This is a genomic window from Enterobacter sp. NFIX58, assembly GCF_900110475.1.
GTDB lineage: Bacteria > Pseudomonadota > Gammaproteobacteria > Enterobacterales > Enterobacteriaceae > Enterobacter > Enterobacter quasiroggenkampii.
This window is the reverse complement of record NZ_FODW01000004.1, coordinates 114,711-228,211: the sequence shown is the minus strand read 5'-3', so window position 1 is coordinate 228,211 and position 113,501 is coordinate 114,711. Positions and strand designations below refer to the sequence as shown.

Here is a 113,501-nt window from a genome sequence, read left to right as displayed (position 1 = left end):
GCCGACGTTGGCTACCAGAGCGGCTTTGCCGACCAGAGCCATTTTCATAAGACTTTCGTCAGCTATACCGCCGCCACGCCGCGCCAGTACGCGACGGGCCGATCAATATCAGACAATAAATAACGTTGGCATCACCGTAGCCTGACCTCAGATTGTTAACCGAGGTTGCTATGGAACTGTTCTTCCCTTCTGCTTTTCTCGCCCTGGCGCTAGCGCATTTTGTCGCCCTGTTAAGCCCGGGTCCGGACTTTTTCCTGCTGCTGGGCTACGCGGCGCGCTACCGACTGCGCGGCAGCGCTGGATTGTGCGTCGGCATCGTTGCGGGCAACGGGCTGTATATCTTACTGGTGATTATCGGCTGGAGTGCGCTGCGCCAGTTTGCGTGGCTGTTTACGCTCATCGAGTTATCCGGCGCACTGTACCTGCTGTGGATCGGCTCGCATCTGGTGCGCAGCCAACCGCAGGCGATGAGGCTGAATGAAACCCATCAGCGCTGCCCTTCTCTGCGCAAGCAGATCCTGCTGGGGCTCGGCTCGGCGCTGCTTAATCCGAAGAACGCGTTGTTCTATCTGGCGCTGATGACGTCGCTACTGGGGCCGAACGTGACGCTGCTTCAGCAGGCAACGTGCGGCGTCTGGATGGTGATGGTGGTGCTGGCGTGGGATCTGGCGCTGGTGTCGCTGATGGGGTTATCGTCGGTGCAACAGAAGCTCAGCCGTGCGCTGTGGCTGATAGAGCGCACGGCGGGGGTGGTGCTGATGGGGTTTGGCGGGTGGGTGCTGTGGCGGCTGCTGGAAAATAGTGTATTGCCCCTATAGAAAGCAACGCCTTTATTACCTTACAAAATAAGTGACTTAGCTATTAGTATTTATTCCCTGACGTGGCAAGCTAACGCCACAGCAATCGTTAAGGGAACAACGTGAAAAATTACAAAGTCATTACGCCACTTTTTCCAACCTATGCGCAGGTTCAGGCAATGATGAAAGCCGTCTCCGGCTATTCAGTGAATTCTGTACGTAACATGATCAGCGCGATTCAGGAACAAACCGGCACGCCGCAAAACCCGGTCGACTGGTCCGAACCTGATATGTGGATCAACGAACGCCTGAAAGGCGAAGACGCTGAGATCGCGCTGCGAATATGGAATCAGGATAGCCACATCCTCAATCCGCGCCATAGCTACGGTAGCTATTTGTTTCTAAACTCTTCTGTCTTTGAACTGATGGAAACGACGCCGAAAGATACCTGGGTCCCCACCCAGCACGGTCAGCAATTTCTGAATAATGATGATGCCACGTTACGCACGCTGGACGATAAAGAAGGGTTACTGCAACTTCTTGAACTCCTGGCGGGACGTGAAATGTCCCGTCGTGCTGACTTACTCCCGGAATGGCAGGCTTTCTTACACCAGCATTCAAAGTTCGCGTCTACCAGCTCCATCAAAAGCACCCTCTACTCGCGCCTCTATAACCTGATCGATCGCGATATGGTCGCCCGGGAAGGGATGAGTTACTACATCACCGATAAAGGCCGGGCATGGTTAGCGAATGCCTTACCGGCCCGCAAAGCCGACCCACGAAAAGAACTTCTGGACGCGGTGAAGCGCTACAACCAACAGCAAAAAGAGCAGCTTCGCGAACAAATCAGCACCATGAATCCCTACAAGTTTGAGCATTTGATTGCTCAACTTCTGGAGGCAATGGGTTATGAACAGGTGGAAGTGACAAAAGCATCGGGCGATAAAGGCGTCGATGTCGTCGGTAGAGTACAGGTGGGCATTACCACTATTACGGAAGTGGTGCAGGTTAAGCGTATGCAGAGCAATATCACCCGTCCTGTAATCGACCAGTTACGCGGTGCGTTGCCTTATCACAGTGCAATCCGGGGCACACTGATCACCACGGGGCGTTTTGCCGGCAACTGTGAAAAAGCGGCTCTGCATCCCGGTGCCGCACCGATTACCTTGATTGATGGTGACCGTCTCCTTGAACTGCTGATTGAGAATAATGTCGGCATTCGACGCAGCAACGCGGTCGAGCTGCTGGATGTGGATTTACAGCTTTTTGATGAGCTGGAAGAGGGATTAAAAGGCGAAATTTAACGTCTTAATCGCTACAATAGACGCCAAATTTTTCCTGATTGAGTTCATCATGGCCAAAGCACCAACGAAAAAAGCCAAAGCAAAGAAAGGCTTTGAAGATACTTTATGGGATACCGCGAACCAGCTTCGCGGTAGCGTGGAATCCTCCGAGTACAAGCACGTGGTGCTGAGCCTCGTGTTCCTGAAATTTATCAGCGATAAGTTCGAGGCCCGTCGTCAAAAAATGAAGGACGAAGGCCAGGGAGACTTCCTGGAAATGGAAGTCTTTTATCAGCAGGACAACATCTTCTACCTGCCGGAAAAGGCGCGATGGTCGTTTATCAAACAGAATGCCAAGCAGGATAACCTCGCCGTTTTGATTGATGACGCCCTTTCTACTATTGAGAAGCGCAACCCGACGCTGAAAGGCGCGCTGCCGGATAACTACTTCAGCCGTCAGGATCTGGAAACCAAGAAGCTGGCGTCGCTGATCGACACTATCGACAATATCGAAACGCTAGCACATGAAACCGATGTTGAAGCGCTGTCGAAAGAAGATCTGGTCGGCCGCGTGTACGAATACTTCCTCGGCAAGTTTGCCGCCACCGAAGGCAAAGGCGGTGGTGAGTTCTATACGCCAAAATGCGTGGTGACGCTGCTGACCGAGATGCTCGAACCGTTCCAGGGTAAAATTTATGACCCCTGCTGCGGCTCGGCGGGGATGTTTGTCCAGTCGGTGAAGTTCGTCGAAAGCCACCAGGGGAAAAGCCGCGATATCGCCCTGTACGGTCAGGAGCTGACGGCCACCACCTATAAGCTGGCGAAGATGAACCTCGCGATTCGCGGCCTGTCAGCCAATCTTGGCGAACGCCCTGCGGACACCTTCTTCAGCGATCAGCACCCGGATTTAAAAGCTGACTATATTCTGGCGAACCCACCATTTAACCTGAAAGACTGGCGTAACGACGCCGAGCTGACCAACGATCCGCGCTTTGCAGGTTACCGCACACCGCCAACCGGTAACGCCAACTACGGCTGGATTTTGCATATGCTCTCCAAGCTGTCGGCCAACGGCACCGCCGGTTTTGTGCTGGCAAACGGCTCCATGAGCTCCAACACCAGCGGCGAAGGCGAGATCCGCGCGCAGATGATCGAAAACGATCTGATCGACTGCATGATCGCCCTGCCCGGCCAGCTGTTCTACACCACCCAGATCCCGGTCTGCCTGTGGTTTATGACCAAATCGAAGGCGGCCGATCCTGCCAAAGGCTACCGCAACCGTCAGGGTGAAACGCTGTTTATTGATGCGCGTAATCTCGGCACCATGATGAACCGCACCACCAAAGAGCTGACGGCGGACGATATCGCCACCATCGCCGACACCTACCATGCGTGGCGCAGCACGCCGGAAGAGCTGGCCGAGCGTGTTAAGCGCGGCGACAGCAGGCTGGCGCAGTACGAAGACCAGGCCGGGTTCTGCAAGGTCGCGACTATTGAAGAGATCAAGGCTAACGACTATGTGCTGACCCCGGGCCGCTATGTCGGTGCTGCTGAGCAGGAAGATGACGGCGTGGCGTTTGAAACAAAAATGCGTGAATTGTCGCAGACGTTGCTTGCGCAGATGAAGCAGGCGGAAGAACTGGATAAAGCAATTCGCCAGAACCTGGAGGTGTTGGGTTATGGAGAGTAAGTGGATAGAAGTATCACTGGGAGAGATTTCTGAAAAAATCGGTGATGGAATTCATGGAACACCGGTTTATAACGATTCGGGTAACTATTATTTTATAAATGGGAGTAATTTATCTGATAACTCAATAAAAATAACCGATACAACTAAGCGAGTTGATCATGATGAATTTTTGAGACATCATAAAGAATTGGGTGATAACACTGTGTTAGTCTCCATAAATGGTACCATAGGAAACACAGCTTTATATAATAATGAAGATATAATCTTAGGTAAAAGTGCTTGTTATATAAACTTAAAAGATAGCATTAGCAAACATTTCATACTCTATATACTTTCTGGTTACTTATTTCAAGAATATATTCAAAGATGCTCAACCGGAAGTACAATCAAAAACGTATCGTTAAAAATGATGCGTGATTTCAGATTTCTAATGCCTGAATCGAAAGAAGATCAGGAGAAAGCTGTACATATAATACAAAAAATTGATGAGAGAAAAAGATTAAGTAACGCTCAAAACCAAACCCTTGAACAAATGTCCCAAACCCTGTTCAAATCTTGGTTTGTGGATTTCGACCCCGTGATTGATAACGCGCTGGATGCGAGAAACCCAATCCCGGAAGCGCTGCAATCTCGCGCCGAACTGCGTCAAAAAGTACGCAAAAGTGCAAATTTCAAACAACTTCCAGCGGAAGTTCGTGCACTGTTCCCGGCTGAATTTGAAGAAATGGAGTTGGGTTTAATCCCGAAAGGCTGGAAATTTTCAAATGTTGATAGCTTACTAAAAAATACAATTGGTGGTGACTGGGGAAGTGATTCAGAGGATGAAAAACATACAACCCAAGCTGTGATTGTACGTGGAACAGACATTCCGGAGTTAATTTCCGGAAAACTAAGCTCTGCGCCATATCGATGGGTTGAACCGAAAAAGCTTGAAAAAAGAAGAATTAATGTCGGTGACATTATCATTGAAGTTTCAGGTGGGAGTCCAACACAGTCGACTGGCCGCTCAATTTTCATGACTGAACAGATCATTGATCGATTAGGCGGTGTTATCGAACCTGCAAGCTTTTGTCGCAAATTCGAGCCGTTATCTGTAGAACTTGGGCTAATCATTAGTTTGCATCTGAGCAAAATATATAATGATGGGAAAATGTGGGAATACCAAAATCAAAGTACAGGTATCGCTAATTTTCAGACAAAATATTTTCTTGAGGCTGAACAGATAGTCATTCCAAGTGTTCAAGTCATTAATGCTTTTTATCGTATCGTTATGCCATGGATTGAAAAATCGCATAATAATGAGCAAATCATCTTGGGTAACCTCCGCGACACCCTGCTCCCCAAACTCATCTCCGGCGAGCTGTCCCTGGAGGATCTCCCCGACCTCATCAAACAAACCGAAGCCGCATAACGCATTTTTGCCCCTGTAAAATAAGGGGCTTTCTGGTAAGGTTTTCTCTTATTACAGGAACCCTTACCAGAAAACCAGCCAGGGCCGGAGCGGGATATGCATCTCTCATTCAGTGAAGCGAAGTTAGAACAGGCAATAATTGAACTGCTACAGGAGCAGGGTTACCAGCACCTGACAGGCGACAATGTGCCGCGTTCCAGCCTCGATCAGGTGATTATTGAAGACGATCTTCGCCACTATCTCGCTGCTCGTTATCAGGCTGACGGTATTACGGAAGACGAAATCCAGCGGCTGATTAAACAGTTCACCACCCTGCCCGCTTCCGATCTCTACGAAAGCAATAAGATCTTTTGCACCTGGCTGGCCAATGGCCTCCTGTTTAAACGCGACGATCGTCAGCAGAAAGATCTCTATATCGAACTGCTCGATACCCGGCTCCTGCCTGCCGCATTGCGTGAGTTATTCGATAGCGAAGAGGTACCACTGCAACAGGCTGCTGAAACGCCAGCAAGCTATCTTATCCAGCCGCTGAACCGCATTAAGATCGTTAATCAGCTGACCATCACCGGCAAAGAAAACCAGCCGCGCATTCCGGATGCCATCCTGTATATCAACGGCCTACCGTTAGTGGTGTTTGAATTTAAAAGCGCGGTGCGAGAGCAGGAAGCCAATATTGGTGATGCGTATAAGCAGCTATGCACCCGCTATCGTCGCGATATTCCGCAGCTGTTTGTCTATAACGCGCTGTGCATTATCAGCGACGGCGTCAATAACCGCATGGGCAACCTGTTCGCGCCGTATGAGTATTTCTACTCCTGGCGTAAAGTCACCGGTAATGAAAACCGCGAGCAGGACGGCATCCCTTCCCTGCACTCTATGATTCAGGGGCTTTTTCACCCGGTACGCCTGCTGGATGTGATTAAAAACTTTATCTGCTTCCCGGATAAAGCCAAACACGAAGTTAAAATCTGCTGCCGCTATCCGCAGTACTATGCCGCGCGCAAGCTCTACTACAGCATTGAGCGAGCGCGTAAACCTTACGGCAACGGTAAAGGTGGCACCTACTTTGGCGCCACGGGCTGCGGTAAGAGCTACACCATGCAGTTCTTAACCCGCCTGCTGATGAAAAGCGTCGAGTTTGCCAGCCCGACCATCGTGCTGATCACTGACCGTACCGATCTGGACGATCAGCTCTCCACGCAGATGTGCAATGCCAAAAATTATATCGGTGACGATACCGTAGAACCCGTCACCAGCCGCGACGATCTGCGGGAAAAGCTGGCCGGTCGTAACAGCGGCGGCGTCTTCCTGACCACCATCCATAAATTTACTGAAGACACCGAATTGCTCTCCGAGCGAAACAACGTCATTTGTATCTCTGACGAAGCGCACCGCAGCCAGGTCAACCTGGATCAGAAAGTGATCGTTGATAAAGAGAGCGGCAAAGTACGCAAGACCTGGGGGTTTGCCAAATATCTGCACGACTCGCTGCCAGCGGCCACCTATGTCGGTTTCACCGGGACGCCTGTAGACGCTACGCTGGATGTCTTCGGCGCGGTAGTGGACAGTTACACCATGACCGAATCCGTTCAGGATGAGATCACGGTACGCATCGTCTATGAAGGCCGGGCTGCAAAAGTGATCCTGGATGCCAGCAAGCTGGAAGAGGTAGAGAAATATTACGAAGAGTGCGCTAACGCGGGAACCAATGAGTGGCAAATCGACGAAAGTAAAAAAGCCAGCGCTACCATGAACGCGATCCTCGGTGATGAGGATCGCCTGAAGGCGCTGGCGGAAGACTTTGCTAAACACTATGAAAAGCGCGTCGCTGAAGGCTCAACGGTGAAAGGTAAGGCCATGTTTGTCTGCGCCAGCCGGGAAATTGCCTGGGATTTGTATCGTCAGTTAAAAGACTGTCGTCCGGCGTGGTTTGAGGTCAAACAGGCCCCTGAAGGGGTTGTGCTTACCGAGCAGGAGCAGAAAGAGCTGCCACCGTCCGAAATGGTCAAGATGGTGATGACGCGAGGTAAAGACGATGATGCCAAACTGTACGACCTGCTGGGCAGCAAAGAGTATCGTAAAGAACTGGATAAACAGTTCAAAAATGCAAAGTCGAATTTCAAAATCGCTATTGTGGTCGATATGTGGCTCACCGGTTTCGACGTCCCGGAACTGGACACTATCTATATCGATAAGCCGCTGCAAAAACATAACCTTATCCAGACCATATCCCGTGTTAACCGCAAGCTGGAAGGAAAAAGCAAAGGCCTGGTGGTGGACTATATCGGCATCAAGCGCCAGATGAACCAGGCACTGGCGATGTATTCCCGCATTGATGCCACCAACTTTGAGGACATTCAGCAGTCGGTCATTGAGGTGAAGAACCATCTCGACCTTCTATCGCAGGTGTTCCACGATTTCGACAGCCGCGCTTACTTTACGGGAGAGCCTCAGGCTCAGCTGGCATGCCTGAATCAGGCGGCAGAATTTGTCTTGCGTAAACAGAAAATAGAACGTCGCTTTATGGGACTGGTGAAGCGCCTAAAGGCGGCCTACGATGTCTGCTGCGGCAGCGAGGCGCTATCGCAGACAGAGCGAGACCGTATCCATTTCTATCTTGCCGTGCGCTCTATCGTCTTTAAGCTGACCAAGGGGGATGCTCCTGACGTTACCCAGATGAACGCCCGAGTGCGAGAGATGATTTCTGACGCATTAAAAGCAGATGGCGTGGAAGAGCTGTTTTTCCTGGGCGATAAGAAAGCAGAATCGATCGATATTTTCGACGAGGATTATCTGGCGCGTATTAATAAGATCAAGCTGCCCGCAACAAAGATCCAGCTTCTGCAGAAACTGCTGGAGAAAGCCATCAGCGACTTTAAAAAGATTAACCAGCTTCAGGGGATCAACTTCACTCGCCGTTTCCAGTCCATTATGGACAAATATAACGAGCGCCGGGAAGACGACGTGCTGAACGGTGAAGAGTTTGAACGTTTCAGTCAGGAAATGACCGACATTATCTATGATATTAAAACCGAAATGGGCACTTATGCAGATTTAGGGATTGATATTGAAGAGAAAGCGTTTTACGACATCCTGGCGCATATGCGAGACAAGTATCAGTTTACCTATGAAGACGACAAGATGCTGGCGCTTGCAAAAGAGATGAAAGCAGTGGTTGATAACACGTCGAAGTACCCAGACTGGAGTAAACGCGATGACATCAAAGCCAAACTTAAAGTTGAGTTAATTCTTTTACTGCATAAACATAAGTTCCCTCCTGTAGCAAACGACGAGGTCTATCTGGGCGTATTGATGCAGGCAGAGAATTTTAAAGAAAATATGGGCTCGATAAAAATGTAATATATCAAATGATTTTGGAAAAACTGTTCTTCCGGTGCAACAAGGATTATAAGGAGCAGATTATGGCCGAAGGTTTAAAAATGTTTTACGCGCGTGATGAGCGCAATATACACTCCCGTATCCCTGTAAAAGATATTAAAGAAATTGATAGAGAGGGGCTGATATGTGAGTTCTGCCCCGCTAAAATCAGCTGGGTCAAGGCGCACAAACGTAACGGCAAGAACATTTCAGCGTTTTTACGTTTACAGAAAAATGAGGAACATAGTTTCAATTGTAAAAACAGCGTCAAATCAGCAATCACTTCTCTTGTCGCTCATTCACAAAATGTTGAAGACGGAAAACTTCTTCTCGAAGCGCAGGATTCAGCGTTTATCTTCCGAATGAACGTTCTTATTGAAGCCAGTTCCGCTCTAAGAAAAGCCAGTTTTACACCAGAGGAAGAAGCCGATCCGGAAGAGAAAGCACGCAAGCGAATTCGATATAAGAAAACAGAAAAGCGTCTCGCAGATTACTTCAATACGGCTGCAGGTATTGCTAAAATCAGAGCAAAAATAGAGGAAAGCAGCGATAAGAAAACACTATCTGACCTGGTGAAGATAGATTATAACGGCAAGAAAATTAGCTGGAATGACTTTTTCTATGATGAAGACCGTTATCCCATTCTTTTTAAAAAGGCCGCAAAAACCGCTCATCCTGTCGCAATTCTTATAACGGTAAAAAAAGCACGAGAACACATTAATAATGAAAAAAATAATTTCTTCGCCCTTAAAGGAGAGGTATGCACACTGGAGCATGAGGATAAAAGCAAAGAGTTTTTCGCACCAGGTTTAACTTGTAACGATGCTACCTTTTTTGAAAACCTCGAACCAAAAGACGAGATTATTGTTGTCGGTAAAGTACGCCCAACAACAAACCACTGGGGTGAAGGGAAAATCTATAAGAATTTAAACTTTATTATTTTTAACAAAAAACAAATTACACGGTTAAAAGATTGAAATACAGTAGATATTGCATTCTGGCAACAGGAAATAATCAATCTCCCGTTGCCAGTTAATCAAGCCCCTAACCGATAATCCCAGTCATCCGAATGAATAACGTTACCGTCACGGTAATGCCAGGTAATCTTTTCATAACGAAGCAAAACAAGCTCAAGATGACCCTGTTTTTCATGGTAAGTCTCTTTCACGTCATGCATTAATGAAAACACCGTGACGACCTTCACCGCTTCCAGCGTTATCGTGAAATAGATTTCTTCCTGACCGGCATCATTGATTCTGTACAGGTCGATAGTCGCTTTCCTGAGCGTACCGCCCGTACTGAGTGCTTTATAGAGAAAAACGCTGGAGGCATCAATTTCCTTCTCAATCAGAAAGGGACGATGCTGGCGTTTGCTCAATGCTCTGCCATTATGCAGGTCAGAATTATAGCTTACGTTATGATAGAGCCCTAAAACCTCAATCTGGTTTTCACGGTCTTTAACTTTCACGCTGCCTTTTATGCTATTACCCGCATCGTCAGTTAATGACATATATCCCGGAATGGCCATTTACATATCCTTATCGAATGGAAAAGAGTGTTCAACAGTTGAGATCATAACGGCGAGACATCTTTTACCCTCCGGACTTTTTATTTTGAACATCTCCCTGATTGAATCCACAACAAGTTTATTACTCTCTGCCTCGGTTTCGGGGAAATTCGCAAACGCGCATATTTGTTCAACAGTGAGTAACGGTTTATCGTCTTTTAAGATTGCTAAGACACCTTCAGGGTTATGTGGGATAGCTTCAGAAAGCGCCGCCTTTAAATCTTCAGCCGTACTGGCGTCCACTCCGGGTTCAAGGGCACTCGCCACGGCTAACCATGCCTGAGTTCCTTTACTTATCTCTGGTATGACATGATTCCACCATTCCGACTCACCCGTATCATTTGAATCCAGCTCCGCTACAACAGACATGGCGCCTTTGTCGTTTATCATCTGCACTATCTGTTCAGGAGTGTGGTTTTTGGCAAATAACCCCATCGGTAAGCACAAGAAGAATAGCGCAATAATATACTTCATTATCGCACCACCAGTATTGTATCACCCGAATCATAAATCATATGACGCTTGTCCTGACCGTTCATAATGATGCAACCTGCTGATGCAGAACCTGGCGGCTGGCCTTTTTTATCACCGTGAATTTGAAAATGATCTCTACCAAAGGTATTGGTCCCCGCTATAGGCTCAAGAATAATGGCCTCAGCACTTTTATGATTATTCCACCCGGCAATAAAATAAATACCTCTGGGAATGGGGCCTCTGTTTCGTTGACTTTCACACTCTGGCTTATCTTTCGATTCACCCGCACCGCTGTAGCAGTTAGCGACAAACACACCATTATGGCTCAATACCCCCGTCGAAACTTTATACTCCCATGTCATCGATACCGTCTCCTTTCATAAATAGTCCTTTATCTTATGGCTAGCAGGAACGTTAAAATGACTACGACGGTCACAAAACATTACGTCCGAAAATAAATAAGCACAAAAAATATAGAAAAATTAATAATAGAAAATTTAGATGTATATATTTTTTATATAGACGCCATTGGTTCACACTGAGTATGCGTCTCCCCCTTACACCAGTTTTGCACTTTTGGTTCACTTGCCTCTATCCTTAACCCATGGAAAAAATAGCTGAACTCAAACGCGCCAAGCTGCTGGCGCTGTCGCTGCTGCTGGTTGCCGCCGCGGCCTTTATCACCACCCTGTTCCTGCCGCAGACCTTCTGGGTGCGCGGCGTCAAGGCCATTGCCGAGGCGGCAATGGTCGGCGCGCTGGCGGACTGGTTTGCGGTGGTCGCGCTGTTCCGCCGGGTGCCGATTCCCTTTATCTCCCGCCATACGGCGATCATCCCGCGCAATAAAGACCGGATCGGCGACAATCTCGGCCAGTTCGTGCAGGAGAAGTTTCTGGATACCCAGTCGCTGGTGGCGTTGATTCGCCGCTATGAACCTGCCCAGATGATTGGTGCCTGGTTCAGCAAGGCTGACAACGCCCAGCGCGTCGGGCTGCATCTGATGCAGGTGATGAGCGGTTTTCTCGAGCTGACCGACGACGGGCGCATTCAGCGCCTGCTCAAACGCGCGGTGCATAAGGCCATCGACAAGGTCGATTTCACCGAAACCAGCGCCGTGATGCTGGAGAGCATGACCAAAAACAACCGTCATCAGGTGCTGCTGGACACCATCATCAACCGACTGATTACCCTGATTCAGCGGGAAAGCACGCGGGACTTTATCGCCGACCAGATCGTCCACTGGCTCAAAACCGAGCATCCCCGCAAAGCGATGGTGCTGCCCACCGAGTGGCTGGGCGATCAGAGTGCGGAGATGGTATCGAACGCGGTCAACACGCTGCTGGACGATATCAGCCACGACCGCACGCACCAGATCCGCCAGGCGTTTGACCGCGCCACGCTGAAGCTTATCGACAACCTGAAAAACGATCCGGACATGGCGGCCAAAGCCGACAACATCAAGCATTACCTGAAAAACGATGAGGCGTTTAACCGCTATCTGGGCGAGATGTGGGCCGATCTGCGCCAGTGGCTGAAGGCGGATATGCAGAGTGAGGACTCGCGCGTGAAGCAGCGCATCGCCAACGCCGGGCTGTGGTTCGGTGAAACGCTGACGAACGATGCGAACCTGCAGGCCTCGCTGAACGAGCATCTGGAGCAGGCCGCGCACCGCCTCGCGCCGGATTTTGCTACGTTCCTGACACGCCATATCAGCGACACGGTGAAAAGCTGGGATGCCAAAGACATGTCCCGCCAGATTGAGCTGAACATTGGCAAGGATCTGCAGTTTATCCGCGTCAACGGCACCCTGGTGGGCGGGACGATTGGCCTGATCCTGTTTTTACTCTCGCAGTTGCCTGCCGTGCTGGGACATTAATCCGCTTTGGGCGGCGCGATGACGTAGCGCGTCGCCTCGAAGCGGTTCAGGACCAGGTGCACCAGAAAGACCATCGTCAGCGTCGCCGCCAGCGAAAAGGTGACGGAGGTGATGCGGTACAGATCGCTGAACACCAGGTCAGTGTCCGGGTGCATGTTCTGCCCGAACATTATCCCGATGGTGGTGATGCTGGAGAAGCCCACGCCCGCCCCCACCTTCTCCATCACGTGGAGTCGCGCACCAAACGCCAGCCCAAGGCCGATCAGCGGCATCATCAGCAGCATATGGCTGCTGTGATCGTAGAGGATCAGCTGCACCACCAGAATATAGAGACAGCCCAGCACCACGCCGACCACGCGCCAGATGGAGCTCATCACCGCGCCGCGATAGTGCATCGGGAACAGGATCAAAATCCCTGCCATCAGCGCCGAAAGCGAATCGCTTAAGTCGCTGATCTGAAAAACGACGAATATCAGCGTCGCGACGGTACCGGAGAGCAGCGACTCGTGGCGCACGCGGGCGTCGTCTTTCTCAATCAGCGGCGGCGGCTTGCGGGGTTCCACATCCGGCAGAAGATAGTTCATCAGCGCGCTCAGGCACACCGCCATTACGCTCGCTTCGATGTTGGAAAACAGCAGCGTGTGCCATTTGGTGGTGGGGTAGCTCATAAAGTTGAGCATCACGCTCTGGCACACCACGCCCATCGAACCGAACAGAAACAGCGGGCCTTTACTCATAAAGCGAAAGCGCATCACGTACAGGGCAAAGACCACCAGCGTCATGATGATCGGCCATTGCGACAAATAGCCGATGATAATCACCATTTCGACGCAGTTGAGCGATGCGCTGAAGATAAACTGCTTCGCCACGTGGCGGTTAAACACCGGCACCAGCGAAAGCAGCATGATCGGATAGACCACGAAAAAGACGCCGTAGCTGGTGTTATAGAAACTGGAGATGCTGAGCGCAATCATCCCGGCAAAGACGATGCGCAGGGTCTGGCGAAAGTCGTTTGCCGTATAGACGATGTTGCCGTGCGGGGTAAAGACCCGCGCCAGGGTACTAATAGACATAGTGAAGCAGGCTTACCAGGTGGATCTGCATCCCGGAGAAGAAGCGCGCAAACGGCCCTTCGCTGTTGTAGAGCTGCACGGTCGCGCGGGCGCCGGTCGGCAGATGCTTCGGCAGCGCCTCGTCCAGCGTCACGTGAATGCGCATGCGCTGGGCGTCGCGCACCCAGCGGTTGGAGGTTTCCGGCTCGGAGAGTTGGCCGTTAACGGCCTCCTGACCTGCCAGGATCCCCGCGTCGCTGCTGGTGACGTGGGCGCGGAAAACGTGTCCCGGGAAGGCGTCAAACACCACGGCCGCATCGGTGCCCTGATGGGTATGGCGCAGGCTCTTCTCACGGAAATCGGCCACGATATCGGTCTGGTTGTTCACCAGCGCCAGCGCGGCGGAACCGGATGAAGCGTAGAAGCCGGGGCTCAACTGCAGGTTACTGACCGTGCCGTCCGCCTGGGCGTAGACCTTCGTCCAGCCGAGGTTCAGCTCTGCTTCATCCAGCGCGTTACGGTATTTTTGCAGCGTCACGTTGCGGTGCTCGTCCCGCTCGCCGCGTTGGATACGCAGGTTCTGAATGTTGGCCTGAATTGAGCTGACGGACTGTTCGCTGCTCTGCCAGGTCGTGCGGACTTTATCCAGATCCGCCTGCGAGACGTTCTGCAGCGTGCTCAGCTTCTGATAGCGATCAAAAGTCACTTTGTCGTTACGCGCGGTCAGCACGGCGGTTTTCAGGCTGGCCTGCGCGGCGGCGATCTGCGCATCCAGCTGTTCGTTGGACAAGCGTGCCTGCTCAAGCGCAATTTGCGCCGCTTCCACCTTATTGCGAAACGGCGTGTCATCGAGCTCAAACAGCAGATCGCCTCTCTTCACCTGGCTGTTGTTGTGGACATGTACCGCCGCCACGTAACCGGAGACGCGCGGAGACACCGGCGTCACCACGCGCATCACGGTTGAGTCCGGCGTCAGCGGGATCCAGATATCCGCGACGATAAAGTAGACAAACATCAGCAGGAAAGAGGCAATACTCACCCTTACCCAGCGGGCAAACTTTTGTTCAGGGGTCATTATTTTTCGGTCTTGTTATCTTCTTCGCGGATTGTCCGCAAATTGCAGGCGATTTGATTCAACGTGGCGCTGAAAATGTCGAGATGTTCCGGCGCGATGTTTTGCGATACGCGCGCCTGATACGTCTCAATGACCTGAGTGAGCCTTTGTAACAGGGCTTTTCCCTCAGGCGTCAGCGTCAGAAGCCGGATGCGCTTGTCATAAGGCGATACAGCGCGCAGCAGGTACCCCTGCTTTTCCAGCTGTGTCAGGGTGCGCATCAGCGGCGGCAGTTCAATGCCCTGCACCTCCGCCAGCTCACTCATTGAGACGTTATCCCCGAGCTGATGAAGCTGCATCATCACCGTCCAGCTCGACTGGGTTAACCCGGTATCGAGAATGGCCTCGTCGATGACGGCACGCCACTGGCGCACGATCATCGCCATCCGCATGCCCATCGGCCTGCGGCAGAACAGTTCTTCTTCACTCATGGGGAAACCTCTCGTCACACACGGTCAAGATAATAGTTATCAGGGTAACTATCAAGAAACGAGAGGCGAAAGCGCAGGAATTGCGAAAGGTGTTACTGGAGGCGATGTACGCGTAGGCCCGGTAAGCGCAGCGCCACCGGGCGTTTTTAGCGGCTAAAAAGCCTCTTTACAGCGGCCTTCCCCGATGCCGTCACCACCACCTCCCGATACCCCGCCACCCGCTGGATCCAGCCTTTATTTTCCAGATGATCGAGCAGCAATGCGCCGGCTTCTCCGCCCAGGTGAAACCGCCGCTCGCTCCAGTCCAGGCAGGCGCAGCAGGCCTTCCGGCGCGGATGCGCGCTTAACGAAATGCCGAGCGTCAGGAACTGCTCCCGGCCATAGAGTGTCAACGCTGAACCGTCAGCCTCCAGCCAGCCTTCCGCCTGCATGAAATCATAGATCTGCACCGCCACCGCGCCTGCGAGATGGTCATAGCAGGTCCGGGCTTCACGCATGGCTTTCGGCGCCGTGGTTTCCGGCGGGGTAATGCGGCTCCACGAAAGCCCCATCATCTGCTCCACCAGCGCCGCCACGTCGTGCCCGGCAAGACGATAATAGCGATGCCGCCCTTGCGACAGGCAGGTTATCAGTTGCCCTTCAAGCAGTCGGGCGAGATGCCCGCTGGCGGTCGACGGTGCGACATCTGCCGCCGCGCTCAGTTCAGTGGCCGTCCACGCCCGCCCGTCCATTAGCGCACAGAGCATCTTCACGCGCGACGGATCGGCCATTGCAGCCGCCACCGCGGCAATCGCCTTTTCCAGCATCGCGCTGTTATCAGTGGGTAAACTCGTCTTAAGCATGGGCCGCCCAGGGTTCGGTGATCTCTGCGGCCAGCTTATCATCATCCGTCAGCAGAATAAGGTGATTCGCATGGTCGCTGTACTGGGTCAGGATAGACACACCGCGTGCCGCCAGCGCCGCTGCGATCTCCCCCAGCTCGCCAGGGCGTTCCTGCTTAAGCTTTCTGATCACCGGCTTTCGCACCGCCTGCACGGTAAACCCGGCGTCGAGCAGCACGCGTCGCGCTTTTTCCCCGTCTTCCACCAGGAAATGGGCATGTGTACCAAATACGCCACCGCCCTCCAGCCCCACGCCGTTGCGGCCCAGCAGCTGTCCAAAGCACGCCAGTTCACCCGGGATATCGCGAAAAATGACATGAACGTCATACATCGGCATGCCCTCCGGTTTCAGAGGTATATTCCCGCACGACCTGCGCCACCCGAATGCGGTAGTACGCAAAAATTGACTCCCGTCCTTCGGCCTGCGCCGCCTGATGGAAGACGTTCTGCTTCCAGCGGCGGACGGCCTCTTCATCCCGCCACCAGGAAAGGGAGAGGATTTTGCCGTCGGTCATCAGGCTCTGGAACCGTTCGATATCAATAAAGCCGTCGATGTCCGCCAGCAGCGGCTTAAGCTCTGCGGCAAGCTGAAGATAGCGCGCCTGATGGGCAGGCGCGGCTTTGGCTTCGAAAAGGACTGCGATCATGGTTTTCTCTCCGTTGTGATGTTGGGGAGAGAATGCAGGAGGGAAAAGCACAATGCTTCGGCAAGGAGCGAAGTGTTGCGCCGGATGGCGCTGCGCTTATCCGGCCTACGGGCTCATGTAGGCCCGGTTAGCGTAGCGCCACCGGGCGGGTTTTAGCCCACCATCGACCTCGGCTCCATAAACGCCCGAATTCCCCACTCGCCCATCTCGCGCCCCAAACCGGAGTGCTTAAACCCGCCGAACGGCGCTTTCGGTTCATGGGCCAGGGTGTTCACCAGCACGCGACCGGCAACAATCTGCTGCGCCACGCGTCGTGCGCGGTCCACATCGCCGCCCAGCACCATTGCGCTCAGGCCGTAGTCGGTGTCGTTGGCAATGGCGATCGCCTCCGCCTCGTCACGATAGGGGATCACGCACAGCACCGGGCCGAAAATTTCGTCGCGGGCAATGGTCATCCGGTTGTTCACGTCGGTAAACAGCGTCGGACGCACGAACCAGCCGTCCTGCGTGCCGTCCGGTCGTCCTTCACCGCCCGCCAGCAGGCGTGCCCCCTCTTCGAGACCTTTACGGATATAGCCCTGCACCCGAAGCCACTGCTTCTCGCTGACCATCGGGCCGACGTCTGTCGTGCTGTTGCGCGGGTCGCCGGATTTCACCGCCGCCACGGCCTGCGCCAGCGCGGTTTCGATCTCCGTCTTGAGCGAGTAAGGCACCAGAATGCGCGTCCCGGCCACGCACGCCTGCCCGCTGTTCATAAACCCGGCCTGGATCACCAGCGGGATCGCCTGCGCCAGATCCACATCATCCAGCAGGATCGTCGGTGATTTACCGCCCAACTCCAGCGTCACGCGCTTAAAGCTTTCCGCCGCGTTGCGCAGGATCGCCTTGCCGGTATTCGTGGAACCGGTGAACGAGATTTTTGCCACGTCCGGATGACGGCTAATCGTTTCGCCGACCGTCTCGCCGCGTCCGGTGACGATATTAAATACCCCTGGCGGTAATTCAGCATCGCGCAACGCTTCAGTGACAATCTGCGTTTGCAGGGCGCTCATTTCGCTCGGCTTGATCACCGCCGTGCAGCCCGCGGCGAGCGCGGCCGCCAGTTTGCCGCAGATAAACCCGGCATCGCTGTTCCACGGCGTAATCAGCCCGGCCACGCCAAGTGGCGTCATCTGCACCGTTGCGGCACCTGCGGAGGTGACAAACTCAAACGCCTCCAGCGCCTCGATGGCCTGCGCAATCACCTCTGCCGGATAGCTTGCCATCCACGCGGAGCGCGAGGCGGGCGCACCGTACTCCTCGACAATGGCGTCCAGCATCGCATCGTGACGGGCGGCCACGGCGGCGTGCATGCGCTTCAGCGCGGCGATGCGTTCCTGCTTTGTGGTCTGCGACCATGCCGGAAACGCCGCTTTTGCCGCCGCGATAGCGCGTTCAGCGTCAACCTCATCCGCCAGACGAACCTGGCCGATGACCTGCGCCGTCGCCGGATTGTACAAATCAAACCGCTCGGTACCGTGCGGGGTAACAAACTCGCCGTTAATAAAGATCTGTTCGATAATGTGCATATAACCCTCCTCAGGCTGTGTAAGACCAGTCTGTCACGGCTTCTCCGTTGCGATAATCCACGCTATGCTGCAAGGGTTGTTTCGATTTTCAGGATAATCTATGCATCGTTCAGGTCTGACAGAGCTGGAGGTGGTGATGGCGGTGGTGCGACGCGGCAGCTTTCGCGGCGCAGCGCAGGAGCTGGGGATGTCCGCCACGGCGGTCAGCAACGCCATCGCCGGGCTGGAGAGCCGCCTTGAGACGCGACTTTTCAACCGCACCACCCGCAGCGTAGCGCTTACCGACGCCGGACAGCGCTACGTGGCGCGTATCGGCCCCGCCCTGCAGGAGATCCGTCTCGCCGGGGAGGCGATCCACAGCAAAACCGGGGAACCTGCCGGCACGCTACGACTGAACGTGCCGAACCATATCGGCACCCTGTTTCTGGACCAGCTGCTGATCGACTACATGATCCGCTACCCGAAAATGCGCGTGGAAACGGTGAGTGAAGCGAGGATGATCGACATCGTCGCCGAAGGTTATGACGCAGGGATCCGTCTCGAAGAGTCCGTTCCGCAGGACATGATCGCCGTGCCGCTGACCGGTGAGATCCGCCAGCTCGTCACCGCCACGCCGGACTATTTCGCCCGTCACGGCATACCCGAGACGCCGGACGATCTGCTTTCACATCAGGGGATCGGTATGCGTATGGCTCACGGTGGGATCTACCGCTGGGAGCTGGCCCGTCGGGGGGAAATGTACGCGCTTGCCGTGCCGCCGCGCTTTGCGACGTCCGATCTTTTTGCCTCGATCCGCGCCGTGAAAGCGGGATTAGGGGTGGGATTTTTACCGGAACTCTATATTCGGGACGAGCTGAAAAGCGGGGAGCTGGTGAGCGTCTTAAACGACTGGACGCAGCCGTTTGCCGGGCTGCGCCTGTACTATCCCGGTCATCGCCACGTCCCGCCAGGGCTGCGGGCGCTGGTGGCGATGATCCGCGAGCGCGGAATTATTCCAGGTTAGCTTTATTCAGCCCGTACGCCGCATCCAGCGAGCCCGGCGCCATGCGGGAGGTGATCCCCAGACGGTTCCAGGCGTTGATCGCCACGATAGCGAAGTTCAGCTCTGAAATCTCCACGTCCGAGAAGTGCTCCGCCACGCTGCGGTACAGCGCGTCACTCACCCCGTGAACGCCAATCTGGGTCAGCGCTTCGGTGAACGCCAGCGCGGCTTTTTCACGGGCGCTGAACAGCGGGGACTCGCGCCAGGCTGCCAGATGGTACAGGCGCAGTTCGCGCTCGCCGGCGATTTTCGCCTCTTTTGAGTGCATATCCAGACAGAACGTACAGCCGTTCAGCTGCGACACGCGAATGTCGATCAGGTGCTTCAGCGCCGGGTCGATGGAGGTTTTTGCTACCTCCATGCTCAGGGCAGACAGCGCGTTGGCGAGGGCAGGTGTAACTTTATGGTGGTTAACACGAGTGCTCATGGTCTTTCCTCTTTTTGTGCGGCATGTGCCGTGCGATGAGGCAAATCTACGCCGTTCATGACATAGTAAAAAGATACAAAAAGCGTGAAACGAGGTAGGACATGAAGCCGGGCTATCACGAGATTTATTCCCGCTACCGCGACAACATCATGCGCGGCGTGCTGAAGCCGGGCGACAGGGTGCCTGCCATCCGCGTGCTGGCGGAAGAGCTGAAGGTGGCGCGTAAAACCGTCGAAACGGCGTACGCCATTCTGACGGGTGAAGGGTATCTGGTGAGCCAGGGCGCGCGCGGCACGCAGGTTAACCCGGACTTACTGCTGCCGGATAAGACTGCCCCTGCGGAGCAGCCCACCGGAGCGCTTCCGGCCTCGCTCATCAGCCAGCGCGAGCGGGCTGGGTTTCTGCGCCCCGGTATCCCCGCCCTCGACAGCTTCCCGTATAAAAAATGGCTGCTGCTGGCGGGCCAGGCGACGCGGGCTTTGCGACAGGAGGAGATGCTCAACCCGCCCGTTATGGGCTGGTATCCGCTGCGCCAGGCCATCGCCAGCTACCTCAACATCTCACGCGGGCTCTCCTGCACCGCTGAACAGGTGCTGATCACCAGTGGCTACAGCGGCAGCCTGCGGCTGATCCTCGACACCCTCGCCAGCCGCAGCGACAAGGTGGTGTTTGAAGATCCGGGCTATTTTATGGGCCAGCAGTTGCTCAAGCGGATCGTGCCGCGCCTGCACACCGTGCCGGTCGATCGCTGCGGCATCGACACGGACTACCTGCTACGTCACCATCGCGACGCCCGATTTGCCATCGTCACCCCGTCGCACCAGAGCCCACTGGCGGTCACGCTCTCCCTGCCGCGTAAACAGCAGTTGCTCGACTGGGCCAGCCAGAACGAGGCGTGGATTATCGAAGACGATTACGACGGGGAGTTTCACTACACCCGCAAGGTGCTGCCGTCGCTGAAAAGCCTCGACAATCACGACCGGGTGATTTTTATGGGCACCTTCAGTAAAACCATCATGCCGTCGCTGCGCATGGGCTACGTGGTGATGCCCGCCAGCACCGTCGGAGCCTTTACCGACTGCGCGGACATCACCACCAGCGGCCAACCGGTGCTGACGCAAAAGATCCTCACCGCGTTTCTCAACGAAGGGCATTTTTTCCGTCATCTGAAAAAGATGCGCGCGCTGTATCAGACCCGCCGCGACTGGATGATTGCCGCCCTGCAGGAGGTGTATGGCGATCTGTTTTTCACCGAGCAAAACGACGGTGGGATGCATATCGTGGCGTTCCTGACCAAAGGAAGCCGTGACCGGGAAGTGGCGCGCTGCTGGCAGGAACAGCAGTTGCAGGTCAATGCGCTCTCGGAGTGGTATCGCGGGTCGGGCAAACGTTACGGGCTGGTGATGGGCTATAACAACGTGCGCTCGTATCAGGAGGCGCTGGATTTACTGGAAAGGCCGAAGCGGCAGACGTTTGCGCTGTTGCGCTAAACATCGCCGGGTGGCGGCTTCGCCTTACCCGGCCTACTCGATCCCGTAGGCCCGGTAAGCGTAGCGCCACCGGGCGATGATACGGCTCACACATCATATCGCGATAACCCAACGTCCTTGAGTTGCTCGTCGCTCATCTGGCTCAGGATGCGGCGGGTGCGGTTGATGCGATACCAGTTACGCAGCGTTTTTGCGATCCAGACAAACACAATAAACGGACGTTTTGAACGATTCTCGTAGAATTCCATGATGCTCTCCTCACTGTGTCAGTGGGGTTATCATCCCGGAAATCCACCCGTGCAATACAGATGCAAAAACAACTTTTGTTTAACATACAGATCCGCTAAAACAGTATCTGCATTGCAATTTTCGCAGCAATCTGTACTGGTTTTATAATCTGTATGGTGAAAACAAAGGATACAGCATGACACGCTACCAACATCTGGCCAATCTTCTGGCAGAACGCATTGAACAAGGGCTGTATCGCAGCGGCGAACGTCTGCCGTCGGTGCGCACGCTGAGTCAGGAGCACGGCGTGAGCATCAGCACCATACAGCAGGCCTACCAGATCCTCGAAAACCTCCAGCTGATCACGCCTCAACCGCGCTCCGGCTATTTTGTCTCACCGCGCAAAGCCCAGCCGCCCGTTCCGGCGATGACGCGCCCGGTGCAGCGCCCGGTGGACGTTACCCAGTGGGATGAGGTGATGATGCTGCTGGACGCCCGCGCCGACAAAGAGATGATCTCCTTCGGCGGCGGTTCGCCGGACATTAACCAGCCGAGCCTGAAGCCTCTGTGGCGCGAGATGAGCCGCATCGCGCAGCATAACCCTGGCGAGATGCTGAGCTATGACGTGCTTGACGGGCGCCTGGAGCTGCGCGAGCAGATCGCCCGTCTGATGCTGGACGGCGGCTCCACCGTTTCGGCAAGCGACATTGTGATCACCAACGGCTGCCACGGCGCGCTGTCGATCGCCCTGCTGTCGGTATGCAAACCGGGGGATATCGTGGCGGTGGAATCGCCGTCGTTTCACGGCACCATGCAGATGCTGCGCGGGTTTGACATCAAGGCGATTGAAATTCCCACCGACTCTGAAACCGGGATCAGCATCGAGGCGCTAGAGCTGGCAATGGAGCAGTGGCCAATCAAGGCGGTGATCCTGGTGCCCAACTGCAATAATCCGCTCGGGTTTATCATGCCGGAGGCGCGGAAAAAGCAGGTGCTGGCCCTCGCCCAGCGGCACGATATCGTGATTGTCGAGGATGATATTTACGGCGAGCTGGCGGCGGAGTACCCGCGCCCGCGCACCATTCATTCGATGGATATCGACGGCCGCGTGATCCTCTGCAGCTCGTTTACCAAAACCGTGGCGCCGGGCCTGCGCGTCGGCTGGATTGTGCCGGGACGCTACTACGACCGGGTAATGCACATGAAATACGCCGCCGGCGGATTTAACGTGCCGGGCACGCAGATGGCGGTGGCGGCGTTTATTCGCGACGGTCATTACCATCGTCACGTGCGCCGTATGCGCCAGATTTATCAGCAGAATATGGAAACCTACACCTGCTGGGTGCGGCAGTATTTTCCGGCAGAGATTTGCGTCACGCGCCCGCAGGGCAGCTTCCTGCTGTGGATTGAGCTGCCGGAGAAGGTCGATATGGTGTGCGTCAGCAAGCAGCTGTGCCGGCTGAAGATCCAGGCCGCGGCCGGGTCGCTGTTTTCCGCCTCCGGGAAGTACCGTAACTGCCTGCGGATCAACGTGGCGCTGCCGCCTACGGAGAAACATCGCGAGGCGCTGAAAAAGCTGGGTGAAGCGATTGTGATTGCGATGGAGGAGGACTAGTGCGGCCTGATGCCCTCACCCCAGTCCTCTCCAACGGTTCAGTAAGCCCCTATAGCGGGCTGGTTTAAATGCCATTACTCAACCAGCCGCTGAGTTACAGAGCGCTGCCCTGCTCCTGACGTGACGGCGCGTGCGTCAGGAACTGCACCTCAACGCGGCGATTACGCTCATCGCTGGGTGAAATCCCTTTTAGCGGCTGAGAGTCGCCAAAACCGGCCACAATCACACGATGCGATTGCTGATCGTTGAGGTTCGCAATTAACAATTTACGTGCTTCACGGGCTCTGGCAGCCGAGAGCGTGTAGTTATCGTCATACACGGTACAGAACCTGGTGTAATCGACCACAGGGTTATTCACGCTGATGTTATCCGTGTGCCCCTCAACAAAAACCTGAGTGTTCGTCGAACCGCTCACGAACGCCTGAATCCGTGGTGCCAGACGAGCAAGTGCATCTCTTGCCTGAACGGTGATACAGGCACTACCGCGGGCGAAGATTTTATCGCGCAGCGTAATTTTTCCGCTGGCTATATCAAACCCCACCAGCGCAGCATCCCCCTGATCCACCATCTCCTGCTGCATGCTGTGCATCATGGCATTCAGTTTCTGTTGCGCGGCTGCCTGGCCGCTGTTTTTCTCCTGCTCGCGTTTTACGTCAGCCACTTTGTTTTGCAGTACCGATAACACCAGCATCAGCATCACCACGGCCATGACCCCTGCCATTAGATCGGAAATAGAAATCCACTCATTCGGTTTATCTTTCATCGGCAATATCAGACCTCAACACGTTCGGCGACAAGCTGTTGAGCCGGGAGCAACTTATCGATGCGGGTGCACAATACAGACACCTGAGTGGTGATCTGTTTAACGGTTTCCGGCAATGTACCCAGCAGATCGAAGGCCTCGTTAAAGCGCGTGATGTAGTGCTCCATCTTACGGTTGCCTTCGGAAACGGCGGCCAGACCGAGAGCGATCTCCTTCGTGACGCGCTGAATATAGTTTGTCATAGAGGTGACTTGTTCATTCAGCGTCATGCTGGTTTCGGAGAATTCATCCATCGCCTGACGTTGAATTTTCGCCGCGGCTTCGGTTCTCTCTTTCACCGTGGTCATGGTTGAATCGATCTTCGAAGACATGTTGTTAACCGACTCGCTGATCTGCGAAGTGGCGGATTCCAGCTGGTTGGCCATCTGCGTCATGTTGCCGCGGAAAGACGCATCCATGCTGGCGATAGCACCGTTAAGGGAGGTTTCTATCTGGCCCATTGTCGTACTGAGCTGATGAGTAGACTCCGCCAGCTTATCGCTCATCTGCTGCACGTTGCGAGTGAAGTCGGCATTCATCTCATTCACTACCTGCGACAGCTCTTGCTTAATGCCGGTCATGAGCTCACTAAGTTCGGCACCCAGCGCGGTAACCACTTTTTCCAGGCTCATCGCCGAGCCAGAGACTTGCTGCGAAGCATCACTCATAGTAGTCGCCGCCTGCTGCAGTGCCACCAGGTTCTCTTCACTTTTACGGGTGTAAGTTTCCAGCAGATTGCGCGACTGATTATTAATATCTGCGATCTCTTTTAACGCCGCCAGATGGTATTGATGACGCTGCGCTTCCTGCTCTTCACTGCGTTTTGCCTGCTGACTGAACTCCTCGCGCAACGCGACAGTTTGCAGCGCCATCGCCTCCACCAGACGCTCGGTAGCCGCGTTACGTCCAGCTTCACGCTGCTGCTGCCGGGAAGCGTTTTCCTCCGCCTGCAGAGTATATTCTTCGGTCAGGGAGTGCTGCAGTTTGGCCATACACCAGTTGAGACGGCGCTCTTCATAGCCATTTTTCGACTCCCAGATTTTGAGGGCGATAAAGGCAATAATCCCCCAGGTTGAGGTTTTGAATTTCGTGCCCAGCCCCTGCATCATCTCCATCAGGTCGCGCATGGAGGAGTCCATTGCACCAATGCTGTTTCCCGCGTTATGCAAAATGCCGGAAGCTTTATCGAGCGCCAGCCCCAGCCCAAGAAAGGTTCCCAACAGACCAAGGATCAACAGCATACCCGGCATAATGGCGGCTATTTTCTCAGCTTTGGTCGCCAGTGATTGGCTCAGCTCAGCGGCCGATCCCATTTCTGCACTCACCCCCGGCTGAGCAGCCTGTAATCCACTTTGCTCCCAGGCCTGCTGCCAGCGCGCTTCCTGTGCATTGCGCCTGACGGAGAGCCAGGTGTAGATTACTGCCAGCAGCATTACGCCGAAAAAGCCCATCTGCAGCGCATCAAAGCCTGGGATCAAAAAGTGGCCAATTTCAGTTAGCAGATTCATGCTACCACCTCGACGAGCAGACCCGCTTCAGTACGTTTCTGGCAATCGGCAGCAAATATGTTGGCGAAATCGGTAATTAAGCTCTGTTCCTGCCTGGAAAGAGAAGACCAGGCGCGATCGTTTTGCGAGCAGTCGATCAGCAGTGCACCCACAATCGCCCCCTGATCGAGCAGATATGCTTTGCCTTCCGCAATCAGCTGCTGTTCTTCTTTTTCGAGCATCTGTAGAAAGCCTTCCGCCGCGTTGACGTAGCTATGGCGCGCCAGTAGATCGTCGCCTAATTGTTCCAGATCGGCCGTATCACGCGGCAGGGTGATTTTAAGATCGTTCAGCACGCCCACTTCAGCCGGTTCAAGTTCTTCGTATTTTAGCGCGCGCACCAGACGGTTATGCAGCAAACGATCTTTCGAAAGCGCGCTGTTTTTCTTCTCCCACTCTTCTTCCAGAAGCTGACGGCTTTTCTCCCATGCAATAATCATCTCTTCGAAGACAAACGGGATAATCGGCTTGCCGAATAGTCTCTGAGTGAGGTTATCCAGACGCAGAGTATCGGCATCACTAAACTCTGCCTCCTGCTGGATCAGCGCGTTCGCGGCATAAACCATAAAGTGCATATCCGCATCGACATCGCTGATGGACTTCACGGCCTGCATACGGGTTTCATAGAAGGCGAGCAGCTTTTGCACTGCACGCAGGCGCAGGAAATACTCGAAGTCCTGCAGCGTATCTCGCTTCACGGCGAAATCCACTTCTGCTTTTGCGATAAGATAGCTGTTCACCAGTGCGAAAGCCGACACAGCCTCTTTCTCCTCACCACTCAACTCACCTTCCGCTTCAGCCATAGCCTGAGCATGATGGCGAGCCTCTTCAAGCTCCTGCTCCTCCATTTGTTTCTGGTGGGCGTTTTTACACCAGTTAATGACCCACTCCAGGGCTTTCTGCAGCTTTTTTACCAGCGGTTGTTTATCAAGTTTTTCCAGCCATGCCAGCGCGCGATCCAGCCCTGCCAGCGCGCTCTTTACCCATGGCAATGTGATAAAACCGCCTAGCATCTGAAGAATTTTACGTCCCGTGCCGATATGCGGCTTAATGCGTTGCCACATCTGGCTGACTTTGCCAACAAAACCTTCCGCTTTTTCTGCCATGAAACCGATCGCTTTTCCGGCCATTTCTTTTGCTTTGCTGACGACGGATGAAGCGACATCACGTACGTACGAGACTGCAGAGCAAATACGACTCCATAAACCCATGATTCAACCCTTAGCTCAAACCGAGCATTTTTTTTGCTGTGTTAATGTGTGGTGGAACGAAAGATGCCGCGTTCGATATCGCGCCGTAAGCATCACGAATTTGCGCAAGTGCACTTTCAAGATGCTTAAGCGTAAGTTTTTGTTCTGATTCCAATACGGCTTTAGGTAGAGCCAGGCGCATGGCATTCCGGATATCTCGGCCAGAGAGCCCTTCGGAGAGAGACACGGCGCTTTCCAGCATCGTTTCCCGTGCATCGGCAAGCGGAATAGCGCGCACGAGCAATTTTTCCCAGATGCGAAAACGCTCTTGGCTGCCGGGTAACGTAAAACCAACATGGTGAGAGATACGGCTGAGGAATGCGCTGTCGTAGTTTTTGACGAAGTTGGTAGCAAAGATGACGATACCGGTATGCTTTTCCAGCTCAATCAATAAGGTGGAACGCATCGCGTTTACTTCATTATCAATGCCCTGAGTAACAGATGAGAGACGTTTACCCAAAAGGGTGTCTGCTTCATCAAAGAACAACACGGCCTCTTCCTCCGTGGCCTGACGGAAAAGAGCAGCGATATTTTTCGCGGTTTCCCCCATAAATTTGCTTTCGAGATCGGCAATACTGACAACCATAATCTTGCGCTTAAGCGAACCCGCCAGCGCCTCTGCCGTCAGGGTTTTGCCGGTTCCTGGTGGGCCAAAAAAATTCAGCACGATCCCGTTCCCCGTAGGGTCGACCGCTGCGAATTCCCATTCCACGTAAATTTTATGGAAGTGGTCAATTTTGGCTCTGGCTTCATCAAGCTGGGCAATGACCTGCGTCGTCAGCGCCACATCGTTTTCTAGCGTAAAACGGGGAATAACCGCTGATGCAAACGCCTTATTTTCTTCACCGGCTGCTTTCTCCAGGCCCTGCGTAAATTGCGGTCGAATTCGTCCCAGAGACATGTATTACCTCATTATGGGCTGTGGGAAATTTGAATTAAGTTGCTGGTGCAATATTGGTTAACGGCAAGAGCGTCGAAAACTCCAATGATATTTCCTACCGTTTCGAGCAGACCTACCAATATTGGTCAGTGAAAAGAAAATAGAGGATGGGACTGACAAAATGTGTCAGAAAAAAATATGGTTCAAGAAATATGAAGAATACCTGGAAAAGGTTCCAGGCATCACCATGATTACGCTTTAAGAGGAAGGGGGGCGATGGAAACCAGCTCCTGGAGCAGTAGCGCGTTATCTTCCGATTTAAATAACAGACGCAAATCTTCCTGCTTACGGGTAAAGGCAAGTGACTGTGGCTCAACGCGACCGCTGATGCTCTCCTTAACTTTGCTATTACACCACTGGCGGTAATGTTCCAGCGTGGCAGCATAGCGGCGTGAGTTTTCGCGCATCAGGTGCTCTGCCAGCCTGAATTTCCCGTAGCGATCGCAAAGTTGACTCTCGATGTAGATCGCTTTTGGCACCAGATCGAGCATGAGAGTAATGAAATCCAGAACCTGTTCTAAATGCCTGTCGCTGAGTTTATCGGCAAAGGAGAGCAAGTTATCAATAAACGAGAGAACCTCGTTGCGTTCATTGCCCATTCGGACAATGAGGTGTGCCGCAACGTCATGCGTCTCATCCACCAGCGTGCGATCCAGCAACATAACGCGAGCAGACTCCACGACGCCAAAGTAGCGAGACAGTTTATCCATGTAGAAAATAACATTCTGCGCGTGCACATCTTCGGAGATCAGATCCATGCTCTGCTGCAGTTGATCAATTTTTTTCGACAAATACATGGTTTGTACCACCATTGCCCCCACGATGATCCCCGTGGAGACGCCGACTGCAGCCAGCTGAACGGTCTGTGCCATTTGTGTAAGTTGTTTGATGTCGCCAATGGAGGCCGTTTCCAGCACCACCTCTTTTAGCGGAAGGTGTTGAGCGATCCCGCTTTTACCGGACATGGCGTGCCAGTACGCTACGCCATCACGAATAATGACGTGCCCGGTTTCCAGCGCGCTTTTAACCTCTTTGTACACATTCACCCAGTCGATAGTAAGCAACGTTTCCTTCATCAAAAGAAATCTCCAACTTTGTTTAGCATTTGCTGGCGCATGGCAGCAATTTGCACCACGGCAGGCAGCGTAACGCGAAACGCCGGGCCGCTGATGGCCGGGATAGTTAGTAACGCGGTAATGGCCATGCCGATCGGACCGGCAAAAATCCCAATCGCGCGTACCAGTCCCGCATTGGCGGCCAGCGCCAGTCCCCTGCCCAGCACCGCTTTCGCAACGGCATTCGCTACGATCATCGCCACCTGGTAGGACATAAATCCGCCCATACGGATTGCGGTGATGATTGCCGTCAGTGCCGCACCACTAGCAAGATTCCCGTCAATTTTGAGTTCGCGGCGGATGTTGCGGCGCTCTTCCTCATTCATTTTATCCCAGGAGTCAGTGAATAATTTTGCGAGAAGGGCCTGCTCAATATCGACAGTATCCGCAGAGAAATCGGCTTTAACGGAGAGTTTCTTGCATACGTCCGTCAGGATTTCTTTATAAAGCACGCCGTTACCACGGAAGAGGTTAACAAAGGTATCGCCACCGAAATGTTGTAGCTCCGCCCCGATGAGTTGCCAGACCTGCTTATAGTTTTTACCTGCATCCTGAAATGCTTTCTCACCCGTTAAGGACTCAGTGTAACGCGTCGACCCGTCTTTATCCGTGGTGAGATAGTTAACCAATACTTCCAGCATCTCGTTGTCTGAGTAGCGAAGTAGCTCCAGGTCTTGATCTGTTCTGTATTTTCCCATTATCTCTTACCAGCCGAAGGCTATTTTCAGTTTAAATTACGTAATTTTTAAGGGTGCCTGATAGGTGTTAACGGCATTTGCAGAAAAAACTGCAATGAAAACCCTTCTCTTTTTAGGTAGTACAAGAATAACCGCAGGTAATGACAGAACATGTCAGCGGAAAGCAGAAAAAAACGGCCTTAACCCGAAAGCTAAGGCCGTATTGACGGTAAACGTCACTACTCGTCGAAGTACCAGTATCCCTGGTTAATCAGCCCGGTGAGTTCCTCGACAAACGCCGGGTTTTTCAGCGCATCGCCCAGCTCGGCCTGACCGAGTTCGGTGTAGCGGCACAGCGCATCCGCCGCCTTCGCGTCTACCGTCTCCAGCTGTTCGCTGTTGATGAAGAAGCTGCCGTTGATGTTCAGCACGCGCAGGCCGCTCAGGCGAGACAGCGTTTCGCCGCCCTGCAGCGCGTCCAGCACCTCTTCCGGCGCGTACGGCGGCTCGGCGGCGGCAATATCCAGCTCGTGGCGCGGCGTGGAGACAAAGCTGCCGAACCATTTTGTGAAATCATCGGGCTTGCCGATCATGTCGATCATCATCTGACGAATGCGATCGAGCTCGTACTGCTCCACGCGGCCCGGGTGTTCGCGGCAGGTCAGATCCGGATCGCTGTAGTGCTCGCCGCCCAGATCGTTTTCCAGCGCATAATCGGCGAAGCTGCTGATCAGATCGCGGCCGTTTGGCCCACGGAAGCCGACGGAGTAGTTAAGCGCCGTTTCATGGGTAAAACCGTCGTGAGGGAATCCAGGCGGAATGTAGAGAATATCGCCCGGGGCCAGATCTTCGTCGATGATCGGCTCGAACGGATCCACATGCAGCAGCGCCGGATGCGGGCAGAACTGACGCATCGGCAGCTTGTCACCCACACGCCAGCGGCGGCTGCCCATCCCCTGAATGATAAACACGTCGTACTGATCGATATGCGGACCCACGCCGCCGCCCGGCACGGAGAAGGAGATCATCAGATCGTCCAGACGCCAGTCCGGCAGAACGCGGAACGGACGCACCAACTCCGCCGCGGGCATATGCCAGTGGTTCACCGCCTGCGCCAGCAGCGACCAGTCGGTTTCGCCCAGATCGTCAAAGTGCTCGAACGGCCCATTGCTGGCCTGCCATTTACCGTTGAAATGGCTCACCAGACGGCTATCGACCTCCGGCTCCATCGCCAGACCCGCCAGCTCGTCCGGGGTAATCGGGTCGACAAAATTCGGGAAGGCATTTTTCAGCACAACGGGTTGCTTTTGCCAGTATTTCTCAAGAAATTCCGGCCAGTTCAGGTTCAGTTGATACGCCATGGGTAGCACCAGTGAGAAGGGAAACAGGCGCGATTATGGAAGACTGTGCATCAAACCGCCTTGTCGTGGGTCAAATGTCGAAGTTTCTTCAACCAGACGTAAAAATTCATCCCGCTGCGGATGGGCTATTTTTGGATTCCAGGCGATACCAATATCCCAGCCGACAGGATCTGTCTCCAGCGTGATAAGCCTCACGCCTGGCGGTAAAAAATGTCTGACACTCCCGGGCACTAAGGCAGTCCCATTGCCGCCCGCCACTAATGCCAGCAAGGTAGGAATATCGTCAGCCATGGGTCCAGGAAGCGCGGTTGTTTTCGTATTTTTTTGCCAGAGTGCAGTTTGTTCAGCCAGACAGGGCATAACATCCGGGGATAATTGTAATAATGGCAAGGACGATAAGACGTCAGTCATATTCATGGTGTCTATTCTTTTATCCCCCGGAACAGCCAGAACAAGTTTCTCCTCAAACAACGCTCTTCCCGTCAGCGCCCCTGCCACCGGCATCCTGATGAAGCCTATATCCAGCTCTCCCTCCGTCAGCATGTGGCACTGAAGACTCGAGGCCATTTCTTTTATTACCACCTCACAATCGGTAACTGTTCGTCGAAAATGGTTTATCCATATCGGTACATGATGAAAAGAAGAAATACCCAATCCCACCCTGAGCGTTTTGTAACATGTTTTTTGAAATATTTTAGCCTGCTTCAACAGTTCGTCATGGGCAGACAAAATGGCGTTTGCATTCGACAACAGATGATGACCAAACGCTGTGAGCGTCGCGCCCTTTCTGCCGCGGATAAAGAGGGTCCCCTTCATCACCTCTTCCAGCATTTTTATCTGCTTCGATAACGCAGGCTGAGTGATAAACAGTGCCTGAGCAGCGTGCTGGTAATTGCCCTTGTCCGCCAGAGTAATAAACGCCCGTATTAATTTAATATCAATTCCTTTCATTTATAGAACCCAGGAAAAATGGAATTATAAAAACACCAGGCATTAGTCCATGATATTGCCCCATAAAGTCGGACCTGACAGTCATTCACAACAGAAACATATATTACGAATTCATTTTCAATATGAATAATTACAACCAGGGAGTCACGAATGTGTAACGAACATATCCCTCTTTCAGCCGTTCTTTTTGATATGGACGGCGTGTTAATTGATTCAAACCCCGTCATAGAACGAGCATGGACAGAAGCTGCAGCCATGTATGGAATAGATATTTCCAATGAAGATATTGTGCAGCATATTCATGGCCAGCCAGGTCATCATACTATCCGCGCGCTATTTGGTCATCTTCCCCTCCATGAACAAAATAACGTTCAGAACCATGTTATCTACGTTGAAAATACGGCTGAGTATGCGCCCATTCCTGGCGTGGCGAAACTGATTGCTTCCCTGCATAGCGCAGGAGTGACGGTGGGGATTGTGACGAGTGGGTGGAAGGAGAAAATAGAGCGTGTCGCGGCCATGCTTGATATTTCACAGTCTGTGTCGGTTATTGTTGAACGAGATGATGTTGAACGAGGTAAACCCTTCCCGGATCCCTACTTAGTCGCAGCCCGGCGTCTGAATATACCCGCCAGGAATGCCCTGGTATTCGAAGACTCCGTTAGCGGAGTGACATCAGCCGTCGCCGCCGGGGCGTATTGTGTCGGTCTCGGTGCAGCAGAACTGCTTAAGCACGGCGCCAGACTGACACTTCAGGACTTTACCGGGGTTGCTATTGCAGCGACAGAAGCGGGGAAAGTGGTGATGACTATTGACTCGCAAACGCAGCTGGAGCTGAAATCCTGCCGATAAACGGACCGATGAGGTCTGGGTTAGCGCCCGTTTCCGGGCGCAATAACACATTAATCCAGCTTCAGCTCGTCATAATGGGTAATCAGTTTACCCACGATACCGTAGTCCAGCGCTTCCGCCGGGGACATCCAGAAGTTGCGGTCGGTGTCTTTTTTCACTTTTTCCAGCGGCTGGCCGGTAGCGTCGGCGATCAGCTTGTTCACGCGATCCAGCATGCGGATGATCTCGCGCGCTTCGATCTCAATATCCGTCGCCTGACCGCGCACGCCGCCCAGCGGCTGGTGGATCATGAAGCGGGTATTTGGCAGCGAGTAGCGGTGCTCTTTTTTCGCAGCCAGGAAGATGGTGATCCCGGCGCTCGCGACCCAGCCGGTGCCGATCACGTGCACTTCCGGGCGAATGAATTTGATGAAGTCGTGGATGGTGTCGCCCGCTTCCACGTGGCCGCCCTGGCTGTTGATGTACAGCTTGATCGGATCGTTGCTGACGCTTTGCAGCAGGATCATCTGGGTGATCACTTTCTGCGCCAGCTCCTGGTTGATCTCACCGGAGATCACAATCGAACGAGACTCCAGCAGTTTTTGCTGCAGAGCGCCCGCGCCGTTTGACCCTTCCGCTTTTTCCTTGTCGCTTTCTTTCAGTGTGTAGTGCATTGTTATTTCCTCAGCTTGTCGCGCTCAAAACCAGAGTGTAGCCTGTTTTACCGATCAAAGTCCTCACCGACAAATCACGAGGGAGCTTATGCATATTGCCCATGTTGCACTGTGGACCCGAAACCTGAACGCCCAGGTTCAGTTCTGGGAAACGGTTTTTAATGGCCGCAGCAACGAACGCTACGTCAGTAAAAATCGTCCCGGGTTTGAATCACACTTTATTACGCTGAATGACGGACCGACCATCGAGCTGATGACGCTGCCGGACCTGCCCGCAGCCCCGTCACATCCAGAGTTTATCGGCTGGGCGCATATTGCCATCAACGTCGGCAGCAAGGCGCAGGTGGACGACATGGCCGAACGGGCGCAGGCCAGCGGCACGCTGCTCAGCGCCCCGCGCATGACCGGAGACGGCTTCTATGAAGCGGTGATCGCGGACCCGGACGGCAACCGGATTGAGCTTGTCGGTGCATAACATCAGCGTTTCGTTCCTGAACTCGCCCGGTCACGGATCGCTATACTTCATATGATTATCATATTGTTAAATGATAATTATATTTAATGTGTTAAGATGAAAGTCAGCATAAACAGTCCCTTACGTCACTCCTGGGGGCTGTTTGCATCCTCGACATGTAAAACAGCACCGGGGCGGTGAATGGAACACATTGTGTATGTGGTTGATGACGATGACGCAGTCAGACAGTCCGTAATCGGGCTGCTGGAATCCGCAGACTTAAACGCCATCGGCTTTTCATCGGCAGAAGCGTTTCTTCAGCACCGCTTTGAAGAGCTCCCCTCGTGCGTGGTCCTCGATATGCAGATGCCCACCATCTCGGGTTTTGAGGTGGCAGATGCCCTCAAGGACAGCGGGCGTGAAATCCCGATTATCTTTCTCACCGGCCATGGCACCATTCCGATGTCGGTGCGCGCCATTAAAGGCGGCGCTTACGAATTTCTCACCAAGCCCGTCGAATCCACCGCGCTTATCGACGCCATTGAGTCCGCGCTGCAGCTGGCGGAAAACAACGCCGAGCGCAATAAAGAGCACTACGCCCTGAAGCAGCGCCACATGTCCCTCACGCCGCGCGAGCACGAGGTGCTGACGCTGGCGATAAGCGGCATGCTGAACAAGCAAATTGCCGCCGAGCTGGGCGTCAGCGAGATCACGGTGAAGGTGCACCGCCGCCGCGTGATGGAGAAAATGCAGGTGCGCTCCGTGGCCGAGCTGGTCAGGGCCGTTGAGCGCCTGACCAAAAGCCAGCCCGCGGAGTAACGTTTACGCTTCCTGCGCGGCCAGCGGCAGCGCGAAGGCAAATATCGTGCCGTGCGGCTCCCGGCGGCGCGCGTTCAGCTTCCCGCAGTGGCGCTCGATAATGCTGGCGCTGATGGTCAGCCCCATCCCCATTCCCTGCGGCTTGGTGGAATAGAACGAGTCAAAAATCTGCTCCAGCCGCTCGGGCTCAATGCCGCTGCCGGTGTCGGCGATCTCAACGATCACCTTCCCGTCCGCGTTGCTGGTGCTGAGGGTGATGGTGCTGGCACGCTCCTTCACCTCGGCCATCGCCTCTACCGCGTTCATCACCAGATTCAACAGCACCTGCTGGATCTGCACGCTATCGCCGGTGATAAAGCTGTCGCTGGCGTTCAACAGATAATCAACGCTTATGTGTCGCTGCTCCAGCTCGCTGCGCGAAAGCGTGATGATATGGTGGATCAGGGAGTGCATGTCGATGCGCGAGAAGGTGGGATCCTGCTTGCGCGTCAGGGACTGAATGCTGCGAATGATCTCCCCCGCCCGCGCGCCTTCGGCGGCGATCTCTTCCAGCCCTTCCCGCACTTTATCCAGCCGGGCCGGCTCCCGGCTGAGCCAGCGCAGGCTCGCTCCGGCGTTAGAGACGATCGACATCAGCGGCTGGTTGATCTCATGGGCGATGGAGGAGGTCAGCTGTCCGACGGTGGTGGCGCGGGACACCCTCGCCAGATCCGCCTGCGCCACCCGCATGGCATCCTCCGCGGCGCGCTGGCTGGTGATATCGGTGATGATGCCGTAATACTCGTTCACCTCGCTGCCCACGCCCACCGGATCGCCAATCCCGAGGATATAGCGCGTTGAACCGTCGGTACGCTTCACCCGAAACTCCGCGCGCATGGAGAGCCCTTCGCGCACGCTCTGCGTGACGATGGTGCTGATGCGGGCGTAATCGTCTTCATGAACGAAGGTCAAAAATTCCGCCATGGAGATCATCTTTTGCTGCTCGGGCAGGCCGAGGATGCGGGCGTACTCCTCCGAGACAAACATCAGATCCTGCTCCAGCTCCCAGCGCCAGCTGCCGGTGTGGCTGATCTGCTCGCCCAGCATCAGCGAGGTCTGGCTGGCGCGCAGCTCTTTTTCCACCCGACGGCGCTGGATGTTCTCCCCCAGCAGCTCGGCGTACAGCCGCGCCGTCTCCAGGGAGACCGCGGCCTGCGCCCCCAGCAGGCTCACCACGCGAGAATGCTCGGCGGTGAAGACCTCCGGCATCAGGCGGTTTTCCAGGTAGAGCACGCCTACTAGCCGCGCCTGTTTGAACATCGGGACGCACATGACGGCCGCCCCCGAGGTCACCAGATAGGGATCCTGACTGAAGGGGTGAAACTCCTCCGGCTTACCGGTGCGGATCTCCTGCCCGGTGCGGATCACCGCCGCCAGCACCGACAGGGGCATGTCGGTCGCCGTCGGCACGTCTTTCAGGATCCGCACCCGCACGCCTTCGGTGCTGGTCCAGGCGCTGGCCTCGATCTCCGGGATCAGGTTATCGCTCACGCGAAGCAGCAGGCCGCGCTGCGCCCCGGCGCGTTCGAGGAGGATCGTCATCAGGTTTTCGATTAAGCGCTCAAGATTGATCTCTTCCGACAGCGCGCGGGAGGCTTTGATGACGCTCTGCAGATCGCGGATCGTCTCGTTCTGGGCGAACGCCACCGTGTCATAGGCGCTCGCCTGCCCGGAGGCCAGCAGATGCGGGAAATCCTGCTCCAGCTGGCGCACCTTGGCCTGCGCGCCCGCCCGGCCCCAGGCGGCAATTGCGCCACGGAAGTGTGCGTCCGAGGCGGTTGGATAGCCGCAGGCCAGCGCAAAGCGGCCCGCCAGCTCGTGGGCCAGGGCATTAATCGGATTAAATCCGCCCTCGCGGGAGAGCCGGACCGCCTTCTCATACTGCTCAAGCGCGATGCTGTTCATCCCGTCCAGACGCACGATTTCGGCGTAGATCAGCGCCTCTTTATCCGCGAACGTGCCGGGATTAATGCGCGCCCAGAGGGCGATTTTGTCATAGTGGGCGTGAATGCTGCGGCGGTGGTTCGCCGAGAAGGTCTCCGGCGTTAACTGACGCGAAAGCGCCAGCGCGCTGTAAAGATGGTAATCCAGCAGATGGATGTGCCCCGGCGCAGACCACGCGTACCACCCCGCCATCTCCAGATCCGCCTGCGCGTCGGCATACTCCCCACAGGTAAAATGCGCCATGCCGCGGTAGAGCCAGTACCAGAACAGCATGGTGGAGGTCTGCTCCGGTGCCTGCTCCGGCGACGCGGGCAGCAACGCCTCCGGCAGCACCTGCGATGCGGTCCAGGTGCCGATAACCGGCGTGCGCAGGAACTCTACGTAGCCGCGCTGGACCATCAAAATGGTCTCCACGTCCTGGAAATGGGTTTTACGCACGAACGCCAGGCCACGATCGATGCTGGTCAGCACCCCGTCCAGGTGATCGCCCCGGGAGAGGAAATTAATGACCTGGTGACAGGCCGCAAAGCAGGCCATCGTCATATCCCCGTGGGTCACCGCCGAGGTAAAGCAGGCTTTCGCGCACTCGATGGTAAACGATAAAGGCTGAGTCCAGACGCTGAGCTGGTCGAGCGGCAGCAGGGTTTTAGCTTCGAATGCGTCGTAGCCGTGGCGATTGACCAGCTCGCGGGCCAGCGTGCCGTACTGGAAGCCGAGGCGATACTCGGCGTAGCGGTGGCCCATCAGCACGCCAAACCAGGCCATCGCCGTGGTGGAGGCGCCGGTAATACCGTGGTCGAGCGTCAGGTGCATCATGCGGCAAAGCAGTAAAAAGTGCAGGCGCGGACAGATGAAGCTGGCGCAAATGCTGGCGCTGTAAAGCAGGTTCATCACCGCTTCGGTTTCCGGGTTATCCATCCGCGAGAGCGGGGCAAACAAAGTTTGCGGCGCGTCGCCCGCGCGGTTACAGAAGTGTTCCCAGGCCTCGTCGCAGTCGGCATCTTCCGGATAGCGGCCGATCTGAATACCAAAGACCCCCAGCCAGCAGAGCGCCGCCTCCAGCGCCAGACGGCTGTCCGACTGGCGAATGTACACTTCCACCAGCAGATTAGCCGCCAGCGCCTTTTCGGTCAGCCCGCCGGGGCAGCCTAGAATGGCGTCACACAGCTCGCGGGTACGCTCCAGGTGCCCCAGCGCAAACTCGCAGCCCGCCTCTTCGATATCGAGCATAAAGTCTGACACCGTCCCGGCGTTGCCCAGCGCTCGGGCAGTCTGGATATAGCTCAGCGCCGAGAGATAATCCCCCGAGCGTTTCGCGCGTCGCGCGGCCAGCAGGCTCAGCTCGCGGAACATCTGGCGCTGCGGGGCGGGCTGGATGCTGTCCAGCGCGGCCGTGACGTGATGTACGGCGCGAAACAGCAGCTCGTTCCCCGCTGCCTGCCGCGCGGCGTCGGCCAGCAGGCTGGCTGTGGTCAGATGAAGATGGCTTTTCTCATGCCGATCCAGCAGCGCAAAGGCGGCCTCCTGCACCCGGTCATGGGTGAAGGAGTACGCTTTCTCCGTCAGCACGATCAGCTGCGCCATGACCGCCGGATGCAGCGCGTAGCGCATTTCCGCCATCGATATACCAACCACGCGGCAGATCATCTCCATTTCGCCCGTGCCGCCGAGGCAGGCAAGGCTGCCCAGCAGGCGACGCGTCTCGTCGGGCAACTCTTCCAGCTTCTCCAGCACCAGGGTGACGACGTTTTCGGTGTAATGCCGGGCGCGAATCGCCTGCAGATCGTAGTGCCACTTGTCCTGATATTTGTTGTGCACCACCAGCCCGTCATCGACGATGCGGCGGAAAAATTCGTGTACAAAGAGCGGGTTGCCCCCGGTCTTTTCATGGATCAGCGTGGCGAGGTCGGTCGTCGCCGTGCTGCGGGTGCGAAATACCGTCCCCAGCCAGCGGGACACGGCTTTGACAGAGAGCGCCTGCGGGACAATTTCGCTCGCGTGCTGCGCCGCCTCCGGCAGGCTCGCCAGCTGCTGTTGCAGTGCGGGGTCGGACAACGAACCGATGTCGCGGTGAGCCACAACCACCAGCAGCGGGATCGCGCCGCAGTTCACCAGCAGATAGTTGAGCGTATGCAGGCTGGCGGCGTCGCTCCACTGGAGATCGTCGAGCACCAGCACCAGCGGGCAGCCCTGCGAGGCAAAGGTTTTCACCAGCGCCAGCACCATATGGCTGAAGCGCGCCCGGGCATCAATGGAAAACGTATCCGCCGGGAAGCGCGGCATGCGCTCAAGCAGCAGGCCCAGCTCGGGCACGAGGCTCACGGCCAGCGCCTCGTGTCCTTCCAGGGCGCGAGAAAGACGGATTTTCCACTTCGCCACCTCATCAGCTGGCAGGCCCAGCAGGTGCAGGGTCAGGGGGCGGAATGCGGAGCTTAATACGCCGTAGGGCAATGACGGTGAAAACTGATCCACTTTGCCCACCGCCAGCAGCACCGTACGCTGCTGGAGCGTTTTTAACGCCGTCGCAATGATGGAGGATTTACCGATCCCCGACGGCCCGCCGATGGTCACCAGCTCCGGCACGCGGTTCTGCCCCACCCGCTCAAACGCGGCAATGACGTCATTCGCCTGCGGATGCGTCGCGAACAGCGAGTCCGCCAGAAGAATAGCCGGGGTGCGGTCCTGCTGGCCGGGGGTAAAGGCAACGATCTCGCCCTCACCGGTCAACGTCGCCTGGCAGCGGCGGAGGTCGGCAATCAGCCCGTCAACCGTCTGGTAGCGGTTATCCGGGTGCTTCTCCAGCAGCTTCAGGATGATGGTCGACAGCATTCCCGGCACGTCCGGGCGTATCGCATCCGGGGCCAGCGGCGCCGAGGCAATATGGTAGTGCGCCCAGTTGGTCCGATCGTCCTCCCCCCGTTCAAACGGCAGGCGTCCGGTCAGGAGTTCATACAGCACCACGCCGAGGCTGTAGAGATCGCTGCGGCCATCGACGGGGCGCTGGGTGCGGGAGGTGTGCTCCGGGGACATATACGCTGGCGTGCCGCCTGAAACGGCAAGCCGGGTCTGCGCGAAGGCGCCGGAGAGGCTGCATGAAAGGCCAAAGCTGCCCAGACGGCAGGTGGCATCGTGATGAACAAAAATATTGCCGGGCTTGATATCGCCGTGGATCAGGTTTTGCAGGTGCATCTGGCGCAGAGGAACGCAGATCTGGATCGCCAGCTCGATAAAGCGCGCGATCCCCGAGATCGCCCTGCCCGCGCGCCGCGCCAGCAGCTCAAACGAAAACGGAGCGTACACCAGCGCGAAGCGTCCCCGGTACTGGGTGGACGCGACGGCGCGAATGGCCCAGCTGTCCTGCAGCGCGTCACGCAGCGCAAACTCGTTTTTCAGCAGCCGGGTGGCACGCTCTTCCTCTTCGTCGCTGACCGCGGTGGCGATAATGAACGAGCCGCCGGAATGAGGATGTCGCGCGTGCATCCAGGCGATTCCGCCCTCCTGCGCCAGCACGGTAAAAATCACATCCTCTTTAAGGACAAAAACCCGCCCCTGGTGAAGATTTCCCTGGGCGGGCCAGAATGCAGGCTGCTCGTGTTCGTTCATCCGCGATCCTTATTGTCGGCGGGCCAGCTCCCGCTGAATATGATCCAGCAGAATATCGATGTTAATCGGCTTACGCAAAAAAGCAGCGGCGCCCAGACCGAGAGCGTACCGCTGCATATTTTCATCAGCATGACCGGAGATAAAAAGCACGGGCGGAGGCGGTACGGCCAGCAGCCGCAGCTTGTCAAACAGCTCAAGGCCGCTCATGCCCCGGAGCTTGATATCGGTGATCACCAGCGCCGCGCCGGACAGGGCAAGCGGATGGCTCAGAAATACCTCTGCCGAATCAAACGTGTCGGTTGAATAGCCTTCCGACTCCAGGAGATTACTCAACCCGCTGCGGACGGAACGTTCGTCATCAATGATGGCAATGCGCCACGGCAGCGTCATGCTGTTATTCCTCTAACCAGTCATTTAACGTCGCGAGGGTCCTTCGCGGGCGCAGGGGGCGCCGTGCCGCTGATTTTCGGTACGCATTCGTGACGAAACCAGGCGAGGGTGAGCGGTTCGCGACTCAGTAAACGTCGTCCCACCGGGATAAGCTGTTCGCCCACCAGCATGCCAAACAGGCCAAGCAGGGCGACAACCGGTGGTGCCGGGGAATGGACGTCGAGCAGAGCGTAAATTACCCCAGCAACCACGCCGCACACCAGCGAAATTATCCATGCTTTCATGATGACGCTCCCGTCTGCGATGCCGCCTGCGGAACGGTCACCTGAGGTGCAGGCGCGCCGTCGCGGGATAAAAGATGGCGCGTTGCCTGTTCACCCGCCAGCATCCCCAGCAGACCAATCAGCGCCAGCGCGGGCGGCGCGGGGGAGCGCACCTTCAGCAAGGCATACATCAGGCCAATCAACACGCCTGCCGCAAGGGATATCAGCCCAGTACTCATCGTGAACTCCAGAGAAAGAGGCAGCGGCGAGCCGGATGAGGGACCAGCCCGCCGACGGGACTTAGCGAGCCGGGACCGGCGCTAAGGTGCGGTGCTCGCTCTTCTGGCGAGACGGCGCTTTGTGCACCATGGTGTAGGCGTAATCCACGCCCATGCCGTACGCGCCGGAATGCTCGCGCACGATGTCCATCACCGCGGTGTAGGTCTCTTTACGCGCCCAGTCGCGCTGCCACTCCAGCATTACCTGCTGCCAGGTCACCGGGATCACGCCCGCCTGGATCATGCGCTGCATCGCGTAGTCGTGGGCTTCTTTGGAGGTGCCGCCGGACGCGTCTGCCACCATATAAATTTCGTAGTCGCCTTCCAGCATCGCGCACAGGGCAAAGCTGTTGTTGCACACTTCGGTCCACAGACCGGCCACCACGACCTTCTTCTTGCCGTTGGCCTTCAGCGCGTCGCGCACTTTCTGGTCGTCCCAGGAGTTCATGGAGGTACGCTCCAGAATGTCCTGGCCCGGGAACACGTCCAGCAGCTCAGGATAGGTGTTACCGGAGAAGCTTTCGGTCTCAACGGTGGTGATGATGGTCGGGATGTTGAACACCTTAGCCGCTTTCGCCAGCGCCACGGTGTTGTTTTTCAGCACCTGGCGGTCAATCGACTGCACGCCAAACGCCATCTGAGGCTGGTGATCGATAAAGATGATCTGACAGTTCGCAGGGGTTAACACTTCGAGCTTTGAAGAGGTCATAGCATTTTCCAGTGGTTAAGGGTAGAAATCGCCGCGAGCGCCGCGACGATAAAGTCACCCTCATCCTGCGGTTTTCCCTCTCCGCGCGTAATTATCTCTTCGTATAGTTAACCTTAGGTATAGTTATACTTTGGTATACCTATCCTATTGTATAACTGGATCTTTGCCGAAACCGGTTCCCATAATCCTGACCATTCCCCTCTCAGTCAGGAGCAGTTATGGTTACCCTCGGTAAAGCCGATCTCATTCTGGTTAACGGCCAGTTTCATACCGTCGATCGCGAGAATCCTGTCGCGGAAGCCGTTGCCGTGCGCGACGGAAAATTTCTGGAAGTGGGTACCGTCGCCGAGGTGATGCAACACCACGGCGACGCCACCAAAGTAGTGGATTTGAAAGGCCACACCGCCATCCCTGGCCTCAACGACTCGCACCTGCACCTGATCCGCGGCGGGCTGAACTACAACCTCGAGCTGCGCTGGGAAGGCGTGCCGTCCCTGGCCGACGCCCTGCGGATGCTGAAAGAGCAGGCGCTGCGCACCCCGTCGCCGCAGTGGGTGCGCGTAGTCGGCGGCTGGACCGAGTTCCAGTTTGCCGAGCGCCGCATGCCGACCCTCGACGAAATTAACGACGCCGCGCCGGATACCCCGGTCTTCATCCTGCACCTGTACGACCGCGCCCTGCTTAACCGCGCCGCGCTGAAGGTGGTCGGCTACACCAAAGACACGCCAAACCCGCCGGGCGGGGAGATCCAGCGCGACGCCAACGGCAACCCGACCGGGATGCTGATCGCCCGTCCGAACGCCATGATCCTCTACGCCACGCTGGCCAAAGGGCCGAAGCTGCCGCTGGAGCAGCAGGTCAACTCCACCCGCCAGTTTATGCGCGAGCTGAACCGTCTGGGGCTGACCAGCGCCATCGACGCGGGCGGCGGCTTCCAGAACTACCCGGAAGATTACGAGGTGATTGCCGAGCTGCACGCGAAAAAGCAGATGACCATCCGCATCGCCTACAACCTCTTTACCCAGCGTCCGGGCCACGAGCTGGAAGACTTTGAAAAATGGACCGACATGCTCACGCCGGGCCAGGGCAGCGACTTCTTCCGCCACAACGGCGCGGGCGAGATGCTGGTCTTCTCCGCCGCCGATTTTGAAGATTTCCTCGAGCCGCGCCCGGATCTCGCGCCGGGCATGGAGGACGAGCTGGAGCGCGTGGTACGCCATCTGGTGGAGCACCGCTGGCCGTTCCGCCTGCACGCCACCTATAACGAATCCATCAGCCGCATGCTGGACGTGTTCGAGAAGGTGAACCGCGACATTCCGTTCAACGGCCTGCACTGGTTCTTCGACCACGCGGAAACCGTGTCACAGGCCAACATCGACCGCATCAAAGCGCTAGGCGGCGGCATTGCCGTCCAGCACCGCATGGCCTTCCAGGGCGAGTACTTTGCCGAGCGTTACGGCATCGAAGCCACCCGCCATACGCCGCCGGTGGCGAAAATGCTCGAGACCGGCGTACCGGTGGGCTTAGGGACGGACGCCACCCGCGTGGCGAGCTACAACCCGTGGACCGCGCTCTACTGGCTGGTCTCCGGCCGCACCGTCGGCGGGATGCAGATGTACGATCACAGCGCCCGTCTGGACCGCGATACGGCCCTGATGCTCTGGACCCAGGGCAGCGCGTGGTTCTCCAGCGAGCAGAACCAGAAGGGGCAGATTAAAGTCGGCCAGCTTGCCGACCTGGCGGTGCTGAGCAAAGACTACTTCCGCGTGCCGGAAGAGGAGATCAAGGGCATCGAGTCCGTTCTCACGGTGGTCAACGGCGACATCGTCTACGCCGCGGGCAGCTTTGGCACGCTCGCGCCGCCGGCCATCCCGGTCCTGCCCGAGTGGTCACCGGTGGTCAAGGTGCCGGGCCACTACCGCAGCGCGCCGCCGCAGGCTGCCCGCGTGGGTATGAGCGCCGTCCACCACTGCAGCGGGCCGTGCGGAGTTCACAGCCACCAGCACGATTTCGCCCGCACGTCAGCGATGCCGGTGTCCGACGATAACGCTTTCTGGGGGGCGCTGGGCTGCAGCTGCTTTGCATTCTGATGAAAAACACCACTATGCCGCCCCGGATCGACCTGGGGCTGTTCTTCCTGCGCCTGACCGGCAGCCTGCTGCTGCTCTACGTGCACGGCCTGCCGAAGGTGCTGCACTTCAGCGAAGAGCTGACGCGCATTGAAGATCCGTTCGGCCTCGGGCCTTACGCGAGCCTGATCCCGGCGATTGTCGCCGAGGTGATCTGCCCGCTGTTGATCGTTGCGGGCGTCTACACCCGCCTGGCGTGCCTGCCGATTATCGCCGTGCTGCTGGTGGCGATGCTGGCGGTCCACCCGACCTGGTCGATTGCCGAAGGGCAATTTGGCTGGCTGCTGCTGATTATCTTCACCACTCTCGCCCTCACCGGGCCGGGCCAGTGGCGGCTGCAGCGTAAGGCAACGGAGAGGTTCGCATGACCCAGGTTAACGACGTTCGCGACGCACACGTCGAGACGACGCCCGCACCGACGGTTTCACCCTGGCAGCCGCTGAGCCAGCCGGTGTTCCGCATGCTGTGGATCGCCACGGTGGTCTCTAACGTCGGCTCATGGATGAGCGACGTCGGCATCAACTGGAGCATGCTGACCCTGAGCGCCGACCCGCTGGATATCGCGCTGGTGCAGGCGGCCAGCAGCCTGCCGATGTTCCTCTTCGCCCTGCCGTCCGGGGTGATGGCGGACATCGTTGACCGGCGTAAATACCTGCTCTTCTCCCAGCTGTGGGTATTCATCGCCGCCGCCGTACTGACGGTGCTCTCCTTCACCGGACACGTCACCCCGACCGTGCTGTTGGTGGCGACGTTTCTGCTGAGCGTAGGGGCGGCGATGAGCTCGCCGCCGTTCCAGGCCGTGGTGCCCGATCTGGTGAGCAAGCCGGAGCTGGGCGCCGCCGTGGCGCTGAACTCGCTCGGGGTGAACATCAGCCGGGCGATTGGCCCCGCGCTGGGCGGTTTCCTGCTGTCGCTCGCCGGGCCGTGGATGGTGTTTGCCCTGAACGCGCTGTCCGTGGTGGGCGTGGCATGGGTACTGTGGCGCTGGCGTCCGGCCCCGTCCATTCAGCGTCTGCCGCCGGAGCACTTCTTCTCCGCGGTGCGCACCGGCATCCGCTACGTGCACGCCGCCCCGGTGCTGCGCAACGTGCTGGTGCGTACCGTGGCGTTCTTTGTCTTTGGCAGCGCGGGCTGGGCACTGCTGCCGCTGGTGGCGCGCCGCGAGCTGGGCCTGGGCCCGGCAGGCTATGGCGTGATGCTGGCGTGCATTGGCCTGGGGGCGATTGCCGGGGCCATCCTGCTGCCGCGCCTGCGCCAGCGGCTGAACGCCGACCGCCTGATGGTGGTCGCGAGCCTGGTCTTTGCCCTCACCATGCTGGCGCTGGCGTTTGTGCGCCACGTCTGGCTGCTCAACCTGTTTGAGTTCTTCACCGGCTTCGCGTGGATTGCGGTGCTCTCGACGCTGAACCTGGGCGCCCAGCGCAGCGCTGCCCGCTGGGTGAAGGCCCGGACGCTGGCGGTCTACCTGACGGTGTTCTTCGGCTCGATGACCACCGGCAGCGCCATCTGGGGGCAGATAGCCTCCCGGTTCGGCACCCCGACCGCGCTGGTTGTCGCCACGCTGGGGATGGTGCTGGCAAGCGCCACCGTGTTCCGCTGGAAGCTGGAGAAAGACCCGGAATTAAACCTCGACCTGAGCGGCCAGCCGCTGGACGGCGTGGAGATCGACCTGCCGAACGAGCGCGGCCCGGTGCTGGTCTCGCACGAGTACATCATCGACCCGCACAACGCAAAAGCCTTCCTGGAGGCGGTCCACGAGCTGCGCCGGGTGCGACGCCGCGCCGGGGCGATGAGCTGGGCGGTGTACGAGGATATTGAGCGCCCCGGCCTGTTTATCGAGACCTTCCTGATGGGCTCGTGGATTGAGCATCTGCGCCAGCAGGAGCGCCACACCATGAATGACCTCCTGCTGCAGAGCCGCGTTCTGGCTTTTCATCAGGGCACAACATCACCGGCAATTCGTTATCTGGTCGCGCCGGTATAACCATAACCATCACCTGCACAGGAACACACTATGGCAACGTTTAAGGCAAAAGACGGCACGCAGATTTACTACAAAGAAGGCGGCGCGGGCAAACCGGTTCTCTTCAGCCACGGCTGGCCGCTGGACGGCGACATGTGGGACAGCCAGCTGAACTACCTGGCCGAGCGCGGCTTCCGCGCCATCGCCTTTGACCGTCGCGGCTTTGGCCGTTCGGATCAGCCGTGGAACGGTTACGACTACGACACCTTTGCGTCCGACATCAACGACCTGATCACCACCCTGGACCTCCAGGACGTGACGCTGGTGGGCTTCTCCATGGGCGGCGGCGACGTGACTCGCTACATCAACAACTACGGCAGCGCGCGCGTGGCCGGTCTGGCGCTGCTGGGCGCGGTGACGCCAATCTTCGGCAAATCCGACTCCTTCCCGCAGGGTGTGGATCAGAGCGTGTTCGACGGCATTCGCGACGGACTGCGTAAAGATCGCGCCCAGTTCATCAGCGACTTCGCCACCCCGTTCTACGGCACCAACGCCGGACAGACCGTTTCCGCCGGTGCCCTGACGCAGACGCTGAACATCGCCCTGCTGGCATCCCTGAAGGGTACCATCGACTGCGTGACCGCCTTCGGCGAAACCGACTTCCGCCCGGATATGGCGAAAATCGATGTGCCGACGCTGGTGATCCACGGCAGCAACGACCAGATCGTGCCGTTTGAAAGCACCGGCAAGCTGGCGGCAGAGATGATCAAAAACGCCACGCTGAAGGTGTACGACAACGCGCCGCACGGCTTCGCGCTGACCCACCAGGACCAGCTTAACGAAGATCTGCTGGCGTTTGTGAAGTCGCTGTAAGTCTTAAAAAGCGAAGCCTGATGGCGCTTCGCTTATCAGGCCTACAAGGGCTGGTCCTGTAGGCCGGGTAAGGCGCAGCCGCCACCCGGCGCTTTCGCAGACGCGTTGCGCTCCGCCAGCAGCCGACAAATTTCCGCGTGCTTCTCCTCGGTAAAGGTAAAGCGCGACATAAAGCCCATGCGGATCAGCGAGCCTATCGCCGGCAGCAGGCAAATCCCGAAGAACAGCCCCGACAGTACGCTCTCGCTCTGGATTTGCGCCTGCGGCACGTAGCCGATCATCGTCAGGAACACCCCGATTAACCCGCCGCCCACCGCCACCGACATCTTGCCGGTAAAGGTCTGCCCGGAGAAGGTGATCGCCGCGCAGCGCTTGTGAGTGTGGTACTCCGCGTACTCGATGGTGTCGGCAATCATCGACGAGGTGAGGATGTTGGTCATCATCACGAACAGCGTGCTCAGGCCGAGGAGAATAAACAGCATCGTCACCTGCTGATACCCGACAAACCACATCACCACGCGCACCGCCACGTCCAGCCCGCAGAGGATCATAAACAGCTTCCGCTTCTGCATCCGGCGCGTCAGCATCGGGGCGACCAGGCACAACACCGCCGCGACTATTCCCATCACGCCAATCGCCATCTGCAGGCTGCCGTCGCCCAGGTTGTTGATAAAGAAGTAGATATAGAGACCGCCCGCCACGTTATGGAACACGCAGAAAAAGAACGACAGCAGGACGATAAACAGCGGCTTGTTCTGGCGCAGGTTGTGGAAGGTGTCGCGGATGGTCACCTTTTCCGGGCTCGGCGGCACGCGCTCTTTGATCTGCATGAAGCCGTTAAGCATCAGCGGCAGGCCCACCAGCATCATCACCAGCGCCGCCATAAAGTAGCCTTTGTCATTGCTGTACTGGGCGAAATAGGCCGCCAGCTTCGGGAAGAAGATGTTGGCGCAGGCGATCCCGGCGTTCACCCCAAGCATCGCCGCCGTTACCGCGCGGGTGCGCTGCCCGGAGTCGTTGGTCATCACCGACGACATCGACCAGAATGGGATATCGGAGATGGCGTACAGCGTCCCCCACAGGATATACGTCACCCCGGCGTAGAGGATTTTGGTAGTCATGTCCGCTTCGATTTTATAGAACGACAGCAGCGTGACGCCGGTGATCAGCAGCGGGGCGATCAGCAAAAAGTGGCGAAACTTGCCGAACCGGCTGTTAATGGTATCCATAATGCTGGCAAACAGCGGATCGTGAACCGCGTCCCACGCGCGGGCAATCAGGAAGATGGTGCTCGCCGCCAGCGCCGAGATCCCCAGCACGTCGGTGTAAAAATAGTTAATAAACGAACCCACTAAACCAAAGCTAAAACACTGACCTAAACCATAACCAAAATAAGACCACAACTCGCGAGACGGTATTTTCATTGTCGTTGCCATTGTTATATGCCTGCCTGGTTGCCCGGCGGTGGACCGCCGGGTCGATATTATTAGTTCGGCGCCTGCGGGGCGATCTTGCGCAACTGCTGCATCAGGGCGATTTCACGGCGTGAGAACGGAATGCCGTTCTCCTCAAACACGTCGTGGAACCAGAGGCGGCAGTAGTCCGTGGACTCCTTCATCACCACCGGCCACGGCAGCCACGTCTGGGTTTTGCCGCGCACCAGACCCCACTGGTACGGCGCGACCTTCGCCGCGTACATCAGCGGAAGCTGCTCTTCGATGGTGCTGCCCACGTGGCGCGCCAGCCATTCGGTACAGAACAGCGGTCGTCCGAGCTTTTGCAGCTGCTGAATAATCGCCGTCATGCGGCCAGTGTGGGTGTAGGCGTGGAAGCTCACCACGTCCGAGAGCGCCAGCGCGGTCTGGTCCAGCGGATGCTGGAAGAACGTCTCGCCCTCCTCTTCCGGCGGCAGGCGCCACGCGCAGACGGTAAGCGGCTGGGTAGGGTCTTCTTCACGCACCCACTGGAACGCCAGCTTCATCAACTCGTGAGCGCAGGTCTCCAGCTTCGCGTCGTACTGCACCTCCTGCGTGCCCGTCGCGAAAATGCCGCGGTTGCCCGGCTCGTTGTAGAGATCCCACAACAGCACGCGCTTATCGTCGCGGAACTGGCGGACAACGTCGCGGATATAGCGCTCAATGTCTGCCCAGCAGTCGGGATCGCACACCTTGTCGCGCCCCGGGCTCGCCGCCGCCTGGCTGTTGTGCTTGCCCGGCACCGGCGGCTTTTGCGGGCCGAGGTACGGCTCGTCGCCGGAGAAGCCGCAGTCGTCCATCAGGGTCAGCATGGTGCTGAACCCGCGGCCGTCGGCAATCGTTAAAAAGCGGTCGATGCGCGCCATCAGCCCGTCGCGGTCGTGCTCCCAGACGATAAACGGCAGGTTGATGCGCAGGGTGTTGTAGCCCGCCTCCGCCGCCCAGCCCAGCTCGCGCTCGATGGTGGCGGCATCGAAGGTCTCCGCCTGCCAGATATCGGTCCAGTTCACCGCCGTCGACGGCAGATAGTTAAACCCGCACAGCCAGCCCTTTTGCTGATACCACGCCTGTGCCTGCTCCCTGCTCCACTGCTCTTTCATTACGCGTCCTCTTACTGATAATATTTAGCTAATAAATATTAGCTGCGGGATAAATGCGCAATTTCCCGCACGAAGAAAAGCGATGCTCCTCACAAAGTTCGCGCTTCGATGAATGAGAAACGTGATCGACGGCGCGGAAGCGTGCGGTTAGGGTATGATGCGAAGTCGCGAAAGGGAGAGGACTGATGAAGCGAAAAACGAAAGTGACGATGAACGATATTGCGCGGGCGGCAGGGGTGTCGCAGGCGACGGTATCGCTGGTGCTTAACCAGTCCCGCAACATCAAGCTCAGCGACGACACCCGCCAGCGGGTGATTAACGTCGCTACCGAGCTCGGCTACGACCGCCTCCCCGCCGTTCACGCTCCGCGCAACCAGGAAGAGATCGCCCTGCTGGTCAGCTCGCTGCAGAGCTTCGACCCGTTTATCGACGCCATCAGCCAGGCGCGGGAAGCGGCGTGGCGCAACGAGACCCTGCTCACCGTCTACGACTACGGCGACGACATCGAGCTGGCGCTGAACATCATCCGCCAGCTGGAGAAGCGCAACTGCATCGGGATTATTCTCGCCTCTCCGGTCACCACGCTGGTGGACATGACCGCCTTCCAGGACTGCACCCGCATCCCGCTGGTGCTGCTCAACCAGCGCGACCCCGGCTCGCCGCTGCTGCCGTCGTTTATCCCGGACGACTACGCCAACGCCTTCCAGGTGACTAAACACCTCATCGCCTGCGGGGCCACGCGCATCGCCCACATCACCGGCGAGAGCTGGATGGAGGCCTCGCGCCAGCGTCTGGCGGGCTACCAGGCCGCGCTGCAGCAGGCCGGATTAACCTGCGACGATAGCCTGGTGCGCCAGACCAACTGGCAGTTCAGCGAGTCCTTTACCGCCACTACTTCTCTGCTGGAGCTGGCCGAGCGCCCGGACGCCATCTTCTGCGCCAGCGACTGGCTGGCGATTGGCTGCTATCAGGCGCTGGCGGTGAACGGCGTGCGCATCCCGCAGGATATGCTGCTGGCGGGCTACGACGACCAGAAGATCTCCGAGCAGCTCACCCCGCCGCTGACCAGTATCCAGCTGCCCTACAGCGAGCTGGGACGGCTGGCGGTGGAGTACCTGTGCAATCAGGAAGATGCCGCCACGCACGTGACGCTGGCGGGCAGGCTGAAGGTACGCGCCTCAAGCCTCGTCTGAGGTAAACACCATGCCTGCGTAGGGCTTCTCGCGACACGCCGCCAGCCGCGCGGCGAGGCTGCCCACGTGCAGCTCCAGCTTGTGGCCGTCCGGGTCGAGAAAATAGAACGACGCCCCCTCGCTTTTGTTCTGCTTCCATACGGTGACGCCCGCCTGCTCAAGCTTTTGCGAGAACGGTTCAAAATCCGCTTCCGCGACGGTAAACGCGTAGTGGGTGTAGTCGCTCTCCTGCGGCGGCACATACTGGCGCGCCTCGTCGTACGACAGGCAGACCCACAGATCGCCGCAGGTGAGATAGGCCCCGGTATTCCAGCGGGCGTGCAGGGTCAGCCCCAGCAGCTCGTGCCAGAAGGTGACGCTTTTTTGCAGGTCGCTGACCGCGAGGGTCAGGTGGTTGAGTGATTGCAGCATGACGTGCCCTTTTGTTTTTCGCGCCGGACGTGGTACGGTAAAAGCATGAACATAAACCACGCCGTGCTCACCGTAAACCGCTGGTGGCTGCCTTCTTAAAGGCGGCACGGAGTAGTTTTCCCCATTTTCAGATAGCCGCCGAAAGGCGGCTTTCTCACATCTAAGACCCCTTTCGGCAACTGCACATTAAGGAGTCTTTATGAACACATCCACCATCCTCACCGGCGATCGCCCAACTGGCCCGCTGCACCTCGGCCATTTCGTCGGTTCGCTGCGCCAGCGCGTGGCGCTCCAGCACACGCACAACCAGTTTGTGCTGATTGCCGACCTGCAGGGGCTGACCGACAACGGCAGCAACCCGCAAAAAATTCGCGACAACATCCCCGAAGTGCTGGCCGACTATCTCGCCGCCGGCATCGACCCGAACCTGACCACGATCTGCCTGCAGTCCGCCCTGCCCGCCCTCGCCGAGCTGACGATGCTGTATATGAACATCGTTACCGTCGCCCGCGTGGAGCGTAACCCGACCGTGAAAAACGAGATTGCGCAGAAGGGCTTCGCCCGCTCGCTGCCGGTCGGGTTTATGGCCTACCCCATCAGCCAGGCGGCGGACATCACCGCGTTTAAGGCCGAGTGCGTGCCCGTCGGCGACGACCAGCTGCCGATGATTGAGCAGACCAACGAGATTGTGCACAAGATGAACAGCCTGCTGCCCGCCCCGGTGCTGCGCCACTGCAAGGCGATGCTGAGCGACACCAGCCGCCTGCCCGGCATCGACGGTAGCGCCAAGATGTCGAAATCGCTGGGCAACACGCTGCACCTTTCGGCCAGCGAAGAGACCATTCACCGTGCGGTGAGCGCCATGTACACCGACCCGAACCACCTGAAGGTGAGCGACCCGGGGCAGATTGAGGGGAACGTGGTGTTTACGTACCTCGACGCGTTTCACCCGGACAAAGACAAAGTGGCGGCGATGAAGGCGCACTATCAGGCAGGCGGGCTGGGCGACCGGGCGTGCAAGAACGAGCTGGAGGGGTGTTTGCAGGAGCTGATTGCGCCGATGCGGGAGCGAAGGGCGATGTATATGCGTGACAGGGGCGAGCTGATGGCGATGCTGAAGCGCGGGACTGAACGGGCGCAGGGGGTGACGCAGGGGACGTTGAGGGAGGTGAAGGTGGGGCTGGGGGTGCCGGTGTTTAGTTAAGGTAGATTTAGCGGTGGAGTGCGGGGTATTGGCATGAAGCCGCTAACTTGATTATTGCGGAAATAAGCGAGGCGCAAAAATTCTTAAATGCATTATTAGTCAATGTCGTTTGTCATTCTGTTAAGAGCGCTATATTCATAGACTCTTAATATTTTAAACGCCACAGCAACTGCTATGAGTAAGTTTATTATTTCCATGCTGAATAAGTTACTTTGTGTATTTGTGATTGTGTTATGCCTCATATGCGTGGGCGTCACTGATAACTGGAAAGAATGCACAATAGCTATAACCATCACTTTAGGATGCGCACATTTCATGGCCGTTTTACTAAATCGTGTATTGCCTCATAAGTTATCTATCTTAGAAGGAATACTGGAATTATTGGGAGGACCACTATTAGTTATAGGCGCAATTGTGTGCTTTGATGTATTCGAACCCTGGCCGTTAAAAATCATTGGTATGTTTGCGTGGATTTTTTTGATTTTCTTTTTACCTTCAATAATAAGTCCCAGGCGTTAACTCGATCTACTGATGAATGTCTACGTCATTTCTGTACCAAAGGAATTCAATATAATGCAACCCACTCTTTCGCAGGTCATTGAGGTTGTGCGTCAGTCCTCTGGACAACATCGCAAACGCATTGATGTGAACACCCTAATCGAAGCCGACCTTGATATCTGCGGCATGGATGGCGATGCCCTGATAGAAGACTGCGAGGAAGCGTTTGGCGTTACGCTCGTCACTGAAGAAGATGGCTATGAGAAAACTTTTTCCCTCGCTGAAATCGAGTTTCTTTTTAGCACCGAGGGCATAGATTACTTTGGTATCTGCCGCTTGATTCGCAGGTTGCGAGGCATTCAGGAACCGGTGATACGCGATTTAACCGTTGGCGAGCTTCATGCTGTGCTGGTTAAGGCTGTTAGAGAACAAATACATCATGATTGAGTGACATTTTGCGTAGTGCGGCATGTGCTCACATGCCCGCACTCGTTAGTCTTGAGTTTAAACAGCCTTCCCACTCCCACGCTTAATCACCGGAACATCACCTGTATCATTCAACGCCCCCGGAAAGGTCTTCAGCCACTGCGCGACTTTCTGCTTATTGATATTCACCACACTCATACCTTCCAGGCATCCCCATAATTCTCTTGTATGCTGGGGCGTAATCACAATGCAGTCTTTCATGGCGCGGATTTTCACGGGCATGCCGTTGATAAAGCCTGCACGGGTTAACCACTCTCCGCCCAGCAGAAGGTATTTCATATCTATGCGGGAATAAAGTTCGCAGCAAGCGGCACTGTCCTGCGACGTCTCCGCGCGGGGATGGACGGGGGCCGCGTTGAGCTGGTTGCCGTGAAGTCGGCGGGCGCTGTTTTTGCGTACCAGCTCGCGGTTTTCAATCACGCCGGTGAAAGCGTCTGATTCTGTTTTGCAAACAGTAAACTCTGGCTTAAAATTCGTCGCAGCCATTTTCAACTCCTCGATAGTTGGTTGTGGTTAGCGGTATGGGGGTGTTGCAGCACCTTCATATCGCGAATTCTCTCTTTAAATATTCCTTGATACTTCCTTTGCCGTTCGGCGTAATTTCTGGTGCTCATTATACAGGGCTGAATATAAATACAGCGGTTTGGTGTGGGGTAAATTTGGAATTTGCGAGGGGGATTCAGGAATTAGTGTTGTGTGCGGTAAGGTCATGTTTTTGTTGTTTGCGGGTTGATTGGTCTAGGTTTTGCGAGCATCATCGCAATTATTTACTTTCTTCCGTAACGCGATGGCTTCCAGCAAAACTCTCGAACAGGCAATTGCCGACATCACCATCTGGCGCAAAGGCGAACAGCGTGCGCCGCATAAACCTTTATTGCTTCTGTACGTGCTTGCGAACTATCAGCATGGGCATGCGCGATTGTTTAACTATGGAACCGAAGTCCACGAACAGTTGCTTAGCCTGCTAGAACGCTTTGGCCCACAGAGGAAGACGCATTACCCGAATATGCCTTTCTGGCGGCTCAAAGGGGATGGATTTTGGGATCTGAAGAATACTGAGTTCTGTTCGACCACTGGCAGTAAGCAACCGCCTGTTAAAGAACTTGTGGAACATAACGTTGCAGGCGGGTTTGATGAAGAACACTTTGCGTTGCTGAGTAAGAACAAAAACCTGATCAGCTCGCTGGCGCAGCAGATCCTTGAAGCGCATTTTCCTGAAAGTATTCAGGAAGAGCTCGCGGATGAGATGGGTTTTGATATCCAGCAAATCCGTAAGGTTCGCGATCCGCTGTTCCGTCAGCAGGTGCTGCGTGCTTATAACTACGAGTGTGCTATTTGCGGATTTAACATGCGGCATGATAACGCCTCTGTAGGACTTGAAGCCGCGCATATTAAATGGAAGCAGTTTGGCGGGCCGTGTGAGATCCCCAACGGGCTGGCGCTGTGTGCAATTCATCATAAGGCGTTTGATAAAGGATCGATTGGGCTGGATGAGAATATGCGTTTGCTCGTGTCCGAGGCGGTGAATGGGAGTGGGATAGTTGGAAGACTGTTCTGGGATTTTGCTGGGAAGCAGATTGCCCTGCCAATCATAAAAGGCAACTATCCTGGAGAGGGTTTTGTAGAATGGCATCGTAGGGAGGTGTATAAAATGGACTCCTACTGATACTCGATCATTTTTTATTTATCATTACTGCAACAGTATAACCCGTTATCTAATACTACAATTAATAACCATATGGAATATTTATTATATGATTCAAGAACACAATAAATGGTGGGAAAAAAGAGTGCTACGTTCCGTGGATAACCTTAAGTTATGGTCTAATAATCCACGTTTAGATCCCTCAAGTAAGCTCGTTACAGTTCGCGATTTTGTTGAGGAGTTAATATCTGATGACAATGATGAACAAAACTTTTTAACTTTAATGAGATCTATTGCGACACGAGGTTTTCAATCATTCGACCCTGTTGTAGTTTGGCAAAATAAAGATAAAGATTTCGTTGTTGCAGAAGGCAATCGAAGGGTAATGGCTCTGAAACTGTTACGTTCGCCTGATAAAGCCCCATTGTCTATTCGTAAACTTGTTGTCAACCTATCAAGGATGATTGACAGAGACGAGCTGGAGAAAATTAGAGTATGTGTAGCGCCTTCTTACGATGATGCTAGGTGGTATATTTTACAACGTCATTCTTCAGCAAGTAACCTTGTCAGATGGCAACGATTACAACAGCAACGATTTATAATCGATGTCTATGACGCAGAAGGGCAAGATATTGACAAAACCATCGAATACACTGGTTTTAAACGTGCAGCAATAATCGAGGCTTTACGGTATGTAAAAATACGTGATATCGCGACAAGACAAGAAGTGACACAATATCTTACGCATGAAGAAAAAGAGCAAGTCTATAGCCATAAAATTAATATGACTGTATTAGAACGATGGTTCGGGAATAGTCAAGTTCGCGATGCTTGGCATATCGACTTTAATGAAGAGGGTGTTGTAATTAAGGCTGAAATGTCAACTTTTTGTTTTGCTTATGCTAAATTCCTTAAGTTAATGCTAAATAAAAACAATGAGTTAGGGTTCTTGGTCAATACTCGTACTATTGATTCTAGCTTCCAAAAAATATTTGATTTCCTACCTAAAGTAAAAAGTCTAGAAGATGCAAATAAAGATGATATTCCCCATGCCGGTATTGAGGTTAATCCTACCCCAGCCCCTTCAGACACCCCTGACCCAATCCCTGCAGACCCAACAAAAGTTCAGGATCCTAAACCAGAAGATAAGCCAAAGTTAAAAGGTGATCCTAGGCGGCGTCAGTTAACTGATTGCTATCATGAAATATCAACAACTAGTTACAAACTAAAATCACTTTTTAAAGAGTTTCAAAAACTACCAGTATTTATCTATCCTAATGTGACAGCAGCGTCATTACGTATTTTTCTTGAGCTTGCTGTGGATGAATACATTCATTCAAATGATCTGAAGGATAGGCTGTCCAAGTATGAAAAGAAAGGCTACAATGACCTTACACTGCAGCAAAAGCTAAGTACTCTGCGCGGCGAATATATAGACGTAAAAGAGGCTAACAAAGTTATTGATCAGTTACTACATGTAAGCAATGATTACAGTTTGAACACATTGAACGAATACATACATGGAAGCAAAGTTCACAAAGTTGAACCTCAGTTTTTGAATCGCTTCTGGGATATGTTGACACCGCTTTTGGCAGTACTGATAAGTTTGAAGGAAATTTAATGTTTTACTCTCCCTTAAGATACCCAGGTGGAAAGTCCAAGTTAGCAGCATATGTACTGGAAACAATCAAGTTAAACAATCTTGAGGGGGAGTCATATGTCGAACCGTTTGCTGGCGGATGTGCGATTGCTTGGCATTTATTGCTAAATAACCATGTACAGAAAGTATATATAAATGATCTAGATCCGGCTATACATGCGTTTTGGCATTGCGTGTTATATCGCACAGATGAGCTATGTTCATTGATTAAGAGCACTCCAGTGACCATAGATGAATGGCATAAGCAACGTGCAATATATAAAGAAAAAAATAGTGATTTTTTAAAATTAGGATTCGCTACGTTCTTTCTTAACCGAACGAACCGTTCTGGCATTATTAAAGGAGGGGTTATAGGTGGATTAAAGCAAGATGGAAACTATAAATTACATTGTAGATATAATAAAGACAGACTTGTTGAACAAATATTAGCTATAGCTGCCAAAAGAGATTCCATACGTCTAAGCAATATGGATGCTGTTGATTACATTGAAAAATTCATACCCGACATTGATGGTCCAGCATTTATTAATATTGATCCTCCTTATTATATAAAGGGGAAAGGCCTTTATCAGAATTTCTTTGAACATGATGACCATTATAAATTATTTGAAAGTGTAGTAAAAATTAAACAACACTGGATTGTCACTTATGATGACACCCCTGAAATCTGTGAGATCTACTCTGATTTTATTCCTGAATCATTCGGATTAACCTACACAGCTCAAAACAAATATAAGGGTTCCGAGCTAATAATTCATTCAAAAAATTTATTAAAGACTGGCTTGAAGCCTGATATTACTTTTAGTGAAATTAATAAATTAAAGAGAAATGGTTTGCTCTGAACATATTTGTATAATTAATTATGAGCATATCTATTTTTTATTACGAATATAATTATATAAAGATATACATGAAAATATATATTCAAGCAATCTACAAATACTTAAAATTATTTCAATAAAAGAGATGAATTTTTTTGAACGGATTTGCTATCTTTTGGTGCCGAAGGCCGGACTCGAACCGGCACGTATTTCTACGGTTGATTTTGAATCAACTGCGTCTACCGATTTCGCCACTTCGGCACTGAAGGGGATGCGGAAACGTTGTGGATTATACCTGTCGCACGCCGCCATGCAAGCGACGACGCGCGAAACCCGCGCTAAGTGCCCAAAAAACCAGCGTCCTTCGTCACTCCAGCTCAGACACCGCCAGCCGAATCACCCTCGCCGCCTTCTGTTCCGGCAGCGCCAGCACCTTCGCCCACATCTCCTGCACCATATCGCAGGAGAGCTTCTCTTTGCCCGCCGCCTTCTCCGGCATCTGCAGCAGCTGGATGTCCTCGCCGTACTTATCGGCAAGTTGCTTCATAATCGGCCGCACATCCTCGACGGCCGCCTCGCGTTCGGCAGGGGTCACGGTGTGGCGGTTTTTGCCGTAGGCCGCGCGCATCATGTCGGCATCGGCCTGCATGCGTCGCGTCATCAGATCTTTATCCAGCATGCGCATCGGGTTCACGCCGCCCTTCACCATCGGGTAGAGGAAGCGGAAGCAGGCGTCGTCGCTCACCTTCTGGATGGCAGCGGTCTGCTCCATGTTGATGGTCATGTAGTTCACCACGTTGGCGTCCGGGGCGTTCTGCAGGCGCGACATCTGCAGATGCAGGATCTGCGGCTGGATGGTGTCGATAATCTGCTGCTCCGGCTCGCCCGCTTTTTGCAGGGCGGCCATCTGGTCGAGGATGCGCTGATGCAGCGCGGGCTCCTGCTCCTTAATCACCTGCCAGGCGGGCATCGCGTTGAGGGCGTTATCCATCTGCCGTTCCGGGGCGCGCTGCCTGTCGAAAAACACCCAGAACGCCACGGCGGCAGCCGCAATGACGACAATCACAATACGGGTCCACGTTTTATTCATCTCGCATCCTTATCCTTTCGCTATGCCGGTTTACACCGGCACGCCGCTGTGGAAGCGAAACTCGTTGTCCGGTGTCGAGATAAGTGTGGCTTCAATTTCGCCAAAAAGCTGTATGCGCGGTGAGATATCGTCGTCGCTCACCTGCTGGGCCAGCGTCAGGTAGTCCTGATAGTGGCGCGCTTCCGAGCGCAGCAGCGAGAGATAGAACTTCTGCAGGTCGTCGTCGAGGAACGGGGCCAGCGCGGCGAAGCGTTCGCAGGAGCGGGCTTCGATGTAGGCGCCGCAGATGAGCTTGTCGATCAGCGTCAGCGGTTCGTGGGTACGCACTTCCTTCAGCATCCCTTTGGCGTAGCGGCTGGCGGTGATTTTGACGTACGGAATGTCGCGGGCCAGCATCGCCTCACGCACCTGCCAGAAGTGGTGCAGCTCCTCTTTGATCAGCAGCACCATACTGTCGATGAGCGCCTGGCCCCACGGGTCGTCGGTTTTGGGCATCACGCTTTTGCCAATCTGCTTGTGCAGGGCGATGAAGTCCGGCTCCGGACCGTCGCGGAAGGTGAACTGTTCGTAGGGTTTGAGCCAGTCGAGCAGCGCGTCGGCACCGCTTTCGTCGGCGACGTATTTACGCACCAGCAGCAGCGCGGTCTGGGCGGCCTTGAGCTCGCACACCATGTGGTCGGTGAGCAGCAGCGGCAGGTTCGCCGGGTCGCGGGCTTTATCAATCCATGCTTGCGGGGTCGGGCACTGGAGGAAGTTGAGTACGGGGGCGAGTATCTGCGGGTAATCCATGGTTCTGCCTTGAAAAAGCGGTGGCGCGCGCCACCGCCTGAATCACTTAGTGACGCACACCGTCGTCGTCTTCGTCGATGTAATCTTCGTCGTCACCTTCTTCGCCGTCTTCACCGTTCGGATCTTCGAAGTAGGTTCCCCAGCCGTCGTATTCCACGTCAAACTTCTCGGCCAGGTTCATCAGCTGTTCGACCTGCGCGTCGATCAGCTCCGCCTTCAGCGCGCCTTCGCTCAGGATGTCGCAGCAGATGACGGTGTCGCCCTCTTCCACTTCCAGCTCTTCCGGCTCGGTCACTTCGTAACCCAGCTTGAAGGCTTCCACGGCCATTTTTTCCAGCGCGTCGAAATCATCCGCAGAGAAATGGTGCTCGATGGTGTACAGCGCGTCCGGATCGCTACCATCTTCCAGCAGCTCTTCAATAATCAGACGCGTCTCTTCGCGTTGCTCTTCCAGTAATTCCGGGTTTGCCATGGCTCAATCCTCTTTAAAGTGCGGCAGATACTTCTATTTTCACACACGGACGGGTTTGCCTCCACCTTTGTTGGAAAGATTTGTGAAACGGGGTTGCAAATGAATAATTACACATATAAAGTGAATTTTAATTCAATAAGTGGCGTTCGCCATGTGAGGATAAAATGTCTGATCTGTACAAGAAACACTTTCTGAAATTGCTCGACTTTACCCCTGCACAGTTCACTTCTCTGCTGACCCTTGCCGCACAGCTCAAAGCCGATAAGAAAAAGGGCAAGGAAGTACAAAAGCTTACCGGTAAAAACATCGCGCTCATCTTCGAAAAAGACTCGACCCGTACCCGTTGCTCTTTCGAAGTTGCCGCATTTGACCAGGGCGCGCGCGTTACCTATTTAGGGCCGAGCGGCAGCCAGATTGGGCATAAAGAGTCAATTAAGGACACCGCGCGCGTGCTCGGGCGGATGTACGACGGCATTCAGTATCGCGGCCACGGCCAGGAAGTGGTCGAAACGCTAGCGCAGTATGCGGGCGTGCCGGTGTGGAACGGGCTGACCAACGAGTTCCACCCGACGCAGCTGCTGGCGGACCTGCTGACCATGCAGGAGCACCTGCCGGGCAAGGCGTTTAACGAGATGACGCTGGTCTACGCGGGCGACGCGCGCAACAATATGGGCAACTCGATGCTGGAAGCGGCGGCGCTGACCGGGCTGGATCTGCGCCTGGTGGCCCCGAAGGCCTGCTGGCCGGAAGAGAGCCTGGTGGCGGAGTGCAGCGCGCTGGCGGAGAAGCACGGCGGGAAAATCACCCTGACGGAAGACGTGGCGGCGGGCGTGAAGGGCGCGGACTTTATCTATACCGACGTGTGGGTGTCGATGGGCGAAGCCAAAGAGAAGTGGGCGGAGCGTATCGCGCTGCTGCGCGGGTATCAGGTGAACGCCCAGATGATGGCGCTGACCGGCAACCCGGACGTGAAGTTCCTGCACTGTCTGCCCGCGTTCCATGACGACCAGACTACGCTCGGCAAGCAGATGGCGAAGGAGTTCGATCTGCACGGCGGGATGGAAGTAACGGACGAGGTGTTTGAGTCGGCGGCGAGCATCGTGTTCGACCAGGCGGAAAACCGGATGCATACGATTAAGGCGGTGATGGTGGCGACGCTTGGGGAGTGATTGACTCCTCTGCGGCCTGGTGCCCTCACCCCGGCCCTCTCCCACAGGGAGAGGGAGAACACCCAGCCCGTAGGCCCGTGCAAGCGCAGCGCCGCCGGGCGAATCAGGCGACGATGCGGCCTGATGTCCTTTCTCCCACAACCCGCTCTACTTAATTGATTTTTCACCCCGAAAAAGGTACGTTTTCGCCTTAATTCCAGCGTGGACATACCAGCATTATGCCGATTATTCAGTCTGTTGAACGTGCGTTGCAGATCCTCGACCTGTTCAACGAGCAGGCCACCGAGCTTAAGATCACCGACATCAGCAAACTGATGGGGCTGAGCAAGAGTACCCTCCACTCGCTGCTGAAAACCCTGCAGCTTCACGGCTATATCGATCAGAACCCGGAGAACGGCAAATATCGCCTCGGCATGAAGCTGGTCGAGCGCGGCCATTTTGTCGTGGGCTCCATCGATATTCGTCAGAAGGCGAAAGGCTGGCTGACGGAGCTGTCCCAGCGGACCGGGCAGACCACCCATCTGGGGATCCTGGACGGGCGTGAAGGGGTCTATATCGAGAAGATTGAAGGCAAGCTGGCCGCCATCGCCTATTCGCGCATTGGCCGCCGCCTGCCGGTTCACGCCACCGCCATCGGCAAGGTGTTGATTGCCTGGCTGGGCGAGGCCGAGCTGAACGCTCTGCTTGAGGGCTATCAGTACACCACCTATACCCCTTCTACCCTTGCCTCTCGCGAAGCCTTAATGAGCGCCCTGGCGCAGACCCGCGAGCAGGGTTACGCCCTGGATAGCGAAGAGAACGAGCAGGGCGTGCGCTGCGTGGCGGTGCCGGTGTGGAACCATGAATCCCGCGTGATTGCCGCCCTGAGCCTGTCGACGTTGACCTCGCGCGTGGACGACGCAGAGCTGGCTGATTTCCGCGAGCAGCTTCAGCAGGCCGGGCTCCAGCTCTCACGCGCGCTGGGCTACCCGGCCTGAGCCGTTAGGCCGGCTCGTAGGTGAAGTAGTCGAAGTCCGCGTGGCAGCCGTCGCCGCTGATGTCCTCGCAGTGCAGCCCCACAAACGCGCCAGTAAAGAAACCGCGTCCGCCGATGTAGTCATCCGACAGCTTCCACGCCTCATACGTCACCGGCACGGTGTGCCACGTCTCGCCGTCGAACGAGTAGCTGTAGCGGTAGACCAGCGTATCCACGTCCACGCGCAGCCAGACGCTCTCCGCATGTTCCGGCACCGGAATCGGCTGCTCATGCAGCGGCCACGACGGCACGTTGTGGTCGAGCTGGATCACCTTAATCGTTCTGCCCTGCCCCTCCTCGTAGTCCACAAAGCAGTAGCTCCAGTTTTTGCTGTTGTAGTAGCAGGTCAGCCCCGCGCTCTGCTGGAAGTGGACCGGCGAGAACTGCATCCGCGTTTCCGCCCGGAAGGCGAAGTGCTGCCAGCGGCGCGCCACGGTCGACTGGGTGAAGGTCGAGTTGAGCGAGTCGTTGCCGTAGAGCCGTAAGTAGCCCGGGCGCGCGGTGAGCGAGCCGAGGGTGTCGTCGAACGGAATGCGCAGGGTCTGCAACTCCGGGTCGAGCGAACTGGCGTCGAAATCGTCCCGCCAGCTGCTCTGAACGGCTGCAGGCTGCTCCGCCACCTGTGGGCCTTTCACGGTCAGCTGCGCGTGCTTGCCGCCTTCCACGTACGGCCAGCCGTCGCGCCACTCAATGCAGGCGATGCCGGTCTCGCGCCCCAGCGGGCAGTAGCCGCGCCCGCCGGAGGCCAGCAGCGGCACGCCGGGCAGGCGCAGCGGGCGGCTGGTAAGGTAGGCCATGAACCACTCCCCCGTGTGGGTCTGCAGCAGCGAGCCGTGGCCGCTCTTCTGCAGCGGGTTCTCCGGCAGGTGCCAGCTGGTCATCATCGTCACGTCCGGATGCAACTCGTACGGCCCGTCGATGTTTTTGGAACGCAGCACCACGACGGCGTGCTCGTAGCTGGTGCCGCCTTCGGCCACCATCAGGTAGTACCATCCCGCGTGGCGATAGAGGTGCGCGCCCTCGGTGTAGCAGAGCGGCGTGCCGGTAAACAGGGTTTTACGCTCGGGCGAGAGCGTCCCGGTCTGCGGATCAAACTCCTGCATCACGATGGTGTTGTGCGGGTTGCTGTGGTGGCGCGGCCCCCACGGGCGGTAGATATAGTATTTGCGGCCATCGTCGTCGTGGAACAGGGACGGATCGAACCCGCCGTTGCCCATCGGGATCGGCTCGCTCCACGGTCCCTCAATGGACGGCGCGGTGACGAGGAAGTTGCGGCCGTTTTTCCACGGCGAGTCAACAATCTTCACGTCGGTGTAGAGCAGCCAGAACCTGCCGTCGGCGTAGCTCAGGCACGGCGCCCAGATGCCGCCGGAGTCCGGGTTGCCCTTCATGTCCAGCATCGACACGCGGTCCAGCGGGGTGCTGACCAGCGACCAGTTTTTCAGGTCGCGGGAGTGGTAGATGCGCACGCCCGGGAACCACTCGAAGGTCGAGGTGGCGATGTAGTAGTCTTCGCCCTGACGGCACAGAGACGGGTCCGGGTTGAAGCCGGTCAAAATGGGGTTAGTGATTTGCATAGTGCCTCCGGTTAATGGGATGCGGCTGTCGCGGCGTCGGGAACGGCCTCGCCCTGCGCCGCGCGGTGCTTGATCAGCTGCTGGCTGATGGCCTCCACGCGGGCGTCGGTGAGCTTGTAGAACGACAGCATGATGAACATGCCCGCGTAGAGCACCACCGGCACCACGCAGAACAGGATTTTGATGGTGGTCAGCACTTCCACCGGCTGCACGCTGCTGCTGGCGGAGTAGTTCACGTACGCCAGGATCCAGCCCACCACCGCCCCGCCAATCGCCAGGCCAATCTTCAGGCTGAACAGGTAGGTGGAGAACACCAGGCCGTCGAGGCGGCGCCCGCTGCGGCTCTCCTCGTAATCCACCACGTCAGAGGCCATCAGCCACTGCAGCGGCGTGGTGGTGTTAAAGACGAACAGGAACAGGATGTTGAGGGCGAAAATCAGGGCGATATGTTCCGCCGGGGTGACGAAAATCAGCAGGCTGATCAGCGAGTAGGCGACGATGATCCACTTGAAGGCGGTGACGCGGTCGAAGCGCCCCAGCAGGCGGGAGGAGCAGAGCGAGCCAAACATGGTGGCGAGGCTGCCGTAGAGTAAGAACTGGGTCGCCATCTCCGGGTGATCCATCACGTATTTGACGAAGTAGAGCGTCGCCCCGCCGCGCACCACGTTGGAACAGGTCGCCATCATCTTGAACGCGCACATGATCCGCCACTGGCCGTTGCCGAGCAGAAGCTTGAGATCTTTCGCCACCGACGAGCCCGGCTGCACCTCAAAGGTGTAGCGCTCTTTGGTGGTGAAGAAGCAGACGTAGAGCAGCACCACGCCGGTCAGCCCCAGCACGCACATGGCGCCGAAATAGCCCACCCGCTCGTCCCCTTTGCCGATGATGCTCACCAGCGGCAGGGCAATGCCGCTGATGGCGAGCGATCCCGCCGCTGCCAGGAAGAAGCGCCAGGACTGCAGGGCGTGACGCTCTTTCGGGTCGGCGGTGATGACGCCGGGCATGGCGCAGTAGGGCACGTTAACGAAGGTGTAGACCAGGGTCAGAAGAATGTAGGTCACGCAGGCGTAGATGATTTTGCCCTGCGCGGAGAAGTCCGGCGTGTAGAAGGTCAGCACGCAGACGATGCCGAACGGGATGGCGCCCCACAGCAGGAACGGGCGGAACTGGCCGTGACGCGTGCGGGTGCGGTCTACCAGCAGCCCCATCAGCGGGTCGGTCACGGCGTCGAGCACGCGGGAGACCAAAAACAGCGTGCCCATAATGCCCGCCGACAGGCCGAAGACGTCGGTGTAGAAATAGGCCAGCAGGAACATCGTGGCCTGCCAGACGAAGCCGCAGGCGGTGTCACCCAGCCCGTAGCCAATTTTGTCTTTCATGGTTAATTGCGTCATCAGAATTACACCCTTATGTAGTGTGCTGAATTACAACATCGTGTTAATGGAGTGTAATGAGCTGTTCAATTAACCAGCAATGGTCATATCTTATTTCTGAATTACGTTATTTTGCTTTTGTGACGCCAACGATATATCTCAACTCGTTGTTTAAATTAGCAAATTACAGGCGCAATAAAACCGTCCGCGGAATATTTCCCGCAGACGGTTTTATCTCATAAAATAATTAAATGCCGAGCGCTTTTTTACCGGCGTTAATTACCTCGATAATTTTATCGGTGTCATAAATACAGCCTTTCCAGGTGCCGCCGCTGACCGACTGTAATGCTGCCCACAGGCGGGTGTCGTCCGGCAAAAAGTCGTGGGCGTGCAGGTCCGGGTGCGTCTGCCGCATTGCCAGCTCGCGCGCGCCCTCCTCCGGCGTCAGCGGGTTATCCGCGGTGCCGATAAAGTTCACGCTACCCGTTAATGTCAGCCGGTCGACGGCTATCTCGATAATATCGTTATCGCGCAGTTTGCCAATCGGCCCGCCCGCCAGCGCCTCCGGCGACACGTGGCCGAAGCAGGCGCCTGTCGACACGCCCGAGAAGCGCGCATCGGTGATTAACGACACCGTCTTGCCCCACGAGATATGCTTCAGCGCGGAGGTGAGCTGGTAGGTCTCTTCCATGCCGGTGCCGGACGGCCCGCCGCCGATCACCACCATGATATCACCCTGCGCAATTTCTTCCCGCTTGATGGCCTTGATCGCCTGCGCTTCCGAGACAAACACCCGCGCCCGGCCGGTGTGGCGGTAAACGCCATCTTCACCGACGACCGACGGGTCGATCGCCGTGGCCTTGATCACCGATCCTTCCGGCGCGATGTTGCCCGTCGGGAAGCAAACCGTCGAGGTCAGCCCTTTCGCTTTCGCCTTCTCCGGCGGGAGGATCACGTCATCCGGATCCACGCCATCCTGCTCGCGCAGGCACTGGCGGAAGCGCGCACGGCGCTCGGACGCCTGCCACCAGTCGAGGTTCTCGCCCGCCGTCTGGCCGGTCACGGTCATGGCGTCCAGATGCAGCAGGCCAAGATCGCGCAGGTGGAGCATCACCTCCGGCACGCCGCCCGCGAGGAAGGCGCGCACGGTCGGGTGATAGTCCGGGCCGTTGGGCAGCACGCTGACCAGGCGCGGCACCCTGCGGTTGACGCGCGTCCAGTGCTCTACGTCCGGAATTGTGCACCCCGCCGCGTGGGCGATGGCCGGAATGTGCAGCAGTAAATTGGTGGAGCCGCCGAATGCCGCGTGGATCACCATGGCGTTTTCGATGGCTTTGTCGGTGAGGATATCGCGCGTGGTGATGCCGCGGTTATCCAGCTCGCTGACCGCGCGCGCCGACTGGCGGGCGATCTCCAGCCACACCGCCTGCCCGGACGGGGCCAGCGCGGAGTGCGGCAGCGCCAGACCCAGCGCTTCCGCGACCACCTGCGAGGTGCCCGCCGTGCCGAGGAACTGACATCCGCCGCCCGGCGAGGCGCAGGCGCGACAGCCCAGCTCGGCGGCCTCCTGCAGGGAGAGTTCGTGGTTGGCAAAGCGCGCGCCAATGGTCTGCACCTTGCCTGCGTCTTCCCCCACGGTTGGCGGCAGCGTCGCCCCGCCCGGCACCAGAATGGTCGGCAGGTCGTGCATCGAGGCCAGGGCAATCATGGTGGCGGGCAGCCCTTTATCACAGGTGGCGACGCCAATCACCGCCCGACGCGTCGGGAGGGAGCGGATCAGGCGGCGAAACACGATCGCCGCGTCGTTACGGTACGGCAGGGAGTCGAACATGCCGTGAGTGCCCTGAGAGCGCCCGTCGCAGGGATCGCTGACGAAGGCCGCAAACGGGATCCCGCCGTTGCGGGTGATCTCCTTCGCCGCCGCCTGCATCTGCATGCCGATCTCCCAGTGCCCGGTGTGGTAGCCCAGCGCGACCGGGCGTCCGTCCCCGGCGCGGATGCCGCCCTGGGTGCCGATAATCAGCACCTCTTTGCCGGTCAGCTTGTTGGCGTCCCAGCCCATCCCGGCGTTCTGCGTCATGCCGAACAGGTTGCCGCTGGGGGATTCCATCAGCATCTGCGGGGTCAGCGGCAGCGCGCCCTGCGGCCCCGCCGCGTGGGTGATCACCGCATAAAACGCATCGTCCTGTGGGGTGAAAATCTTCTCGATGGTCATGGTTATCGTCCGGCTCAGCAGAGCTTGAGCTGTTGCAGCAGGGTTTTCAGCTGCGCCTTGCGCGGCGCGTCCAGTGGTGACGCGGGCGGCAGCACGTGCGTGGAGATCGGGCGGCCGCAGAGCACAATCGCCTCTTTAATCACGTTCACAAACGGCGTATCCAGCTGATACATCTGCGGGATTTGCAGCAGGGTCTGATGATACTCAGCCGCTTTCGCCACGTCTTTGTCTCGCCAGGCTTTCAGAAGATTCACCGACACCTGCGGAGCAAAGTTGACGCTCGCCGAAATCGCCCCGTCGCCGCCGAGCAGCAGGGTATTAAACAGATGATCGTCGTAGCCGCAGAGCACGGTGAAGTGCGGGTGAGCGGCTTTGACGGTATGGATCATGCTGCGCAGGTGAGCAACGGAGTCGATGGTGTCTTTGATGCCGACGATGTTACTGCGCGAATCGGCCAGGGTTTTCACCAGCGCCGGGGTCAGATCCTGCCCGGTCAGCGCCGGGAAGTTATAGAGCATCACCGGCAGCGTGACGCTGTCCGCCACCTGCTCGAAATAGCGGATCAGGTTCGCTTCCGACACTTTCCAGTAGTAGGGGTTGATCACCACGATGCCGTCCGCCCCCGCCTGCTGCGCGTGCTGGCTCAGCGCAATGGTTTCCCGGGCGTTGGTGCCGCCGGTGCCGATCAGGACCGGTACGCGACGATCGACATGATCGATAGCAAATTGGGCAATGCTTTTACGCTCTTCGGCGCTAAGCTGGGAAAACTCGCCGCCGCTGCCCAGGAAGAACAGGCCGTCAACGCCTGCCGCGATCAGATCGTCGATCAGCGCGGCGGTGCCCTGCTTATCGAGCTGGCCATCGGCGGTAAAAATGGTGGAGACAGGGGGAATGATTCCCGTGAACAACGCGGACTGCGGCATGAGATCTCCTTGCTGAATCATTTTGTTCTACATTATAGAACAGCGTTCGGTAAATTAACGATCATACTATGACGCAGGAAAAGCGCAGGTAAATGAGAGATGCAGAGGGAGTGCGGGAAATTTAAGCTGGATCACATATTGTCCCCCCTCACCCCGGCCCTCTCCCCAATGGGGCGAGGGGGAAAAGACGGCTCGGAGCAGTCCCCTCTCCCCTGTGGGGAGAGGGGTAAGGGTTACTCTACAAGCATCTTCACCACCACTTTCCTGACCTTAGCAGGCGCCCCCACCGCGCACAGCGGCTTGTGCACCTCACCCGGCCAGAACACCACAAAATCCCCTTCGCTCAGCACCACGGTTTTCTCCTGCTCGCCTTCCGGCAGGAACGCGATGTCTTTGTCCGCCAGCCAGTCGGTGTCCGGCGTGCCGGGCGGCAGGGTGCTGAATGTCATCCCTTCCTGACCCTTCATCACAATCTGAATATCCAGATAGCGCGCGTGGTACTCGGCGCGACGCTCGGCGAACGGCTGGGTTGTATCTTCAGAGACCAGATAAAACAGGCTGTTGCCGCTGATGTCGTGTTTCCCGAGCGGCGTGGCGTCGGTGACGTGGGCTTTGACGTGCTCAATGGCCTGACGCAGATCGTCAGGCAGCCAGGACTGCAGATGGTGGATGTTGCCGATAATCATCAGAATACCCTCGATATAAAACAACGTTTCATTTTTATCTTTTATACGAGAATCCTAGCTGCCATACCAGCGCTTTTTAGACGGGTTTTGCGCGAACGCATGTTTATCGGGAATGGTGTTAATTTGCTGTTAAGCCCTCGCAGGCATTTATGCAGTCATTATGCATATCTTCAGTTCTTCGTTATCACGGCCTTGTGCTAACTTACTGATCGTCATGCCTTAACAACAAAACTCGCTACAGCTTCACATTTTATCACTTTGATAATTTGCTATTAAATTCAATAAATATTTATTGATTTTCCTTAAGCCAAAAATAGTTAATTAGCAATATTGCATAGCCATTCCCCGCCACCTTTAAACACAATTAAAATCAATGGCTTAACAAAATATTTCAAAGCATGAAATTCTACAAAACACTAACAACTACAAATAATGACAACGGATATTGCTTAGCTATTCACCTCGCCAGAATAGCCAATTAATCATTATCTGATGCGAATCATGCAAATGAAAACAAACCGCTTAATATCCATTTTCGCGTGAGCAACATCACAATACGGATTATTTAACTGCCTAGTATGAATTACGAAATCAATTGAGCTTAGCCGCCATGAAATTAAATGCATCACATGGCGCATGCCCTTTTTATTCTGAAAAACAGTTAAAGGAATAATTATGGAAAAGCATTACGTCGGTTCTGAAATTGGTCAATTACGTAGCGTTATGCTGCACCGCCCAAATTTAAGTCTGAAACGCTTAACGCCATCGAATTGCCAGGAGCTGCTTTTCGATGACGTGCTCTCGGTTGAGCGGGCGGGTGAGGAGCATGACATCTTCGCAAACACGCTGCGCGAGCAGGGTGTGGAAGTCCTGCTGTTGACCGACCTTCTGACACAAACCCTTGATATTGCAGAGGCGAAAGCCTGGCTGCTGGAGACGCAAATCTCTGATTATCGCCTCGGCCCTACCTTTGCCGGCGACGTTCGCGGCTGGCTGGCGGATATGCCGCACCGCGAACTGGCGCGCAGGCTGAGCGGCGGATTAACCTACGGTGAAATTCCGGCGGCCATTAAAAATATGGTGGTGGATACCCACACGGCGAATGATTTTATTATGAAGCCGCTGCCAAACCATTTATTTACCCGCGATACCTCCTGCTGGATCTATAACGGCGTCTCTATTAACCCGATGGCCAAACCGGCGCGTCAGCGTGAAACCAATAACCTGCGGGCAATATATCGCTGGCACCCGGCGTTCGCCGACGGCGATTTTATTAAGTATTTCGGCGATGAGAATATTAATTACGACCACGCCACCTTAGAAGGCGGTGACGTATTAGTGATTGGCCGCGGCGCGGTATTAATCGGCATGTCCGAACGCACGACGCCGCAGGGCGTGGAGTTTCTCGCCAACAGCCTGTTCAAACACCGTCAGGCCGAGCGCGTGATCGCCGTTGAGCTGCCAAAACACCGCTCCTGTATGCACCTCGACACCGTCATGACCCACATCGACGTGGATACCTTCTCCGTCTACCCGGAAGTGGTGCGCAAAGACGCCCAGTGCTGGACGCTCACCCCGGACGGACGCGGCGGCCTGCTGCGCACCCAGGAAACCGACCTGCTGCACGCCATCGAGAAAGCGCTCGGCATTAACCAGGTACGTCTGATCACCACCGGCGGCGACGCCTTTGAGGCCGAACGCGAGCAGTGGAACGACGCCAACAACGTCCTGACCATCCGCCCCGGCGTGGTGATCGGCTACGAGCGCAACGTCTGGACCAACGAGAAGTACGACAAAGCGGGTATCACCGTGCTGCCCATCCCGGGCGACGAACTCGGACGCGGCCGCGGCGGCGCGCGCTGCATGAGCTGCCCGCTGGAACGCGACGGAATTTAAAGGAGCCATCATGGAACGAAAACCCACTCTGGTAGTGGCCCTGGGCGGCAACGCGCTGCTCAAGCGCGGCGAGCCGCTGGAAGCGGAGATCCAGCGCCAGAACATCGAGCATGCCGCCCGCACCATCGCCGGGCTGACGGCGCAGTGGCGCGTGGTGCTGGTACACGGCAACGGGCCGCAGGTCGGACTGCTGGCGCTGCAGAACAGCGCCTACGACAAAGTCACGCCCTACCCGCTGGACGTTCTCGGCGCGGAAAGCCAGGGAATGATCGGCTACATGCTCCAGCAGGCGCTGAAAAACAGCCTGCCGCAGCGCGAGGTGAGCGTTCTGCTCACGCAGGTGGAAGTGGACGCCGCCGACCCGGCCTTCAGCAACCCGACCAAATACATCGGCCCGGTCTACAGCGAAGCCCAGGCAAAAACGCTGGCGGCGGAGAAAGGCTGGGTGTTTAAGGCTGACGGCAGCTACGTCCGCCGCGTGGTGCCGTCACCGCAGCCGAAGCGCATCGTCGAGAGCGACGCCATCACGGCGCTGATCCAGCGCGACCACCTGGTGATCTGCAACGGCGGCGGCGGCGTACCGGTGGTGGAACACGCCAACGGCTATCGCGGCATTGAGGCGGTAATCGACAAAGACCTCTCCGCCGCCCTGCTGGCGAGGCAGATCGAGGCCGATGCCCTGCTGATCCTCACCGATGCCGACGCGGTATACCTCGACTGGGGCAAACCGACCCAGCGTCCGCTGGCGCAGGTGACGCCGGAACTGCTCAGGGGCATGCAGTTCGACGCCGGATCGATGGGGCCGAAAGTGGCCGCCTGCCGCGAATTCGTTGAAGCCTGCAACGGCATTGCCGGGATCGGCGCGCTGGCCGACGGCGCGGAGATCCTCGCGGGCGAGAAAGGCACGTTGATTCGTAACTGAACACTCATTTTAAAAAGGATTTAGCCATGACCATCAACCTGAAAAACCGCAACTTCCTGAAACTGCTCGACTACACCCCGGCGGAGATCCAGTACCTGATTGACCTCGCCATTGAGCTCAAGGCCGCCAAAAAAGCCGGGCGCGAGAAGCAAACCCTGGTCAGGAAAAACATCGCCCTGATCTTTGAAAAAACCTCCACCCGTACCCGCTGCGCCTTCGAAGTGGGCGCGTTCGACCAGGGCGCGCAAGTGACCTACCTCGGCCCAAGCGGATCGCAGATTGGCCATAAAGAGTCGATGAAAGACACCGCCCGCGTGCTGGGCCGCATGTACGACGGCATCGAATACCGCGGCTATGGTCAGGCCATCGTCGAAGAGCTGGGCGAGTACGCAGGCGTGCCGGTGTGGAACGGCCTGACCGACGAGTTCCACCCAACGCAAATCCTCGCCGACCTGATGACCATGCTGGAGCACTCGCCGGGCAAAACCCTGCCGGAGCTGAGCTTTGCCTATCTCGGCGACGCGCGCAACAACATGGGCAACTCCCTGATGGTCGGCGCGGCCAAGATGGGGATGGATATCCGCCTCGTCGCGCCGAAATCCTTCTGGCCGGAAGCGGGGCTGGTTGAGCAGTGCCGCGCCATCGCGAAAGAGACGGGCGCGCGCATCACCCTCACCGACGACGTGGAAGAAGGCGTGCAGGGGACCGATTTCCTCTACACCGACGTGTGGGTCTCCATGGGCGAGCCGAAGGAAGCCTGGGCCGAGCGCGTCAGCCTGATGAAGCCGTATCAGATTAACGCCCAGGTGATGAAGGCCACCGGCAACCCGAACGTCAAGTTCATGCACTGCCTGCCGGCGTTCCACAACGAGCACACCAAAGTGGGCCGCGAGATCGAGATGGCGTACGGGCTGAAGGGGCTGGAGGTAACGGAAGAGGTCTTCGAATCACCGAACTCCATCGTCTTCGACGAAGCAGAGAACCGCATGCACACCATTAAAGCGGTCATGGTGGCGACACTCGGCGACTAATCACCGCCCGGCGCGCCGCGGGTGCGCCGGGTTTCAGGAGAACATCATGGGCAAGTTTAAGTTTCCCTCCGCTTACACCATTCTCTTTTTTCTGATTGCCGTTGTGGCGGCGCTGAGCTGGGTCGTTCCCGCCGGTCAGTACCAGATGGCGATGAACGATACCCTCGGTAAAGAAGTCCCGATTGCCGGAACCTACGCGCACGTGGCGGCACATCCGCAGGGGCTGGTTTCCGTCCTGATGGCGCCCATCGCCGGGCTGTACGATCCGGTTTCCGGCCAGGCCGGGGCGATCGACGTGGCGCTGTTTATCCTGATCATCGGGGGATTTCTCGGGATCGTCACCAAAACCGGGGCGATTGACGCCGGGATCGAGCGCGTCACCACCCGGCTGCGCGGACGCGAGGAGTGGATGATCCCGATCCTGATGGCGCTGTTCGCCGCAGGCGGCACCATTTACGGCATGGCCGAAGAGTCGCTGCCGTTCTACACCCTGCTGGTGCCGGTGATGCTGGCCGCCCGGTTCGATCCGGTTGTCGCCGCCTCCACCGTGCTGCTCGGCGCGGGGATCGGCACGCTGGGTTCCACCATTAACCCGTTTGCCACGGTCATCGCCGCCAACGCCGCCGGGATCCCCTTTACTAACGGCATCGCCCTGCGCGTGGCGCTGCTGGTCATCGGCTGGATCATCTGCGTGGCGTGGGTGATGCGCTACGCCCGCAAGGTGCGCAAGGATCCCTCGCAGTCGATCGTTGCAGACAAGCAGGAAGAGAACCTCGCCCATTTCCTCGGCAACAAGGGTGAACAGTCGCTGGAATTCACCCCTGTGCGCAAAATCATCCTGGTGATTTTTGCCCTCGCCTTCGCGGTGATGATTTACGGCGTGGCGGTGCTGGGCTGGTGGATGGCGGAGATCTCCGCAGTATTTCTCGCCAGCGCGATTCTCGTCGGCCTGATCGCCCGCATGAGCGAAGAGGAGCTGACGTCGACGTTTATCAACGGCGCGCGAGATTTGCTGGGCGTCGCGCTGATTATCGGCATCGCGCGCGGTATCGTAGTCATCATGGATAAGGGCATGATTACCCACACCATTTTGCACAGCGCGGAAGGGCTGGTCAGCGGGTTGTCCACGGTGGCGTTCATCAACGTGATGTACTGGCTGGAGGTCGTGCTGTCGTTTCTTGTGCCTTCTTCATCCGGCCTGGCCGTTCTGACGATGCCGATCATGGCACCGCTTGCCGATTTCGCTAACGTCAACCGCGACCTGGTGGTCACGGCTTACCAGTCGGCCTCCGGCATCGTAAACCTCGTCACGCCGACCTCAGCGGTGGTCATGGGCGGGCTGGCTATCGCCCGGGTGCCCTACGTGCGCTATCTGAAATGGGTGGCGCCGCTGCTGGCGATCCTGACGGTGGTGATTATGGTGGCGTTAAGTCTGGGGGCGTTGTTGTAATTTGCCGGATGGCGCTGCGCTTATCCGGCCTACGGATCGGTGCGGTGTCACCGGTTATTTCGGGAACTGATATGGGAAACATGATGGATTACGAAGAGTACTCTCCCAAAGAACAACTGCAGCTCACGGTGTGCCAGCGTTTGATCGCCGAAAAGAGTTATCTTTCGCAGGAAGAGATTCGCCGCGACCTGCAGGAGAGAGGGTTTGACAGCATCAGCCAGTCGACCGTTTCGCGATTGCTGAAGTTGCTCGGAGTCATAAAAATTCGAAATGCCAAAGGGCTAAAGATTTATTCGTTGAATCCTCAACTGCGCCCTGCCCCTGATGCCGCGCGTACCGTTTCGGAAATGGTGGTGAGCGTCGAGCATAATAGCGAGTTTATCCTTGTCCATACCGTCGCCGGATATGGCCGCGCGGTGGCGCGTATTCTGGATTATCACCAGCTTCCGGAAATATTAGGCGTGGTGGCCGGCAGCAGTATTGTCTGGGTCGCCCCCCGGGTGGTGAAGCGCACCGCGCTGGTGCATAAGCAAATTAATTATTTACTAAGAACGAATTAATATTCATAAAGAACCGTTTGCATTGAGTAAAGCGTGCATTAAATCGCTTGATCCGAAAAGCGAGCTGCGTATAATGCCCGACAATTTGCCGGGAGGAAGCATGGTCAAGCGTGTACGACATAACGTCTTACCGCGTCTGAAATCAGACGCTGGCCTGCCGTTTTTCTTCCCGTTGCTAAACCTATTCCCAGAGCCCCTCATTTGAGGGGCTTTTTTTTGCCCGGCGTCAGGAGATAAACATGAATCCGCTTTATCAAAAACACATCATTTCCATAAACGACCTCAGCCGCGAAGAGCTGGAACTGGTTCTGGAAACCGCGGCAAAACTGAAGGCCAATCCGCAACCGGAGCTGCTGAAGCACAAGGTGATTGCGAGCTGCTTCTTTGAAGCCTCAACCCGCACCCGCCTCTCCTTTGAGACCTCCATGCACCGCCTGGGCGCGAGCGTGGTGGGCTTCTCGGACAGCAGCAACACGTCGCTGGGTAAAAAAGGCGAGACCCTGGCGGATACCATTTCAGTCATCAGCACCTACGTCGACGCGATTGTGATGCGGCACCCGCAGGAGGGCGCGGCGCGTCTGGCAACCGAGTTTTCCGGCGGCATTCCGGTACTGAACGCCGGTGACGGTGCCAACCAGCACCCGACGCAGACCCTGCTGGATCTGTTTACCATTCAGGAGACCCAGGGCAAGCTCGAGAACCTGAATATCGCCATGGTTGGCGACCTGAAATACGGCCGCACCGTACACTCCCTGACCCAGGCGCTGGCGAAATTTAACGGCAACCGCTTCTACTTCATCGCCCCGGACGCGCTGGCAATGCCGCAGTACATCCTCGACATGCTGGATGAGAAAGGCATTGCGTGGAGCCTGCATGCCAGCATCGAAGAGGTGATGAGCCACGTGGATATTCTGTACATGACCCGCGTGCAGAAAGAGCGTCTGGACCCGTCCGAATACGCCAACGTGAAGGCGCAGTTCGTGCTGCGCGCCAGCGACCTGGAAGGCGCGCGCGACAACATGAAGGTCCTGCACCCGCTGCCACGCATCGATGAGATCACCACAGACGTCGATAAAACGCCGCACGCCTGGTACTTCCAGCAGGCCGGAAACGGCATCTTCGCCCGCCAGGCGTTACTGGCACTGGTTCTGAATCGCGAATTAGCTCTGTAAGGGGAGACGACCATGACACACGATAACAAACTCCAGGTTGAAGCCATCAAGCGTGGCACCGTGATTGACCACATCCCTGCGCAGGTGGGCTTTAAGCTGCTGACGCTGTTCAAACTGACCGAAACCGACCAGCGCATCACCATCGGCCTGAACCTGCCGTCGGGCGAGATGGGCCGCAAGGACCTGATTAAAATCGAGAACACCTTCCTGACCGACGAGCAGGTTAACCAGCTGTCGCTGTACGCGCCGGACGCTACCGTCAACCGCATCGACGAGTATGAAGTGGTCGGCAAATCCCGCCCGAGCCTGCCGGATCGCATCGAAAACGTGCTGGTCTGCCCGAACAGCAACTGCATCAGTCATGCTGAGCCGGTTTCCTCCAGCTTTGCAGTGAAAAAACGCGCCGATGACATCGCGCTCAAATGCAAATACTGCGAAAAAGAGTTTTCTCATTATGTGGTGCTGGCCAACTAATTGAGGTTGGTAATGAAATCCCGGCTGTTATAATGGCCGGGAACATTCTTAACGCTGTTATTCTGGAGAAAACATGAGCAAAGTACTCGCGACGGAAAATGCACCAGCCGCTATCGGCCCTTACGTTCAGGGCGTTGATCTGGGCAGCATGATCATCACTTCAGGTCAGATCCCCGTAAACCCAAAAACCGGCGCGGTGCCGGAAGATGTCGCGGCGCAGGCGCGTCAGTCGCTGGAAAACGTGCAGGCTATCGTTGAATCTGCCGGCCTGAAAGTGGGTGATATCGTGAAAACCACCGTGTTCGTGAAAGATCTGAACGATTTCGCGACCGTTAACGCCACTTACGAAGCGTTCTTCACCGAGCATAACGCCACCTTCCCGGCGCGCTCCTGCGTGGAAGTGGCGCGTCTGCCAAAAGACGTGAAAATTGAAATCGAAGCGATTGCCGTTCGTCGTTAATTCGCTTTGTCGATAAAAAAAGGCAGCCCAGGCTGCCTTTTTGTTGCTTGCTACTGATTCCGCGTTGCTCTCAGTAGCGTCTCCAGCGGATAGACCGCCGCAATCACCACTTCGTCCTGCACCTTCGCCGCGTTATCCAGCTCGCTCTGAATCGAGGCGATCTCTTTGTCATCCAGCGTGCCCTGACGCGCCACCAGATCCGTCAGCCGCAGGCCAATGGAGGCCAGCTTATCCACCTCCTGGATCACCGGCTTCATTGCCTTCAGCTGATAGCTGTTTTCGCTTAAGGCCAGCGCGTCGCTGGTGTTGCTCTGCCAGCGGTTAAAGACGTGACGCAGGGCGTCGGCGCTTTCCGTGTCTTCCGCATCGCTCACCAGACGGTCCGCCCATTTGTGCATCTGGCGCACGGTGGCGCTTTCCGCGTTCAGCGCATCCGCAAAGCGGTTGAGCGGCTCGAACTGATGATAGTTTCCGGCCTGGAACTTCAGGTGCTGGCGGGTGTAATACTGAGCCGGTTCTATCGCCTGAGCGAGGATCTGCAACGGCAGGGTGTCGGCATTACCGGCGAGGCGCGTGAACTGCACCTGCTGCTGGGTATGCTGCTGCAGCCCGACCGACACCGTCGACCAGCTGTCCATCGCCTGCAGGCGGGTGTACATGTTGTCGACATCGTTGACGTCCTGCGCGGACCAGAGCCGCTCCGCCACCGCAAACGTACGTGGCCACAGGCGAATATCCAGCACCGGCGCCACCACGTTTTCCGCCCACAGCGCCGCTTCGCCGCCGAGCAGGTTGGCCTGGTTCGCCACGTCCGGCACGACGGGCGGAACGCCTTTCGGCACATCGTCCAGACGCGTGCCGCTAATCGGGTAGCGCGTATTCCCGACAAGGAAATAACCGGAAAGTTTGTCGTTATCGACGGTGACGACCGGGCGCGTTTCCCCCATCCACGTATCGACGGTAAACGTGACCTGGCTGTCATCGCGCCATTCAATGTTCTGCACCGCACGGCGCGATTTCCCGGCAAAATCAATAAACCCGCGCCAGCCGGCATCTCCTTTCACCAGGGTGAAGCTCCCTACCACCGGCTTGCCCTTCAGGCGCGGCATGGAGAAGGCCCAGCTCTGGGCGCTGTCGGTGTCGGCTATCACGTCCACGCCGTTTAAGCCCTGCGGGACGATCTCGTTGCGGTAGTGATAGGCGGTGGACTGGGGCTGGTCGAGATAAAAGCCGGTCGACAGAATGCCCTTGTAGCCATTCTGCGCCACCTGCCCCAGCGCGTCCTGCCCCTGCCAGGACTGGATCAGAATGCTTTTCGGCAGGTCAGGATGGTAGATCTCATCCCAGCCGACCATCTGGCGGTGATGCTTCTCAAGGATCGTTTCCAGCTTGCGGTTGAAGTACGCCTGCAGCGCGTGGCTGTCCGCCAGCCTGTTGTCGCGCATAAACTGCTGGATGGCCGGGTTCGCTTTCCACTGGCTATCGTCCACTTCGTCGCCGCCGATGTGCAGATACGGATCGGGGAAGATCGCCGCCAGTTCGCTTACCATCGCGTCAGCAAAGGCGTAAGTCGCCTCTTTGGTGGGATCGAGAACCGGCTTCAGCACGCCCCAGTGGCGTTCCATGGCGTACGGCCCCGGGGCGCTCATCAGCTCCGGGTAGGCCACGGCAATCGCCGAGGCGTGGCCCGGCATGTCGATCTCCGGCACCACGCGAATGCCGCGCTCGGCGGCGTAACGCACCACCTCACGCATCTGTTCAGGCGTGTAGAACAGCCCGTCGCTGGCAAGCTGCGTCAGCTTAGGGTAGCGCTTCGAGCTGAAGCGCCAGCCCTGGTCGTCGGTTAAGTGCCAGTGCAGCACGTTGAGCTTCGCCGCAGCCATGCCGTCGATCTGGCGTTTGATATCCGGCAGCGGGATAAAGTGACGTGCCGAATCGAGCAGCAGCCCGCGCCACGGGAAACGCGGCGAATCTTCAATGGTAACCCACGGCAGAGAGGTATTTTCCGCCCCGTTCTGCAACAGCTGGAGCAGGGTTTCCATGGCGCGCAAGGCACCGAAACGGGTGTTGGCAGAGATGTTCACGCCGTTGGCATCCACCGTGAGCTTATAGCTTTCATCGCTGTCCGGCAGCGGCTGCGGCTTCACCTTTTTGGCAATCGCGATGCGGATAGTCGGTTTGTCTGGCTTTTCAGCCTGCGGCTGCAGCGTCCAGCCGGTTTGCAGGGCGATGCGCTGGCGCAGGCGGTTGACGGCGTCACCGAGATCGTCCCCGTTGACGCTAATGGATACGTTGTTGCTGAGCACCAGCGCGCCCTGGGTCGTCGGGCGTTCGACCTTCGCAGGCCAGGGCATTAAAGGGAGATCCCCTGCCGGGGCGGCAAAGGCAGAGGCGCCGAGCATCAGCCCGGCGGTTAAGAGACTGTACCGTAACATGAATGTTCCTTATCTGACGGGCCAAATAAAGGCAAAACATTCTGTTAACATGCGCTCAATTTGTCGTCAAGCGAATGCGCCGACGGAGATCACAGGTTGTTGAATTTGGGAGGAAAGCTAGTGCCCGGTGGCGCTGCGCTTACCGGGCCTACGTTTCGGGAGTAGGCCGGGTAAGGCGAAGCCGCCACCCGGCAAACATAACTTACTGCCATCCATACCGACGCGCATAGAACCCTTTTACCATCTGCGTCAGCACCATGTAACCCACGAGGATCGCCACCAGCCACGGGAAGTAGCTCAGCGGCAGCGCCTGCAGCTGCAGGTAGCTCGCCAGCGGTGAGAACGGCAGCGCGATGCCGAGCGCCATCACAATCCCCGTCATCACAATCAGCGGCCATGCGGCACGGCTCTGGATGAATGGAATGCGGCGCGTGCGGATCATATGCACAATCAGCGTCTGCGACAGCAAACCGACCACGAACCAGCCGGACTGGAACAGCGTCTGGTGTTCCGGGGTGTTGGCGTGGAACACAAACCACATCAGGCAGAAGGTCAGAATGTCGAAGATGGAGCTGATCGGGCCAAAGAACAGCATAAAGCGCCCAAGATCTGCCGGGTTCCAGTGCTGCGGCTTCTGGATCTGCTCGTCGTCCACGTTATCAAACGGGATAGCCACCTGAGACACATCGTACATCAGGTTCTGGATCAGCAGGTGCAGCGGCAGCATCGGCAGGAACGGCAGAAACGCGCTCGCCACCAGCACGCTAAAAACGTTACCGAAGTTGGAGCTGGCGGTCATCTTGATGTACTTGAGCATATTGGCAAAGGTACGGCGCCCTTCGATGACGCCCTCCTCCAGCACCATCAGGCTTTTTTCCAGCAGAATGATATCCGCCGCTTCACGGGCAATATCCACCGCTCCGTCTACGGAGATACCGATATCCGCCGCACGCAGGGCGGGCGCATCGTTGATGCCGTCGCCCATAAAGCCCACCACATGCCCTTCGCGCTTAAGCAGGGTGACGATGCGCTCTTTGTGCATCGGCGTCAGACGGGCAAACAGCGTGGTACGCTGGGCAAGCTTCGCCAGCTCGTCATCGGAGAGATGTTCAATCTCGCTCCCGACCACCACGTCACCCGCGTCCAGCCCCACCTCGTGGCACACTTTCGCCGCCACCAGCTCGCTGTCGCCGGTGAGAATTTTCACGGTAATACCACTCGCCTTCAGCGCTTTGAGCGCCGGTGCGGTGGTCTCTTTCGGCGGATCGAGGAAGGCGATGTAACCCTCGAGGATCAGATCGGATTCGTCGATACGCTGATAGTCCCCCTCGCGCGCCGGCAGGAACTTGCTCGCCACCGCCACCACGCGCAGCCCCTGACGGTTCAGGTTGTCGGTGACGCGCTTGATGCGGCGCAGCATGGTATCGTCCAGCGGCACGATGTCGCCGTTATAGCGTACCTGTGTGGACACGTTGAGGATCTCCTGCAGCGCGCCTTTGCAGATCAGCTGATGCACATCCGTCTGCTCGCTCACCACCACCGACATCCGGCGGCGCTCGAAGTCGAACGGGATCTCATCCACCTTCTGCCAGCGGCCGGAGAGCGTGCGGGCGGACTCTTCATCTACCCCTTCCAGCACCGCGACGTCGAGCAGGTTTTTCAGCCCGGTCTGATAATGGCTGTTCAGCCACGCGCTGTGCAGCACGCGCTCGCTGGTTTTGCCGGAGATATCAGTGTGGTTCTCCAGCACGATTTTGTCCTGCGTCAGGGTGCCGGTTTTATCGGTGCAGAGAATGTCCATCGCGCCAAAGTTTTGAATGGCGTCGAGGTGTTTGACGATCACCTTCTGTTTAGAGAGCTTCACCGCCCCGCGCGCCAGCGTAGAGGTGACAATCATCGGCAGCATTTCCGGCGTTAAGCCGACGGCCACGGAGAGCGCAAACAGCGCCGCTTCCCACCAGTCGCCTTTGGTGTAGCCATTGATCAGCAGCACGATCGGCGTCATCACCATCATAAAGCGGATCAGCAGCATGCTGACGCGGCCAATTCCCTTCTGGAAGGCATTCGGCTCGCTCTCCTGCTCGCTGACGCGCCCGGCAAGCTGACCAAACCAGGTGTTGCCCCCGGTGGCGGTGACTATCGCCTGCGCGGTGCCGCTGACGACCGTGGTGCCCATAAAGCACAGGGTGTCGCACTCGAGCGGGTTCATCTGCTGCGGGTCGCGGCTACGCGCCACCTTTTCCACGGGCAGGGATTCGCCGGTCAGGGAGGCCTGCGCGACGAAGAGATCGCGTGCCTGGATGATGCGTAAATCCGCCGGGATCATGTCCCCCGCGGCCAGCTTCACCAGATCCCCCGGCACCAGCTGGTCGATAGGCAATTCCACCCAGGCGTTTTCGCCGAGATCGTTGATCACGCGCGAGACGGTCGCGGTGTTGCTGACCATCGCCTTCAGGGCGTCCGCCGCTTTGGTGGAGCGGGCCTCCTGAATAAAGTTCAGCAGCGTGGAGATGCCCACCATCAGGGCAATCACCCCTGCGGCAAACAGATCTTCCGTCGCATAGGAGATGAGGCCGAGCACGGTCAGCAGCAGGTTAAACGGGTTGCGGTAGCAGAGCCACAGATGCACCCACCACGGAGACGGCTTTTGCGCCGGAATGAGGTTATCGCCATGCACGGCGCGGATTTTTTCCACTTCTGCCGCGTTCAGCCCTTCCGGATGCCCACCAAAAGCGCGCCAGACTTCGTTTTCATCCATCGCCGCCACGTTCAGGCAGCGTTCGGTCAGGGACGCGGGGATCGCCGCCCCCGCCATGTTTTTGGCATTGGGCAGCGGGTCGCGCTGAACAAGACGGTGTGGCAGGTGGCGGCTCAGCAGGGCCTGCAGCTGCCGGGTGATATTTTTAAACATAGTCATTCCTCCGCATCCGCAAACGCGGACGCAGCTTTTCCTTCAGGCGTGGCAAAGCCGTACCTGAGAGGCACTCAATTTTTCAAGCAGGAACGTTTGGGACGTTGCTGCCTCACATCACCGGTGAGTCAGCAACAGGCTGGCTTACCGGAAAGAACGCATTCTCCCGTTCAGGAGAGGTGTGGGATCGGGATCCATGAAGCCTCCGGTAAGTAAAAAGTAGGGTGTCGCCGCGCAGTATAAGGATTTAAGCGTACCCTTTGTGACGATTCGGGCGGTATTATACCCCCCTGCAAATAAACCGAACGTAAACCAGACTTTGCCCATAGCGAAATCGCGCTATAGCATTAGGCTCAATTGACCATTTTGTCGTTGTTACAGGGAATACAGCATGCAGAACCGCCTTACGATTAAAGACATCGCGCGTTTAAGCGGCGTGGGGAAATCAACCGTCTCACGCGTGCTGAACAACGAAAGCGGCGTCAGCGAACGCACCCGCGAGCGCGTTGAGGCGGTCATGAATCAGCACGGCTTTTCCCCTTCCCGCTCCGCGCGCGCCATGCGCGGACAGAGTGACAAAGTGGTCGCCATCATTGTCTCGCGCCTGGATTCTCTGTCTGAAAATCTTGCCGTGCAGACCATGCTACCCGCCTTCTATGAGCAGGGATATGACCCGATCATGATGGAGAGCCAGTTCTCGCCACAACTGGTGGAAGAACATCTGGGTATGCTCCAGCGACGCAACATTGACGGCGTGGTGCTGTTCGGCTTTACCGGCATCAAAGATGAGATGCTAAAACCCTGGCAGCCGTCGCTGGTGCTGCTGGCGCGCGATGCCCACGGTTTTGCCTCCGTCTGCTATGACGACGAGGGCGCGATTATCACCCTGATGCAGCGCCTGTTTGACGAAGGCCATCGCCACATCAGCTTCCTCGGCGTACCGCACGCGGACGTCACCACCGGCAAGCGCCGCCATGAGGCCTATCTGGCCTTTTGCAAAAAGCACAACCTCTCCGCCGTGGCCTCCCTGCCGGGGCTGGGCATGAAGCAGGGCTACGAGCAGGTCGCCAGCGTCCTGACGCCGCAAACCACCGCGCTGGTGTGCGCCACGGATACGCTGGCGCTGGGCGCGAGTAAATATCTGCAGGAGCAGCGTATCGATAACCTGCAGGTGGCGAGCGTCGGCAGCACGCCGCTGATGAAGTTTTTGCATCCGGAAATTATTACCGTCGACCCGGGTTATGCCGAGTCCGGCAGACAGGCCGCCGCGCAGCTGATCGAGCAGATCAACGGGCGCGCTGAGCCGCGTCAGATCGTTATTCCAGCCCACCTTTCTTAACCCCCGCTCAACGGTTTATTGTGATCTTCGCCCGATTTCGGGAACGTTCCCATTTTCGCCGTCACGCTGAAGGAGTAGGCTTGCGCTCAGGTCATTACCCCCCTCAACATCTGTCATGAGGTTTCATGATGAGTAAAGTCAAACAAGCAGATATCGATCAGTTGATCGTCCTGGTCGGCGGCCGCGAAAACATCGCTACCGTCAGCCATTGCATTACCCGCCTGCGCTTCGTGCTGAACGATCCGGCCAAAGCCAATCCGAAGGCCATTGAAGAACTCTCTATGGTTAAAGGCTGCTTTACCAACGCCGGTCAGTTCCAGGTCGTGATTGGTACCGAAGTGGGCGATTACTATCAGGCTCTGCTGGCAACAACCGGGCACTCCTCCGCCGATAAAGAGCAGGCGAAGAAGGCCGCGCGCCAGAACATGAAGTGGCACGAGCAGCTGATTTCCCACTTTGCGGAGATCTTCTTCCCGCTGCTGCCAGCACTGATCAGCGGAGGCTTGATCTTAGGCTTCCGTAACGTCATCGGCGACGTGCCGATGAGCGACGGCAAAACCCTGGCGCAGATGTATCCGGCGCTGAAAACCGTGTACGACTTCCTGTGGCTGATTGGCGAGGCGATCTTCTTCTATCTGCCGGTCGGGATCTGCTGGTCCGCGGTGCGCAAGATGGGTGGTACCCCGATCCTCGGTATCGTACTCGGCGTCACGCTGGTCTCTCCGCAGTTAATGAACGCTTACTTACTTGGTCAGCAGGTGCCTGAGGTGTGGAACTTCGGCCTGTTTACCATCGCCAAAGTGGGCTATCAGGCACAGGTCATTCCGGCCCTGCTGGCGGGGCTGGCGCTGGGCTTTATTGAAACCCGCCTGAAGCGCATCGTGCCGGATTACCTCTATCTGGTAGTGGTGCCGGTGTGCTCGCTAATTCTGGCGGTCTTCCTGGCGCATGCCTTTATCGGTCCGTTTGGCCGCATGATTGGCGACGGCGTGGCCTTCGCGGTGCGTCACCTGATGACCGGCAGCTTCGCCCCGATTGGCGCCGCGCTGTTTGGCTTCCTGTACGCCCCGCTGGTGATCACCGGCGTGCACCAGACCACGCTGGCCATTGATATGCAGATGATCCAGAGCCTCGGCGGCACGCCGGTCTGGCCGATTATCGCCCTGTCTAACATTGCTCAGGCGTCCGCGGTGACCGGCATCATTATCGTCAGCCGCAAGCACAACGAACGCGAGATCTCCGTTCCGGCGGCCATCTCCGCCTACCTCGGCGTCACCGAACCGGCGATGTACGGTATCAACCTGAAATACCGCTTCCCGATGCTCTGCGCGATGATCGGTTCCGGTCTGGCGGGCCTGGTGTGCGGACTGAACGGCGTAATGGCAAACGGGATTGGCGTCGGCGGCCTGCCGGGCATCCTCTCCATCCAGCCCGCTTACTGGCAGGTATTCGCCCTGGCAATGGCCATCGCGATTATCGTCCCAATGGCGCTGACTACCGTGGTTTATCAGCGTAAGTTCCGTCAGGGCTCGCTGCAGATTGTTTAATCTCTCTCTTTCGGGGCGCAGTTGCGCCCCTTCGCATTTGCAGGAACACACTATGAATACCCTTCCTCACTGGTGGCAAAACGGCGTTATCTACCAGATTTACCCCAAGAGTTTCCAGGACACCACCGGCAGCGGCACCGGCGATTTACGCGGCGTGACGCAGCGTCTGGACTACCTGAAAACCCTCGGCATCGACGCCATCTGGCTGACGCCGTTTTATATCTCCCCGCAGGTGGATAATGGCTACGACGTGGCGAATTACACCGCCATCGACCCGGCGTACGGCACGCTGGATGATTTCGACCAACTGGTCGCCGAGGCGCACCAGCGCGGCATTCGCATCGTGCTGGATATGGTGTTCAACCACACCTCAACCCAGCACCCCTGGTTCAGGGAATCGCTGAACAAAGCGAGCCCGTACCGCCAGTTCTACATCTGGCGCGACGGCACGCCTGAGCAGTTGCCCAACAACTGGCGCTCCAAGTTTGGCGGCAACGCCTGGCGCTGGCACGCGGAGAGCGAGCAGTATTACCTGCACCTGTTCGCGCCGGAGCAGGCGGACCTCAACTGGGAAAATCCGGCGGTGCGCGCCGAGCTGAAAAAGGTGTGCGAGTTCTGGGCTGACCGCGGCGTCGACGGCTTGCGCCTCGATGTCATTAACCTGATTTCGAAAGATCAGGATTTCCCGAATGACGAGACGGGCGACGGTCGCCGCTTCTACACTGACGGACCGCGCATCCATGAATATCTGCAGGAGATGAGCCGCGACGTCTTCACCCCGCGCAACCTGATGACGGTAGGCGAGATGTCCTCGACCTCGCTGGAGAACTGCCAGCAGTATGCTTCTCTCGATGGCCGCGAGCTGTCGATGACCTTTAACTTCCACCACCTGAAGGTGGACTATCCCGGCGGCGAAAAGTGGACGAAGGCGAAGCCGGACTTCGTGGCGCTGAAAACCCTTTTCCGCCACTGGCAGCAGGGGATGCATAACAAAGCCTGGAACGCGCTGTTCTGGTGTAACCACGACCAGCCGCGCATCGTGTCGCGCTTCGGTGACGAAGGAGAATACCGGGTTCACGCCGCGAAAATGCTCGGCATGGTGCTGCACGGTATGCAGGGCACGCCGTATATCTATCAGGGCGAAGAGCTGGGGATGACGAACCCGCACTTCAGCCGCATCACCGATTACCGCGACGTGGAAAGCCTGAACATGTTCGCCGAACTGCGCGCCAACGGCCGCGATCCGGATGAATTACTGGCAATCCTGGCGAGTAAGTCCCGGGATAATGGCCGCACGCCAATGCAGTGGGACGCGTCGCACAATGCGGGCTTTAGCGAGGGTGAACCGTGGATTGGCGTCTGCGATAACTACGAAACCGTGAACGCCCGCGCGGCGCTCGACGATGCGGGTTCCGTCTTCTATACCTATCAGTCGCTGATTAGCCTGCGCAAAACCCTGCCGGTGCTGACGTGGGGGGATTATGAGGATCTCCTGCCGGAACACCCTTCTCTTTGGTGCTACCGTCGCCAGTGGCAGGGACAGACCCTGATCGTTGCGGCGAACCTGAGTAATACGCCACAGGAATGGCAGGCAGACCTTCTCAGCGGTAAGTTGCAGGTGTTGATGAGTAACTACCCGACACCGCAAACGACGTCGCTGCGTCCGTTTGAAGCCGTCTGGTGGTTGCAACAGTAACCGTCCCGCCGGGTGCAGTCCTGCACCCGGCTTACTTTACTGTTTTTGTTGAATAATTAATCAGATTTTTCTCTTCCACCTTTACAATCTCTGAAGCGCCCGTCGTTTGTACTCTCGTCTTTTTACTTTGTTCTGAATCAAATAAATCGCAAACATGTTTGATGCAAATCACTATATGTAGCATTTAAAATGCACTCCGACCCAATATCTTGTATTTATCGTCTACTATTCCAACAACAAGACGGCGCTTACGCTGGCCGGAATTGTGGATAACACGAGCTGGGAACGCGGGAAGTCTTTGGCCTGACGGGAAATGCGTCCGGTGAATACTTCTCCACCTCTGTGGATAACCTGTTTTCAAAAATGGAGTGATCATGACACCGCATGTGATGAAACGTGATGGCTGTAAAGTGCCGTTTAAATCAGAGCGCATCCAGGAAGCCATTCTGCGTGCAGCTAAAGCAGCGGGAGTCGATGACGCAGATTACTGCGCCACCGTCGCAGAAGTCGTTAGCAGCCAGATGAATGAGCGCAGCCAGGTCGATATCAACGAGATCCAGACCGCGGTTGAGAACCAGCTGATGGCAGGACCTTACAAGCAGCTGGCGCGCGCCTACATTGAGTACCGCCACGATCGCGACGTGCAGCGCGAGAAGCGCGGTCGTCTGAACCAGGAGATCCGTGGCCTGGTGGAGCAGACCAACTCCGCCCTGCTCAATGAAAACGCCAACAAAGACAGTAAAGTGATCCCCACCCAGCGCGATCTGCTGGCCGGTATCGTCGCCAAACACTATGCCCGCCAGCATCTGCTGCCGCGCGACGTGGTTTCGGCGCACGAGCGCGGCGAAATTCACTACCACGATCTCGACTATTCGCCGTTCTTCCCGATGTTCAACTGCATGCTGATCGACCTGAAAGGCATGCTGACCCACGGTTTTAAAATGGGCAACGCCGAGATTGAACCGCCTAAGTCAATCTCTACGGCCACCGCGGTCACGGCGCAGATTATCGCCCAGGTCGCCAGCCATATTTACGGCGGCACCACCATTAACCGTATTGATGAAGTGCTGGCTCCGTTCGTCACGGCAAGCTTCAATAAGCACCGTAAAACGGCTGACGAGTGGCACATTCCGGACCCTGACGGCTACGCGCACTCCCGCACCGAAAAAGAGTGCTACGACGCGTTCCAGTCGCTGGAATATGAAGTGAACACGCTGCACACCGCCAACGGCCAGACGCCGTTTGTGACCTTCGGCTTTGGCCTGGGCACCAGCTGGGAATCGCGTCTGATCCAGCAGTCCATTCTGCGCAACCGTATTTCCGGCCTTGGCAAAAACCGCAAAACTGCGGTGTTCCCAAAGCTGGTATTCGCGATTCGCGACGGCCTGAACCACAAGTTTGGCGATCCAAACTACGACATTAAACAGCTGGCGCTGGAGTGCGCGAGCAAGCGCATGTATCCGGACATCCTGAACTACGATCAGGTGGTGAAGGTCACCGGTTCGTTTAAAACGCCAATGGGCTGCCGCAGCTTCCTCGGCGTGTACGAGGATGAAAACGGCGAGCAGATCCACGACGGGCGCAACAACCTCGGCGTGATCAGCCTCAACCTGCCGCGCATCGCGCTGGAAGCGAAAGGCAATGAAGACGCCTTCTGGGCGCTGCTGGACGAGCGCCTGCAGCTGGCGCGTAAGGCGCTGATGACCCGTATTGCCCGTCTGGAAGGGGTCAAAGCCCGCGTCGCGCCGATCCTCTACATGGAAGGGGCCTGCGGCGTGCGCCTGAAGGCGGACGATGACGTGTCTGAGATCTTCAAAAATGGTCGTGCGTCGATTTCGCTGGGCTATATCGGCATTCACGAAACCATCAACGCGCTGTTTGGCGATACGCACATGTACGACAGCGAAGCCCTGCGTGAGAAAGGCATCGCCATCGTTCAGCGCCTGCGCGACGCAGTAGACCGGTGGAAAGAGGAAACCGGCTACGGGTTCAGCCTGTACAGCACCCCAAGCGAGAACCTGTGCGACCGCTTCTGCCGTCTGGACACCGCCGAGTTCGGGATTGTGGAAGGTGTGACCGACAAAGGGTACTACACCAACAGCTTCCACCTCGATGTCGAGAAGAAGGTCAACCCGTACGACAAGATCGACTTCGAAGCGGCGTATCCGCCGATCGCCAGCGGCGGCTTCATCTGCTACGGCGAGTACCCGAACATTCAGCACAACCTGAAGGCGCTGGAGGACGTGTGGGATTACAGCTACCAGCACGTGCCGTATTACGGGACCAACACGCCTATCGACGAGTGCTACGAATGCGGCTTTACCGGTGAGTTCGAGTGTACGAGCAAAGGCTTTACCTGCCCGAAATGCGGCAACCACGATGCGGCCCGCGTCTCCGTGACTCGTCGCGTATGCGGCTACCTCGGCAGCCCGGACGCACGTCCGTTTAACGCCGGCAAACAGGAAGAGGTGAAGCGCCGCGTGAAGCATCTGGGGAATGGACAGATCGGTTAATCCGCTGCCACGTTAATGCCCGGTGGCGCTGCGCTTACCGGGCCTACGGACCGCTCTCTTTTGTAGGCCGGGTAAGCGCAGCGCCACCCGGCGTGGTTATTCGCGATGAACTATCACCAGTACTACCCCGTCGACATCGTCAACGGCCCCGGCACCCGCTGCACCCTGTTCGTCTCAGGCTGCGTCCACGAATGCCCCGGCTGCTACAACAAAAGCACCTGGCGCCTGAATTCCGGCAAGCCGTTCACCGCGGAGATGGAAGATAAAATCATCAGCGACCTGAACGACACGCGCATTCACCGCCAGGGAATTTCGCTCTCCGGCGGCGATCCGCTGCATCCGCAAAACGTGCAGGATATTTTGAAGCTGGTGAAGCGCATTCGCCGCGAGTGCTCGGGAAAAGATATCTGGGTCTGGACAGGCTACAAGCTGGATGAGCTGAACGCGCAGCAAATGGAAGTCGTGGATCTGATTAACGTGCTGGTCGACGGTAAGTTCATGCAGGATTTAAAAGACCCGGCGCTCATCTGGCGCGGCAGCAGCAACCAGGTTGTACATCATTTGCGTTGATCAAAGGCGGATGTCATCCATCCGCCCTTATCTCAAAAACGACTCAAACTCTCCATCGCCACCGCCTTAAACCCGGCAAAATCCTCGCAGCTACAGAGACGTGACATCGCCCGCTCGCGCAGGAAAGTGACGAAGATATCGTAAATCGCCATCGCCTCTTCGTATTCGCTTTTGCTGATGGCAAGCAGGAAGATGACGTGCGCGGTTTCGTCGCCCCACTGAACGCCGTGCGGGGCCAGCACGGTGTAGACCACCGTTTTCTGCGCCAGCAGGCCGAGGGAGTGCGGCAGCGCGATGCCGTCGCCGAGCATGGTACTGACGATAGCTTCACGCTCAACAACCGAATCCAGAAACTCCGCGCCAACAAAGCCTTCGGCCTCAAGCTGTTCACACAGCTCGCGGAACAGCGTCTGCTGATCGATCGGCTTGTCGATAATGCGGAAGTGGGCCGCGTCGAAGTATTTATCCAGCATCCACGGGCGGGTGCGGTCCACCAGCACCAGTTTGCCAATCTGTTCTAACTGATAGTCGGTCGGGAACGGGGCGATCATCACCACCGGTTTTGACTTTTCGCTGACGCGGGCGGTGGCGATCACAAAGTCTTCGCCAATCGATTCCGCCAACTCGTACTCGCGCAGGGTGAGCGTGCGCGTCACCTCAATCTGCGGGTATTTACGCTGCAGCACCGCCTCAATCATGCGCACCATCGCGTTACCGGCGTCGCATACCAGCAGCACGCGCGGCTGACGCTGGTAGCCAATGTTGTAGTGGCGCTCCAGCCCGACGCCAATATGCAGCACCAGGAAACCAATCTCGTTTTCGCTGATCACATACGGCGTGTATTTGCCCCAGCTCGACACCGCGGCCAGCGTCATGTCCCACGCCATCGGGTAGTGCTGCTTGATGTTATCCAGCAGCGGATTGGGGATCATGATTTGATACCGCACGCGGGTGATCATGGTTTTAATATGCGTCAGCAGATCCGCGTGCAGCTGCGCGTCGCTAAGCAGGTTGTAGTTATAGTGGGTGTTGATGTAGCGCAGGATGTAGTTGACCAGCGCTTCATCGTCATCGGCATTAATCGCGCTGGGCGCGATCTCCTGGATCTGCCGCGCCGCAATGTGCACGCACAGCCAGCTCTCCTCCGACGGCGAAAGCGTTTTGCCCGCCAGCTGCTGGATGGTCACCGCGATATCCTTCGCCGCCTCGCGCACGTTCTCTTCCACGTCTTCGGCATGGAATTCCGGCAGCGGATAACCTTCGCTGATGCGACGTACCGACACTGCGCAGTACAGGCGCAGGAACAGCTCGCCTTCATCAGTCAGGCGAATGTGGTGACGCGTCAAGGCGTCGTGCAGCACCGGCACCATCTGCTCCGCCACGCCCGCATTCAGCGCCACGTCGGTCACCAGCGGGTTCAGGCTGTCCTGCTGCGCCAGCTCCCAGAGCAGATCGGTCAGGCACGCGCGGGTCGACATCTCGCTGCCAAACAGCTTCATCCCATGGCGCGGACGGGTTTCCAGCGTCAGGTTGTAACGATGAAACCACTCGCGTACCTCCGCCATGTCGCTTTGCAGCGTGGCGCGGCTGACGAACCACTCGTCCGCCAGATCCTCCAGCTTAAGCGAAAACGCCGAGGTGAGAAAACGCACCACCAGATAATGCACGCGCTCCGGCCCGGTCCGTGGGATACGCAGCGCGCGCGGGTGGGATGCCTGAAGCTGCTGATAGCGCTCGGCATCCTCAATTTTGAGCTGGTAGCCGTTGCCCCGGCTCAGGATAAACTGCGCGCCGTGGCTGGCCAGCAGCGCGTTCAGGGCGGTGATATCCGCACGGACGGTTCGCGTGGAGACCGACAGCCGCTGCGCCAGCTCGTCCTGCGGCAGCGTCTCGTTTTGCAACAGATCGAAAAGTTGCGCTAAACGTTGGTTCGGAAATCGCACGTCGTTGTCCTCTAACAGCTTAAGGTGAAATGACCATCTGGGATGGGCTGCCGACCGGGGTATAGTCCGGTTCGAAGCTCAATTTCCCGTCCTGCGCCACGCGGAAACGGGTAATGTTGTCGCTGCGCTGGTTCATGACGTACAGCCAGCGTCCCTGCTTATCGAGCGTCAGGGTGCGGGGATAATCACCACGCGTCCACACGTCATCCTGATGCGTCAACGTGCCCTCTGCTGTTACGGTAAAGTGCCCGATGCTGTTATGCAAACGGTTAGCCACATACAGCTGCCTGCCATCGGCGCTTAATGCGAGCCCGGCAGCAAAGCTGGTGCCTTTGTAACCTTCCGGCAGAGCAGAGACCGTTTTATCCTCTTTCAGGGTGCCGTTGGCGTTCACGGTATACCGGGTGAGCGTAGACGCCTCTTCGTTAATCAGCCACAGGGCATCGCCCCTCGGCGTAAAGACAAAGTGGCGCGGCCCGGCGCCTTTCGAGGAGGCGCTGATAAACGGCGGATCATTCGGCGTCAGCTTTCCTGTCTGCTCGTCAAAACGGTACTGATAGATGCGATCCAGCCCAAGATCGGTGGAAAACACGTACTTCCCGCTCGGATCGGCGGCGATCATGTGCGCATGGGGGCCGTTATGATCGCTGATCGCGAAACTGCCCTCCGCAGCAGCTTCGGGCTTCGCCGCGCCCGGTTCGCCTTGATCCTGATGTTTGTCCGTGGCTTCACCCAAGCTACCGTCTGCGTTGACGGGTAAAACGGCAATTGAGCCGCTGACATAGTTCGCCACCAGCAGATGCTTGCCGTTCGGCGTCAGGGAGAGATACACCGGCCCGGCACCGCCGGAGGCCACCTGATTGAGCTCGCTCAGCTCACCGTTATCGCCGACGCGCAGCGCCTGCACCACGCCCTGCTCCACTTCACTTGCCAGATACAGCGTTTTGCCGTCCTGTGAAAGGGTCAGCTGCGCCGCATTCGGCAGTTTGCTCACCAGCGTTTTATCGTTCAGCGCGCCGGTTTGCGGGTTAACAGTAAAACGGTACAACCCTTCACCGTTCGGATTATAGGTACCCACCCAGGCATATTGCGTCTGGGCGACAGCGGCGGTGGCGAACATTGAGAGTGAAGCGACAAGCAAGGTACGGGTGTGCATGGTGGCTCCTGTATAGATGTGAGTTCTACTTCACCAGCTTCTTCGTCATCGCCAGCAGGGTACGCACATCTTCCGGACGCGTATCACCGCTGGCTTTGTCGATAATCGAGCTGTAGATATGCGGGATGATTTTGCTCACGCCCGCGTCGAGGGCGATCTGCAGGATCTCCTCATAGTTTTCCAGATCGATACCTCCGGTCGGCTCCAGCCAGAAGTCGTGACGGGCGCAGGCTTCCGCCACCGCTTTGTACTCGTCACGGCACTTCAGGCCGCCCATCGGGAAGTATTTGATAGAGCTGCCGCCGAAATCTTTTAGCAGAGCAATCGCCGTTTCAACCGGCACGATGCCGTCCGGCGCTTTGCTGCTCAGCGGGCCGGTGGAGATTTTCACCATTCCGACGGTGCCGGTCGGGGAGACCAGACCGTTGACCACGGACTCGTTCTGCCCCAGCAGCGCGCGGCTGGTAGCCACGCCGGTAAAGACCTGGTTGACGTGCTGCGGCTGCACCTGACGGGAGATCTCGCTCACCATCGCCGACTGGTTCGGGTCGCCCGCGCCGAGGCCAACGGAGAGCGCGTTATCTATCAGCGCCGCGTACTCGCGCATATCCGCTACCGCGCTGGCCACGTCCGGGTAATTTTTGGAGAGCACGCCCACCAGCACATGACCTTCCGCCGCCTCGTAGATGGTGCTGGCGTTGGCTTTCGACCCTGCCAGCACGTTCAGACAGACGCGGTCACGGTAAAAGTTGGGGGTCAGTTTCATGCGTTTTTCTCCTGTCCTAACACTTCGCTAATGCGGCGGTACACGATGTTCAGCTGATCAGCATTCACGCTGCGCACATCCGCTTCGATAATCCCTTCGTTGGCCTTGTAGCCACGGAAGTAAATGGCGTATTCGCCCTGCTTCAGCTTCGCCACCAGGTCACCCGTGCCGACGCCGGTGGTGGCTTCGTCAAATTTAATCTCGGTGCGGGCGATGTCGCGTCCGGCGCTGTCCCACACCACGCGCGCGGTGACACCGTTCAGGGTGTTGAGCGCCTCGATAAACGGCGTCATTTTCGCCACCATCTCGGCGCCGCTCTCTTTGGTGGCCGTCAGATAGTGTTCGATAGCGCAGGTCAGGCCAAGAATGCCCTCTTTACCCACCTTCATGGCGCGGCCAATGCCCGCCGTCTGGCGTTTGACCCACTCAACGTACTGGGTTTTGCCGATCACCAGTCCGCTGGTTGGGCCTTCAATCGCCTTCGCGCCGCTGTAGATCACCAGGTCCGCGCCGGAGCGGTAGTAAACATGCAGATCTTCTTCCGCCGCGGCATCAACGATGAGCGGCAAGTCGTGTTTACGCGCGACAACGGCCGCCTGCTCGACGCTGAGCATGCTTTTCTGCACGCAGTGGTGAGATTTGATATAGAGGATCGCGGCCGTGCGCGGGGTGATCGCCGCCGCCAGCTGATCGGCGGAACATTCGTTGGCGTAGCCCGCCTCCACCAGCCTACCGCCGCCCAGCGCGACCATGGTGCCCACCGGCGCGCCAAAGTTCACGTTGTGGCCTTTCGGCAGGACGATTTCGTTGTTCTCAATTGGGGTAACGTGCAGATTTTCCAGCAGCCAGTCGCTGTCTTTGACCAGCACCGCCGCAACGGACTGGGCAATGCCCGCCGACGCGCAGGAGACGACCGTCGCCCCTTCCACGTCCAGCAGCTTCGCGATGTACTCCCCGGTTTTATTGACCAGATCCTTCATCTCGAAATAGTGATTCATGCCGTCCATCGCCGCCTGCACCACCTCCGGGCGCGGCGTGGAGACGCCCAGCGCCGTCATGCGGCCAGAGGTGTTGATAACCTGCTTTAAATGGTACTTCTCATAAATCGAAGGCATTTTCCGTGCTCCCTTGTTCGGTCATGTAGCCCTTGCCCGCGCGGATCGCGGCAAGCGGCACCAGAATGTGTTCAGCCTGCAGGCTGTCGTTTTCGGCATCCGTCAGCACCGTCGGCTGACGTTTGAGGATGAATAGCGTCAGGTCGGCGTCGAGACCCGGCTGAATGCGGCCCTTGCGCGTCAGGCGCAGGCCGTCGGCGGCGTTCGCCGTGACGCAGTCAATCACCTGGGGCAATGACATGCCGATGGCGAGAAACTTCGACATCACGCTTGCCAGCGAGCCCACCGGGCCGTTGATGCGGTTGCGGCAGTAGATATCTGAGCTGATGGTGTGCGGCAGAATGCCCATCGCGATAGCGCGTTTTGCCACCTCAAAGCTAAAGCTCGCCGTGCCGTGCCCCACGTCCAGACGCACGCCGCGCTTCAGGGCAGAGGATATGGAGGCGCGCAGCTCGCCCGAGGGCGTCAGAATGCGGTTAGGCTTGCCGTTATAGCAGTGGGTGATGATGTCGCCCGAACTCAGGAGTTCGGCGATTTCGTCGAGATTTGGCGGGTTGTTGCCGATGTGCACCATCAGCGGCAGGTCGCCGTTCTCTTTCTGAATCGCTTTCGCGCGAGCCAGCGGCGTGATGCCGTTGTCACCGACCACGCTGCTGCTCATGCGCGCCTTCAGGCCGACGATAAAATCAGGGTGGCGCTTCACCGCCTGCTTCACCGCGTTGGCATCAACATTGGCCATATTGGCCAGCTCGTTCTGGGCAATCAGCCCCACGCGGGAAATGTTTAGCAAGGCAAAAACCTCGGTGGAGGCCTTGCGGGTGATCTCATAGAAATCGTCCACGTCGTCGGCGCCGGTGCTGCCCGCGTCCACTACGGTGGTGACGCCAGTGGCAACGCCCACGCTGTCGGGTTCGTCGTGGTAAATCGGGGAATTCGGGTAGCAGTGTACGTGGGAGTCAATCCAGCCTGCACTGACGAACACTTCACCGTTCAGCTCAACCGTTTTATGCGCGGGCGCGTTAATCTCGCCCAGCGCCGCGATTTTCCCGTCCTGAATGGCGATATCGGTCAGGGTATCGTCGGTGAGGCGCGCACGGCGCAGGAGTAAATCAAACATGAGGATCTCCTGATAAGGCGGGCGCCAGCGCGCCCGCGGGTATTAAAGGGCAACCGGGAACAGCCAGCCCAGAATCATCGCGCCGAGGATAGCGCCACCGGTAATCGGCTTCTGCCAGATGTAGAACAGCAGCGCACCCACCAGCGAGCCGACGCCGATTGGAATGGAGGCGGTCATGGCGCTGAGGATAATCAGCGGCCCGAGGAAGCGACCGGAGGCATTGCCCGCGCCCATCATCACGTCTGCGCCGTAGGTGGAGTTGCTCTGGTTGATGGTGAACTTACGCGCCAGGATGATGACGTAGCCAATCGCCAGACCAATCACCAGGCCGGTGATCAGCGAAGCAATGAAGTTGGTCACCGGGAACATGATCCCCGCGCCCAGCAGCAGCGCCGGTACGCCGAGGCCTACGCCGGTCTGGATGGCACCGCCGATGTCGAGAATACCGACCAGCGACCCTTCGATAATACGGGCGAACAGGAAGCTCGCGCCAAACGCTGCCACCGCGCCGTAAACGCCGGTATCAATACCCGCTTTCAGCATCGCCACGAAGGCCACTTCGTTAAACGCGCCGATGCCGTAGAGGTAGTACATGTGCGTCCCGGCAAACACGCCGGAGGAGAGCAGGCCAACGAAGATCGGGAACGACCAGTCGGCATACCAAAAACCTTTATTCTGTTCCATTTAGAGGCTCCTGTTATTTACCGCTGAGCGAGTTGTGGATCATGTCGAGCCAGTTCGGCACGGTCAGATGGAAGGATTCGATCATCTTCATGTCGAAACCGCGGAAGAAGCCGCTCAGCACGAAGAGCAGGACGATAGCCGCCATCATCACTTTGGTGACGTGGTTCCAGCCGCTCTCTTCCACGCCTTTCCCGATCAGGATCCCCAGCACCAGGCCCGGTACGGCGTTGCCCATAATCAGTTGCGCCGCGCCGCCGAAGATGGTGGCCCAGAAGCCCGATTTTTTACCCGCATCGATGGCCGCCAGCCAGAAGATCACCGGCATCACGGTGTTCACCAGCAGGTTTGCCGCCGGCACCAGCACCTTCACGGCGGTGACCTGAAGCGCAGCGGGAACGGAGGAGGCGGTCAGGTTAAGGAAGGTCACGACGATCATGCCGATCACGCCGCAGGCAATCGCCATTTTGCGGGGATCGTGCAGCGTTTCGCCGACGTTACGGTTTTTGATCATCAGTGCAGCCGCACCCCAGTTCGGGATGATGCGGTGGTCAACGTCCTGTGTGAAAGCCCCTGCGGCCACGGAAGAGGCCCAGGCGTTAAAGAAGAAACCTAACCCAAAGGAGAAGTGGGAAGCAGGATCCCCTTCACAGGAGTTCAGTTCCCCCAACGTACGAAACGCGCCCATACCCTGAGTGGTAGGCGCATGAAACATGCGTGCAGCCCCGGCACCCACACCGACGCCAACCAGGCCGCCAATGATGAGCGATTTTATTAATATAATTAAGAACATCAGTCTGCCCTTTTATGAATAATCAGCGTTGCGTGACGAAATCCACCTGGTCGAGATTGATGGCTGTCACGTTGACGGTCACATCCAGCTCCACGCTGTAGGTGCGTCTTTCCCGGCGCAGAAAGAAGAACAGAAACGCTTCTTTACGCACCGCTTCTTGCGCCTGAACGACCTGCACATCCTGTGGCTCAATACGCAGTAAGATATGCGGTGAGGCTTTCATCACCGCGGCCTGAACGTGGTTGAGCGCGTCGGCAAAGGCGCGCGCTTTGGCGTCGCCCTTCCCCTTCACTCTCACCGTGGTTGTGAACTGTTCTTTCATGCTTATGCGCCGTATTTCTTCTGCCACGCCTGTACCAGACGCTCGCCAAGCTCTTCTTTATCCATAAAGCCAAAGCCCAGCACGTTGCAGCCTTCGTTGATGGCGGTCACGCCCTCTTCCACGGAACGCATGCCGTATTTGGCTTTGTAGCCATACTTGGTCTGGGCGGTGATGGCACCCGCGCCGCCGCTGCCGCAGAAGGAGATGCCGAAGGTGGCGTTTTCCGCTTTCATTACGTCGCCCAGCTTCATGTCTGCCGCCATGCCCGGTACGACAACCGCGCGTCCACCTGCTTTTTCCACACCGGCAGCCACTTTCTGACCTTTACCCAGGCGATCGCCAATCACGATTGTAATCTGTTCCATGTGTTGCTCCTTAAAGGTTGTCTTTTGCGACTTCAAAGTGAACGGAGAGCAGCCAGGCTTCTTCATCAGGAAGGTTGCCAAACTGCGCGACCACTTCACGGGCAAGCCGCATTGAATCCGGTGAAATTTCGTCAAACAGCTCTGCTTCAACCTCCGGCAGCGGCTCGCCGGTCACGGACCGGTGCGCCATGGCGCGCACGTGGGAGGTGAGCATCTGCTCCTGTACTGCATTGGGGATGATGTTGTGCCGGGCCAGCAGGGCATAGACCTGCTGCAGCATGGTGTTTGCGAGTTGATCTGTTTGCACCGCCTGTTCCCCAACGTCGTTCATTACCGCTCCGTTAATCACTGGTCTTACCCCGTTAATGGCTCTGGATTAAAACTAACGGTGGGAGGGACGGGTTTGTAGCGAGTTGTTTTCCACTTCGAAGTGGAAAGGCGAGCCGCAGCAGTGATCTGTGCCACATAAATGCGCCGAATCTGGATAAATCAATGTATTCGCGTGATGAATATCACGCTATTACGCGGGAACGAACGGGTAAGCAGAGTGGAAAAGATTCCGAGCAGGCTCGTAGAAATGTGACGTGGATAAGGTTTTCTTATGGGGATTGGATAGAGTGGCGGCGGGTGCTTGAGACTGACCGTCTCAGGCATGGGACGGAAAGTGGAAAGCCCCTACCTGAATTTAAATCAGGGCGGGGCTGTAAACGACACGTCTAGCCACGTGATGTTTGCTACCTCGCCCGCTTTACAGCAAGGAGGCATCCATGAAACGCCAATCCCCAATTATCCGGGTTTTGATGATTGTTGCTTTGACAATAATCATCTTAACGCTGGTGACGAGGAAAACACTGTGCGAAATCCGTTTTCGAAACGGCTCGCTTGAAGTGACAGCGCGGATGGATTGTCGCTCCGGCCAGTAGGGAGCAAGGATGCGGGGGCGCGTCATGCGCCTCCGCATACGGGGAAGGACGTACAGCTCAGGCACCCAATTAACGATACTTTTTGTGGTACGTATTGCGCGTGGTCACAAACTGCTCGGCCGCCGCCTGGGCTTCCTTCACTTTGCCTTCGTTAGCGAGCTTCAGCGCGCCGTCGATCTGGCCGACCAGCACGTCAAAGCCGTGGCGATAGTCTTTCATCTCTGCACTGTCTGCCGCTTTGCTTTCCAGCTTCGGCGGCGTCGCTTTTTGGGCGTCCAGCGCCGCTTCACGCATTTTGGTCAGCGCGTCTTTCATTTCCGCCGCATTGTCAGTTTTCTGCACCACCTTCAGGTTTTGACCGAGGATGCCCATGTCGTCTTCAAGATCGGCAGCAAACGCAGAAGAGCCAAGAACCAGCGTTGAAGCTGCGACGATCGCTAACAGATGTTTACGCATTGCTCACTTCCTTTTTTATTATTAACAAAACGCTATCTCTATTGTCCGGCAATTTTCATTTCCGGAAGTAATACAGAACCACACTGTATATTGCTGCGTGTTTCAATATCGTTACCGACCGTAACGATATTGCGCCACATGTCCTTTAGGTTGCCGGCGATGGTAATCTCGCTTACCGGATACTGGATTTCGCCGTTTTCCACCCAGAAGCCCGCAGCGCCGCGAGAGTAGTCTCCGGTGATGCCGCTGACGCCCTGCCCCATCAGCTCGGTCACCACCAGGCCGGTGCCCATCTCTTTCAGCATCTGCTCAAAGTTGAGGCCCTGCCCGGCAATGCGCCAGTTGTGGATGCCGCCAGCGTGTCCGGTGCTTTTCAGCCCCAGCTTACGCGCAGAGTAGTTGGTCAGCAGCCACTGGGTCAGCACGCCGTCTTTGACGATGTCACGACGTTCGGTACGCACGCCTTCGCTGTCGAACGGCGTGGAGGCCAGCCCTTTCAGCAGGTGCGGATGCTCTTCGATAGTCAGCCATTCCGGCAGGATCTGCTTGCCCAGCGAGTCGAGCAGGAAGGTTGATTTACGGTAAACGGAGCCGCCCGCAATCGCGCCCACCAGATGGCCAAACAGACCGGTCGCCACTTCATTGGCAAAAATCACCGGCGCTTTCATGGTGGAGAGTTTACGCGGCGACAGGCGAGACAGCGTGCGTTCGGCGCACTCTTTGCCCACCCACTCAGGAGACTGCAAATCCCCCAGCGCGCGGCCAATGGTGTAGGCGTAGTCGCGCTCCATGTCACCGTTCTCTTCGGCGATGACGCAGCTGGAGAGCGAGTGGCGGGTAGAGCAGTAGCCCTGCAGCATGCCGTGACTGTTGCCGAAGACTTTGATGCCGTAGTGGCTGTTAAAGCTGCCGCCTTCGGTATTGGTGATGCGCTTGTCGGCCTGCAGGGAAGCCTGCTCGGCGCGGGCAGCCAGTTCAATGGCTTCGTCCGGGGTCACTTCCGCCGGGTGGAACAGATCGAGATCCGGCGCATCAAACGCCAGCAGGTCTTTATCTGCGACGCCGGCGTAAGGATCCGGCGAGGTGTAACGGGCGATATCCAGCGCGGCCTGCACCGTACGGGCGATGGCATCCGGACTGAGATCGGTGGATGACGCACTGCCTTTGCGATTCTGGTGGTATACCGTGATACCCAGCGCGCCGTCGCTGTTGAATTCGACATTCTCCACTTCGCCATAGCGGGTGCTCACGCTAATGCCGGTGGTTTTGCTGACCGCCACTTCGGCGCCATCTGATTTTTCTGAAGCAAGCATCAGCGCGGTGGAGACGGCTTCTTCCAGAATCTTACGCTGCGCTTCAACTTGTGAGGTTACTTTCATCGCAAATGCCATACTGTAAGAGAGAGTTAACTGAAGTCTAACAGAGAACCGTTTTTCAGTGCGCGTCTTAACTGGTAACATTAGCCTCTTTTTTTAAGGAGCCTGACATGACTAAGCAGCCCGAAGACTGGCTCGACGACGTTCCCGGTGATGACATCGAAGACGAAGATGATGAGATCATCTGGGTCAGTAAAAGTGAAATTAAACGTGACGCCGAAGAGTTAAAACAGCTTGGCGCGGAAATGGTAGAACTGGGTAAAAACGCGCTGGATAAGATCCCGCTCGACCAGGATCTGCGCGATGCCATTGAACTGGCACAGAAAATCAAAAAAGAAGGCCGTCGTCGCCAGCTTCAGCTTATCGGGAAAATGCTGCGTCAGCGCGATGTTGATCCGATCCGCCAGGCGCTGGACAAGCTGAAAAACCGCCACAACCAGCAGGTTGCGCTGTTCCACAAGCTGGAGCAGATCCGCGATCGTCTGATTGAACAGGGTGATGACGCCGTACCGGAAGTGCTGAACCTGTGGCCGGATGCCGACCGCCAGCAGCTGCGTTCCTTGATCCGCAACGCGAAGAAAGAGAAAGAAGGGAATAAGCCGCCGAAGTCTGCGCGCCTGATTTTCCAGTATCTGCGCGAGCTGTCTGAGAACGAAGAGTAATCCGTTCCCCTCACCCCGGTGGGGCGAGGGGGAAAAGAACGTAGGCCCGGTAAGCGTGAGCGCCACCGGGCTTTTTTTACGCGTCGGCGGCCGCTTCCGCTTTCTTCGCCAGCCCGTCCAGCAGCTTCTGATGGATCCCACCAAAACCGCCGTTGCTCATCACCAGAATATGGTCACCAGGCTGAGCGGCTTTCACCACCATATCCGCGAGCGCATCCACATCTGCACTCCAGTGTGCCGGCTGAATGCAGGCATCGGCCACTTCCGCGACCTGCCACGGAATATGCTGCGGCTGCAGCAGGAAGACTTCATCGGCACGTCCTAACGACGGCGCGAGATCGTCTTTGCAGATGCCCATCTTCATGGTGTTCGAGCGTGGTTCCAGCACCGCCAGAATGCGCGCGGTACCGCCAACTTTGCCACGCAGGGCGGCAAGCGTGGCCAGAATGGCCGTTGGGTGGTGCGCGAAATCGTCATACACGGTGACGCCGTGGGCTTCACCGCGCAGTTCCAGACGGCGGCGGGCATTGATAAACGAGCCCAGCGCATTCGCCGCATCCGCAGGCTGAACGCCCACGTGACGCGCTGCGGCAATCGCCATCAGGCCGTTGTGCATATTGTGTTCGCCCACCAGGCCCCACTTCACCTCACCCACTTTTTCACCGTCGAGCAGCACTTCCCACTCGGAGGCATCGGCATTGAGTTTCTTCGCCTGCCAGTGGCCCTGCTCACCCACCAGCTCCTGCTCGCTCCAGCAGCCCATTGCCAGGGTCTGCTTCAGGTTAATGTCGTTTTCCGGCAGGATGATGCGGCCCTGGCCTGGAACAATGCGCACCAGGTGGTGGAACTGTTTCTGAATGGCCTTCAGGTCGTCAAAAATATCCGCGTGGTCAAACTCAAGGTTATTGAGGATCAGTGTACGCGGGCAGTAATGCACGAACTTAGAGCGCTTGTCGAAGAACGCGCAGTCATACTCGTCGGCTTCGATCACAAAGAACGGGCTGTCCCCCAGGCGCGCAGAAACGTCAAAGTTGCCCGGTACGCCGCCGATGACGAAGCCCGGCTTATAGCCGCAGGCTTCGAGGATCCAGGTCGCCATGCCGGCGGTGGTCGTTTTGCCATGGGTACCGGCAACGGCAACCACCCAGCGGTCACGCAGGACGAAGTCATGCAGCCACTGTGGGCCGGACATGAACGGAATATTGCGTTCCAGTACCGCCTCAACGCACGGGTTGCCGCGGGTCATGGCGTTGCCAATGATCACCAGATCCGGCTCGGGATCCAGCTGGCTGGCATCGTAGCCCTGAATTAAAGCGATGCCCTGTTTCTCCAGAAGTGTGCTCATTGGCGGATACACATTGGCGTCCGAACCTGTCACCTCATGGCCCAGCGAGCGCGCCAGCATTGCCAGTCCGCCCATGAAAGTGCCACAAATCCCCAATATATGAATGCGCATACGTCACTATCCTTCTTCAATGTGGCGCACATTTTACTCACATGTCAGCGGGTGTGAAACGCATTTCAGGAAAATCCGTATCCTGCTGGCGCGATTCACCTCTGCGCTACTATTTGAATATTTGTTAAGATTGTTGGGCTTTAGTCGTTTTAGTGAACATACAATCGCTCTACTCACAAAGATGCAGGGAAAGTGTTATGAAAACGTTAGGTGAATTTATTGTCGAAAAGCAGCACGAGTTCTCTCATGCTACCGGTGAACTCACTGCTTTGCTGTCGGCAATAAAGCTGGGCGCTAAGATCATCCACCGTGATATCAACAAGGCCGGTCTGGTCGATATCCTGGGTGCCAGCGGTGCCGAGAACGTTCAGGGCGAGGTTCAGCAGAAACTCGATCTGTTCGCAAATGAAAAACTGAAAGCTGCACTGCGCGCGCGCGACATCGTTGCGGGTATCGCCTCCGAAGAAGAAGATGAAATTGTTGTTTTCGAAGGGTGTGAACACGCGAAATACGTTGTTCTGATGGATCCGCTCGACGGCTCCTCCAACATCGACGTTAACGTTTCTGTCGGTACCATTTTCTCCATCTACCGCCGCGTCACGCCTGTTGGCACGCCGGTGACCGAAGAAGATTTCCTGCAGCCGGGCATTAATCAGGTTGCTGCCGGTTACGTGGTTTATGGCTCCTCCACCATGCTGGTGTACACCACCGGGTGCGGCGTACACGCCTTTACGTACGATCCATCACTGGGCGTTTTCTGTCTGAGCCAGGAACGCATGCGCTTCCCGGAGAAGGGTAACACCTACTCCATCAACGAAGGCAACTACATCCGCTTCCCGAACGGCGTGAAGAAGTACATCAAATTCTGCCAGGAAGAAGATAAAGCGACGCAGCGCCCTTACACGTCCCGCTATATTGGCTCTCTGGTCGCGGATTTCCACCGTAACCTGCTGAAAGGCGGCATCTACCTCTACCCAAGCACCGCCAGCCACCCGGACGGGAAACTGCGTCTGCTGTACGAATGCAACCCGATGGCGTTCCTGGCCGAACAGGCGGGCGGCAAGGCGAGCGACGGTAAAGAGCGTATTCTGGAGATCGTGCCGGAAAGCCTTCACCAGCGCCGTTCATTCTTCGTCGGCAACAACCACATGGTTGAAGACGTCGAACGTTTCATCCGTGAGTACCCGGACGCATAATCCCTCTCTTCAGGGGAGCCGATCCGGCTCCCCTGGTCATTTATATATTTTACCGTATAAGTGTTTATAAAAAACATGCTTTAATCTTCGCCACTGCTCCTGCATTATTTCCATAACAGTTTGACAGATATTTCGTGGAGCAGAATCGCAATGAAAAATTATTCCCGTGCTAATACCGGTATTGATTTAAATCTTATCCCTGTATTTATTGAAATCGTCCGCTGCGGCAGCATGGCAAAGGCCTCTTTGCGTCTGGAGATGTCCCGTCCTGCGGTGAGTCTGGCATTAAAGCGTTTTAATCAACTCTTTGATGAGCCGTTATTTTTCCGTAAAGGTTTATATCTTGAACCGACTGAAAAAGCGTTAGCCTTAACCAGCTCGCTGGAAATATTAATGGGTGAAATTCACGATAATATCGGGGCGCTTAATTCCGGAAGGAATAAAACCCCGGCACAGAACGTACCGGGGCTGGGTAATATTATGCCGCGTTCTGAGTCGTCACTTTGAATGATGACATGGCTTCCATCAGCTGACGCGACTGCTCCTCAAGGGAGCGGGTCGCGGCGGAGGATTGCTGCACCAGCGCCGCATTCTGCTGCGCGGTTTCGTCCATCTGGTTCACCGCAATATTCACCTGCTCAATGCCGCGGCTCTGCTCATGAGACGCGGTCGCAATCTCACGCATCAGTTTGGTCATACGCAGCACTTCGGTTGCGATCTCGTCCATCGTTTCGCCAGCCTGCTGGGCCAGCTCGCTGCCCTCGTTAACGTGGGTCTGCGAGTCACCGATAAGCGTTCGAATCTCTTTCGCCGCGTCGGCGCTGCGGCTGGCAAGGTTGCGCACCTCGCCCGCGACGACGGCAAAACCGCGCCCCTGCTCGCCCGCACGCGCCGCTTCCACGGAGGCGTTAAGCGCCAGAATATTGGTCTGGAAGGCAATGCCGTCGATGACGCTCAGGATGTCAGCGATACGCGCCGAACTGCCGGAGATATCGCGCATTTTTTCAATCACGTAGCAGACCATTTCACTGCCGTGATCGGCCGTGTCGGACACCGATTTCGCCAGCTGGTGCGCCTGCTCGGCGTTATCGGCGTTGAGCTTCACCGTGGCGGTGATCTGTTCCATGCTGGCCGCGGTCTGCTCCAGCGAGGTGGCGGTGGATTCCGTACGCTCGGCGAGATCGCGGTTTCCCAGCGTCAGCTCGCGGCTGCCGGTGTCAATCTGCGCGCTGGCATCGCGTACCCGCAGAACCGAGTTCATCAGCGACTGACGCATCTCCTCTATCACCGCGTTAAGGCGGTTAAACTCCTGGCTCGCGGGTGCAGCCAGCGTATGGGTTAAATCGCCCGCTGCCACATTCTCCAGTTGAGCAATCGACGCCGAGAGCGGCTTGAGCAGCATATGGCGCAGCGCCAGCCAGGCCAGCACAATAATGCCCGCCGTCAGCAGCGCTGCGACGATAATCAGGATCAGGACGCGGGTTTTGCTCGCCTGCACGGCACTCACTTCCGCCAGACCTCGCGCTTCGCTCCATTTCTGAAACGCCTGCATGTCATTATCGAACGTTGACGCCAGCGGGATCAGCGTCTTCTCCAGCAGATCGTAATACCCGTCCGCGCTCTGGTCATTGAGGGTTTTCAGCATCGGGTTGATCCCCTGTTGGGTATACGTCCCCAGGCTGGCCGCCACCTTATTGAGCAGCTGTTGCCCCTGCTCGTCAGCCACGCCGCCGTCGATCACGCCCTTCAGCGTTTTCTGGGCCAGGGCGACTTCCTGGTTGATGTTTTTTACCGCGCTGGCCGCATCGTCCAGCATGCCGATTTCCATCATGCGGACGGCCTGCCCCGCTTCATTGCGCGCGCGCAGGATCAGCGTATAGCCTGAATTAAGCTGCACCATTTGCTCACCCTGAAGGTGATTAATACGCTGCAGCGAAGAAGAACTCTGTGTGAGGGCATAAATGCCAATGCCGCTGACAATCAGCAGCAGAAGGGTCATAACGGCCAGTAAAGAGAGCAAGCCGGTACGAATCGATAGCGTTTTCAGCATGATATTATTTCCGGTAGCGAGATATTTCTGGGCATAAAAAAAGAGTATCGGCCGCTACCGGAAAATGTTTAGACTTTAAGCAAATTCAGCGTGTTATCGCTCTGTTACCGATGTGTTTACGCGAGTAACAGGCGAGCTTTGACGGTTCTCCCAGAGCACCGTCAGACCACGCTGCAGGGCAATAAAAATAAACAGCAGAATGCCGATGGCGATCTTCGTCCACCACGAGCTGAGCGTGCCGTCAAAGTTGATATAGGTTTGTATCAGCCCCTGAATCGCCACGCCGAACAGCGTCCCCAGCACCGTCCCCACGCCGCCGCTGAGCAGCGTACCGCCGATGACCACAGAAGCAATCGCATCCAGCTCAACGCCCACGCCTGCGAGGGCATAGCCCGCCTGGGTGTATACCGAGAAGACGATACCCGCCAGCGTCGCCAGGCCGGTCGAGAGCATATAGATGCGGATGGTGGTGCTGCGGGTCGAGATCCCCATCAGGTTGGCCGACGTGGCGTTGCCGCCAATGGCGTAAACCTGATTGCCAAACCGGGTACGGTGAGCAAGGAAGATGCCAATGACGACCACGCCCAGCATCAGCAGCCCCATCGCGCTCAGGCGGCCGCCGCCGGGGATTTTCCACGCCAGGCTGGAGAGCGTGTCGTACACCGGATGGTTAATCGGGATCGACTCTTCCGACACCAGGTAGCTCACCCCACGGAGGAAGAACATTCCCGCGAGGGTAATGATAAACGCCGGAATTTTTAACGCGTCGATCAGCAGCCCCATAAAGGCGCCAAACGCGCAGCCCATCACCAGCACCAGCGGAAACGCCACCAGCGGTGAGATGCCCCAGAAGCCGATCGCCTTTGCGAGAAATACGCCCGTAAACGCGATCACCGAGCCGACGGAGAGGTCGATCCCGCCGGAGAGGATCACAAAGGTCATGCCGACGGCGATGATGCCTAAAAAGGCGTTATCGGTCAGGATATTGCAGATCACGCGCGTCGAGGCAAAACCGGGGAACTGCGTCAGACAGTAGAGGTAGCCCAGCACAAACACGCCCAGCGTGATCATTAGCGGTAAATTACGTTTTATCATGGCCACGGATCCCCTTAATGATGCTGACAAAGCGCGGCGACTGGACGATCAGCACGCAGAGCACGACCACCGCTTTCACCACCTGGTTGAGTTCCGGCTGGAAACCGGAGAGCAGGATCCCGGTGTTCATTCCCTGAATGATCAGCGCGCCGATCACCGAGAGCAGCAGGTTAAAACGTCCGCCCATCAGCGACCCGCCGCCGATGACCACCGCCAGGATCGCATCCAACTCCAGCCAGAGCCCGGCGTTGTTGGCATCGGCTCCGCGGATATCCGCCGCGACGATCACCCCGGCGATGGCGGCGCAGATACCGCTCAGCACGTAGGTCAGCATCACCATCAGCCGCGTGTTGACCCCGGCGTTGCGCGCGGCGCGGATGTTGATCCCGACGGCCTCAATGAACATGCCCAGTGCCGTTTTGCGGGTGAAAAGCCAGAACACCACTAACGTCACCAGGGCAATAATCACCGGCGTCGGGAAGAACAGAAGGTTGCCGCTGCCGAGCCACGCCAGGCTCGGTGAGTTGAAGGTAACAATCTGTCCGGAGGTAATCAGCTGCGCGACGCCGCGCCCGGCCACCATTAAAATCAGCGTGGCGACAAAGGGCTGGATTTTCAGCACCGCCACCAGAATGCCGTTCCATAACCCGGCCAGCACGCCGGTACCTAAGGCTGCCAGCAGGACCACCGGCAGGCTGTGCCCGGCCACGGTCATGGAGGCGGCCGTGGCCCCGGCGATAGCCATCACCGCGCCGACGGAGAGGTCAATCCCGCCGGTGGCAATCACCAGCGTCATCCCGATGGCCAGCAGCGCCACGGGCGCGGCACGGTTTAAAATGTCTATCGGGCTGCCAAACAGGCGGCCATCCTGCACGATGATCTGGAAGAAATGCGGGGCAACCAGGCTATCAACCAGCAGCACCACCAGCAGCGCCGCGATTTGCGGCGTGCCGGTCGGCCAGTTGAAGCGGCGCTTTGACTCACCGGTTTGCGAAAGCGAACGGGACATCACGATTCACTCCTTATGCCGCGATGGCATTCATGATCGCCGGAACGGACAGCTTATCCAGCGGGATCTCTGCCACCTGTTTACGATCGCGCATAATGATGACGCGATCGGCATAACCCACCAGCTCTTCCAGCTCGGACGAAATGACCAGCAGCGCCAGACCGTCAGCGCACAGGGTCTCGATAAGCCGGATAATTTCGGCGTGCGCCCCCACGTCAATGCCGCGGGTCGGTTCGTCGAGGATCAGGAACTGGGGTTTGGTCAGCAGCCAGCGCGACAGCAGCACTTTCTGCTGGTTACCGCCGGAGAGAAATTCAATGGGCTGTTCCGCGCTCGGGGTGCGGATGCCGAGCTGGCGTATAAAGCGTTCGGCAATGGCGTTCTGCTCTTTGCGAGGGATCGGCCGCAGCCAGCCGCGCTGGGCCTGTAGCGCCAGAATGATATTTTCCCGCACCGAGGCCGCGGCAATAATGCCGTCCGTTTTCCGGTCCTCCGGGCAGAAGCCGACGCCGAGACAGGAAGCCTGATGTGGCGATCGCAGGGTTTGCGGTTTGCCCTTGATCAGCGCGCTGCCGCTGTCGGCCGGCTTGATCCCGAAGATCACCTCGGCGGTCTCGGTTCGACCCGAGCCTAACAGGCCCGCCAGCCCGACAATTTCGCCTGGCCGCACCTCAAGGTTAAACGGCGAGATGACCCCTTTTTTACCGTAATCGCTGAACGCGGCGACCGGCTTTTCGCTCAGCAGCGTGCGGCCCGCGCGCTGAAGGGCGTTGGTTTCCAGCTCGCGGCCCAGCATCATTTTGACCAGCTCGATCTGCGGCAGCTCGCGGGTTTCGCGGCAGCCGACAAAGCTGCCGTTGCGCAGCACCGTAATGCGATCGCTCACCTCATACACCTGATCGAGGAAGTGGGTTACGAAGATCAGGCTGACGCCCTGATCGCGCAGCTGGCGCATCAGGGTAAAGAGCATCTCCACCTCCTGGGTATCGAGGCTGGCGGTGGGTTCGTCGAGGATCAGCACCTTTGCGGAGAGATCGATCGCGCGACAAATGGCGACGATCTGCTGCATCGCCACGGAAAAGCGGTTCAGCGGCTCGCGGACGTCGAGGGAGAAGCCGTAGGATTCCATCAGCGTTGTCGCCCGCGCCTCCATCTCTTTACGGCGCAGCAGGCCAAAGCGTCGTGGCTCACGGCCAATAAACAGGTTATCCGCCACCGACATATTCGGCAGCAGGTTCACTTCCTGATAGACCGTCCCGATCCCCAGCTGCTGGGCATGGGCGGTGTTTTTGGGCGAAATGGCGTTGCCTTCCAGCCAGATGGTGCCGCGGTCAGCGTGATAAACACCGGTCAGGGATTTAATCAGCGTCGATTTTCCCGCACCGTTCTCGCCCAGCAGCGCCATGATCTCCCCGCGCCGCAGGCTGAAATCAACGTTATCCAGCGCCTTTACGCCGGGAAAGAATTTACTCAAGCCCTCTGTGCGGAGGATTTCCTGGTGTTGTTCAGTGGTCATGGTTTCCCCCTCACCCTGACCCTCTCCCCGGAGGGGAGAGGGGATTGATCGTGCCAATTGTTAATATCCAGCTCCGCCCTGCCTTTCTCCCTCTCCCCTCCGGGGAGAGGGCTGGGGTGAGGGGCGCGGGTCTTAGTAGCCCATATTTTTCTTCTTCTCTAACTCTTCTTTCGCCGTATCAGGCAGGTAGAGCGTGGACTTGGTGACCGTCACTTTCTCCGGCATCGTGCCGTCTTTCTTGAATTTCTCCAGCGCGTCGAATGCCGGGCCCGCCATGTTTGGCGTCAGCTCCACGCTGGCGTTGGCTTCGCCGTCGATCATCGCTTTGTAGATGTCCGGCACGCCGTCGATAGAGCCGGTGAGGATATCTTTGCCCGGCTTCAGGCCCGCTTCTTTAATGGCCTGAATCGCACCGATCACCATGTCATCGTTGTGGGCGTAAACCATGCAGATGTTCTTGCCGTTGTTTTCAGCCTTAATGAAGCTCTCCATGACCTCTTTACCTTTGCTGCGGGTAAAGTCGCCGGACTGAGAGCGGATAATCTTGATGTTTGGCGCTTTCGCGATGGCTTCAGCAAAGCCTTTTTTACGGTCGATGGCCACGCTCGCCCCGACGGTACCCTGCAGCTCAACGACGTTACACGGCTTGCCGTCGACCTGTTTTACCAGCCAGTCACCAATTAACTGCCCTTCCAGCACGTTATTGGCCGTCACGGTGGTCATATAGAGAGATTTGTCTTTGACGTCGATGGAACGATCGAGCAGGAAGACCGGGATCTCAGCGTCTTTCGCTTCCTTCAGGACGGGTTCCCAGCCGGTCGCCACGACGGGGGCAATAAAGATGGCATCCACGCCCTGGGCGATAAAGGAGCGCACGGCTTTGATCTGATTCTCTTGTTTTTGCTGACCATCGGCGATTTTCAGGGTAATACCGCGTTTCTGAGCTTCGCTTTTCGCCACGTTGGTTTCTGCCGCTCGCCAGCCAGATTCAGAGCCGACTTGCGAAAAACCTACGGTTAAGGGAGCGGCCATCGCCATAGACGACATGGCTGCCGAAACGGCTGTGACCAGGAGTAAGCGCTTCCACATATGAACGTCCTCGTAGGGTGAGTTATTGTTGGTTAAAAGATGTTCTGCGGAATGACTATAGCCCATGAAATATGTAACGAATTGCGTTACATCACACTTCAGAAAAGTGAATAAAACGTTAATCACAAGTTTGTAATCGCTTTCATTTCTCCATGAAAAATGCGGCTGAGTTTATGGATTTTTCTGTCATGGAATCGGTCTGAAAAGTGGGAATAACGTGGAGAGAAGGCGAAAACAGGCGGAGACATTCAGCGCGAGTTGGCTATAATACCTGCCACTTGTTTACCATCCATTTTAAAGGACACCGACATGAGCTTACTCAACGTCCCAGCAGGTAAAGAACTGCCAGAAGACATCTACGTAGTTATCGAAATCCCGGCTAACGCAGATCCGATCAAATACGAAGTGGACAAAGAGAGCGGCGCCCTGTTCGTAGACCGTTTCATGTCTACCGCGATGTTCTATCCGTGCAACTACGGTTACATCAACCACACCCTGTCTCTGGACGGTGACCCGGTTGACGTGCTGGTCCCAACGCCATACCCACTGCAGCCAGGTGCAGTGATTCGCTGCCGTCCTGTTGGCGTGCTGAAAATGACCGACGAATCCGGTGAAGATGCGAAGCTGGTTGCGGTACCGCACACCAAGCTGAGCAAAGAATACGATCACATCAAAGATGTGAACGACCTGCCAGAGCTGCTGAAAGCGCAGATTACTCACTTCTTCGAGCACTACAAAGACCTCGAAAAAGGCAAGTGGGTTAAAGTTGACGGCTGGGACAACGCAGAAGCAGCGAAAGCGGAAATCATCGCCTCTTTCGAACGCGCTGCTAAGAAGTAATTCTTACTGCCGATTAAAAAAAGCCCCGCATGCCGGGGCTTTTTTGTGGCTGGAACATGTAGGCCGGGTAAGCGCAGCGCCACCCGGCAAGAGGCGTAAAAAAACAACGTCACCTCACGGTGGCGTTGGTTTTTTTCAGTACTGGTCTCTGTCTAACCAGTTACCGCTTACAATCCGCGTTAACCCTTCGACCGGACGCTGGTAGACATACATCCACGCACTTCCGTACGGCGTCTGGATCAACTGGCGCGCGTATTCACCGCCCCTGGTGCGCAAGGCATCAAGTTCGGCAAGTGTCGCGTTATCAATACGATAAACTTCACCCTGTACTGTTCCTTCGCCGGGAACCGCGCCTGGATAGTGGCCCAGGCTGTACAACTGGTAGTTCTCGATATTGTAATTCCCCAGCAGCAGGGCATTGGTCATCCAGTGACTGTTGCCTTGCTTGGTTCGTAAACTGCCGTAGACAAATATTCGCATTGCTAAAACTCAAACTGATAGAGCAGATCAAGTGCCTGGTCTACGCCGGACACTGCTTCCAGATATAGCTTAGGCATCAGGCGATAGCGTAACGTGAGTGTTGCCAGTGAGTCAAAGATCCCCACACCATATTTTACCTGCAGACCCGGCAGTACATAGCCGCTGACCACCACCTGCGAGGAGTCGCCCACGCCCTGGGTGTCCAGCGCCAGATTGCTTACGCCGAACGTCTCGCCGATTTTACCCACAACCTGCCCACTTTGTGCAACCCCCAGCCCCACTAACATCGAGGTCATCGCCGCACTGTCGCTCTGACCGCTGTCGAGACCTTGTCCACGCAGCAGGTAAGAGAGGGCTTCCTGCTGGGACATCGCCGGGTCAGAGAAGATCTCCGCCTTCGGTTCGTCAGCAGAACCGGTGACGCGTACCCCAGCAATGACGTCGTTTTCCGTCGCTTCCGGATTACGAATCGCTTCGATGTTCAGCAGGGGCTGATCCGGTGGACCGGAGAACAGCAGCTCGCCTTTACGGACAATCAGATCCTGACCATAAGCGTGGAAACGCCCTTCAGGAATATTGATTTGCCCGTTCAGGCCAAGCCCTTGTTTATCCTGCGCCACCTTCAGGTCTCCCGTAAGCCTCGCCTTCAGCCCAAACGCATCCAACCGCACGTTATTCCCCACGTGCACGATAAGGTTACTATTAATCGGTATGCCAGCGCTCTTCTGTTCGACAGGTTTCAGATTTTCATTGAGCATAACTTCATCACTTGAGACGCCGACCGCACTTTCCGGCACATCGTGAACCACGATGCGCGCCCACGGCACGTCGACGCGACCGTCAAGCGTGAAGAGGCTTGGCGTGGCTTCAAAGACCACATCAGGCGAGACGTCCAGACGCACCATCGGCGGTACGGTGATGCGCACCTTACTGCCTTTCGCGGCAATACGGGCGCGCCAGTTATCGAGCTGGCTCCAGTCCGCGTCGCCGCTCAGGTTGATTTGTCCTTGCTGCGTCAGTACCGAGCCGCTTAGCGTCGAGCTCATGCCGTTGAAGTTCATGGCGATCTGGCTGGGCTGCATGTCAAACGGCATAAAGTTGCCGTCAATATCCACGCCGCTGAGGCGCAGCTGGCCGAACAGCTGAGGGCTTTGTGCATTGCCCGCCAGACGCAGGTTGGCATTCACCATGCCCTCGGCTTTTTCCCCACGTGCGAAAATCGGGTTCACCATCGCCAGGTTGAAGTTGCGGATAGTGACGTTGCCGCCCAGATTTCGCCGTCCCTGTGGGTCGGTAATTTGAACCTTTCCGTCAAACTGACCGTTATTGGTGAGGCGAATCAGCCACCCCAGCTCCGCACGGTTGTTATGCAGGTCAGCGCTCAGGTTCAGGGTGTCGAAGGCCACCGGCAGCGGCGCGTCATTCACCTCCTGCGTCACCTTCACGTTACGCCCGGACAGCGTGACGCTGCCCTGCGGCAGCCCCTCTTTGGTGGTGTCCCAGGCGACATCGGCTTTCCCGCTGAAGACGCCGCTCGCCTGCGTGGTATCCGGCATAAACGGTTTTAGCATCGCCAGATCGAAGCGGTTGAGGTTGATCTGCGCGCGCCCTTCCGCGCCCGCATCGATGGTTTGCGGCACGCACAGTTCCGCATTCGGGTTGGTCCAGCAGTGCGGCCCAATGCTGATCTTCTGCTCGGCGTTGCGGTAGTCCAGAGCAATGGCGCGCGACAGC

The 113,501-nt window shown here is 57.0% G+C and carries 106 protein-coding genes, 1 tRNA gene and 1 pseudogene (2 of these 108 cut by a window edge); 46 read left to right on the top strand and 62 right to left on the bottom strand.

Translation table 11 applies throughout. The features are described from left to right. From BMW97_RS17415 to BMW97_RS17385, 7 genes are all read left to right on the top strand, one after another. Positions 1-123, top strand: partial view of a helix-turn-helix transcriptional regulator gene (locus tag BMW97_RS17415; protein WP_045907705.1) — the 3' portion only. 621 nt of this gene lie to the left of the window's left edge; 123 of the gene's 744 nt are visible here — the last part of the coding sequence; its start codon lies off the left edge, out of view; it ends in the stop codon at positions 121-123. A 47-nt stretch (positions 124-170) separates the two neighbouring features. Next, positions 171-818, top strand: a complete 648-nt coding sequence (locus BMW97_RS17410) for a LysE family translocator (protein ID WP_090393045.1) — start codon at positions 171-173, stop codon at positions 816-818. 101 nt (positions 819-919) lie between these two features. Next, on the top strand, positions 920-2,101 hold the full coding sequence (locus BMW97_RS17405) for a restriction endonuclease (RefSeq protein WP_045908109.1): 1,182 nt from the start codon (positions 920-922) through the stop codon (positions 2,099-2,101). Positions 2,102-2,150: 49 nt separating this feature from the next. Then, positions 2,151-3,770, top strand: a complete 1,620-nt coding sequence (locus BMW97_RS17400; protein ID WP_045908108.1) for a class I SAM-dependent DNA methyltransferase — start codon at positions 2,151-2,153, stop codon at positions 3,768-3,770. Then, positions 3,760-5,181 carry a restriction endonuclease subunit S gene (locus BMW97_RS24350; RefSeq protein ID WP_045908107.1) on the top strand — a complete coding sequence of 474 codons (1,422 nt, stop codon included), beginning with the start codon at positions 3,760-3,762 and terminating at the stop codon, positions 5,179-5,181. Before BMW97_RS17400 ends, BMW97_RS24350 begins: the two co-directional genes overlap by 11 nt. A 96-nt stretch (positions 5,182-5,277) precedes the next feature. Then, the gene (locus BMW97_RS17390) at positions 5,278-8,541 is read left to right on the top strand and encodes a type I restriction endonuclease subunit R (protein ID WP_090393043.1); all 3,264 of its coding nucleotides are present in this window, start codon (positions 5,278-5,280) and stop codon (positions 8,539-8,541) included. 62 nt (positions 8,542-8,603) lie between these two features. Continuing rightward, complete coding sequence (locus BMW97_RS17385) at positions 8,604-9,536, top strand: hypothetical protein (protein WP_139177222.1); 933 nt, start codon at positions 8,604-8,606, stop codon at positions 9,534-9,536. Positions 9,537-9,595: 59 nt separating this feature from the next. Here the strand turns inward: BMW97_RS17385 and tssD are convergent, their stop codons facing one another. Genes tssD through BMW97_RS17370 form a run of 3 tightly spaced genes read right to left on the bottom strand, consistent with a single transcriptional unit; the run spans position 9,596 to position 10,962 of the window. Further along, entirely contained in the window at positions 9,596-10,087 is a 492-nt protein-coding gene (gene tssD, locus BMW97_RS17380; RefSeq protein WP_032655043.1) for a type VI secretion system tube protein TssD, read from the bottom strand. Beyond that, positions 10,088-10,600, bottom strand: a complete 513-nt coding sequence (locus tag BMW97_RS17375) for a hypothetical protein (RefSeq protein ID WP_045908104.1) — start codon at positions 10,598-10,600, stop codon at positions 10,088-10,090. After that, positions 10,600-10,962 (bottom strand): tlde1 domain-containing protein, encoded by a 363-nt coding sequence (locus tag BMW97_RS17370; protein ID WP_021240619.1) that lies wholly within the window; start codon positions 10,960-10,962, stop codon positions 10,600-10,602. The genes BMW97_RS17375 and BMW97_RS17370 overlap by 1 nt, the downstream gene beginning before the upstream one ends. 242 nt (positions 10,963-11,204) lie before the next feature. On the opposite strand from BMW97_RS17370, the gene BMW97_RS17365 reads away from it, so the two are divergent. After that, positions 11,205-12,476, top strand: coding sequence for a DUF445 domain-containing protein (locus tag BMW97_RS17365; protein ID WP_045908103.1), 1,272 nt, complete (start codon positions 11,205-11,207; stop codon positions 12,474-12,476). Here the strand turns inward: BMW97_RS17365 and BMW97_RS17360 are convergent. From BMW97_RS17360 to BMW97_RS17330, 7 genes are all read right to left on the bottom strand, one after another. Then, positions 12,473-13,549, bottom strand: coding sequence for a DUF2955 domain-containing protein (locus tag BMW97_RS17360; protein WP_090393041.1), 1,077 nt, complete (start codon positions 13,547-13,549; stop codon positions 12,473-12,475). The two genes, BMW97_RS17365 and BMW97_RS17360, sit on opposite strands and share 4 nt — an antisense overlap. Next, positions 13,539-14,606, bottom strand: coding sequence for an HlyD family secretion protein (locus tag BMW97_RS17355; RefSeq protein ID WP_090393039.1), 1,068 nt, complete (start codon positions 14,604-14,606; stop codon positions 13,539-13,541). Before BMW97_RS17355 ends, BMW97_RS17360 begins: the two co-directional genes overlap by 11 nt. After that, positions 14,603-15,073, bottom strand: coding sequence for a MarR family winged helix-turn-helix transcriptional regulator (locus BMW97_RS17350; RefSeq protein ID WP_024908312.1), 471 nt, complete (start codon positions 15,071-15,073; stop codon positions 14,603-14,605). Before BMW97_RS17350 ends, BMW97_RS17355 begins: the two co-directional genes overlap by 4 nt. Before the next feature lie 146 nt (positions 15,074-15,219). Continuing rightward, a complete protein-coding gene (locus BMW97_RS17345; protein ID WP_045908100.1) occupies positions 15,220-15,915 on the bottom strand; it encodes an ArsR/SmtB family transcription factor in 696 nt (231 codons plus the stop codon). Next, on the bottom strand, positions 15,908-16,285 hold the full coding sequence (locus tag BMW97_RS17340; RefSeq protein WP_090393037.1) for an amino acid-binding protein: 378 nt from the start codon (positions 16,283-16,285) through the stop codon (positions 15,908-15,910). The genes BMW97_RS17345 and BMW97_RS17340 overlap by 8 nt, the downstream gene beginning before the upstream one ends. Continuing rightward, a complete protein-coding gene (locus BMW97_RS17335; RefSeq protein ID WP_045908098.1) occupies positions 16,278-16,601 on the bottom strand; it encodes an antibiotic biosynthesis monooxygenase family protein in 324 nt (107 codons plus the stop codon). Before BMW97_RS17335 ends, BMW97_RS17340 begins: the two co-directional genes overlap by 8 nt. A 152-nt stretch (positions 16,602-16,753) precedes the next feature. Further along, the gene (locus tag BMW97_RS17330; RefSeq protein WP_045908097.1) at positions 16,754-18,169 is read right to left on the bottom strand and encodes an aldehyde dehydrogenase family protein; all 1,416 of its coding nucleotides are present in this window, start codon (positions 18,167-18,169) and stop codon (positions 16,754-16,756) included. Between the two features lie 100 nt (positions 18,170-18,269). On the opposite strand from BMW97_RS17330, the gene BMW97_RS17325 reads away from it, so the two are divergent. Continuing rightward, the gene (locus BMW97_RS17325; RefSeq protein WP_045908096.1) at positions 18,270-19,172 is read left to right on the top strand and encodes a LysR family transcriptional regulator; all 903 of its coding nucleotides are present in this window, start codon (positions 18,270-18,272) and stop codon (positions 19,170-19,172) included. Here BMW97_RS17325 and BMW97_RS17320 read toward each other — a convergent pair. Continuing rightward, positions 19,159-19,638: a carboxymuconolactone decarboxylase family protein gene (locus BMW97_RS17320; RefSeq protein ID WP_014882392.1), complete on the bottom strand. Its 480-nt coding sequence runs from the start codon at positions 19,636-19,638 to the stop codon at positions 19,159-19,161. The two genes, BMW97_RS17325 and BMW97_RS17320, sit on opposite strands and share 14 nt — an antisense overlap. Before the next feature lie 101 nt (positions 19,639-19,739). Between BMW97_RS17320 and BMW97_RS17315 the strand changes: the two genes are divergently transcribed. Continuing rightward, positions 19,740-21,128, top strand: coding sequence for a MocR-like pyridoxine biosynthesis transcription factor PdxR (locus BMW97_RS17315; RefSeq protein ID WP_045908095.1), 1,389 nt, complete (start codon positions 19,740-19,742; stop codon positions 21,126-21,128). An 86-nt stretch (positions 21,129-21,214) separates the two neighbouring features. On the opposite strand, the gene BMW97_RS17310 is transcribed toward BMW97_RS17315, so the two are convergent. Beyond that, complete coding sequence (locus BMW97_RS17310) at positions 21,215-21,376, bottom strand: DUF1127 domain-containing protein (RefSeq protein ID WP_022650337.1); 162 nt, start codon at positions 21,374-21,376, stop codon at positions 21,215-21,217. A gap of 176 nt (positions 21,377-21,552) precedes the next feature. Here BMW97_RS17310 and BMW97_RS17305 point away from each other — a divergent pair, with 176 nt between their 5' ends. Beyond that, positions 21,553-22,971, top strand: coding sequence for an aminotransferase-like domain-containing protein (locus tag BMW97_RS17305; RefSeq protein ID WP_045908094.1), 1,419 nt, complete (start codon positions 21,553-21,555; stop codon positions 22,969-22,971). A gap of 94 nt (positions 22,972-23,065) precedes the next feature. Here the strand turns inward: BMW97_RS17305 and BMW97_RS17300 are convergent, their stop codons facing one another. The 8 genes from BMW97_RS17300 to BMW97_RS17265 form a co-directional block, all read right to left on the bottom strand. Then, positions 23,066-23,734: an OmpA/MotB family protein gene (locus tag BMW97_RS17300; RefSeq protein WP_045908093.1), complete on the bottom strand. Its 669-nt coding sequence runs from the start codon at positions 23,732-23,734 to the stop codon at positions 23,066-23,068. Positions 23,735-23,742: 8 nt separating this feature from the next. Beyond that, a complete protein-coding gene (locus BMW97_RS17295; protein ID WP_045908092.1) occupies positions 23,743-25,281 on the bottom strand; it encodes a hypothetical protein in 1,539 nt (512 codons plus the stop codon). Next, positions 25,278-26,531: a hypothetical protein gene (locus BMW97_RS17290; RefSeq protein ID WP_045908091.1), complete on the bottom strand. Its 1,254-nt coding sequence runs from the start codon at positions 26,529-26,531 to the stop codon at positions 25,278-25,280. The genes BMW97_RS17295 and BMW97_RS17290 overlap by 4 nt, the downstream gene beginning before the upstream one ends. Before the next feature lie 10 nt (positions 26,532-26,541). Beyond that, a complete protein-coding gene (locus BMW97_RS17285; protein WP_045908090.1) occupies positions 26,542-27,471 on the bottom strand; it encodes an ATP-binding protein in 930 nt (309 codons plus the stop codon). A gap of 230 nt (positions 27,472-27,701) precedes the next feature. Continuing rightward, entirely contained in the window at positions 27,702-28,586 is an 885-nt protein-coding gene (locus tag BMW97_RS17280) for a hypothetical protein (RefSeq protein ID WP_045908089.1), read from the bottom strand. Further along, positions 28,586-29,323, bottom strand: a complete 738-nt coding sequence (locus tag BMW97_RS17275; protein ID WP_045908088.1) for a YaaW family protein — start codon at positions 29,321-29,323, stop codon at positions 28,586-28,588. Before BMW97_RS17275 ends, BMW97_RS17280 begins: the two co-directional genes overlap by 1 nt. A 218-nt stretch (positions 29,324-29,541) precedes the next feature. After that, positions 29,542-30,663, bottom strand: coding sequence for a ribosomal protein uL16 3-hydroxylase (locus BMW97_RS17270; protein WP_090393036.1), 1,122 nt, complete (start codon positions 30,661-30,663; stop codon positions 29,542-29,544). Positions 30,664-30,696: 33 nt separating this feature from the next. Next, positions 30,697-31,614, bottom strand: a complete 918-nt coding sequence (locus tag BMW97_RS17265; RefSeq protein ID WP_052714358.1) for a LysR family transcriptional regulator — start codon at positions 31,612-31,614, stop codon at positions 30,697-30,699. A gap of 150 nt (positions 31,615-31,764) precedes the next feature. Here BMW97_RS17265 and BMW97_RS17260 point away from each other — a divergent pair, with 150 nt between their 5' ends. Beyond that, positions 31,765-32,466 carry an HAD family hydrolase gene (locus BMW97_RS17260; RefSeq protein WP_045908086.1) on the top strand — a complete coding sequence of 234 codons (702 nt, stop codon included), beginning with the start codon at positions 31,765-31,767 and terminating at the stop codon, positions 32,464-32,466. Positions 32,467-32,516: 50 nt separating this feature from the next. Here the strand turns inward: BMW97_RS17260 and BMW97_RS17255 are convergent, their stop codons facing one another. Next, complete coding sequence (locus BMW97_RS17255) at positions 32,517-33,119, bottom strand: ATP-dependent Clp protease proteolytic subunit (RefSeq protein WP_024909504.1); 603 nt, start codon at positions 33,117-33,119, stop codon at positions 32,517-32,519. An 88-nt stretch (positions 33,120-33,207) separates the two neighbouring features. Between BMW97_RS17255 and BMW97_RS17250 the strand changes: the two genes are divergently transcribed. Together BMW97_RS17250 and BMW97_RS17245 are read left to right on the top strand one after the other, a co-directional pair. Beyond that, positions 33,208-33,594, top strand: coding sequence for a VOC family protein (locus BMW97_RS17250; RefSeq protein WP_045908085.1), 387 nt, complete (start codon positions 33,208-33,210; stop codon positions 33,592-33,594). Between the two features lie 180 nt (positions 33,595-33,774). Continuing rightward, entirely contained in the window at positions 33,775-34,392 is a 618-nt protein-coding gene (locus BMW97_RS17245) for a response regulator transcription factor (RefSeq protein WP_045908084.1), read from the top strand. 3 nt (positions 34,393-34,395) lie between these two features. Here the strand turns inward: BMW97_RS17245 and BMW97_RS17240 are convergent, their stop codons facing one another. The 5 genes from BMW97_RS17240 to BMW97_RS17220 form a co-directional block, all read right to left on the bottom strand. Further along, positions 34,396-39,978, bottom strand: a complete 5,583-nt coding sequence (locus BMW97_RS17240; protein ID WP_045908083.1) for a trifunctional serine/threonine-protein kinase/ATP-binding protein/sensor histidine kinase — start codon at positions 39,976-39,978, stop codon at positions 34,396-34,398. Between the two features lie 9 nt (positions 39,979-39,987). Next, positions 39,988-40,368: a response regulator transcription factor gene (locus BMW97_RS17235; RefSeq protein ID WP_008501346.1), complete on the bottom strand. Its 381-nt coding sequence runs from the start codon at positions 40,366-40,368 to the stop codon at positions 39,988-39,990. A 20-nt stretch (positions 40,369-40,388) separates the two neighbouring features. Continuing rightward, entirely contained in the window at positions 40,389-40,652 is a 264-nt protein-coding gene (locus BMW97_RS17230; protein ID WP_024909507.1) for a XapX domain-containing protein, read from the bottom strand. Beyond that, on the bottom strand, positions 40,649-40,870 hold the full coding sequence (locus BMW97_RS17225; protein WP_045908082.1) for a DUF1427 family protein: 222 nt from the start codon (positions 40,868-40,870) through the stop codon (positions 40,649-40,651). The genes BMW97_RS17230 and BMW97_RS17225 overlap by 4 nt, the downstream gene beginning before the upstream one ends. Positions 40,871-40,931: 61 nt before the next feature. Further along, positions 40,932-41,618, bottom strand: coding sequence for a hydrolase (locus tag BMW97_RS17220; RefSeq protein WP_008501349.1), 687 nt, complete (start codon positions 41,616-41,618; stop codon positions 40,932-40,934). A 218-nt stretch (positions 41,619-41,836) separates the two neighbouring features. Here BMW97_RS17220 and BMW97_RS17215 point away from each other — a divergent pair, with 218 nt between their 5' ends. The 4 genes from BMW97_RS17215 to BMW97_RS17200 are packed head-to-tail and all read left to right on the top strand — an operon-like array spanning position 41,837 to position 46,583. Beyond that, positions 41,837-43,708 (top strand): amidohydrolase, encoded by a 1,872-nt coding sequence (locus tag BMW97_RS17215; RefSeq protein WP_045908081.1) that lies wholly within the window; start codon positions 41,837-41,839, stop codon positions 43,706-43,708. Then, on the top strand, positions 43,708-44,115 hold the full coding sequence (locus BMW97_RS17210) for a DoxX family protein (RefSeq protein ID WP_045908080.1): 408 nt from the start codon (positions 43,708-43,710) through the stop codon (positions 44,113-44,115). Before BMW97_RS17215 ends, BMW97_RS17210 begins: the two co-directional genes overlap by 1 nt. Further along, positions 44,112-45,731: an MFS transporter gene (locus BMW97_RS17205; RefSeq protein ID WP_045908079.1), complete on the top strand. Its 1,620-nt coding sequence runs from the start codon at positions 44,112-44,114 to the stop codon at positions 45,729-45,731. The genes BMW97_RS17210 and BMW97_RS17205 overlap by 4 nt, the downstream gene beginning before the upstream one ends. Before the next feature lie 30 nt (positions 45,732-45,761). Continuing rightward, complete coding sequence (locus tag BMW97_RS17200) at positions 45,762-46,583, top strand: alpha/beta fold hydrolase (RefSeq protein WP_032675870.1); 822 nt, start codon at positions 45,762-45,764, stop codon at positions 46,581-46,583. A 41-nt stretch (positions 46,584-46,624) separates the two neighbouring features. On the opposite strand, the gene BMW97_RS17195 is transcribed toward BMW97_RS17200, so the two are convergent. Together BMW97_RS17195 and BMW97_RS17190 are read right to left on the bottom strand one after the other, a co-directional pair. Next, positions 46,625-48,019: an MFS transporter gene (locus BMW97_RS17195; protein ID WP_032649974.1), complete on the bottom strand. Its 1,395-nt coding sequence runs from the start codon at positions 48,017-48,019 to the stop codon at positions 46,625-46,627. Between the two features lie 50 nt (positions 48,020-48,069). Continuing rightward, positions 48,070-49,158 carry a cellulase family glycosylhydrolase gene (locus BMW97_RS17190; RefSeq protein ID WP_045908078.1) on the bottom strand — a complete coding sequence of 363 codons (1,089 nt, stop codon included), beginning with the start codon at positions 49,156-49,158 and terminating at the stop codon, positions 48,070-48,072. A gap of 185 nt (positions 49,159-49,343) precedes the next feature. On the opposite strand from BMW97_RS17190, the gene BMW97_RS17185 reads away from it, so the two are divergent. Next, on the top strand, positions 49,344-50,351 hold the full coding sequence (locus BMW97_RS17185; protein WP_045908077.1) for a LacI family DNA-binding transcriptional regulator: 1,008 nt from the start codon (positions 49,344-49,346) through the stop codon (positions 50,349-50,351). On the opposite strand, the gene fosA is transcribed toward BMW97_RS17185, so the two are convergent. Further along, entirely contained in the window at positions 50,337-50,762 is a 426-nt protein-coding gene (gene fosA, locus BMW97_RS17180; protein ID WP_032675865.1) for a FosA/FosA2 family fosfomycin resistance glutathione transferase, read from the bottom strand. The two genes, BMW97_RS17185 and fosA, sit on opposite strands and share 15 nt — an antisense overlap. 199 nt (positions 50,763-50,961) lie before the next feature. Between fosA and trpS the strand changes: the two genes are divergently transcribed. Together trpS and BMW97_RS17165 are read left to right on the top strand one after the other, a co-directional pair. Then, positions 50,962-51,966, top strand: a complete 1,005-nt coding sequence (gene trpS / locus BMW97_RS17175) for a tryptophan--tRNA ligase (protein WP_045908076.1) — start codon at positions 50,962-50,964, stop codon at positions 51,964-51,966. 573 nt (positions 51,967-52,539) lie between these two features. Next, entirely contained in the window at positions 52,540-52,911 is a 372-nt protein-coding gene (locus BMW97_RS17165; protein WP_045908075.1) for a hypothetical protein, read from the top strand. A 57-nt stretch (positions 52,912-52,968) separates the two neighbouring features. Here the strand turns inward: BMW97_RS17165 and BMW97_RS17160 are convergent, their stop codons facing one another. Then, entirely contained in the window at positions 52,969-53,436 is a 468-nt protein-coding gene (locus BMW97_RS17160) for a SymE family type I addiction module toxin (protein WP_082087740.1), read from the bottom strand. Positions 53,437-53,737: 301 nt separating this feature from the next. Here BMW97_RS17160 and BMW97_RS17155 point away from each other — a divergent pair, with 301 nt between their 5' ends. From BMW97_RS17155 to BMW97_RS17145, 3 genes are all read left to right on the top strand, one after another. Further along, positions 53,738-54,616, top strand: coding sequence for a phosphorothioated DNA-binding restriction endonuclease (locus tag BMW97_RS17155; protein WP_045908074.1), 879 nt, complete (start codon positions 53,738-53,740; stop codon positions 54,614-54,616). An 88-nt stretch (positions 54,617-54,704) separates the two neighbouring features. After that, complete coding sequence (locus BMW97_RS17150; protein ID WP_045908073.1) at positions 54,705-56,216, top strand: ParB/Srx family N-terminal domain-containing protein; 1,512 nt, start codon at positions 54,705-54,707, stop codon at positions 56,214-56,216. Then, positions 56,216-57,097 carry a DNA adenine methylase gene (locus tag BMW97_RS17145; protein WP_045908072.1) on the top strand — a complete coding sequence of 294 codons (882 nt, stop codon included), beginning with the start codon at positions 56,216-56,218 and terminating at the stop codon, positions 57,095-57,097. Before BMW97_RS17150 ends, BMW97_RS17145 begins: the two co-directional genes overlap by 1 nt. 155 nt (positions 57,098-57,252) lie before the next feature. On the opposite strand, the gene BMW97_RS17140 is transcribed toward BMW97_RS17145, so the two are convergent. The 4 genes from BMW97_RS17140 to rraB all read right to left on the bottom strand — a co-directional run bounded on the left by BMW97_RS17140 (position 57,253) and on the right by rraB (position 59,427). Further along, positions 57,253-57,337, bottom strand: a tRNA-Leu gene (locus BMW97_RS17140). 106 nt (positions 57,338-57,443) lie between these two features. Continuing rightward, the gene (locus BMW97_RS17135) at positions 57,444-58,166 is read right to left on the bottom strand and encodes a hypothetical protein (protein WP_045908071.1); all 723 of its coding nucleotides are present in this window, start codon (positions 58,164-58,166) and stop codon (positions 57,444-57,446) included. A 30-nt stretch (positions 58,167-58,196) separates the two neighbouring features. Further along, positions 58,197-58,955 carry a tRNA isopentenyl-2-thiomethyl-A-37 hydroxylase MiaE gene (miaE, locus tag BMW97_RS17130; protein WP_045908070.1) on the bottom strand — a complete coding sequence of 253 codons (759 nt, stop codon included), beginning with the start codon at positions 58,953-58,955 and terminating at the stop codon, positions 58,197-58,199. Between the two features lie 46 nt (positions 58,956-59,001). Then, positions 59,002-59,427, bottom strand: coding sequence for a ribonuclease E inhibitor RraB (rraB, locus tag BMW97_RS17125; protein ID WP_023324077.1), 426 nt, complete (start codon positions 59,425-59,427; stop codon positions 59,002-59,004). Positions 59,428-59,526: 99 nt separating this feature from the next. On the opposite strand from rraB, the gene BMW97_RS24190 reads away from it, so the two are divergent. The 3 genes from BMW97_RS24190 (at position 59,527) to xynR (ending at position 61,573) form a co-directional block, all read left to right on the top strand. After that, positions 59,527-59,622, top strand: coding sequence for a putative translational regulatory protein ArgL (locus BMW97_RS24190; RefSeq protein WP_213014347.1), 96 nt, complete (start codon positions 59,527-59,529; stop codon positions 59,620-59,622). Then, complete coding sequence (argF, locus tag BMW97_RS17120) at positions 59,592-60,596, top strand: ornithine carbamoyltransferase (RefSeq protein ID WP_032675854.1); 1,005 nt, start codon at positions 59,592-59,594, stop codon at positions 60,594-60,596. Before BMW97_RS24190 ends, argF (BMW97_RS17120) begins: the two co-directional genes overlap by 31 nt. A gap of 218 nt (positions 60,597-60,814) precedes the next feature. After that, entirely contained in the window at positions 60,815-61,573 is a 759-nt protein-coding gene (gene xynR, locus BMW97_RS17115) for a DNA-binding transcriptional repressor XynR (protein WP_045908069.1), read from the top strand. Between the two features lie 4 nt (positions 61,574-61,577). Here xynR and BMW97_RS17110 read toward each other — a convergent pair whose 3' ends face one another. The 5 genes from BMW97_RS17110 to BMW97_RS17090 all read right to left on the bottom strand — a co-directional run bounded on the left by BMW97_RS17110 (position 61,578) and on the right by BMW97_RS17090 (position 68,385). Further along, the gene (locus BMW97_RS17110; RefSeq protein WP_045908068.1) at positions 61,578-63,188 is read right to left on the bottom strand and encodes a glycoside hydrolase family 43 protein; all 1,611 of its coding nucleotides are present in this window, start codon (positions 63,186-63,188) and stop codon (positions 61,578-61,580) included. Between the two features lie 11 nt (positions 63,189-63,199). After that, entirely contained in the window at positions 63,200-64,582 is a 1,383-nt protein-coding gene (locus BMW97_RS17105; protein WP_045908067.1) for an MFS transporter, read from the bottom strand. Positions 64,583-64,808: 226 nt separating this feature from the next. Beyond that, positions 64,809-66,776, bottom strand: a complete 1,968-nt coding sequence (yagF, locus tag BMW97_RS17100) for a xylonate dehydratase YagF (protein ID WP_045908066.1) — start codon at positions 66,774-66,776, stop codon at positions 64,809-64,811. A 14-nt stretch (positions 66,777-66,790) separates the two neighbouring features. Further along, positions 66,791-67,699: a 2-keto-3-deoxygluconate aldolase gene (gene yagE, locus BMW97_RS17095; RefSeq protein ID WP_045908065.1), complete on the bottom strand. Its 909-nt coding sequence runs from the start codon at positions 67,697-67,699 to the stop codon at positions 66,791-66,793. Between the two features lie 233 nt (positions 67,700-67,932). After that, on the bottom strand, positions 67,933-68,385 hold the full coding sequence (locus BMW97_RS17090) for a YhcH/YjgK/YiaL family protein (RefSeq protein WP_045908117.1): 453 nt from the start codon (positions 68,383-68,385) through the stop codon (positions 67,933-67,935). 675 nt (positions 68,386-69,060) lie between these two features. On the opposite strand from BMW97_RS17090, the gene arcA reads away from it, so the two are divergent. From arcA to BMW97_RS17065, 5 genes are all read left to right on the top strand, one after another. Further along, positions 69,061-70,281 carry an arginine deiminase gene (arcA, locus tag BMW97_RS17085; RefSeq protein ID WP_008501384.1) on the top strand — a complete coding sequence of 407 codons (1,221 nt, stop codon included), beginning with the start codon at positions 69,061-69,063 and terminating at the stop codon, positions 70,279-70,281. Between the two features lie 10 nt (positions 70,282-70,291). Then, positions 70,292-71,203: a carbamate kinase gene (arcC, locus tag BMW97_RS17080; protein WP_045908064.1), complete on the top strand. Its 912-nt coding sequence runs from the start codon at positions 70,292-70,294 to the stop codon at positions 71,201-71,203. A gap of 26 nt (positions 71,204-71,229) precedes the next feature. Continuing rightward, positions 71,230-72,234, top strand: a complete 1,005-nt coding sequence (gene argF, locus BMW97_RS17075; protein ID WP_090393034.1) for an ornithine carbamoyltransferase — start codon at positions 71,230-71,232, stop codon at positions 72,232-72,234. Between the two features lie 46 nt (positions 72,235-72,280). Continuing rightward, the gene (locus BMW97_RS17070) at positions 72,281-73,684 is read left to right on the top strand and encodes a YfcC family protein (RefSeq protein ID WP_045908063.1); all 1,404 of its coding nucleotides are present in this window, start codon (positions 72,281-72,283) and stop codon (positions 73,682-73,684) included. 80 nt (positions 73,685-73,764) lie between these two features. Continuing rightward, positions 73,765-74,244, top strand: a complete 480-nt coding sequence (locus BMW97_RS17065) for an arginine repressor (RefSeq protein ID WP_039024059.1) — start codon at positions 73,765-73,767, stop codon at positions 74,242-74,244. Here BMW97_RS17065 and BMW97_RS23945 read toward each other — a convergent pair. After that, positions 74,241-74,365: pseudogene (locus tag BMW97_RS23945) on the bottom strand (hypothetical protein). The gene BMW97_RS17065 and the pseudogene BMW97_RS23945 sit on opposite strands and share 4 nt — an antisense overlap. On the opposite strand from BMW97_RS23945, the gene BMW97_RS17060 reads away from it, so the two are divergent. The 4 genes from BMW97_RS17060 (at position 74,345) to ridA (ending at position 76,350) form a co-directional block, all read left to right on the top strand. Continuing rightward, entirely contained in the window at positions 74,345-74,449 is a 105-nt protein-coding gene (locus BMW97_RS17060; protein ID WP_022646880.1) for a pyrBI operon leader peptide, read from the top strand. The pseudogene BMW97_RS23945 and the gene BMW97_RS17060 overlap by 21 nt on opposite strands. A gap of 34 nt (positions 74,450-74,483) precedes the next feature. After that, on the top strand, positions 74,484-75,416 hold the full coding sequence (gene pyrB, locus BMW97_RS17055; RefSeq protein ID WP_032651472.1) for an aspartate carbamoyltransferase: 933 nt from the start codon (positions 74,484-74,486) through the stop codon (positions 75,414-75,416). A gap of 12 nt (positions 75,417-75,428) precedes the next feature. Continuing rightward, positions 75,429-75,890, top strand: a complete 462-nt coding sequence (gene pyrI / locus BMW97_RS17050; protein ID WP_045908062.1) for an aspartate carbamoyltransferase regulatory subunit — start codon at positions 75,429-75,431, stop codon at positions 75,888-75,890. Positions 75,891-75,963: 73 nt separating this feature from the next. After that, on the top strand, positions 75,964-76,350 hold the full coding sequence (gene ridA / locus BMW97_RS17045) for a 2-iminobutanoate/2-iminopropanoate deaminase (RefSeq protein ID WP_008501391.1): 387 nt from the start codon (positions 75,964-75,966) through the stop codon (positions 76,348-76,350). Positions 76,351-76,400: 50 nt separating this feature from the next. On the opposite strand, the gene BMW97_RS17040 is transcribed toward ridA, so the two are convergent. Continuing rightward, positions 76,401-78,785, bottom strand: a complete 2,385-nt coding sequence (locus BMW97_RS17040; protein ID WP_090393032.1) for a beta-N-acetylhexosaminidase — start codon at positions 78,783-78,785, stop codon at positions 76,401-76,403. Between the two features lie 202 nt (positions 78,786-78,987). Further along, positions 78,988-81,696 carry a magnesium-translocating P-type ATPase gene (gene mgtA, locus BMW97_RS17035; RefSeq protein WP_045908060.1) on the bottom strand — a complete coding sequence of 903 codons (2,709 nt, stop codon included), beginning with the start codon at positions 81,694-81,696 and terminating at the stop codon, positions 78,988-78,990. A 391-nt stretch (positions 81,697-82,087) separates the two neighbouring features. Between mgtA and treR the strand changes: the two genes are divergently transcribed. The 5 genes from treR (at position 82,088) to nrdG (ending at position 89,361) form a co-directional block, all read left to right on the top strand. After that, complete coding sequence (gene treR / locus BMW97_RS17025; RefSeq protein ID WP_032651468.1) at positions 82,088-83,035, top strand: trehalose operon repressor TreR; 948 nt, start codon at positions 82,088-82,090, stop codon at positions 83,033-83,035. Between the two features lie 128 nt (positions 83,036-83,163). Next, positions 83,164-84,582 (top strand): PTS trehalose transporter subunit IIBC, encoded by a 1,419-nt coding sequence (gene treB / locus BMW97_RS17020; protein ID WP_023310193.1) that lies wholly within the window; start codon positions 83,164-83,166, stop codon positions 84,580-84,582. Between the two features lie 52 nt (positions 84,583-84,634). Beyond that, entirely contained in the window at positions 84,635-86,278 is a 1,644-nt protein-coding gene (treC, locus tag BMW97_RS17015; protein WP_045908059.1) for an alpha,alpha-phosphotrehalase, read from the top strand. Positions 86,279-86,652: 374 nt separating this feature from the next. Continuing rightward, a complete protein-coding gene (gene nrdD, locus BMW97_RS17010) occupies positions 86,653-88,791 on the top strand; it encodes an anaerobic ribonucleoside-triphosphate reductase (RefSeq protein ID WP_045908058.1) in 2,139 nt (712 codons plus the stop codon). A 105-nt stretch (positions 88,792-88,896) separates the two neighbouring features. Continuing rightward, on the top strand, positions 88,897-89,361 hold the full coding sequence (gene nrdG, locus BMW97_RS17005; protein ID WP_045908057.1) for an anaerobic ribonucleoside-triphosphate reductase-activating protein: 465 nt from the start codon (positions 88,897-88,899) through the stop codon (positions 89,359-89,361). Between the two features lie 32 nt (positions 89,362-89,393). Here nrdG and BMW97_RS17000 read toward each other — a convergent pair whose 3' ends face one another. Genes BMW97_RS17000 through BMW97_RS16955 form a run of 10 tightly spaced genes read right to left on the bottom strand, consistent with a single transcriptional unit; the run spans position 89,394 to position 97,968 of the window. Further along, complete coding sequence (locus BMW97_RS17000) at positions 89,394-91,304, bottom strand: BglG family transcription antiterminator (protein WP_090393030.1); 1,911 nt, start codon at positions 91,302-91,304, stop codon at positions 89,394-89,396. Positions 91,305-91,323: 19 nt separating this feature from the next. Then, positions 91,324-92,460: a lactonase family protein gene (locus BMW97_RS16995; RefSeq protein ID WP_045908055.1), complete on the bottom strand. Its 1,137-nt coding sequence runs from the start codon at positions 92,458-92,460 to the stop codon at positions 91,324-91,326. 25 nt (positions 92,461-92,485) lie between these two features. Next, a complete protein-coding gene (locus BMW97_RS16990) occupies positions 92,486-93,226 on the bottom strand; it encodes a 2-dehydro-3-deoxy-phosphogluconate aldolase (RefSeq protein WP_045908054.1) in 741 nt (246 codons plus the stop codon). Continuing rightward, complete coding sequence (locus tag BMW97_RS16985; protein WP_045908053.1) at positions 93,223-94,341, bottom strand: DgaE family pyridoxal phosphate-dependent ammonia lyase; 1,119 nt, start codon at positions 94,339-94,341, stop codon at positions 93,223-93,225. Before BMW97_RS16985 ends, BMW97_RS16990 begins: the two co-directional genes overlap by 4 nt. After that, positions 94,325-95,458: an amidohydrolase/deacetylase family metallohydrolase gene (locus tag BMW97_RS16980; RefSeq protein WP_045908052.1), complete on the bottom strand. Its 1,134-nt coding sequence runs from the start codon at positions 95,456-95,458 to the stop codon at positions 94,325-94,327. Before BMW97_RS16980 ends, BMW97_RS16985 begins: the two co-directional genes overlap by 17 nt. Before the next feature lie 42 nt (positions 95,459-95,500). After that, on the bottom strand, positions 95,501-96,142 hold the full coding sequence (locus BMW97_RS16975) for a DUF4310 family protein (RefSeq protein ID WP_003856081.1): 642 nt from the start codon (positions 96,140-96,142) through the stop codon (positions 95,501-95,503). A 13-nt stretch (positions 96,143-96,155) separates the two neighbouring features. Further along, positions 96,156-96,932 carry a DUF4311 domain-containing protein gene (locus BMW97_RS16970; protein ID WP_008501408.1) on the bottom strand — a complete coding sequence of 259 codons (777 nt, stop codon included), beginning with the start codon at positions 96,930-96,932 and terminating at the stop codon, positions 96,156-96,158. Positions 96,933-96,954: 22 nt separating this feature from the next. After that, positions 96,955-97,254, bottom strand: a complete 300-nt coding sequence (locus BMW97_RS16965; RefSeq protein ID WP_006810338.1) for a DUF4312 family protein — start codon at positions 97,252-97,254, stop codon at positions 96,955-96,957. 2 nt (positions 97,255-97,256) lie between these two features. Beyond that, positions 97,257-97,619: an SFCGS family glycine-rich protein gene (locus BMW97_RS16960; protein WP_045908051.1), complete on the bottom strand. Its 363-nt coding sequence runs from the start codon at positions 97,617-97,619 to the stop codon at positions 97,257-97,259. A 10-nt stretch (positions 97,620-97,629) separates the two neighbouring features. Then, on the bottom strand, positions 97,630-97,968 hold the full coding sequence (locus BMW97_RS16955) for a glycine dehydrogenase (protein ID WP_090393028.1): 339 nt from the start codon (positions 97,966-97,968) through the stop codon (positions 97,630-97,632). 418 nt (positions 97,969-98,386) lie between these two features. On the opposite strand from BMW97_RS16955, the gene BMW97_RS16950 reads away from it, so the two are divergent. After that, on the top strand, positions 98,387-98,542 hold the full coding sequence (locus tag BMW97_RS16950) for a Hok/Gef family protein (RefSeq protein WP_045908049.1): 156 nt from the start codon (positions 98,387-98,389) through the stop codon (positions 98,540-98,542). Positions 98,543-98,611: 69 nt separating this feature from the next. Here BMW97_RS16950 and cybC read toward each other — a convergent pair whose 3' ends face one another. Together cybC and pmbA are read right to left on the bottom strand one after the other, a co-directional pair. Beyond that, positions 98,612-98,998, bottom strand: coding sequence for a cytochrome b562 (gene cybC, locus BMW97_RS16945; protein WP_008501412.1), 387 nt, complete (start codon positions 98,996-98,998; stop codon positions 98,612-98,614). A gap of 38 nt (positions 98,999-99,036) precedes the next feature. Beyond that, positions 99,037-100,389: a metalloprotease PmbA gene (gene pmbA, locus BMW97_RS16940; protein ID WP_032643854.1), complete on the bottom strand. Its 1,353-nt coding sequence runs from the start codon at positions 100,387-100,389 to the stop codon at positions 99,037-99,039. Between the two features lie 95 nt (positions 100,390-100,484). Between pmbA and yjgA the strand changes: the two genes are divergently transcribed. Then, positions 100,485-101,036 (top strand): ribosome biogenesis factor YjgA, encoded by a 552-nt coding sequence (yjgA, locus tag BMW97_RS16935; RefSeq protein ID WP_008501414.1) that lies wholly within the window; start codon positions 100,485-100,487, stop codon positions 101,034-101,036. Between the two features lie 76 nt (positions 101,037-101,112). On the opposite strand, the gene mpl is transcribed toward yjgA, so the two are convergent. Beyond that, positions 101,113-102,492 (bottom strand): UDP-N-acetylmuramate:L-alanyl-gamma-D-glutamyl-meso-diaminopimelate ligase, encoded by a 1,380-nt coding sequence (mpl, locus tag BMW97_RS16930; RefSeq protein ID WP_048027922.1) that lies wholly within the window; start codon positions 102,490-102,492, stop codon positions 101,113-101,115. A gap of 197 nt (positions 102,493-102,689) precedes the next feature. Between mpl and fbp the strand changes: the two genes are divergently transcribed. Further along, on the top strand, positions 102,690-103,688 hold the full coding sequence (fbp, locus tag BMW97_RS16925; RefSeq protein ID WP_008501416.1) for a class 1 fructose-bisphosphatase: 999 nt from the start codon (positions 102,690-102,692) through the stop codon (positions 103,686-103,688). A 150-nt stretch (positions 103,689-103,838) separates the two neighbouring features. Further along, a complete protein-coding gene (locus BMW97_RS16920) occupies positions 103,839-104,195 on the top strand; it encodes a helix-turn-helix domain-containing protein (RefSeq protein ID WP_024907284.1) in 357 nt (118 codons plus the stop codon). Here the strand turns inward: BMW97_RS16920 and BMW97_RS16915 are convergent. The 5 genes from BMW97_RS16915 to ytfQ all read right to left on the bottom strand — a co-directional run bounded on the left by BMW97_RS16915 (position 104,167) and on the right by ytfQ (position 110,447). Continuing rightward, complete coding sequence (locus tag BMW97_RS16915; protein WP_045908047.1) at positions 104,167-105,738, bottom strand: methyl-accepting chemotaxis protein; 1,572 nt, start codon at positions 105,736-105,738, stop codon at positions 104,167-104,169. The genes BMW97_RS16920 and BMW97_RS16915 overlap by 29 nt on opposite strands. 93 nt (positions 105,739-105,831) lie before the next feature. Further along, a complete protein-coding gene (gene yjfF, locus BMW97_RS16910; RefSeq protein ID WP_021240694.1) occupies positions 105,832-106,833 on the bottom strand; it encodes a galactofuranose ABC transporter, permease protein YjfF in 1,002 nt (333 codons plus the stop codon). Beyond that, a complete protein-coding gene (ytfT, locus tag BMW97_RS16905; protein ID WP_164712093.1) occupies positions 106,820-107,845 on the bottom strand; it encodes a galactofuranose ABC transporter, ATP-binding protein YtfT in 1,026 nt (341 codons plus the stop codon). The genes yjfF and ytfT overlap by 14 nt, the downstream gene beginning before the upstream one ends. A gap of 10 nt (positions 107,846-107,855) precedes the next feature. After that, the gene (ytfR, locus tag BMW97_RS16900) at positions 107,856-109,358 is read right to left on the bottom strand and encodes a galactofuranose ABC transporter, ATP-binding protein YtfR (RefSeq protein WP_045908045.1); all 1,503 of its coding nucleotides are present in this window, start codon (positions 109,356-109,358) and stop codon (positions 107,856-107,858) included. 132 nt (positions 109,359-109,490) lie between these two features. Continuing rightward, positions 109,491-110,447, bottom strand: a complete 957-nt coding sequence (gene ytfQ, locus BMW97_RS16895; RefSeq protein ID WP_014882271.1) for a galactofuranose ABC transporter substrate-binding protein YtfQ — start codon at positions 110,445-110,447, stop codon at positions 109,491-109,493. A 309-nt stretch (positions 110,448-110,756) separates the two neighbouring features. Here ytfQ and ppa point away from each other — a divergent pair, with 309 nt between their 5' ends. Next, the gene (gene ppa / locus BMW97_RS16885) at positions 110,757-111,287 is read left to right on the top strand and encodes an inorganic diphosphatase (protein ID WP_008501423.1); all 531 of its coding nucleotides are present in this window, start codon (positions 110,757-110,759) and stop codon (positions 111,285-111,287) included. Positions 111,288-111,422: 135 nt separating this feature from the next. On the opposite strand, the gene BMW97_RS16880 is transcribed toward ppa, so the two are convergent. Together BMW97_RS16880 and tamB are read right to left on the bottom strand one after the other, a co-directional pair. Then, entirely contained in the window at positions 111,423-111,767 is a 345-nt protein-coding gene (locus tag BMW97_RS16880; RefSeq protein WP_014830431.1) for a gamma-glutamylcyclotransferase family protein, read from the bottom strand. A gap of 2 nt (positions 111,768-111,769) precedes the next feature. After that, positions 111,770-113,501 carry the 3' end of an autotransporter assembly complex protein TamB gene (gene tamB / locus BMW97_RS16875; protein WP_045908044.1) on the bottom strand. Its footprint extends 2,045 nt past the window's final position, so 1,732 of the gene's 3,777 nt are visible here — the last part of the coding sequence; its start codon lies off the right edge, out of view; its stop codon occupies positions 111,770-111,772.

Bases quoted from the DNA above. Each gene is read 5' to 3' on its own strand.
- BMW97_RS17410 (WP_090393045.1), top strand. From the start codon at position 171: ATGGAACTGTTCTTCCCTTCTGCTTTTCTCGCCCTGGCGCTAGCGCAT.
- BMW97_RS17400 (WP_045908108.1), top strand. From the start codon at position 2,151: ATGGCCAAAGCACCAACGAAAAAAGCCAAAGCAAAGAAAGGCTTTGAA.
- BMW97_RS24350 (WP_045908107.1), top strand. From the start codon at position 3,760: ATGGAGAGTAAGTGGATAGAAGTATCACTGGGAGAGATTTCTGAAAAA.
- BMW97_RS17390 (WP_090393043.1), top strand. From the start codon at position 5,278: ATGCATCTCTCATTCAGTGAAGCGAAGTTAGAACAGGCAATAATTGAA.
- BMW97_RS17385 (WP_139177222.1), top strand. From the start codon at position 8,604: ATGGCCGAAGGTTTAAAAATGTTTTACGCGCGTGATGAGCGCAATATA.
- tssD (WP_032655043.1), bottom strand. From the start codon at position 10,087: ATGGCCATTCCGGGATATATGTCATTAACTGACGATGCGGGTAATAGC.
- BMW97_RS17375 (WP_045908104.1), bottom strand. From the start codon at position 10,600: ATGAAGTATATTATTGCGCTATTCTTCTTGTGCTTACCGATGGGGTTA.
- BMW97_RS17370 (WP_021240619.1), bottom strand. From the start codon at position 10,962: ATGACATGGGAGTATAAAGTTTCGACGGGGGTATTGAGCCATAATGGT.
- BMW97_RS17365 (WP_045908103.1), top strand. From the start codon at position 11,205: ATGGAAAAAATAGCTGAACTCAAACGCGCCAAGCTGCTGGCGCTGTCG.
- BMW97_RS17360 (WP_090393041.1), bottom strand. From the start codon at position 13,549: ATGTCTATTAGTACCCTGGCGCGGGTCTTTACCCCGCACGGCAACATC.
- BMW97_RS17350 (WP_024908312.1), bottom strand. From the start codon at position 15,073: ATGAGTGAAGAAGAACTGTTCTGCCGCAGGCCGATGGGCATGCGGATG.
- BMW97_RS17345 (WP_045908100.1), bottom strand. From the start codon at position 15,915: ATGCTTAAGACGAGTTTACCCACTGATAACAGCGCGATGCTGGAAAAG.
- BMW97_RS17340 (WP_090393037.1), bottom strand. From the start codon at position 16,285: ATGTATGACGTTCATGTCATTTTTCGCGATATCCCGGGTGAACTGGCG.
- BMW97_RS17335 (WP_045908098.1), bottom strand. From the start codon at position 16,601: ATGATCGCAGTCCTTTTCGAAGCCAAAGCCGCGCCTGCCCATCAGGCG.
- BMW97_RS17330 (WP_045908097.1), bottom strand. From the start codon at position 18,169: ATGCACATTATCGAACAGATCTTTATTAACGGCGAGTTTGTTACCCCG.
- BMW97_RS17325 (WP_045908096.1), top strand. From the start codon at position 18,270: ATGCATCGTTCAGGTCTGACAGAGCTGGAGGTGGTGATGGCGGTGGTG.
- BMW97_RS17320 (WP_014882392.1), bottom strand. From the start codon at position 19,638: ATGAGCACTCGTGTTAACCACCATAAAGTTACACCTGCCCTCGCCAAC.
- BMW97_RS17315 (WP_045908095.1), top strand. From the start codon at position 19,740: ATGAAGCCGGGCTATCACGAGATTTATTCCCGCTACCGCGACAACATC.
- BMW97_RS17310 (WP_022650337.1), bottom strand. From the start codon at position 21,376: ATGGAATTCTACGAGAATCGTTCAAAACGTCCGTTTATTGTGTTTGTC.
- BMW97_RS17305 (WP_045908094.1), top strand. From the start codon at position 21,553: ATGACACGCTACCAACATCTGGCCAATCTTCTGGCAGAACGCATTGAA.
- BMW97_RS17300 (WP_045908093.1), bottom strand. From the start codon at position 23,734: ATGAAAGATAAACCGAATGAGTGGATTTCTATTTCCGATCTAATGGCA.
- BMW97_RS17295 (WP_045908092.1), bottom strand. From the start codon at position 25,281: ATGAATCTGCTAACTGAAATTGGCCACTTTTTGATCCCAGGCTTTGAT.
- BMW97_RS17290 (WP_045908091.1), bottom strand. From the start codon at position 26,531: ATGGGTTTATGGAGTCGTATTTGCTCTGCAGTCTCGTACGTACGTGAT.
- BMW97_RS17285 (WP_045908090.1), bottom strand. From the start codon at position 27,471: ATGTCTCTGGGACGAATTCGACCGCAATTTACGCAGGGCCTGGAGAAA.
- BMW97_RS17280 (WP_045908089.1), bottom strand. From the start codon at position 28,586: ATGAAGGAAACGTTGCTTACTATCGACTGGGTGAATGTGTACAAAGAG.
- BMW97_RS17275 (WP_045908088.1), bottom strand. From the start codon at position 29,323: ATGGGAAAATACAGAACAGATCAAGACCTGGAGCTACTTCGCTACTCA.
- BMW97_RS17270 (WP_090393036.1), bottom strand. From the start codon at position 30,663: ATGGCGTATCAACTGAACCTGAACTGGCCGGAATTTCTTGAGAAATAC.
- BMW97_RS17265 (WP_052714358.1), bottom strand. From the start codon at position 31,614: ATGAAAGGAATTGATATTAAATTAATACGGGCGTTTATTACTCTGGCG.
- BMW97_RS17260 (WP_045908086.1), top strand. From the start codon at position 31,765: ATGTGTAACGAACATATCCCTCTTTCAGCCGTTCTTTTTGATATGGAC.
- BMW97_RS17255 (WP_024909504.1), bottom strand. From the start codon at position 33,119: ATGCACTACACACTGAAAGAAAGCGACAAGGAAAAAGCGGAAGGGTCA.
- BMW97_RS17250 (WP_045908085.1), top strand. From the start codon at position 33,208: ATGCATATTGCCCATGTTGCACTGTGGACCCGAAACCTGAACGCCCAG.
- BMW97_RS17245 (WP_045908084.1), top strand. From the start codon at position 33,775: ATGGAACACATTGTGTATGTGGTTGATGACGATGACGCAGTCAGACAG.
- BMW97_RS17240 (WP_045908083.1), bottom strand. From the start codon at position 39,978: ATGAACGAACACGAGCAGCCTGCATTCTGGCCCGCCCAGGGAAATCTT.
- BMW97_RS17235 (WP_008501346.1), bottom strand. From the start codon at position 40,368: ATGACGCTGCCGTGGCGCATTGCCATCATTGATGACGAACGTTCCGTC.
- BMW97_RS17230 (WP_024909507.1), bottom strand. From the start codon at position 40,652: ATGAAAGCATGGATAATTTCGCTGGTGTGCGGCGTGGTTGCTGGGGTA.
- BMW97_RS17225 (WP_045908082.1), bottom strand. From the start codon at position 40,870: ATGAGTACTGGGCTGATATCCCTTGCGGCAGGCGTGTTGATTGGCCTG.
- BMW97_RS17220 (WP_008501349.1), bottom strand. From the start codon at position 41,618: ATGACCTCTTCAAAGCTCGAAGTGTTAACCCCTGCGAACTGTCAGATC.
- BMW97_RS17215 (WP_045908081.1), top strand. From the start codon at position 41,837: ATGGTTACCCTCGGTAAAGCCGATCTCATTCTGGTTAACGGCCAGTTT.
- BMW97_RS17210 (WP_045908080.1), top strand. From the start codon at position 43,708: ATGAAAAACACCACTATGCCGCCCCGGATCGACCTGGGGCTGTTCTTC.
- BMW97_RS17205 (WP_045908079.1), top strand. From the start codon at position 44,112: ATGACCCAGGTTAACGACGTTCGCGACGCACACGTCGAGACGACGCCC.
- BMW97_RS17200 (WP_032675870.1), top strand. From the start codon at position 45,762: ATGGCAACGTTTAAGGCAAAAGACGGCACGCAGATTTACTACAAAGAA.
- BMW97_RS17195 (WP_032649974.1), bottom strand. From the start codon at position 48,019: ATGGCAACGACAATGAAAATACCGTCTCGCGAGTTGTGGTCTTATTTT.
- BMW97_RS17190 (WP_045908078.1), bottom strand. From the start codon at position 49,158: ATGAAAGAGCAGTGGAGCAGGGAGCAGGCACAGGCGTGGTATCAGCAA.
- BMW97_RS17185 (WP_045908077.1), top strand. From the start codon at position 49,344: ATGAAGCGAAAAACGAAAGTGACGATGAACGATATTGCGCGGGCGGCA.
- fosA (WP_032675865.1), bottom strand. From the start codon at position 50,762: ATGCTGCAATCACTCAACCACCTGACCCTCGCGGTCAGCGACCTGCAA.
- trpS (WP_045908076.1), top strand. From the start codon at position 50,962: ATGAACACATCCACCATCCTCACCGGCGATCGCCCAACTGGCCCGCTG.
- BMW97_RS17165 (WP_045908075.1), top strand. From the start codon at position 52,540: ATGCAACCCACTCTTTCGCAGGTCATTGAGGTTGTGCGTCAGTCCTCT.
- BMW97_RS17160 (WP_082087740.1), bottom strand. From the start codon at position 53,436: ATGGCTGCGACGAATTTTAAGCCAGAGTTTACTGTTTGCAAAACAGAA.
- BMW97_RS17155 (WP_045908074.1), top strand. From the start codon at position 53,738: ATGGCTTCCAGCAAAACTCTCGAACAGGCAATTGCCGACATCACCATC.
- BMW97_RS17150 (WP_045908073.1), top strand. From the start codon at position 54,705: ATGATTCAAGAACACAATAAATGGTGGGAAAAAAGAGTGCTACGTTCC.
- BMW97_RS17145 (WP_045908072.1), top strand. From the start codon at position 56,216: ATGTTTTACTCTCCCTTAAGATACCCAGGTGGAAAGTCCAAGTTAGCA.
- BMW97_RS17135 (WP_045908071.1), bottom strand. From the start codon at position 58,166: ATGAATAAAACGTGGACCCGTATTGTGATTGTCGTCATTGCGGCTGCC.
- miaE (WP_045908070.1), bottom strand. From the start codon at position 58,955: ATGGATTACCCGCAGATACTCGCCCCCGTACTCAACTTCCTCCAGTGC.
- rraB (WP_023324077.1), bottom strand. From the start codon at position 59,427: ATGGCAAACCCGGAATTACTGGAAGAGCAACGCGAAGAGACGCGTCTG.
- BMW97_RS24190 (WP_213014347.1), top strand. From the start codon at position 59,527: ATGAATAATTACACATATAAAGTGAATTTTAATTCAATAAGTGGCGTT.
- argF (WP_032675854.1), top strand. From the start codon at position 59,592: ATGTCTGATCTGTACAAGAAACACTTTCTGAAATTGCTCGACTTTACC.
- xynR (WP_045908069.1), top strand. From the start codon at position 60,815: ATGCCGATTATTCAGTCTGTTGAACGTGCGTTGCAGATCCTCGACCTG.
- BMW97_RS17110 (WP_045908068.1), bottom strand. From the start codon at position 63,188: ATGCAAATCACTAACCCCATTTTGACCGGCTTCAACCCGGACCCGTCT.
- BMW97_RS17105 (WP_045908067.1), bottom strand. From the start codon at position 64,582: ATGACGCAATTAACCATGAAAGACAAAATTGGCTACGGGCTGGGTGAC.
- yagF (WP_045908066.1), bottom strand. From the start codon at position 66,776: ATGACCATCGAGAAGATTTTCACCCCACAGGACGATGCGTTTTATGCG.
- yagE (WP_045908065.1), bottom strand. From the start codon at position 67,699: ATGCCGCAGTCCGCGTTGTTCACGGGAATCATTCCCCCTGTCTCCACC.
- BMW97_RS17090 (WP_045908117.1), bottom strand. From the start codon at position 68,385: ATGATTATCGGCAACATCCACCATCTGCAGTCCTGGCTGCCTGACGAT.
- arcA (WP_008501384.1), top strand. From the start codon at position 69,061: ATGGAAAAGCATTACGTCGGTTCTGAAATTGGTCAATTACGTAGCGTT.
- arcC (WP_045908064.1), top strand. From the start codon at position 70,292: ATGGAACGAAAACCCACTCTGGTAGTGGCCCTGGGCGGCAACGCGCTG.
- argF (WP_090393034.1), top strand. From the start codon at position 71,230: ATGACCATCAACCTGAAAAACCGCAACTTCCTGAAACTGCTCGACTAC.
- BMW97_RS17070 (WP_045908063.1), top strand. From the start codon at position 72,281: ATGGGCAAGTTTAAGTTTCCCTCCGCTTACACCATTCTCTTTTTTCTG.
- BMW97_RS17065 (WP_039024059.1), top strand. From the start codon at position 73,765: ATGATGGATTACGAAGAGTACTCTCCCAAAGAACAACTGCAGCTCACG.
- BMW97_RS17060 (WP_022646880.1), top strand. From the start codon at position 74,345: ATGGTCAAGCGTGTACGACATAACGTCTTACCGCGTCTGAAATCAGAC.
- pyrB (WP_032651472.1), top strand. From the start codon at position 74,484: ATGAATCCGCTTTATCAAAAACACATCATTTCCATAAACGACCTCAGC.
- pyrI (WP_045908062.1), top strand. From the start codon at position 75,429: ATGACACACGATAACAAACTCCAGGTTGAAGCCATCAAGCGTGGCACC.
- ridA (WP_008501391.1), top strand. From the start codon at position 75,964: ATGAGCAAAGTACTCGCGACGGAAAATGCACCAGCCGCTATCGGCCCT.
- BMW97_RS17040 (WP_090393032.1), bottom strand. From the start codon at position 78,785: ATGTTACGGTACAGTCTCTTAACCGCCGGGCTGATGCTCGGCGCCTCT.
- mgtA (WP_045908060.1), bottom strand. From the start codon at position 81,696: ATGTTTAAAAATATCACCCGGCAGCTGCAGGCCCTGCTGAGCCGCCAC.
- treR (WP_032651468.1), top strand. From the start codon at position 82,088: ATGCAGAACCGCCTTACGATTAAAGACATCGCGCGTTTAAGCGGCGTG.
- treB (WP_023310193.1), top strand. From the start codon at position 83,164: ATGAGTAAAGTCAAACAAGCAGATATCGATCAGTTGATCGTCCTGGTC.
- treC (WP_045908059.1), top strand. From the start codon at position 84,635: ATGAATACCCTTCCTCACTGGTGGCAAAACGGCGTTATCTACCAGATT.
- nrdD (WP_045908058.1), top strand. From the start codon at position 86,653: ATGACACCGCATGTGATGAAACGTGATGGCTGTAAAGTGCCGTTTAAA.
- nrdG (WP_045908057.1), top strand. From the start codon at position 88,897: ATGAACTATCACCAGTACTACCCCGTCGACATCGTCAACGGCCCCGGC.
- BMW97_RS16995 (WP_045908055.1), bottom strand. From the start codon at position 92,460: ATGCACACCCGTACCTTGCTTGTCGCTTCACTCTCAATGTTCGCCACC.
- BMW97_RS16990 (WP_045908054.1), bottom strand. From the start codon at position 93,226: ATGAAACTGACCCCCAACTTTTACCGTGACCGCGTCTGTCTGAACGTG.
- BMW97_RS16985 (WP_045908053.1), bottom strand. From the start codon at position 94,341: ATGCCTTCGATTTATGAGAAGTACCATTTAAAGCAGGTTATCAACACC.
- BMW97_RS16980 (WP_045908052.1), bottom strand. From the start codon at position 95,458: ATGTTTGATTTACTCCTGCGCCGTGCGCGCCTCACCGACGATACCCTG.
- BMW97_RS16975 (WP_003856081.1), bottom strand. From the start codon at position 96,142: ATGGAACAGAATAAAGGTTTTTGGTATGCCGACTGGTCGTTCCCGATC.
- BMW97_RS16970 (WP_008501408.1), bottom strand. From the start codon at position 96,932: ATGTTCTTAATTATATTAATAAAATCGCTCATCATTGGCGGCCTGGTT.
- BMW97_RS16965 (WP_006810338.1), bottom strand. From the start codon at position 97,254: ATGAAAGAACAGTTCACAACCACGGTGAGAGTGAAGGGGAAGGGCGAC.
- BMW97_RS16960 (WP_045908051.1), bottom strand. From the start codon at position 97,619: ATGGAACAGATTACAATCGTGATTGGCGATCGCCTGGGTAAAGGTCAG.
- BMW97_RS16950 (WP_045908049.1), top strand. From the start codon at position 98,387: ATGAAACGCCAATCCCCAATTATCCGGGTTTTGATGATTGTTGCTTTG.
- cybC (WP_008501412.1), bottom strand. From the start codon at position 98,998: ATGCGTAAACATCTGTTAGCGATCGTCGCAGCTTCAACGCTGGTTCTT.
- pmbA (WP_032643854.1), bottom strand. From the start codon at position 100,389: ATGGCATTTGCGATGAAAGTAACCTCACAAGTTGAAGCGCAGCGTAAG.
- yjgA (WP_008501414.1), top strand. From the start codon at position 100,485: ATGACTAAGCAGCCCGAAGACTGGCTCGACGACGTTCCCGGTGATGAC.
- mpl (WP_048027922.1), bottom strand. From the start codon at position 102,492: ATGCGCATTCATATATTGGGGATTTGTGGCACTTTCATGGGCGGACTG.
- fbp (WP_008501416.1), top strand. From the start codon at position 102,690: ATGAAAACGTTAGGTGAATTTATTGTCGAAAAGCAGCACGAGTTCTCT.
- BMW97_RS16920 (WP_024907284.1), top strand. From the start codon at position 103,839: ATGAAAAATTATTCCCGTGCTAATACCGGTATTGATTTAAATCTTATC.
- BMW97_RS16915 (WP_045908047.1), bottom strand. From the start codon at position 105,738: ATGCTGAAAACGCTATCGATTCGTACCGGCTTGCTCTCTTTACTGGCC.
- yjfF (WP_021240694.1), bottom strand. From the start codon at position 106,833: ATGATAAAACGTAATTTACCGCTAATGATCACGCTGGGCGTGTTTGTG.
- ytfR (WP_045908045.1), bottom strand. From the start codon at position 109,358: ATGACCACTGAACAACACCAGGAAATCCTCCGCACAGAGGGCTTGAGT.
- ytfQ (WP_014882271.1), bottom strand. From the start codon at position 110,447: ATGTGGAAGCGCTTACTCCTGGTCACAGCCGTTTCGGCAGCCATGTCG.
- ppa (WP_008501423.1), top strand. From the start codon at position 110,757: ATGAGCTTACTCAACGTCCCAGCAGGTAAAGAACTGCCAGAAGACATC.
- BMW97_RS16880 (WP_014830431.1), bottom strand. From the start codon at position 111,767: ATGCGAATATTTGTCTACGGCAGTTTACGAACCAAGCAAGGCAACAGT.